We start from the raw sequence: 81,415 nt of genomic DNA on the forward strand, positions 1-81,415 counted from the left end.
GCAATAAATTCCTCCCTTGCCGTGCCCCGACCAATGATTCATATCCATTCCCGATTCGATATCAAAGTAGGGGCACGGCATCAGTCAGGTTGGTTGCCAGCAATAAATTCCTCCCTTGCCGTGCCCCGACCAATTATTTACATGCTCTTCAATTCACCTTAAATTCCTCAAACTCTGGCGTACCAAACAGCTTGTTTTTGTCAATTGCCGACAATACTTTATTATTAGCAGCATCGGCAAACAAACAGCGACACACCAATTGCGCCACATCAGCACGGTGAATGCTACCGCCAACTTTGGGATCTTCGGTTAAAACGCCGTTACCCGTCGCCGGTTCCGACTTTAAACCACCGGGGCGAATAATTGTGTAAGTTAGTCCGCTACCTATTAAATGCTGTTCGGCTTTATCTTTTTCTGCCAAAACTGCCCCCAACGTTGCTAACGCTTGCGGCGATAGCGCCACGACACTATTACCCGTACCAATCGAAGTAACCAGGATGAATTTTTTTACGCCTGCTTTTACCGCCGCATCGATTAAATTTTTGTTCGCCAAATAATCTGGGTTTTGTTCTGCTTGGGGTAACCCGCCGATAGTGGTAATCACTGCATCAATCGGTTCTCCCACCATCGCTTGTTCCACCGCAGCAGCTGCCATTGCATCCCCGATTACAACATTAACGCCTATCGCTGCCAATTCGGGGCGCGATGCGTCTTTCCGTAGCATAGCTTTCACTTTTTGGTTTTGTTCCACAAGGCATTTGGCAATTTCTCGCCCTACGCCTCGACTCGCCCCTGCTAGAAAAATATAGGATGCTTTTGTCATCTTCCGTTTTTTGGTTTTGTATGTCTATTCTTGATCGGGATAGGTAATTTTGGGGCATTTCCGTCTCTCAAGGGAAAGGAAACGAGAACGCGACGCAGAAACCGGGTTTCTTTTCTCGTCGTGGGTAAGTCCTGTTTTTCTAATCCTTGCCAATTGCCGTTTTTCGCCCTACAATTACCAGCCAAGATTGCGCCTCAAACCGCACGCCAGGGGGACGATAATAATGGTTAACAATCTCAAATCCCGCTGCTTCTACGCAAGGGGCTAACGTTTCGTATTCCCATCCACAAACGTAGCGGTATCCCGTCGGACGGGCGCTGTAGCCTTCGCTATCGCCGCGACACATGGACATAACGATCGCACCTTGGGGTACTAGCGAGCGCTGCAAATCCTGCAATACCCGCACCATCTCCCCACGGGGAACGTGAATCAGCGAGGCATTGGCGAAAATACCATCAAACGTTTCCCCTGGCAAGTCTAAACTCAAAAACGACTGCTGCCAAACTTCGCACCCCGATACCTGTTTTGCCATTTCCACAAAAGCAGGCGTTGCATCCAACCCCACGACGGTATGCCCTTGCTGTTTGAATGCTACCAAGTCCCGCCCCGGCCCGCAGCCTATATCCAGGATTTTTCCGGGATTTTTGGGTAAAAAACGCACCAAGCTGTCTCGATTTTGCGATACGTCGTGTTCCCATGTCCCCGCGCGAAATGCTTCCGCCGTTAGTTGGTACTCTGCAATTGTTACTTGCTCGTGTTGTTCCACTATCGATGATCCCTGTGCGGTTTTCTAATTTTCTACGCCGAAATTTCCTGAACGCCACCCCTACCTTGTGTAAGTTGAGTTAGTAACTCAAGTTGCTAGTTATCTCTCTGGGAGCGGCTAATGGCTAATGGCTAATGGCGAGATTGGTAAAAATCCTATATTAGCAATTAGCAAGCTTGCAATTAGCAACGCCAAAGTTTATAACTAGCAACTTGCGTTAGTAGCTCTATTTAAACAATTTTCTCTGTTTACGAAAATTTGTTTAAAACCCATGCTGGTGAGGGAATTACAACGTCTGTGAATTGGCAATTTGACCAATAGGGGATTATACCATAAGTTTGTCAGGCAAAACAAAAAAAAATTAATCGTGTGGACTGTCAATCGAGAGTGAAACAAAACCGATGGGAACGAAAGAAAAATCGCTGATTCAAGCGATTATTGATGATTTAATAACTGCGATCGCGCAATTAGAAACGCAAGATCCGGTGAAGCTTTGGACAACGCGGAGATTGCTGAAGAGGACTCTGTATAAAGCTGAGAAAATACAAAAACAGGCAGAACAGAAGCAACAAGAGCAAGCGATCGCCTATACCGGGTACGATCGAGAATGGCTTTCATACCAGGCAACGCCTGTGAATACTACAGAGATATTTCCCGGAGAAGTGTTTGCAAATACCGCTGATTTTGATAGCGGGATTAGACAATTGTTACCCCGGTATGATGAGATGCTGAATGCGATCGCTCATTGTATCCCGCCAACTGCCCAACGCATCCTAGAACTCGGTTGCGGTACGGGGGAACTCAGCTTAAAAATACTCCATCGCTGTCCATCTGCCCAGATAATAGCCTTAGATTATTCGCCGCGAATGCTTCAGTTTGCCAAAAATAAAATCGAGTCCGCCGGATACTTAAACCGATGGACAGGAATAGAAGCAGACTTTGGAGACTGGACAAACAAACCGGATAAAATCAACATCGGCATTGGATTTGATGCTGGGGTTTCATCTTTAGCAATTCACCATCTCACCAACGAGATGAAATTAAAGCTATTCCAGCGAATTAGAGAAAGCCTCAAACGCAGCGGTGTATTTTGGAATGCAGACCCTATTTTACCCGAATCGCCTGCCCTGGCAGCAGTTTACCAAGCCGTGGGAGAAGAATGGGCAGCTTTTAGTGGAACAACTCTAGCAGAAATTCGCGCCAAAATCGGCAAAAGTGCGCCCCACGGTTACTCGCATCCCGATCAATTAGCAACCCTGGATAACCACCTGCAAATGCTCAAAACCGCTGGATTTGAGACAGTAGCAGCGCCTTGGAAATATTATGGTTTGGCAGTATTTGGGGGCGAGGTAAGTTAGAACTGAAATGGAGATGGGAATAATAAATCGAGTGGGTTGCTAAAATTGCTAATCGCTAATTGCTAATCTAGCGTGGGAATATTTTCCAGCTTTACCATTAGCCATTAGCTATTAGCAGCCATAAAAAGGTAACTAGCAACTTACGTTACTTATTCAGGACTTACCCAAAGAAACCGGGTTTCTCTGAAAAATCGTCGCAAGAGAACTAGAGATATGCCGACCGCACGCACTCGCGTTCGTAGCAAGAAACTTTGGTGATAGGCTAGTCGTGCATCAGTCATGTTAGTTTTACATTAACCCAAGTTGGAAACCAAACGATGAGCTTATTTGACCCGGTTTACGAAAACTTTGCCAAACGCATTGTTTACTTGCCCAACCCAAGCGAAAACCCTATAGTTATCGGCGCATTAACAACCGCAGGTTATCGAATTGATCGAGTATTTAACGATGCGGTTACAGATTTTCAAGCGTTAGCGCTAACTTCCCTTACCCCAGATAAACCACCCGTTTTAATATTTAAAGGAGGAGTCGATCCCGGTGACGATGCGGCATTTACAGACCGGCGGGGCGTGGCATTTAATCAATTTGAAGCCAATAAAACAGCGATTGGCAATTGGTTAACCCAAATTAGTCGAGATCCTGCTAAAAACCCCAGAAGCTTGCTGCCAGATGTAATCGGTCACAGCATGGCGGGTGCTTTAGCCCAGAGGGCGGCGGCGGAATTTACTAACTCGATCGGGGAAACCATCACGTTCAATTCTCCTGGAATAGATCGGGCGACTGCTAATCTTTTTAGGCAAAATGGCGGGGCAAACAAACCAGTTAATCACTACGTTGTCAACGGAGATTTTGTCAGCTTGGGGGGAGAAGAATTTATCCCCGGACGAGTGATTTTACAGTCTTATACCAATCCCCAGATCGACCCCAGATTTTTATCGCGCAAACATGGGGAAATTGCATCCTTGCTTTCGAGTCCGCCACCGGGTTATAGTCAGCGGGAAATTTCAGTTAATGAACTAAATAACCCTAATTTTAATTTCAACAACGACTCAGATTTTGCTGAGTTTATAACGGCTTTGGCGGTGAGAAAACCCCAGATAGCAGCCGCTTTCTCTAGTCGCAGCAGCGCCGAACAATTTAGAACCAGCGGCGCTTCTTTTTTAGGAACGAGAAGTCTGCTCGAACAAGAAGTAGAGGCGCCTAACCCTTTGTTGATGGTTGGCGATAATGCAGATAATTTTGCCTTTGGTTTGGAAGGTAACGATACGATTATCGGCAATGGTGGAAATGACACGCTGTATGGCAATCAACAAAACGATCTGATTTTTGCAGGTGATGGCAACGATAGCTTGTATGGTGGCAAAGATAACGACACGCTTTATGGCAATCAGGGCAATGATGTTATTGTTGGCAACCTCGGTAACGATGTCCTTTATGGAGGCAAAAATAACGACATTCTTTATGGCAACCAGGGAGATGACATCCTCAGCGGCGATACAGGCAATGATACCTTGTACGGCGGTCAAAATAATGACAGCCTTTCGGGAGGGGATGGGGATGACATCCTCAACGGTGACTTTGGCAACGATACCCTCAGCGGTGGCGGTGGACGGGATGTATTTGTTTTAGGCGCGTTGCGCGGGACGGATGTGGTGCTGGAGTTTCAGGATGGTCAAGATTTGCTGGGATTAGCGGGTGGTTTGACCTTCGCGCAATTGTCGATTGCAGCTGGTAACAATGGGACGCAGATTCGGATTGCCAGTACGAACGAACTGCTGGCATCGTTAACTGGCGTGCAAGTTAGCGCGATCGCATCTTCTTCAGTCTTCACCCCGCTCTAGGCAGATTTTCCCGATTGCGGTGTGACGAAATTCACCCGATAGGAGGATATAAAAGGGGGATCTGCATAAGTAATTAGTGCTGGGAAATATGTAGTTATGAAGTAACAAACATTCTTTCACCTCAAGCAGGTACGGAAAGATGAAACGCTCGCTGCTTACAACTACAACCCTACTCCTGATCGCTAGCTTTGCAATACCATTACCCTCACAAACCGCGATCGCACAACCGAGTCAAAAGCAAGTGCAACAGCAAACTGCTTCTAATATCCGATCCGGTGCCGTGGGGGTATTGTACCGCTACTTTAACGCGATCGCGACGGGCAACTATCAGGTCGCTTACGATCTCCTCACCCCGCAGTATCAGGCAGCTGTCCCCTACGAGGAGTTTGTGCGGATGTATCAAGACTACATCGGATCGATTAGTATCAGGTCAGTAGAACCGCTGCCTAATTTTCCTGGCGGCGATCGCAGAGAGTACCGCCTCCAATTCAACGTTTCTTACATTAAACCTTTTCCCGTTGGCAACGGCACAGTTCCCGAACTCTTCGTTTTAACTGCCCCCACCAACAGCGAGGGCGAATGGTTGATTGACGGTATGGCGCCAGGACAATAAACTCTTGCTAATTGCTAATTGCTAATTGCTAATTGCTAATTTAGCAGGACTTACGCAAACACCAAAGTTTCTCCGAAAAATCGTTGGTTTGTCAACTCGAGATCGAGGTCGAAACCGGGTTTCTTTTCTCGTCCTGCTTCAGTCCTGTAATTGTAAAGAGCGTTAACTACTCACTTGAGCGCTGACTTCTCCAATAATATCATGTCCGGTTGATTAGTTATTGTACAATTTGATGGCCGCAGGGGCACGGCATCCACAATATTTTGCTTTTGTAAACAACATTGAAGGTGCCGTGCCCCTACGCCTAATTATAAGCAATTAACCGGACATGATATAACTCAGGGATCTGAGTTTTGCTCTGCGCCTAGTAGCATGATTTTTTAATTGGCTGTCGCCAGTGCGTTTAATGTGCCCAGTAAATCGTCAATTGGAGTCAGGTAGCGATCGTTAAGATCTATTAATACTTCTAGAGCCGGTGTAAGTGCTATAAACCGCCAAACTTGACCATTAGTAACAGTGCCATACACCTTTTTTTCTCCTACATCAGGTAGGCGTCGATTGAGGATAAACGAGGCGAACATTGTAGGAATACATTGAGCTAATCCATCATTGATGTTTTCATTTTTGGCCTCAATAACCGTTACAAGGCTTTAATTGTAAGTTTATCCGGGTTGGCTGTAATCAGAAAATCGACAAAGCCGTTGAGTCCTAAGCTGGGATCTACTGTCAAATTTTTGCCCGAAAATAGACTAATATTAGGATTTAAAGTGACAATTTCGCTCAAAATTGGAGCAATCAAATACTCGGAGCTAGCTTTTTCAGTGTTAATAGCAGTAGCAAGGGGTACAAATCTCTTTAATGCTTCAATTAAAAAAGGACTAGGGGCGAGGGGTTTAAAATCAACAAATTTTTCGACAATCCTGGGGGGGTTCTAATTCCTAAAGGAATTAGTTGGTCAAAAGAAGTGAAATCATTTACGCATTAACTAACTCAAGTTGCTAGTTATGCTAATGGCTAATGGCTGGCTAATGTCAGGATATTATTGTTGTGAGCTTCACATCTGGCAATTAGCAATTAGCTATTAGCAACGCCCAAGTTTATAACTAGCAACTTGCGTTAACTACAGAAGTTTTGGTGCGTTACGCTTGGCTAACTACTGAGTAATGACTACAAAGTTTCCCAAGCGGTGCCTTTATATCCGTATTGGAAGATTTCGGGATGCAATATTTCAGCCAAAATTTCTAGAGAGTCGGCTAACCTTGGCCCCGGACGGTTAAAGTACCAGTTGCCATCGGTGACGTAAACTCTGCCAGTTTGTACGGCGTGCAAAGATTGCCATTCCGGATGCTGGGCTAATGCGTTGGCTTCAGAACGAGTGCGGTTTAAATCAAACCCACAAGGCATGAAAACGATAATATCTGGATTAGCCGAGAGCAAAGACTTCCATTCGAGTTTTGGCGAGGGTTGACCAGGGACGCCAACTAAAGGCTGACCTCCTGCCAATTGGACTAATTCTGGTATCCAATTTCCAGCAACCATTAGGGGGTCAGTCCACTCGATGCAGGCGACTTTGGGACGGTCTAGTTCGGGTAAGGCTTGGGTTTTTTGCTGGCAAATTTTAACGCGAGATTCTAAGTTTAACAGCATCGGTTCCGCGCCCACACCAAAAGCATCGGCAACTCGTTCTATATCTGCCCAAATGTCGGCTAGCAAATTTGGCTGCAAGGAAATAATTTCGGGTTGGCTGTGGGTGAGTTGACCAACGGCGTTTTTGACATCCGCTAAGCTAACGGCACAAACGTCGCACTGGTCTTGGGTGAGAATGTGTGTGGGTTGCAGTTGCTCTAAGACATCAATTTTAATTTGATAAATGCTTAAAGCTTTTTGTAACAACTCATTGACATCAAGATGAATTTGTGCGCTCGGAGTTTCTGAGTTTAACCTTGCCCCGGTGCAAACGGGGCGGTCTTGGATTTCTGGGGGATAGTCGCATTCGTGGGATCGCCCCACCAAGGCATCGGTTAGCCCCAACATGGTTACAATCTCCGTGGCACTGGGAATTAGGGAGACAATCCGCAGATTTTTAGCATCAGTCATCGCTGCCACCTGTTTTTCAGCTATTTTTAAGGTAGCGCTCGATCTATAGAGTTGTTATCCGTCTCTAGAGTTACCACGATCCGGTTGTTGGCTTGCTAATTGCTAATTGCTAATTGCTAATTGCTAATTGCTAATTGCTAATTGCTAATTGGTGATGGGAATATTTTCTGGATCTACCATTAGCCATTAGCTATTAGCCATTAGCTTTTGCTAGCAGTTAATTGCTGGAAATGATGCCATGCTTGCAGGAGATTGCCTTGCATGAGTGCCGCTACGGCGCTGAGTGCGTCGAGTTCGGGGAAATTGGGGTTGAGGGATCGCGCTTGAAAGAGGGCAATTTGGGCGGCACCCGGACGCCAGTCATATAAATTAACAAACGCCAGGTAGGCAAAGGCATAGGGATTTTGGGAATCTAGTTGAGTGACTCGTTGTAAGGCAGCGATCGCATCTGGAACTCGTTGTTGCAATACCCTTGCCAAGGCCACCCCATAAGCCCATTCTAAGTTTTGCGGTTCCCGTTTTAACCGATATTCCAGCGCCTGGGCTGCTTGTTCGAGATAATCTTGAATTGGGTCATATTGATTAATTCGCCCGATTTGATCGAACAAGGATTCTAATGCTTTTGGCCCAGTGGGTAATTGGGCAGATAAAATCCGTAATTGCGTGACTAAATCTAATTCGGGTGCAGGTTTTGGTGCGGCTTTAGGGTCGATATTTAAGGTAACTGGCGGTACTGGGATGGGATAAGTTTCCCCCGTTTGTTGATTGAAGTAAGCTGCCTCCAAGGTATAAGTTCCGGGGGTTATATTCCCTGGAGGCAGCATCGCAGTTTGTTCGATGACTCGCAATTCCTTGGTTGTCGTTTCAAGATCGGGTAACCCCATCTCAAAAGAAGTACCCGGATATAAAGAACCCATTGCGATTGCATGGTCGTGTAACCACCGCTGCGGCTGAGTTCGTTTTTCCGGGGTAACCGTGGATTTGCGCCATGTTAATAGTAATAAACCCGTTCGCAATTGCTCTGAGGGGCTTGACCACTCATAGGTAACGGGAACTGGAATTCCAGGCGGGGCTTTATCTGGTACGATAACTCGATTTAACCGGATTTTTTGACTTCCCTTTTCTTGACTCAAAGGTTTTACCACAACAGAAGGCTGGCGGCGATGGTACAGTTTTAAAGTGCTTTTATCCGGCAATTCCCATGTTTTGTGTAATTCAAAATCCGAGCCTTTTTCAATTAGTTGAACCATAGCAGGTTGCGTCTTGGGAATTGACCCTTGCTCGCCGGTTTTAGTGACGAACCAAGAAAGACTTCGCGCATCTTGTTTTAGATGTTTTTGTCTCGTTCCCACTTGTCGTCCGTAGACTTGGAAGTTTGCCAATGCACCGTAGTAATTAAAATTATGCTGGTTAATTTGCGGGGTTGAAGGTAAAACCCCTAAAGTTGATTGTAAATCAGGTTCGGTTTTGATAATTTCTGCAATTACTTGTTGATGAGGCCACTCAGCACCCAGGTAGGCGTAGTGCTGAACGCGGGGACTAAGAATTTTGGTAATTCCATCACCACCTATAGGCCACAAATTGAGCAACATTAATATCACTGCCAAACTTGCAGTTCCCCAACGGATTTGTTTGGAAAAGCGTCCCGTCCACAGCGTTAAGCCATAAGCCAATAATATTGATACAACTGGTAAAAGTGGCAGAATGTAGCGGGCATCTTTATTGATATTTAACGAACAAAGTAGATAACCTCCTGCTAAAAAGATTGCCAACCATTTGAGCGAAGCAAGTGTGCCGGTGTGCGGGTGTGCGGGTGAGAATTTAAATATAGACTCGGTTTTGCTTATCTGTTTCCAGAAATAAAGGAGAATGCCGACAATGGGGACGAGTAATAAAGGCCAGGAAACTAGATATGGTAAGATTTTCCAGTAGTAAATCCAGGCGTCGATGGTATTGAGGGCAGGATCTCCTTCGGCGATCGCAGAATCTATGGTCGCCCGTTTCCCCGACGTTAAAATCAGCAACCAATTGGTACGATACCATCCACCAGCTAGCAACACCGACACGCAACCAGCACCGATTAATTGCCCTATTTTTCCCCACGCTTTTTGGCGGATTGCACCCGCTTCTACCCAGAGTATTGGTGTTAAAAGAAACAGTAAAGCCGTTTGCTTCACCATTAAAGCTAACCCCAAAGAAAGACCAAATATCCCTGCCAGAAACCACGCGGATGGGCAGGTGAGCAGAGGAGCAGAGGGGCGGAGGGGAGGGGTTGAATCGCTGGTTTCTTTAAGAAAACTGGTTTCTTTTTTAAGATGCCAAAGTGTGAGGCAATAAAAACTCAATGTGACAACTGCCGTCACGGGATAATCTAACAGAAAATCGAGGCGATATCGGTAGAGTGCGGGTAACACTTGACACAGAAAAGCCGCCCATAAACCCACTTGACGATTGAACAGTTTTTCGCCCAAACCATAAACTGAAATCAGTAAAATGGCGCTAAAGAACAAGTTAACTATAGTAGCTTGATCTGGCCCCCTACCAAATAAATTCTGAATAATTGCAGTGGCAATATAAGTGAGGGGAGGAACTTTCGTGGTGATTTGCCAAAAACTCGTCCACCATTGGGGAGAAAACCATTGGGGATTTTGTAACGCTTGCCAATAGTTTAAAGTGCCGGTGAGGTAGTCGGCTTGATCCCAAGCAGGGATATCATGGTCGAAGGCGAACCAGATGCGATCGCACGCCGCCCCCACCAGCCATATTATGCCCAGCAGTAAGATCGGTTTGCTTTTATCGCTTTGAGTCATATCGCCGTATTAAAGACTATACAGAAACCAGGTTTCTTCAATTGAGATCTTGCACTTGTGCTTGTCCCCCGCCGTGGACTTAAGTCCACGGCTAATAGCCTAAGTCCACTCAAGTGGACTGCTTGAAGTTTCAGTCCTCTTTTAGAGGACTTTTGCTATTAGCCAGGGAATTTATTCCCTGGCTTAAGTCCACGGCTAATAGCCTAAGTCCACTCAAGTGGACTGCTTGAAGTTTCAGTCCTCTTTTAGAGGACTTTTGCTATTAGCCAGGGAATTTATTCCCTGGCGGGTGAGGGAGGTGGTGCCAGATTTGAGTTCAAGAAACCCGGTTTCTCAGTTTAATCTGCCCCTTCAATCGGTGCAAAACCTTGACGTTGGATATTTTCAGTAATCACGCGGGGTTCGAGGAATTGTAGCAGGTAATCGGGGCCACCTGCTTTGGAACCAACTCCGGAAAGTTTGAATCCGCCAAAGGGTTGTCGCGATACAATTGCACCCGTAATGCCTCGATTGATGTACAAATTCCCGACTTCAAATTCAGCTTGTGCTTTTTCGATGTGGGAAGGTGTGCGGGAATATAACCCGCCTGTGAGGGCAAAATTAGTGCCGTTGGCGACTGCTAATGCTTCGGCGAAATTCTTCGCCCGAATCACCGCCAAAACTGGGCCAAAAATCTCTTCTTGGGCAATGATTCCATTTGGCGGAACATCGGTAAAGATGGTCGGGCTGATAAAATATCCCGTATCGGAAACTGGCATTTCTAATGCGAGTTGGGATTCTTGTTTTCCCTTTTCTATGTATTCCCGAATCCGGTTAAAGGCATTGGCGTCGATCACCGGACCCACTTGCGTACTCGGAAGTTCTGCCGCACCAACATTTAAACTGCGCGTTGCTTCGACTAACCGATGGACAAATGCTTCGTAAACGGGTTCCAATACGATAGCGCGGGAACAAGCGGAACATTTTTGACCGTTATAGCCAAATGCAGAGTAAACTACCCCTGCAACTGCTTGATCTAAGTCGGCACTTTCATCGACGATGATGGCATTTTTTCCGCCCATTTCGGCGATGACTCGTTTGAGGTGTTTTTGACCTGGTTGTAAGATGGCGGCATCGGCGTAGATGCGACATCCGACTTCTTGGGAACCTGTGAAGGCGATCGCGCTCACGTCTTTATGTTTTACCATGTACGCACCCACGGTGGAACCTTTACAGGGTACGTATTGGAAAACGCCTTTGGGTATTCCCGCTTCGATTAATATTTCGGCTAATTTTGCCGCAATCACTGATGAAACTTCCGCCGGTTTGAGTAAGGTACAGTTCCCGGCGACGAGGGATGCTACTGTCATGCCGCAAGGAATTGCTAGGGGGAAATTCCACGGGGATATGACTAATGTTATGCCGCGCGGTTGATAGTGATAGCGGTTGGTTTCGCCAGCGAGATCGAAGTTATGTCCTTTATCTAACCGTTCCATTTCATCGGCATAATACCGACAAAAATCGATCGCTTCGGATACTTCCCCGTCGCATTCCCTGACAGCTTTCCCAACTTCTAATACCATCCAAGCGCATAATTCGTGTCGCCGTTGTTCCATTAATTCCCCAGCTTTCCGCAAGATATCGGCGCGTTGTTTTGCTGGGGTGCGACTCCAACTGGAAAATGCGGCTTTTGCTGCTTGTAATGCTTGTTCTGCACCTTCGATGGAAAGCAGTCCGACTTTGCCGATAATTTCAGTTGGATTGGAAGGATTGAGGGAATTAAAGGTATCCTGCGTTGGCGCGTATTCGCCATTCACAAAAGGCCAATATGTTTGACCCAATTGCTGACGAATTGTTTGGATTGCTTGTTGCGATCGCTCTCTCTTCTCCTTATCGGCATAATCTGTATCCGGCGCGTTGGGAAATGCCCGTTTTTCCTTCAAATTCGTTTCCGCTTTGGCGTTATTTACCTTGGGCGGTGCTAATAATTCCTCAACGGGACGGTCTTCTAAATTTTGCCGCAAGAACGAACTATTGGCGGTATTTTCTAACAACCGGCGAATCAGATACGCCATCCCCGGCAGCAAATCGCCGTAGGGACAATATACCCGGACGCGATAACCTTTATCCACCAAAGCTTTAGCTAATTTATCTCCCATGCCGTAAAGCACTTGCATTTCAAACCGGCGGCGGGGGATATTTAAACTTTCTAAGATGGCGATGGCGTGGGCTTGCGATCGCACGTTGTGACTGCCAATCGCTGCATATAAATATTCGTGATTTTCTAGCAGCAATCTGGTTAAATTTTCAAAATTAACATCGGTTGCACCTTTGTCATTAAATACAGGTTGAGGCCAATCTTTTTGTACCGACTTAATCGTTTCCTGATCCCAATACGCGCCTTTAACTAACCGAACCGTCACCGGATATCCCCGTTGTTTCGCCCAAGCAATTAACCCTTGCAAGTCTTTTTCCGTATCTCTTAAATAACCTTGCAGCGTTACACCAATATCGGTACGGGAACGAAATTCCTCTTCCATCAATAATTCTTTTAAGATGGCGAGGGTAATATCTTTATAAACATATTGTTCCATGTCAAAGTGTACCGCTGCGCCCAATTCCTTGGCGCGGCGCAACAGCGTGCGGATGCGCGAACTCACTCTTTCCTGACTCCCTTTCGCATCTAGGGGGTCAAATTGGGAATAAAACGCCGTTAACTTGACAGAAACTTGCACTTGTGGTATAGGTTCCCCATCCGCCAAATCGATCGCATCGACTTTAGACCAAGTTTTGGCGACATCGGTTAGTTGCTGCATTAATTCCAGATAGCGGTCGAGGTAAGACTGCGCCTCGGCTTCGGTTATCACCGCCTCGCCTAAAAGGTCGATGGTGAAGGCCATTTTATCCTTTCGCAGGCGTTCGATGGTCTTGATGGCGCGTTCGATGTTCTCCCCGGCGATATATTTGTGGGCGAGGGTTTCCACAGCGGTAGAAATAGTCGTGGCGGCGAGTTGTCCCGGCACCGAGTCGGGATTGGCGAAATTGAGTAACGCTTTGAGTGCTTGGGGTAACTCTACCGACTCGTCGCCTAAGTATTCTTGCAGGTGGCGGGCGATTTCCGGTTTGCTGCGGAGGGCGGGCAAGCAGTCGATAAAGCGAAATAGCTGCAAGCGCAGACCGGGGCTACCCATCGCCCAAGCGAGCAGTTTATCATCCCAGCGCATTTGGTCGCGCATTTGGGCGAAAAACGAGCGATTTTCCTTAGTTGCCGCCAAAAGTTGCTTGGCGATCGCTTGAGTTTTAGTTTCGTAGGTATCTATTTGTACGACCACAGTTGATATACTCCAAAATCTGGGCAAGGCGTTGTTCAAGGACGCACCAGACGCGGGGAAGCACCAGACGCGGGGACAAAGTTCAGACGAGGATAAAAACTCTGCCTGAACGTGCCGCCCTGAATCTTCGATGCAGTCGGGGTCTCAAACCCTTGGAACAGACGTTCCAGACACGGACCTGACGCTGCAAACGCTCCGCGTCTGGTGCGTGTTTGCGTCCCCGTGTCATCTTCGATCAGGCTAGTTTGAGGAGGTTCCCACGCCAAGCCTGTGCCTGTACGCTTGCATTGTATCGTTTTGCGGTGATGTACTTGAATCGTTGCGGGGGTAATGGGGAATTTTTATACAATAATCGGGATCAAAACGAAGCGAAAGGTAGGTAGGCGTAAATAAATCGAACAGCGAGACACCCCGTTGCTTCAGACACACCAAGAAACCGGGTTTCAAGCTGCGATGGGTAGGGGCACGGCGGGCGAAATATTTTGTACAAGCGAACATTTTATGCTTGCCGTGCCCCTTTTTTCAGAGAAACTTTGGTGATGGGCGTAAGTCCTGACACCGATTGTATTTTCCTGAGGCACCTATCACCAAAGTTTCTTGCTGCGATGGGTAGGGGCACGGCGGGCGAAATATTTTGTACAAGCGAACATTTTATGCTTGCCGTGCCCCTTGTTTCAGAGAAACTTTGGTGATGGGGGTAAGTCCTGACACCGATTGTATTTTCCTGAGGCACAAGTGAAACGAAAGTAGCTTTTAATAACCTAATTTATACGATTGATTTTTGCACAGTTAACGATAATATTCATAAGTGGCATTGTGAGCGCAAAGGGGGAGATAATTTTGTACGCTTTCCTTCAGTCCCTTGGCATTGCTAACCCTACAGGCAGCGGCTGGCTGGCGGTGATATTCACCTTTGGGTTGGCTTGGATAGTGACTCGGTATTTAATTCCAAGAGTACGCGCTTTTGCCCTCCAGGTGGGATGGGCAGATCAACCCAACGCCCGTCGGCTGAATAAAGAACCTTTACCCAACGCGGGAGGTTTGGCAATTTACGCGGGGGTGATTGCGGCTTTAATTCTGGCAACTGTCTTAAGACCGATTATCATCGAACCTGTATTAGTGCAGGTACTGAGTATTCTGCTGGGCGGATCGATTTTAGTTTTGGTGGGGTTTATTGACGACCAATATGGTTTGTCGCCTTACCTGCGCTTGTCTACCCAAGTTTTAACCGCATTATTGCTTTATTCCAGCGGTATCCGCATCGAAACTGCTTTTGCAACGCCCCTCGATCCCTTATTCTCTCTCTTGCTGACGGTATTTTGGGTAGTGGGAATTACCAATGCCGTTAATTTAATGGACGGGATGGATGGTTTGGTGGGCGGGATTAGTTTTATTACCGCGATGAGTTTATTGGCTGTTTCGGCACAATTTGAAACCAGGGCGGCGGCGACTTTGCTATTAGCGGCGTTGGGGGGTGCAACCTTGGGCTTTTTGCGCTATAACTTTTACCCGTCGCTAATTATTATGGGGGATGCGGGGGCATATTTTTTTGGTTATGTGTTGGCGGCGACGAGTATTATCGGTAATTTAAAAGTTACGACGGTGTTTGCCTTGGTGCCGACGCTGTTCTTTTTATTATTGCCAGTTATTGATACAACTCAAGTCGTGATTCGGCGACTGATGGCGGGGAAAAACCCCATGAGTACTCCGGGGAAAGACCACCTGCACCACCGCTTGCTGGCGTTGGGGTTGTCTCAGCGCAATGCTGCGATCGCTTTGTGGACGCTGAGTTTAATATCTAATAGTTTGGCGATGAAGTTGCAAGGGATGACGCCTTTGGTGATTTACGTAACGATTGGCGGAATTGTGGCGCTTTTGGGTTTCACAGTTTGGCGGAAAATTAGACGAGATTATCGAGGTTGACGGTTGATTTAATCATCGCACAAGTTGAAAAAGTAACGATTATGTCTAATCAGGAAATTTTCCAGGAAATCGACCTATTTTTTAGGCAGCAAGGTAGAGTTTACCAGACCTTACAAAATATTTCTCAGAGCCTATCTAAAGCTGGGATTGATTATGCCATCATTGGCGGCATGGCTTTGGTGACTTATGGTTATGTTCGGGCAACTCAAGATGTGGATCTACTCCTGAGTAAAGAGGGACTGGAAGCGTTTCGCAAGGCATTAGTCGGACGAGGATTTGTACCTGCGTTTCCAGGCGCTACAAAAATGTTTCGCGATACGCAAACAAATGTCCGAGTGGAGATTATTACCACAGGTGAATTTCCTGGTGATGGCAATTGCTAATTGCTCATTGATAATTGTCAATTGCCAGACAGCCGCCATTAGCGATTAGCTATTAGCAGTTACACAACCGTTGCCTAAGGACATGATATGATTCGAGTCCTAAATCTTCCCGCTGAGTTAGCAGAACAAATTGATGCATCTGTCCGCGATGAGTATAGCCGTTTATGGATTGCTGTTGAGTCGGCACGTCAGCGGGAAAGAGATTTTGATGCTTAATTAAGTTTCAATCCCTAATAGGGATTTTGATAAGTTGCAACCTTTCCCGGCACATGTCGATGAACTTGAGATGGCTTGTTTCAATCCCTAATAGGGATTTTGATAAGTTGCAACAACCCACAAGCATTAATTGTAATGTTTCGGCTTCTCGTTTCAATCCCTAATAGGGATTTTGATAAGTTGCAACGTGTATTTGGCAAAGCCAACAGCACAGATTTAATAGTTTCAATCCCTAATAGGGATTTTGATAAGTTGCAACATAGATTCTTTCCACGCTGAGCCGAATTTACTAATTAAATCGTTTCAATCCCTAATAGGGATTTTGATAAGTTGCAACCCCTCGATAATTTTAATATCATTGTGTGACTGCTTAAAGGTTTCAATCCCTAATAGGGATTTTGATAAGTTGCAACCACGGTCTATTCCCTCCGTGTCTGTCTTATTTATTGTTTCAATCCCTAATAGGGATTTTGATAAGTTGCAACGCAACCTTTGTCGTGGGGTAGCATACGCCAGCTCAGCGCTTGGTTTCAATCCCTAATAGGGATTTTGATAAGTTGCAACAACTTGGTTCACGCACTCGAAGCCGTGGGTATTCGTTTCAATCCCTAATAGGGATTTTGATAAGTTGCAACCAATGAAGTTCAACGCATCGCTCTTTCCATTAAAGTTTCAATCCCTAATAGGGATTTTGATAAGTTGCAACCGAAAGGTATCGCCCATAGATAGAGTAATATCCATCGTTTCAATCCCTAATAGGGATTTTGATAAGTTGCAACCCAAATGTCCGTATAAACAAAGGCGCAGACCATGAGTTTCAATCCCTAATAGGGATTTTGATAAGTTGCAACAGAGAGTGACCCGTAACTAACCGAATATTCCCCTTGGTTTCAATCCCTAATAGGGATTTTGATAAGTTGCAACCGGGTGTATCGCCTGGATGGACAACTAAGTGGAAGTTTCAATCCCTAATAGGGATTTTGATAAGTTGCAACGCAGATTGGCGGCGTGTTTGATGAGTATCTCTATGTTTCAATCCCTAATAGGGATTTTGATAAGTTGCAACACCGTGCCGCGGCTGCTTTTGTGGGCAAGCTATTAGTTTCAATCCCTAATAGGGATTTTGATAAGTTGCAACATGGCGGCGGCTATCTCGTTCTCGGATATAGAGAAGTTTCAATCCCTAATAGGGATTTTGATAAGTTGCAACTTTTGTTTTGTTATCTATTAGAAAGGTGCTGAATGGGTTTCAATCCCTAATAGGGATTTTGATAAGTTGCAACCCTGTTGCGCAAGCGTCGGCCGCAGCTTCGTCGAAGTTTCAATCCCTAATAGGGATTTTGATAAGTTGCAACACTGAAGACCGCCAAAAACGCCATGGGGGTTGCCGAGGTTTCAATCCCTAATAGGGATTTTGATAAGTTGCAACATCATCAACATTCGTGGGGGCTGGAGGCACATCAGTTTCAATCCCTAATAGGGATTTTGATAAGTTGCAACTTTATCAAAAAAAGCAACGGCCTCTCTGGTAATGTTTCAATCCCTAATAGGGATTTTGATAAGTTGCAACGGTGAGGGAGGCTTTTCTGGAATAATTTTATTTTTCCAGTTTCAATCCCTAATAGGGATTTTGATAAGTTGCAACTTTCTAGGTTGGCTTGCTCCGCCTGGAGCTTCGCGTTTCAATCCCTAATAGGGATTTTGATAAGTTGCAACGAATGGCTTGAGACAGACCTGGAGCGAACCTCTAAGTTTCAATCCCTAATAGGGATTTTGATAAGTTGCAACTCGACACTCGCTTTCTTAGCGAGTGTCTAAAGGATTTGTTTCAATCCCTAATAGGGATTTTGATAAGTTGCAACTAGCTATGGAGAGAGGTAGTTTACTTTCTTTGCAAGTTTCAATCCCTAATAGGGATTTTGATAAGTTGCAACCCATTCATTGCGCCGAATGCTACAAGTACGCATCGGTTTCAATCCCTAATAGGGATTTTGATAAGTTGCAACTCTACGTCGGGAGCCGTCCCCGCTTTTTCTGTACTTCGTTTCAATCCCTAATAGGGATTTTGATAAGTTGCAACCGTTATTGCGCCAGTGCCTAAAGGGTTTTGTCAAATGTTTCAATCCCTAATAGGGATTTTGATAAGTTGCAACCTCGTACTCAAGGGCAGCAGCGACGCGCTCTCCTTCGTTTCAATCCCTAATAGGGATTTTGATAAGTTGCAACCGGGTAAAACTAGATGGGGATAGCGGTGGTGACGTGTTTCAATCCCTAATAGGGATTTTGATAAGTTGCAACCATATTGGCAGACTTAAACTTACCAGCAAGTTCATCGTTTCAATCCCTAATAGGGATTTTGATAAGTTGCAACTTTATCAGCCCCTAGCAACGAGTGAATGGCTCACAGTTTCAATCCCTAATAGGGATTTTGATAAGTTGCAACTCGACGAAACAATATCAGGGGGCTGAATCTTCCTGTTTCAATCCCTAATAGGGATTTTGATAAGTTGCAACTCTAGAGATAAACTTTCCACAAGCAAACAAAAAAGGTTTCAATCCCTAATAGGGATTTTGATAAGTTGCAACGCAGAGGAAAAATCCTTGCTTGAGAAAGGTAAATCCGTTTCAATCCCTAATAGGGATTTTGATAAGTTGCAACATCTTTGGCTCCCTCTAGCTGGAGCTGCCTTTCAATGTTTCAATCCCTAATAGGGATTTTGATAAGTTGCAACCCCACATGCTCGTGCCAGTCCCCGTTGGCTCATACGTTTCAATCCCTAATAGGGATTTTGATAAGTTGCAACTTTTTACCCAGATATACAGAGTGGTTCCTGTTTGCGTTTCAATCCCTAATAGGGATTTTGATAAGTTGCAACGCATCTCTTTTTTGTAGGCGTAATAATGGTCAGTTTCAATCCCTAATAGGGATTTTGATAAGTTGCAACCAGGCATTATCCTCTCCTTTCTACTCTCATGGCTCGCGTTTCAATCCCTAATAGGGATTTTGATAAGTTGCAACGCGAAGAATATACTCATAGACAAATAGGAATTCTCGTTTCAATCCCTAATAGGGATTTTGATAAGTTGCAACTCGCGCGATCGCAGGTTGACAGCCGCTAACTCTGTTTCAATCCCTAATAGGGATTTTGATAAGTTGCAACTTTCGATTGAGAACTAAGTAGAAGCTCATTCCTTGTTTCAATCCCTAATAGGGATTTTGATAAGTTGCAACTCGTTACCGTCCATGCCAGCGATCCAAAACTTGCCCGTTTCAATCCCTAATAGGGATTTTGATAAGTTGCAACCCACTTAGTTCGCAGGAGGTCAAGCCAGATAGCTTTGTTTCAATCCCTAATAGGGATTTTGATAAGTTGCAACCCAAAAACCTTTTTCTTCAACTATATCTGTCTTGTAGTTTCAATCCCTAATAGGGATTTTGATAAGTTGCAACTCAACAACACCTTCACCAACTGATAAAACAAATGTCGTTTCAATCCCTAATAGGGATTTTGATAAGTTGCAACTCAGGAAGAAATTCGAGTATTTCAGGAAACCTTTGTTTCAATCCCTAATAGGGATTTTGATAAGTTGCAACGTGACAAATACCAGCGGGTATGCCAGCACAAGAGAGGTTTCAATCCCTAATAGGGATTTTGATAAGTTGCAACACGTGGATATGCCCATTGATTCAATCCGGAAGCAATGTTTCAATCCCTAATAGGGATTTTGATAAGTTGCAACGAACCTGGTTGAAACAGCCTATTTGGATTTACCCAGTTTCAATCCCTAATAGGGATTTTGATAAGTTGCAACAAAGAAGGCTTTTGCTTTTGTCTCAGCGTCATTTTTGTTTCAATCCCTAATAGGGATTTTGATAAGTTGCAACGGTGGCACCTTGGAAGGGGATGGACGTTCAGATTTAGTTTCAATCCCTAATAGGGATTTTGATAAGTTGCAACCAGATGAACTGTTGGTTAATGATGAATTAATTAATGTTTCAATCCCTAATAGGGATTTTGATAAGTTGCAACGAGTCGCGTTTCTTGCCGAATAAGCGAGAGATAAATGTTTCAATCCCTAATAGGGATTTTGATAAGTTGCAACAGAAACATGGGCGCAAACTCAGCGGTCTCGGATGAGTTTCAATCCCTAATAGGGATTTTGATAAGTTGCAACCTGAGTACAAGATAGGATTGACCCGTAACGTCGAGTTTCAATCCCTAATAGGGATTTTGATAAGTTGCAACTGACTTCCGCTTGGAAGTTGAGGAGCAATCGCAGGGGTTTCAATCCCTAATAGGGATTTTGATAAGTTGCAACTAGAGCGGGTATCGAGTACCATCTACTTTGCTTGTGTTTCAATCCCTAATAGGGATTTTGATAAGTTGCAACCCAAGTAGCTGGCGGTAAAGCGAATCTTCATTCCGTTTCAATCCCTAATAGGGATTTTGATAAGTTGCAACCAGAAAAGCCGGTGGAGGCTGCTACTCCAGCGCCCGTTTCAATCCCTAATAGGGATTTTGATAAGTTGCAACAAAGGCACAGGCGACTTTATCCCGTCCGTTGTACATGTTTCAATCCCTAATAGGGATTTTGATAAGTTGCAACGCGTAGAAAGCAGCAAGCAGCGCTTCAGGAGTCTACTGGTTTCAATCCCTAATAGGGATTTTGATAAGTTGCAACTGATATGTATGTTAGTAGTACCACAGAAGTGGATATGTTTCAATCCCTAATAGGGATTTTGATAAGTTGCAACGTTTGTTTTGGGAAGCAGCGAGCGCTGGGTCAATGTTTCAATCCCTAATAGGGATTTTGATAAGTTGCAACGGGCAGCCCGCGCTAGCTAAATCGGCAGCATAAAGTTTCAATCCCTAATAGGGATTTTGATAAGTTGCAACCTTCAGTCTGTGATTACAACCTCTCCTCCATCTGTTTCAATCCCTAATAGGGATTTTGATAAGTTGCAACCTGGGCGGCCTGTTCACGAAGTTGAAATTCGTTATCCGTTTCAATCCCTAATAGGGATTTTGATAAGTTGCAACCAACCTGAAACAGTTAGCAAAAGCCAATTTGCCAGTTTCAATCCCTAATAGGGATTTTGATAAGTTGCAACACGGTACTGCCGGGGTTGTATGTTGGACGATTGGTGTTTCAATCCCTAATAGGGATTTTGATAAGTTGCAACCGTGAAGTGCCTGTTCTGATGCGAGCATGTCTTTGTTTCAATCCCTAATAGGGATTTTGATAAGTTGCAACACAGGTGTCAAGCCAAACGTGGCCTTGGGTAGACAAGGTTTCAATCCCTAATAGGGATTTTGATAAGTTGCAACAAAAGCTTATGGCAGCAGCCATAATTGAGTCATCATGTTTCAATCCCTAATAGGGATTTTGATAAGTTGCAACTTGATTATTTCAAAGACCCAGAAAGACTCTTCTGTTTCAATCCCTAATAGGGATTTTGATAAGTTGCAACAGTATTCAGTGCGCACCACTTGGTACTACGCCTTATGTTTCAATCCCTAATAGGGATTTTGATAAGTTGCAACATGGAAGAACTACCATCTGGGTAATTTACTGAAATGTTTCAATCCCTAATAGGGATTTTGATAAGTTGCAACCGACCGGCTCTAGAATGCTTACTGTATGAGGTTTTCAAGGTTCGTTACCGGGAGACAATATTAAAATTACCATTTCAGGCTTCGACCTGTCAAGCTCTCGCTGAAGCGATCGCGCTTGATCGCAGTCGTAGCAATAGTTTCAGAAGTACCGGGAGAGAATTTTTGGGGAGAGGGGGGTCAAAAGCTTGTGGGGTAAAGGTTTGGGCCGAAAAATTTCATCCTCCATTTTTTACACCTACCCTCTCCCGGAGTTTAGGCAAAAAACACCGTCGTGTCCATTGGCATCTCGCCACCGATGCGTTCGACTTTACCCTGACAGCAGGCGCACAGGAAGTAAAAGCGGATGCTGTCTTCCTTCGGTTTAATTAACTTGGCGAGGCGCGATCTTAACTTAGCATATTGGGTTGGAGTTAGTTCGCACTCAAAGATCGAATATTGCATCCACTGTCCGTAAGACTTTAGCGCTTTATGGATCTTAGTCCGGCGCTTATCTTCTGGAATATCGTAAGAAATCACAACGTACATAATTATTTCATCACTAAAGGTGTATATTTCTCGATTTCGCCCATCAGATATTTCGCCAGCAGACGCGCTTGAAGTTCAAACGCTTCTTGATAGGTGCATTTCCGTCCCAAAACGGGATGCGTAAATTTAGTTTGTTTCTTCTGGGCGTACAGTTTCAAAAATTCCCGACATCCGGTTTCAGTCAGTTTTACTACATTGCTCAGTGGTTCTGTAGTAAAGTCGTCGAGGGTTAGCAGTCGGCGATTGATCGCATTCAATATCATCGTATCCACGACCAAAGGTCGAAACTCTTCCATCAAATCGAAGGCTAAACTAGGACGCCCGTAACGTTGCAGGTGAAGATATCCCAAATAAGGGTCAAATCCCACAATGTTGAGCGCACTTTGCACATCGTGACGCAGCAGCGTATAACCAAAATTGAGCAAAGAATTTACCGGATCGGTAGCGGGGCGATGTCTGGGTTTAAAAGTGAACCCTTCAATGCGAATCAATTGGTTAAAAATGCCAAAATAAGCCGCACTTCCCGCCCCCTCAAAACCTCGCAACGAGTCGATATTATGGGTTTTGTTAACCGATGCGATCGCATCATTTATCCTTTGGATTGCCGAGTCTAAATCCAGTTCTGTCCAATCGCGCTGAATTTGTTGAATATTTCGGCGATAATTCTTCAATTTCCCCCGCACAAATCCTTGCACAACGTGAATCGCTTTTGCCGTTTCTCCTTTAGCTTCCCATTGAGCATTTCTCACAAAAATATTCTTAGTCAACTCCGGTTCCAACTTGCCCAAATATTTCCCCGTCTCCGTCATAAACGTTAAAGGAATTTTCCGTTCCAAAAGTTCCGCAATCAAAGCCGGAGAAATTGTCGCCCGTCCCAAAACCACCACCCCATCGATTTTCAGCAATGGTACATCTAAAACAGTCTTTTTATCGGCTTTAACTTGCAACCGTTCGTCAGTTTTACCGATAAAAGACTCAGCTTGCGTAATGTAAACCGTACCCATATTTTCCCTCCAATTAACTTGCTTCTTGATAGCGTTTAACCTTATCTGCCACTTGGGGCAAACACTGGGAATAAAGACTGCAACCCTGACAACGTTTGGTATAAATTGGCTGGGGAATAGTCCCGGTTTGTAGCAAAGTTTGAACAGCTTGAATGGTAGCGATCGCTTCTTCCCTCAACTCCCGATTAATCTCCACCAATTGCCGCTGATGGGAAGCCGCATAATAAACATAACCCTGAGTAATAGTTCGCCCCGTCATCTCTTCCAAACAAAGCGCTTGCGCCACAACTTGCATTTCATCGTTATCCCATTCCCCCTTACTTCCCCGCTTATATTCCACCGGATAAATCTGCCCCGAATCCGACTCAATTAAATCCGATTTTCCAATTAATTTATACCGTTCAGACTTGAGCCAAATTGCCCGCACCTGGTAGGTATCTTCCCGCATCCCTTCGCTTAAAGTATGGACGCGATCGTGTAAACTTGTCCCCTCAATCGTATACTGATTATCGACAAATTCTCCCGCACAAAACATCCGCCAACAGCGATGGGGACAATAGGAATAATGATTGAGAGAAGCGATGGGAATGTAGTCTTCGTTCATAAATTTGCTAATTGCTAATTGCTAATTGCTAATTGGTTACTGCAATCTGCGTACCATACCCATACCCATTGGGGTTTTCCGTCCGACACCACTATAAAGAGCAAAATCTGCTAAGGCATTGATGTTTTTAATTGCAACTGGGTTTAGATCGCCCATCAAACGATAGCTAACTTCGCCCACACAACCAATAAACTTACTGCGGGAATCGGGAACAATTTCCGTGTTAATATTGAAATAGCTGGGAAAAATCGACTCAATTGCCAGATGAGAAATCTCAATCCCGCTATACTTATTCCACCGATGCAGCAGACTATTAAATACACTATCCCGCGTCGGCAGTGCCGTATCAAATTGTCCCTGTCGAAACGCAGTCGGCGTGGCAAAAGAAAGAGAGATGATGCGATCGCTTTCGGAAGCCTGCTCGTATAATTGAGCATAAGTCATTGCATTAACCCAAGGTTGAGTAGATTGAGGCGTCCCTAGAATACTGGTGATGCGTAAATCCGCAGGTCCCAAATGCCAAGGATGTTCGGGATTAAGATTCAACCAAAGATGGGTTAACTTACCGAACAAAGTATCGTCGAGTAAAGTAATGCGCCACCAACAAGCAGTCCCCGGCGGAATTGCGATTTTATGTTCCCATTGCAGGGGATTTTCTCGCTGTTCCTTGCGTCGTTTGTTCGTTTGCAAAGGACTGAGAGTAAACGCTTTATCAGCTTGGGAGTCGTGGAGATAAGTACCGAGTTCGTAATCAACAGAACTCACCAAACTAAGGAAAAGCGCGTGGAAATGTCTTCCGGTGAGATATTGCGGTGGAATGGGTGATAAAGGTAGGAGATTGAGGACAAGACTGTGAGGCATGTTTTGGTTCCTATCTACTAATAAATTGGCTAAACAATGAAAAGCTCATCATCAGGAAGACGCAGTTGTTTGCCTTTCATCGCCATTGTTAAAATTCCTGCTAATCCAGGTAAAAACCTGTATTCTTTTTTAGCATCATTGCTTTGAATGACAATCGGATAAGATGCAATGCGTTCCCTTTGAAGTTGATATATTGTACTGGCATTTGCTATCGGGCAGATAATCACACCTGGGAGCAAATTTTTTTCAAGTTCTTTGAGTAGGGGAGAGGGTGCGATCGCGCCTCCCAGTCGCCTTTCAATGCGGCAATTTCTGAAAGCTGTCAACTTGTTGATTTCTTTGTTAACAAACTCTTGCCAACTGTCGCAATAACGTAAATGAAAACTTAATTCATAGGGTGTATCGACGCGATTTGTTACTTCAATAAATTCACCCTTTTGAACAAATTCGTAGTATCGCAACAAATGAATCGGGTCTAAAACTGTTTCCTCAGCTTCATCCAGCAACAAACCATGAGGATCGCGAATCGTCAAACTTTCAAACAAACTAGAACGGAATTGAAACAGCGGTGCGTAACTAGCACTCCAAACTGAAGCAAACTCTTTTAAATCGACAGCATTTTCTTCTTGTTGAAAAACTGGTTCGTATGCTTCTAAAGTTGAACGCCCAGCTTTCAAGTCTTCCCAATCTTCCGGAAAATTGGCTTGAAGATATCTTTTAACAAAAGCCTGACCTCCTTTGGTAAACTTCCACTTTTTTTTGATATCTTTTAGAGAAGCCTTGGCAATATTTTCAGCACCTTGTAATGCTTTCATCCTGCCACGGTAGTAATCCCAGTCGCGGTTTCCTCCCAGTGTTTCTCTTAGAGTATCAAAAAGTTGCAGAATGAATTGACTACCAGATAAACCTGTCAATTTATCCTCTAATTCTAAAAGAGGACGGGCAATTTCTAAAAAGGCTTCCGAACTCCAGTAAATTTGTAAAAAAGGTTTATCAAGACAGGAAAGACTATGTAGAGTTTGGCTTAAAGCTTGCCGTCCTCCCGCACAGTCGAGAGAAGATAAACCTTGTTCCCAAGCGAGAGGAGAAAGGTAAGCGATCGCATCCGAATCAATATCCGTTTGCGACTTGCCTAATACCCGCCCAACTCGTCCTAAACGTTGCCAAAAAGAGAAGCGATCGCGTGCAGAAAAAATCAACCAATCTAAATTTTGTCGCGTTGGTGCAGGCGTTTTTTCAAAGTTATATCCCACATCGACTGTACTGGTAGCCAGAATAATCTGTTTTTGTGCTGCTGACTTGCGTTCAGTTTGGGGAGTAGAACCTGTAATGCGTCCAAACTTGCCACCTAAATTTCTAGCATAAAGTAAATCTGCCAAGCGATTGATGTGGTCTTTAGCATCAAGAATAACTGCACCGTTATGGTGAGGTTTTTCGCGAAATCGGTTGGCAATTTCATCGGCTAATTCTGGCAACCATTCATCTTTGTCGGGTTGCGATCGCCACTCCAAATTAACTGCTGTTTGAGAAGGTAAAAGATTAGCTTTGTCATTCTCTCCATCAACTTTTACTATTCTCACACCTTGGCTTTCTAAACTTTTCAAAGCCAGTTCGCAAGCAGGTTCGGGTGTCGCTGTCAGCAACACCACTCGCCGACCATTTTTGAAGAATCCAAAAACGTGGGAATATGCCAGATAAAACAACAAACTAACGAGTTGTTTGGCGTCATAGAGATGGAATTCATCAAACAGAACAGTAGCAAACTTGGTGTAAAAACCGCTGGCGATATTAGTGCGATCTAGCTGGTTATATGCAAAGAAAGTGGCGTAGTAGAAAATATCCGGATTGGTGACTAAAAGAATCGGCTGATTTGCGCCTACATCATCAAAAACCGTAGCTGGATTGCGAATTACATTATACAGCTTTTCACTGGGACGACTACCCACTTTATCGCTAGGCCATGCCCTTACTTCTCTAGCAGAAGCCGCTTTCACAACGTGACGTAAACCAGCTTTTTTGACAAACTTTTCTGCGGCTTCTCGCTGTTGTTCTACTAACGCATTCGTCGGGGCAATGTAAATAGCACTTTGAGTGGGATTGTGCAGAATTACTGTCAATCCCGCTTGAGTTTTTCCCGTTCCAGTTGGCGATAAATCGAGAATAATATCGGCATTGCGAGAGAGGTCAAACACATCAACTTGATGTTTCAGTGCTTTTTCCATAAATGCCAATTCCGATGGCAAAGATACGCAAGCAGCAATACTGCGAGATTCCAATTTGGTCAATAATCTTTCATTGCTCATTCTGTCTACCTCCACCGCAGAAATATAAATTTGCTGGCACAATAGTTTCTCCAATTTGCCAAGCTGCACCTCGAAAGTGTAGGTTTTTTAGCAAAGGTGCAGGTGGCATGGAAATTAGGTCAAACGAGAACATTTCTAAATTGGGTGGTAAGTCAGCAACACTCAAATAAGCTTGACTGCGATATTCACCTTCTGGTAATGCAACGACTTCTAATTCATCCACAACATTGGTTTTAACTTTACTCAGGAATTTACCCAAGCGAATGTAATCCGGAATTTCAAAGTTTCCAAATACCAAAGTGCGAAATTTATTGCCGCGTTCAATCATTCTTAAACGCCCAGTTTGAGGAAAATTACTGGGTCTATACGAACTCGGTTTTTTGCCCTGTCTTTGCAACGGTAAATCTTCACGGGCGGTGGCGACGCGGTTGTTTGTCATGGCGTACCAATAACTATCAGAAAGTGCATTAAACCGTTCAAACCTAAAGGTAACTCTGCCATTTAAAGGTGAAGCGGGTAACACGTAACAATCTTGTGCAATGGGGGCTAAATCTTCTTTGTAAGTTGGTCGTCCAGTTCTATCACCTTGGAGGCGATAAGAGGAATTTACCCAGCCAAAAGCATAGGCAAGTGCATAATTCCCTATCGCCCCTTCAGTGTAATAGGTATCTGACAACTCCCTAGAGGCAAAAAAGACTGGTTCGATGCAAGATAACTCAATCATTCTTGCCTGTTGAAAAGGAAGTGGTGACATAAATTAACTCTCTACTTCAGCGGTGGCTTTTTTTCCCTTTCCTTTGGTCTTTTTAGTTTCTGTAGCAACTTGGCGGAAAGGTTCGTAAGACTGACTCAATCGTTTGAGGAAATTATCGCGTTCTGCTTCTGACCAATGACGATCTACATCGGCAATTAAAGCGGATAGTTCATCTTCAGAAAGTTGCATAGAAACACCGCGTTTGTTTTTCCAAGTGGCAATGACTTGTTGAGTGGCAGCTATGAGGCGATCGCTATGCAAAGGATGTTCTAAATTTTGCCCCAAAGCCTCATAAACAGCTTGTACCAATTCCAGAGAACTAGGCAGTTCTTTGATGCTGCCAAATACACCTAAAATCTGGTTTTCCATCCGTCCCACGCGACTGGAAACAGCCCCGTAGCGAGTTGTCAAAAGAATGTTGCCAATGACATATCGCAATTCATCAGCAGTAATATCTTTCAGCGTGACTACATCTAGGAAATGAACGCCCGGTTTGATGTATTCGCTGGTATTTAATGCCGTCGAAGCGTTGCCTTTTTCATCGCGCATCGTGCCGGTTTCAAAAATAGCGTTAATCGTGCGATCGCCCACCAATTCAGTTGCAGGTAAAATACTAAAAGCATCCTCAGTCCAAATACGACTTTTTTGTGCGCCACCGCCACCTGCTGCAAAACCGTAGAGAAAACAATCTACGCACATTTCGCAAGGTGCATTGGTATTCAAAGCACAAAGAGAACCGTCTTTGGTGTATAAAAGTTCGTGCGCCCGTAAAAATTCCCGTCCGTAACGTCTTTCTGGTGCAACTTGTTTGCGCTTCGTCATCACCAAGCGTTGAATAATAGTTGTATCGGTTACACCCGCTTGAACAAACTCGCTACACATTGGTTCCCCAGAACCTTCTGTCCGCAAGATAGTTTCAGAATGCGTTGTCCTCAAAACAACTAAACTAATAAACCGTCCTTTGGGAAAGTTTTCATAAGTTTGAGCTAGAACGGGAGAAAGTTTTTCCACTGACATAGTAACCTCCTAAATTAAACAGTTGTAGTAGTTTCAGCAGAATTATTTTCAGACTTGCTTTTTAGCTGCTGACGCGCTTCCTCAAGGAAGAACAAATAAGCCGCTTCCAAAGTTTTTTGGTCAGCTAAAAGCTTTTCAGGACGAGCTTGGTAAACTTCTTGATAAAGCTGGCGCAAGACTTGGTAATATTCCTTAATTTGCTCGTATTTAGTTGCACCCACACCATGCTCGCGAATGCGGTCTAGACGAGTATGATATTGCTGCACCAAAGCCGCAAAAATTACATCTAAATCTAAATGAGATTTTTGGGAACGAATAGCAGATGTAAAAGCCGTAAAAGGCTCAGCTTGAGCGGTGCGTTTAAAGGAACTACCCCAAATTTTAGCTTCAGCAGCTATTTGAGCAGCTTGTTTGAGATATTGCGTCAAAGGCGTGTTTTGATTGGGCATAAGGCTCTCCAGTAAAGTATTTAATGGCTCGCGAATGCGGATCCAAATTACACTCAAATTCGGTTCATCTTGTTCTCTCAAAGTCCAACGTAATAGGACATAATAAAGTTCGAGTGGTCTGGCACAAGCGCGGGCTAAGTCGTACAAACAATCATCCGCTTTCTGAATGCTGGCAACATTTATTGCAAGTTGGCTGATGCAGCGCAATCGCATCAAAATCTTCTCAGCATCTTGACGGTTATATTGTCCCGTTTCCAGCAGAGGTTGAAGCGTAGCAGGAATTCCTTCAACTCGTCCGTAAATATCATCTGATAATTCAACTTCCAAGTTTCCCCCAACTGTGAAGGGAAAACCAAACTCTAGAGATAAAGACAGTTCTAAAGCAAGTCGCAGTGATTTGAGCAATGCTAAAGAATTATTAGTATCTCCCCAAAGTAGCGGAACGATAACCGTTGTATGAACAAATTCAGGACGTTTGGGAAAAGCAAAACCCACAACTTTATTGGCTTTAAATTCCAACAAATTATCTTTATATAGCTTAAGTTCATCAATTGTTACCGTACCGCCTTCAGCATTAGTAGCAGCAAGTTGCTCTAGATGTTCTCGCCATATTCTTAGCAGTTCTGGACAAGATCCTTTCGGCAATGCTAAGTGCAAATAGAGCGGGTCTTGTTTTTTAACAGCCGGGAAATTTGCCCCAACTGCCATTAATTGATAAGCTAAAGCTGCGATCGCATCGGCTTGTCTTTTGGGTTCGGCACTAATTCCACCCGGCAAACGATTAGAAAAAGCTTGCACTTTTGTACCAGGAGGCATGTTGGCAGAAATTAGTTCATCTGTTTCGCCTAAAGTAGAACCTAAAGAGCAACGCTTGCGCGGATTTGCTTCGATATACGCATCGAGTTCTTCAAATCCATTCCATCGAGTAGCAATGGGTAAACTTAAACTTCTGGCAACTGCTGCGATCGCTTCATCAGAAACTTCTGAATCCGATGTTTGCGTGCTTTCTTTTCTTAATTGAAAAGATTCGCGCAACGCTGCTTCAATTCCTTCGATTCCTTTTGTAACTGCTTTGGCGGCAAATAAAGGTCGCCCATATTGTCCGTCAAAGGGTTCGAGGGCTGCTCTTTGTCCCTCAGAAATACCGACATGACTAGCAATCTTGTCCCAAACATCTTTGGTGTTGAGTCCGGTTTTTCGGTAGCTGAGATATGCAGCTTTTAATCCTTCTGCGATCGCAAACTCTTCTGCATTCCCAACGGGCAACAAACCAACCGCCGCCGCACTCGCTAAAGCCGTTTCACCAACTGCCTCTGACCATTTAGCGATATCTTTTCCAATTTTGTCGGCTTTATAACCCGCTTTTTTCTTCTCCAAAAGGGCCAGCACGTTCAGCAGCACTTGCTCAATATCTTGCTGCATTGCTTGCTGGGCAATTTTAATGCCGTCTTTCGTCGGTAGTACTAGCTGTTCGATATTATTACCAAAAACTTGGTCAATCTTTCCTTGCCAACAAACCGCTATCTCTGTTGTTAAATCAACAGTTGGTAATGTTTCTCCTTCAAAAAGTTCTCCATCGGGAAAAATTGCCAAAGGATGCAACCCATACCTTTGCAAAACTTCCTCGCAAGCCCCCAGTAACAAAGCTGTGATGTAACCTCTATCTTCAGAAACCCGCACTCGGAAAAGTTTACAAGGACGATTAAAAGCCACAGTCAATTCTGTTTGAAGTTTCCTCACCCGCTGTTGTTCTGGTATTCCTAAATCGAATAAATCCGCCGCCGTTAGCATTGCAGCCCAGCGATCGATCGCCTCATCTTCTGGGAAAAATAATGCTCCATCAGTGCGATTATGACCTGAATGCCGCTCAATTAATCGTCTGGCTAATTCAAAATCATCTTCTGTAACAACGTCGAGTACACAAGCTTGTTCTAATTGTTCTCGCAAAAATTCCCGATTTCTCGCCAAAACTTTGACATTTCGCTCTTGGGAATCCAGCTTATTGAGATCGTGAACCGCCGTTGCTGCCAGCAATACAGGACGTTTATCTTCCGGGACTTTTCCGATTGAACTAACCGTCAACATAAACTGACAGGCAGAGTCGAGATGTTCTGCTAAAGTTGTCCCTTTCCTGACACCGTACTGGTGATGGTGTGCATAACGTTCGTAAAATCGAGGACGAATTTCGCTGAAATATCGCTCGTCCAAGGTTTTGGGAGGACGGTTTAAAAGCCGACGTTGGTTTGACACAATAGATCCCTCCTATGAGACTTTTTTCTCATAAGTAAACTTGCCAAAATTCCGCGCTATATTTTCGAGGATAGTAGGAGTAGTAAACACTATCCCACTACCCTAGAGATGCTTGCAGCCAAGCGATCGCTCTACACTAAATTACCAGTCGCCACTCGCGTCGTTGGCCTTCTACACGGCGATCTTCAAACTTATAACCTCGTTTTCTTAGAACATGGATCGTTGCAGAAAATCGGTGGCTGATTTTCTCTACCAGTTCTTCAGTAGAGTGCCAGCGACCATCGGACATCAGTCGCAGCAAACGATCTGGAAGACTTTCTTTCATGGCATTTGCCTCTATTGGGTGTACAACCAGACAAGCCATGCGCTATAACTCTGGCTTTTTTGATCGGTTTCTATTGTCCATACAGTTTATCGAAACCGGGCTTTATACACTTACAATAAAGAGTATTGCATACCAAAAAGCAAAATGCAAGTACATTTTGGCAATGCCCAGAAAAAAAGACACGATAACACTGTCAATCCCGCCCGGAACTAAGGAGCAACTGGAAGCGATCGCTCGCCGCCTCAACATCTTTTGGGGTCAAGCTCCCAGTATTTCCGGGTTGTTAGTAGCGATCGCGCAAGCAACTGTAGAAGTCGGAAAGCCCTTTACCCTCGACTCCAACCAGGTAAAAGCCTTACAGCAAGCCATCAAAGCCTTAAACGATGCAGGTCAGATTGGGGAAGCCCAAACTGTACTTGCACTTTTAATCGAGCGAGGCAACCTGGAACCACCCCTGCGCCAGTCTCTCGTGAAACAACTCAGCCAACCCGCTAAAGGATGGCGGCCTGAGATTGAGGATCTGATGCAAAGACAACAGCCTTTCTATTTGCTCTACCGCAACTCCCAAAGCAACGAACTCGAATACACCGTGCGCCATGCCGAGGTTCGCTTCTTTGAGAAACGGTTCTACCTGCTGATTTGGTGTGAAGAGACTCAAGACGTAGAAAATGACATCCCCGATTTGCCCGAACTCTGGCACAATCGCTGCTTAAGTTTTGACCGCATCCAGTCGGTTTTGCCGATTAGCGGGGATTGGCGCGGTCAACTTGATGCCATTAAAGTGTACTTACAGTTTCGCGGCTGGATGGTCAAAGCGTATCAACTCAAAGATGACGATCTAGAGGATAAAGTCATTGGAGATGTCCGCCAGGTAGTGCGGCGCGTTGTCAATCCCTTCTGGTTGATTCGAGAAGTCTCGCGGTATTGGGAGGATTGCACCATTTTGGCACCAGAAGCAATGCGCGATCGCATCAAACAAAAACTAATCGACCTCTGCCGTCAATACGACTTAGAAATTAGGGATTAATACTCAACGCAATCTAAAAAGGGGCTTTAAAATATAAAGCCCCGATAACTTTATGAAGGTTTATCATTACACCCTCATAAACTTTAGTTAAGAGAAACAAACCCAAACATATATTTGTTAAACCAATATGTGGAATTACTCCAGCTTATCGAAAGTCGATTAAAACTGGAAATAGTGCGGCGATCGCAGAATTCTTATCGCCCAATTGTTGCTTATGATGACCAAACTAGAGAAATATTATAGAGTTCTTGAGCTTGAACCGGGCGCTTCCATAGAAGAAGTTAACCAAAGCTACAGAGACATGGTTTTTGTATGGCATCCGGATCGGTTTGTCAACCATCCTCGATTGCACCAGAAAGCTCACGCCAAAATACAAGAAATCAACGAAGCGCGCGATCGCTTGCAATTTGCGGTACAGAAAGCCCCAACCATAAAGGCTGCACCGAAATCCTCCTCCAGAGTATCCCCCCCTGCTCGCTCTGGATCGACCGTGCAGCACAGCTATAAACCGAAAGTAAATACAGTTTGGGAAAGCAACTATAAAACAGTAATGGATGAGCGCGTACAGGTTAGCTATCCCAACAAAATTGATGCTTCTGGCTGGTTGGATTAAGGGAAAATCGCGAGGTTTGTTTAGTTTGGGGAATCGAGAGCGATCGCTATTCCTGCGGACGGTTGACGCGAATCAATTTACCCTGCAAACTTTCAACAGCCGCAATAGCTTCATTAATCCGCGTAGCCAATCTTTCTATTTTGCGATCATCCGTGCAAACGATAATCCCAGCATGGTTAGATTCTTGGAAGTGCAGTTTCATAAGATCGCGACGATTTTGCCTCAAAACTGCTGTTTCATTACTAACAGCAAAAGCCAGCACTTCTGGATCGGAATCTCCAGCATTTCCAGCTTGCTGAACAGTCATAACATCATGGCCTAAAGCCCGTAATAATTCCACAACTGGCAATGGAAATTGTTCATCGGCATAAAGCTTAGCCATAGATTATACTTCAGATTCCATTGCTTCATCTTGCTCGCGGATTGCTGTATCAATTTCCTCTGGATGCGCCTCAGCATAAGCCCAGACATTTACCAAATCGGCGGCACTAAGTTGCGGATAGCACTCAAAAAGTTCGGCATCGCTTGCACCTTGACGACGCAAACTGACAAACAGCCAAACAGGAAGGCGAGTACCGGCAATACAAGCATCACCACCCATCACACCAGGAGTTTTTGTAATTCCTGGGGAACCATTGCTTAAAGTTTTGGTCAGGATTTGTATAGCTTGGGCTTTTTCTACCGGACTCAAGGCAAGGAGTTGTTTTTCTAAATCTGTAGTTAGCATATGTGTGCGATACGCCTAACGGCACGCTGCGCGAACGCATTTCAATTCAAATCATCTTATCTTGCTATTTTAGTTTCTTAGCATAGGCAAAGCTTTCTCGTACAGTAGCTTGCCGCAGACATCGCTATTCCTGCGGACCGTTGACGCGAATCAACTTACCCGCTAAAGTTTCTTCACCAGCAATAGCTTCATTAATCCGCGTAGCCAACCTTTCAAAGTCCGGATCTTCCGTGCAGACAATGATGCCAGCATGGTCAGGTTGTAAAATATGCAATCGCATAAAATCACGGCGATTGCGGGTCAAAACGGCTCTTTCATTACTCACCGCAAAAGCTAACACCTCCTCATCGGGAATTCGCAAATTTGCCTTACCTGCTTCTCTAGCTGTTAAAACATCGTGACCAAAACTGCGTATAAATTCTACAACTGGCAGAGGAAAATTTTCATCTGTATAAAGATTTGCCACTTTTCAGACTTCCTCATTTTCTCGAATTGTTTGTTCGATTTCATCTGGATGTGCTGCCGCATAAGCCCAAGCATTCACCAAATCAGCAGCAGTAAGATGGGGGAATGCCTCTAAAATACGAGCATCGCTCATACCCAGACGACGATCGATTACCAGCGACCAAACAGGAATCCGAGTCCCTGCAATACAAGCATCACCACCACATACCCCCGGCGTCTTTTCAATCCCTTGCCAAGTATTGCTTAAACTTTGGACTAATAACTGTATTGCTTGGGCTTTCTCTACCGGACTTAAAGCGAGAAGTTGTTTTTTTAAGTCTGTAGTTAGCATAGGTGGGCTGTTTACGCGCTCGCATATTTTACTTAAAATTTTATCTTGTGTAAGCTTGCCTTGATGCATCAGGCGAGCGTATATGCGATCCCCACCTAAATGCCATAATAAAACAATAGACAAACCAGATGATCGCTAGAGGTGAGATCGTGCGGCAAGTGCTTCTCTACACCGATGAAGATGGCTACTGGATAGCCGAATGCCCCAGCTTACCAGGTTGCAACAGCCAGGGAAAAACCAAACAAGAAGCTATTACCAACATCAAAGAAGCAATCGAACTATACATCGAAGTGCTGCAAGAAAAAGGCCAACCCATACCAGAAGACCGCTTTGACATGATATTGATGGTTGTATGAGTAAATTACCCCGTATTTCTGGGAGGGAATGCCTCAAAGCATTGGCAAAGGTTGGCTTCTACTTCCTGCGTCAAAAAGGAAGCCATATTTCTTTGTGTCGAGATGAACCCTTTGCCCAAGTCGTCGTACCAGATCATCAGGAACTTGCTAAAGGAACACTGGGAGCGATTATTCGAGATGCTGTACTCAGTGTTGACGAGTTTATCGAATTATTGTGAATCAACTAAAACAAAATAGCTTGCCCAGTAAAACAACCAGGCAAGCTATCTCTCTATACCTCTCTTCTCTTCGCGCACTTCGCGTCTTCGCGGTTTATTAAACAGGACTTACGCACGACGAGAAAAGAAACAAAGGTGAAGAGTCGCTCTCGAGTTTCCTCTCCCAACGATTTTTCGTATCACCTTAGTTTCTTTGCGTAAGTCATGTTAAAGCTGCTTCACCTCAGAAACCAACTTCGCCACCACATCCTTCGCACTACCAAACAGCATCATGGTTTTATCTTTGTAGAACAACTCATTATCTACACCAGCAAAACCCGTATTCATGCTGCGCTTAATCACAATCGTATGCTTTGCCCGATCCACATCTAAAATCGGCATCCCATAAATCGGACTACTCGCATCGTGACGCGCCGCCGGATTGACCACATCATTCGCCCCAATCACCAGCGCCACATCCGTCTGTTCAAACAGCGGATTCACATCATCCATATCGTACAGTTGCGGATAAGGCACATTAGCTTCAGCCAGCAATACGTTCATATGTCCCGGCATCCGTCCAGCAACCGGGTGAATCGCATACTTAACTTCAACGCCCAACCGATCTAACTGATCCGCCAATTCTCGCACCGCGTGCTGTGCTTGCGCCACCGCCATCCCGTAACCGGGAACGATCACCACAGAACGCGCATAACCTAACATCATCGCGCTTTCTTCAGCATCGATGCTGCGGACGACTTTTTCAATGTTAGATCCGCTACCAGTACTGGTTCCGCCACCCGTACCGAAGGCCGCAAACAGGACGTTTAAGAGCGAACGGTTCATCGCCTTGCACATAATTTGAGTCAAGATGATACCCGACGCACCGACTAACGCCCCGGCGATGATCAGCATGTTATTCATCACGATAAAACCCGCGACTGCTGCTGCTATTCCCGAATAGGAGTTCAGCAGCGAAATCACCACAGGCATATCGCCCCCACCGATGGGGATAACAAACATTACGCCCAAAATTAAGGAAAGCGCCACGAGGACGAGAAACACTTTTGGCTCTTCTGGATATACCAGCAAATAGCCGCTTCCTGCCAAAAAGCCCAGGAATAAGAAAGCATTCACAGGTTGCTGTAACGGGAAAGTAATCGGCGCACCCGTCATCAATTCTTGCAACTTGGCAAACGCTACCAAACTACCCGTTAAGGTAATGCCGCCGATGAGAACACCCAGCAGCACGACAATATTAGAATCAACCGCCAAGCTTTCCGGGATATAAAGATAGCGCCAGAATTCGCCCATCGCCACCAGCATCGAAGCTGCGCCCCCGAAACCGTTGAGCAAACCAACCATTTGGGGCATGGCGGTCATTTCGACTTTCTGGGCCATCACCGTGCCGATGATAGAACCTAAAATAATTCCGACTGCAATGGTTTCGTAGTTGAGAACTTGTTGGTCGAGGAGAGTGGCAACAATGGCGATTAGCATCCCGATGGCACCTAGCAAATTGCCTCGACGTGCCGTAGCTGGGGAACTCATCTGCTTCAAACCCACGATGAATAGGGATGCAGCCACTAAATAACTGATTTGAATTGTTGACGGCAGAAAGTCGCTCATTACGCCTTAGCCTCCTTTTTCTTAAACATTTGCAGCATCCGATCCGTGACTAAGAAACCACCAACAACGTTAATCATTGCGAAGACAACGGCAATTAAACCGAAGATTTCGGTCAAATTCCATTCTTTGGGGCCAGCGATTAACAAAGCACCCACGATCGCAATCCCAGAAATTGCATTCGATCCAGACATCAAGGGCGTGTGTAGGGTGGGCGGGACTTTATTAATCACCTCAAATCCCACAAAAGACGCCAAAACAAACACAACTATTGCTGCTATTAATCCTTCTGCCATGTTTTTGATTTGGTAATTGCTAATTGCTAATTGCTAATTGCTAATTGCTAATTGTAAGAGGGTTTTTACTATTAGCCATTAGCCATTAGCCAAGGACAAATGAAACTTACCCAGCATTTACTGTTAACTCGGCTAGGGCATCTTTAATCCGTTTGTTGCGAATTTCCCCTGCGTGGGTGATGCAGGTGTCGCCAATGATGTCATCCTCGAAGTTTAGCTGTAACCCACCATCTTTAATTAGGTATTGCAGCAAGGTGAGGATGTTCTTGGCATACAACTGGGAAGCGTGGACGGGTACAGTTGCGGGTAAATTAATTGGACCGAGAATTGTTACCCCGTGGCGGACCACATCTTTACCCGGTTCGGTGCAAGCGCAGTTCCCGCCTTGATCTGCTGCGATATCGACGATTACAGATCCCGGCTTCATTTGGCTGACCATTTCCTCGGTTACCATGACGGGGGCTTTCTTACCGGGAACTTGGGCGGTAGTAATTACTACATCCGATGCCTTGATATGTTCGGCGAGGACTTGTTGGGCTTTTTGTTTGGCGACGTCAGAAATTTCTTTAGCGTACCCGCCTGCTGCTTGCGTTTCTTCGTCTAGTTTGACTTCGATAAATTTAGCGCCCAAGCTTTGTACTTCTTCTTTAGCTACGGGGCGGATATCGTAGGCTTCTACAATAGCGCCCAAACGACGAGCTGTTGCGATCGCTTGCAACCCTGCAACCCCCGCTCCGATAATCAATACCTTCGCCGGGGCGATCGTTCCCGCAGCTGTCGTCAACATCGGGAAATATTTCGGTAACGCCGCCGCTGCCAGCAATACGGCTTTATATCCCGCTACCGACCTTTGGGAGGAAAGCGCATCCATGCTTTGCGCTCGCGTCGTGCGCGGGATCAGTTCCATGGCGAACGCGGTAACGCGACGGTGCGCCAAACGTTCTACTAACGCCGGATCTGCCAGCGGGTTGAGAAAGCTAATTAATGCGCCTTCTTCCCGCAACCAGTGGATTTCATGTTCTTTGGGCGGACTCACCTTTAACACTACATCGGCTCCACTCCACAGCGTAGCCGCATCGGCAATAATTTTAGCTCCAGCACTTTCGTAAGCGGCATCGCTGAAAAATGCCCCTTCGCCTGCACCCGCCTCGACCCACACTTCTAGACCCAGTTTTACCAATTTGGCAACCGTGTCCGGGATCAAGGCGACGCGGCGTTCGCCCATTTCAATTTCTTTAGCAACCGCTAATTTCATCCAATCCTCCTTAAAGCAAGACTCATCCCATACAGGCGGCTAAGCGACTAGCCGCTTTATCTGGGTTGCTTTTTCTTGCGGGCGCTTTTTTCCCCCTACAAGCTTTTAGGCAACCCGGCAATTTACTGCTTAAAAAGCTTTGCCTTTGCAGTTTTTCAGTAGCTAGATGCTACCTCTGGCAAGTCTCTACAACATTGCTGCAGGCAGCCTGGAGCTATTCTCATGATTCGGTTTGTTGATGTCGATGCAATAGTTCAAGGGTTTTCTCAAGTATAGAGTTACTTTTTTGATATCCTATGTCGATCCCCACCTTTGTATCTGTATCTTTAACTTCTCTTATTATTTCAGCGTCTTTCTTTTAACTTAGATGAAAGTACCTATTGACTCTTGTTTTGCCCTTCACTTGTTCAAGTTTTTTTAACCTTTTCTCGATTTTCTATACATTTGTACATATTTTTTTACATACCGGCTAAAATTAGGTAATAACTCACAAAAACTATAAAAACCCGGCTTCTAGCAGAAACCCGGTTTGAACTAATCGCAGCAGTCCCCACCCTCTTATATCATGTCCGCGAGAGATCAGTTGTGTATAGTTGATTGTGCGAAAAAGCGTTTTTTCTCCCCCAGCTCCCCCATCCCCTTTGCTCCCCCAGCTCTCCAAACGCAACCGATGCAACCGGACTTGATATTACAGAGTGGGGAAGGACAGCGGTCAAAAAAGAGGGTACTCGCACGAGTTGGCTTCGCCTACGATGCCCTCTTTTTTGACAAGTTATTATCTTTTTAGTTAAGCGATATCGTTTACCACTTAGATCGCTCGCTCGGACTTAATGCAATTAATTCAATGCCGATTTTTGTGACAGCTATCTACTATCTTCTTTGCTTCAACCACCACAAGAAAGCAGCCAAGAGCGTCGCCGCCATCAGAATCAGAGCAACAAGCCGAAAACTCATCTGCACGCCAAAAACCAACGCTTCAATCGGTACATTGGTGACATTGATGTTAGGTTGAGCTTGTGTGCGAGTCATAATCAGGAGCGAAAACAGAACGCCTGTGAGCGACAAACCCATTGTCTGACCCAAAGTCCGCGACAAAGACAACAACCCCGAAGCGATGCCTAACCGCTCAGACGGCACTAACCCCATCACGGCGCTTTGATTGGGTGATTGGAACATTCCCACTCCCAGCACAAAGGGTGCCATCCGCAGAATATAACCAGGGACGGTCAATTGGGCGTCAAAGGTGCTTAAGCTTAGGCATCCAAATACTGCTAATACCAACCCAATTAAGCTGATGATGCGTTCTCCAAATCGATCAGACAAAGTGCCAGCAACAGGTGCCATCAACCCAGCTAAAATCGGTCCTTCTGCTAGCAACAACCCCGTCTCAAAGGCAGGATACTGTTTAACCAACTCCAGGAAGAACGGTAGGATAAAAACCACACTCGCTGTAACGACATAGGTCATCAAACTCAGCAATAAGCCCAGGCTCAACTCTAGGGAGCGAAAAATTCCCAGGTCGAGCATCGGCTGTGGGTGGCGCGATTCTACTAATAAAAAACACCCTAAGCCGATAGCAGCGATTGCGAAGGCGTAAGGCTCTATCAATGAGCCAAAGCCTTCCCTCTGTACTAAAGTCATTCCCAATGCAAAGCAGGTCAAAGTGACCATCATTATCAGCGCTCCAAGCACATCAAAGTCTTGTTTGACCTGACTGCTCGCACAAGCGGGTACAACCAAGGCAACCATTAAACTGGCAACTAGACCAATCGGCACATTTAAAAAGAAGATTAAACGCCAGCCGATCAGACTGATTAGCAGTCCTCCTACCGTCGGCCCCAGGGCAACTCCCACGAAGAAAATTCCGCTGATAATACCCAGCGCGCGTCCGCGCTCCTGTTCGGGAAACACTTGGGTAATAATCGCAGGTCCTAGCGCCGAAATAAACACAGCACTTAGTCCTTGAAGCGCTCGAAAACCGATCAAAAAACCAACCGTAGGAGCAAGTCCGCATAGCAGCGAGCTGATGGTGAACGCCATCAGTCCACCCAGGTACAACCACTTCTTGCTCCACATATCCCCCAAGCGCGCCGCACCTAGCACAAAAACGGTACTCATCAGCAGATAGCTTAAGGGAACCCATTGAATGGTGGCAAAGCTAGTATGGAACGATTGAACCAATGTGGGAAGGGCAAGGTTGACAATGTGGACATCCAAGGCAAACATGAACACACCCATGCCAATGCCTAACATCGCCCACCATTTTGGGGACTCTGTAAGCTCTTGAGTTAGATTGTTTGATTTCTCTTCTGTGGCGTTCATGGCTTCTTCCTCTCCTCGGTTCTTTTTGTTCCAACGCGATCGATCTCATCCTTCAAGATTCCTTGTTGCAACAACTCGAGTATTTCCTCAGCAGAAAAAGAGCGTTTTTGTTGAATAGAAATAGTTTTGATAATCGAGCGCATCTGCTCATATTGCTCCCGGTTTAGAGGCTTTTGCAGATATTGCTCAAAAAGATACTGAACGTTGCTAGCACCGCTGAATTTACCAAACCAAATCTCTGGCTCCTGGTAAGGAAAGATACAGTAGCTATTGCGATCGCGCAATATAGAGTGGACATGACTGCCTGATTCATGACGTTGAGCCTGCTTAGAGTAGGGAGGATTAGCTCGCACCCCTAACTGCTCCAAATAGTCTGTTACTTTAGCAAGGGCATCATAATCGATTCCCTCTACTTCTATACCGAAACGTACCCTTAAACCATTTAAAACTTGTTCTAAAGCTACATTCCCTGCTCTCTCCCCAATGCCAGCAAAAGTTCCAGAAACTCCGGAGGCGATAAGCTTACACTGCCTGGATGGTATTTTCCAGAGCCATACCTAAGTCATTGTGGAAATGCACAACTAGGGGCGAGTACTCTGTATGCAGCAAGAGTTCTTGTATCCACACAAAGGTTTTTTCTGGAGACAGAACTCCGACTGTATCGCAGAGTAAGAAATGTTCGAGGTAAGGTCTAAAAGTACAAATACACTCGACTAAAAAATCAAAATCAGCCCGACTGGCATCTTCGGCGGCAAAGCATACCTTAAGTCCAATTTCTTTAGCATAGCGCAGATTTTTGAGAACTTTATCTATCATGTTCTGGCGCACCTTGTGGATAACAGCTTTTGGGATATCGTCATCCACAGTTTTCCCCTTAAATGAAGGGTTATGACAAACTTCAGTGTCTCTGAGAAACAGGAGTCGGTCGGAGACTGCATAAAATAAGATGATTTCCTTGACACCGCAGGCTTGAGACTGGTCAATGAATTCCTTATCCATCATGGTGGCGGCAGCAACTTTACTACCCAAACCTTCCGCCACCAATGTCTTAACTAAGCGCTCCTCAGTCTTATGAATCCCAGGCATAATATCAATTTGAGCAACTCCGGTTTGGTTAATGATGTGAGCCAGATGTCGCTTGGTTTCTTCTTGGAAAAACACTCCAACTTGCTGTTCCCCATCTCGAAGAGTTTCATCATAAATTTTCAGTCTTAGATTTTTCATACGAATATTATACAGGTTGTGCAAAACATCTTTCCCACCGGGGATTTTAGTGTGATTATGTAAACGCAAGCGATATAAATGATATCATTTCCGCTGGAATACCCATAGTTAGGACTGACGCTCTGACGCTCTGACACGGGGACGGGGAGATTTTTAATTAAGCGCGATTTGCCTGACATCATATGATTTGCGATCGCCCGCAGAAAAACCCTTGGGCGATCCCAAAGGAATTGACGACACATGCCAGAAAAAGGTGGGACGACCGGATATAGTCTGTCCGTTGTGGTCGTTGGGAACTAACAAAGTCACCGTCACGGGTTCAGATAAAGTACAGCCTCGCGAACCAGTTCCTTGGGTCGTTTTCGGCATTCCCCGGTTGGGCGGTTCGTCATCAAAATCCTCTGTTTGAGCAGTTTCTGCCCTTGCAGGAGATATAAAACCAACCTCGATTAAAGGATGCCTGAAATTTGGACTTAATGGGGTATTGATCGCGCCCATCAATGGCATCAACAGAATCGATATCGCTCCTGCTACCCCCCTAGCTTGGTGAGAAGTAATTCTCATCTCTCACATCTCCTTAAATTGTACAAATCACCTATGTCACAGAAGATGTTGCACCCTTTAAGACCTGGTTCCAGGCTGAATTTTAGCCTGTATTTATTTTTTAATATTTTCCCCTATCTACCACCTAATATATACCTAATTTTTTCGGATTTAAATAATTTTAATATTCTATACATAATTAGAATAACGCCAAAAGAGATAGGGGAGATATAGAATAATTTTTCCCGACCTTTCCGACTTTTCCGACCTTTACTACCGCATTTTATTACGCAAATCACCAAAGTTTCTCTCTAGGTTAATCGTGCGTAAGTCCCGCTGCAACTAAGTTTGTTGTGCGAGTAGAACTTGGTAAATGGTTGTCAGCCGTTGGCGTCCTCTAATCTGGACGCTACCGATTAGATGGGTGGCAAAATGCCCGTCAATATATTTATAAGTTCGTTTATTGATCAATATCCGGCAAATACCGCCATCAATTGATTTGTCAAAACTTTCTAACCGCGCCGCCCGGTTAACGCAATCACCAATTGTGGTGTATTCCAATCTGTGGATGCCGCCGAGACTGCCAGCTACCACCGTGCCGGTGGCGATGCCGACTCGCATGGTAACGGTGGGACGTCCCTGAGAAAGCCATCGTTGATTGAGGGATTCCAAGGCAGATGCCATTTCCAGAGCGCAACGGACGGCGGCTTTGGCATCTTTGGCGATCTGCCCCATCTCGCACGACTAATTCTCCGGTGTTAATTGTTAAGTTGCCCCCATGACCCGTCGCGACAAGTTGCGGAAAATCCGCCCGTCCCGAGGAGGTGAGCAAGAACGACAGCCGTCCGTCGAGCGCCGAAGGACCTCTCAATTCCACTGACTCAGAAGCCTCAATGGTCAGATTGCCGCCATTACCGGAGGAAAGGGTGGCGCTGGAGATGTTCCCACCCTCGGCAATTAGTAACCGGGGCGTGGGAATTTTGATGTTTCCTGCGGGGAAGGACGTAAACGTGGTCGTACCCACCCCGCTGGTTAAAACATTCTGTCCTCCAGTGCGATTGACATTCTCCCACCACCAAGCTGTCGCTATGGTGGGGGATTCTAAACTTCACAGCTTAGACTTTCTCTTTCGTCGAGTCGGCTTACTTAGAGGATTTTCATCACCTAAGCAGAGGTCGATCTCTCCAGAGACGTTTCGGGAATTATCTTCCCAGCTTCCCGTGTGCCCCACGGTAGCTAATCCGCGCTCTAATATGTTGCGTGCGGCGTTTTCATCACGATCTGCGATGTATCCACAGTGGGAACATTTATGAGTTCTAGTGCTTAATGTTTTCTGCACTTTTTGACCACAATTCGAGCAATTTTGACTGGTGTAGTAAGGTGGAACAGCTACCGTGACCACACCAAACACCTTACCAAAATACTCTACCCACTGACGAAATAACGACCAACTAGCATCGCTTATCGATTTGGCTAGGTGATGGTTTTTCACCATATTTCGCACTTTCAGATCCTCATACGCCACAAGATCGCTAGACCTTACCACGCATCTTGCTAACTTCACAGCAAAATCTTTACGCTGGCGACTTACTCTTAAATGCTTTCTACCTAATTTTCCCCTAGCTTTAATTCTATTTTTAGAGCCTTTCTTAGTCCGAGCTAGTCTTCTTTGTGCCCGTTTTAAAGCACGTTCTGACTTTCTCAAAAATCTAGGATTATCAACAGTCTGACCGTTTGAGTCAGTATAAAAATGGTTTAATCCCACATCTAACCCAATCGTTTTACCTGTTGGTTCCCGTTTCTCTAATCGTTCGGTGTCGATACAAAACTGAGCATAATAACCGTCAGCCCGTCTTACTACTCGGATTCGTTTAATCTGTTTGAGTTGGTAGAAGTGCAAATCTCGACTACCCCAGAGTTTGAATGTGCCAGCTTCAAAACCATCGCTGAAGGTTAAATACCTTCTGTCTTCCGACAACTTCCATCCGCTAGTTTTATATTCAACGGAAGCACGAGTTTGGTACTTCTTAAACTTGGGATATCCTTTCTTGCCTGATACTTTTTTCTTACAGTTATCATAGAACCGAGCAATTGACGACCAAGCGCGTTCAGCACTAGCCTGACGTGCCATACTGTTTAACTTCTTAGCCCAAGGGAAATCTGGACAATCAGCTAAAACAGCACAATATCGACTCAGATCGTATCTACCGACACCCTGATTTTCTTGCCAGTATTTAAGACAGCTATTGCGAATGAATCTAGCAGTACGAATCGCCTCATCGAGAGCGTCATACTGCTGCTGCATTCCTTCTAGTTTTGACTCAAATACTAACATTTTTACGTCGGTGTATCTGGTATAAGTATAGCAGGGAAACTGGGAATAAGCATCGATTTTGCTCATCTCGTCGCCCACCCCTTCCGTCCGAGATCTTCGATTTGTCGGTTTTGGTCGGGGTGGGACTCCTCATCTCGCGAGGCGCCCGTCCCACCGCCAAGCGAGTACGCTATGGCGGGGGCTTTCCCGCCTGTCTAGGTAAAGTTGACCGTCCCGCTAATTTCTACTGACTCTCGCGCCTCGATCTCAACGTTGCCGCCGCGACCGCCAAACGGGATAACTCCTGTGCGGATCGCAGCGCCGCCGCTATTGGAACTGATAATCGCCCCCCCTCGGTTAAACAGCCGTCCCGTCGCAATCCGAACATTTCCTCCTACCCCCGTCCCAAAAGAATTATTAGTAATGCCTGTGGGAAAGAAGGCAGAAGGTCGGGTGTCGCTGATATCTGCAAAGTCGGAGGCTGCGATCGCAATGTCTCCTGCGTGTCCCCTGCTAAAGGTAAAGCTGGAGACGACGCTGCTATCTTTGACAGTTAACTGGTTGGTGGTAAGGGTGATGTTGCCTGCTGACCCTTGACTGTTGGCGGCGGTAGCGATCGCACAACCGAAGGACTCGATGGAATGGGTGACGCGAAGGTTGATATTGCTGCCAGACGCTGAACCGAAGGTGGGGGCACTGACAATTGCGCCATTGAGGAGGTTTAAAGAACCCGTTTCAATTGCGATATCGCCGCCGCGTCCACCTGCTGCGGTTGAAGCAAACAATCCCCCGATGCGGGTGGTAGGAAGTAATTGTCCCAGGAAAGCGCTGGCGACGTACTGTTCCAAGGCATTAAACCCAGTCCCGACCAAAACAGCTCGATCAAAGGCGTGCAGGGTCAAGTTTCCTCCTGACCCTTCTCCCAAAGTGCTGCTGGACAAAAAAGCCGTCCCCTGTAGCAGAAATTGCCCTGCTTCCACGGTTAAATTGCCACCCGCCCCGCCACCAATCGTATCGCTGGATAAACGGGTAAAATTGGCAGGATTATTACCGCTAACTTCTACCAATTCGGCACCGCGAACCGTTAAATTTCCTCCGGGTTGCGACCCTTGAGTAATAGTTAATACTTGAGAACCATCGCGTACAGAAACGCGCCGTCCCTGGATTTGGATATCCCCGCCGCCAACGCCACTGGCATCTACAACTGTCTGTTGGGAAAGTTGGATATCTTGAAAACCATCAACGCCTTCATATCCCAAACTGAAATTATTGCTATTAGGAATCAGGCGAACCAAGCTATTAGAACCCACACCGCCTAGCTCAATTCTGCCTTGAGGCGCAGTTAAGTTACCCCCTTCCAGCAGAACATTACCGCCAATTAACCCCAAAGTTTGACCTTCCCGAACTTGAAGGCCAACAATTTGACCGTTCCCATCGGTGGCTGTGGATCTATTAATAATATTTCCCGGTGTTTCTCCCTATTGCAAGCCAACGGGAACATTAACCGTCAAAAGCGGGGGAGTATTGGGATTAGTAGCGCTCCAATAACTGCCATCGGCAAATCGAATGCTACTAGCAGTACTGCCGATAAACGAACCGCCGATATTGAGTTGAGCATTCGGGCAAAAAATAATCCCATTGGGATTGATTAGAAATAAATTCGCCGCGCCCTTCGCTTTGATAGTGCCATCAATATTAGAAATAGAACTGCCAGTAACGCGAGTAAAAATCTTTTGAATATCCAGCCCATTATTAAACAAAGCCGTCCCGCCAGTTGGAACGGAAAATTCTCGAAAGCTGTGAAATAAATTCCTGCCAACCCCAGTACCGCCGTTGATAATACTGGTATTACCATCAGGCGTAACAATTGAATTAACGGGTAAAGTCGCATCTGGAATAATTTGCGCTTGGACTCTAATTGCGCTCAAACCAAGCCAAGCAAAACTGCCTGCAATCCAGACTAGGTAGCCTACTTGTTTAATCCAGAATTCGGTGCGATTACCCCCTTTATTTTTATAGACCGCGCAGGCGGTCTTTGTTTGTGTAGCCCCACCCTTCAGGGTGAGGGATGGAGGTGATGCAAGCGGATTTGGTATCATAAATAAATCCAGCCGAATTAAACGTTATCCCGGTAGATATTTTGTTGCCACCCTAATCAGAATCCCGGTTTCTTAGAGAAACCGGGATTCTGATTATAACCAATTGCCGAGCCAGATAAAAGGCGACCAAACAGCCGGGTGATTATAGTCCTCCGACGCGATTAACTTCTGTTGTGCCTTCTGAAGCACTGCGGCTTTTGTCATATTAGGTTGCCGCAGTTGAGTATAAAATTCTTCAATGAATTTCACGGTCGCTTCATCATTAATAAACCACAGACTAGCCAGGGCACTTTTAACCCCCGCCTGCACAGCGACCCCAGCAATTCCCAACGCGGATCGATTATCTCCCGCCGCCGTTTGACAAGCACTTAAAGTCAGCAATTCTACAGATTTATTTTCGCGTCGCGCATAATTCTGCGAAACGCTTCGCAATAAATTATCGAGTTGTTCCAGACTGATTTTAGTATCATAAGCTAACAAGAAAGTACTCGCAGCATCCACACCAAACTTGCCGTGGGTAGCCTGGTGAATAATCGGAAAATTATTAGCTCCTAGTTCCTTTTCCAAGCGAGTTATAGTAAAATCTCTATCCAAAAGTTTCATGCCTCCCAGAAGGCTGTTTACTTCGGCAACTTCCGCAGCTACATTTGTCAGCGGTGGAAACGGCGGACGTTCAACTGTTAAACCAACAGCAAGGGCTTTTAAGTTGCGGATATCTGCCGATTTGCTAGCGGTTAAACTCAAACTGGGTGTGGTAGCGATCGCATACTTCTTCACCAAAAATTCCTGACCATCGTGCAATGCAGACATCGGCACTTTTCGCAATACCCCATCCTGGATAAATACAAGGGTTTTTATCCCCAATTTAGCCAAGTCTGTTTCCATCGGGCGCATCAACAAATTGTAGATTTTTTGTGCTTGTGGCAGATATTCTTCCGTAGCCCGATTCTCTAGCAATAACCGCAATTCGTCGATTTCCTGTTGCAGCTTATCTTGCCCTATTGCTAGTGGGTAACCCTTCAAATTACCATCGGGAGATTGGAGAATCATTTCGGTGCGATCGCTCAAAATTGCCGAATAAATCACCCCCGTCCCAGTCCAGGCTAAATTGCCATGATTTTTAGCATCTTCTTTCGCAATTTCCCCGCAATCATCCCCAAAAAAGTTTGGCAATTCAGCTAACTTAAGCAATTCTAGTAACTCAAGTTGCTAGTTATAACTATCGTGGGTTGGTAAATGGCTAATCGCTAATTGCTAATTGCTGATGGGAATATTTTTCGGTTCAACCAGCCATTAGCTATTAGCCATTAACCTGTCTTCAGCCCTAAAAAGATAACTAGCAACTTGCGTTATTATCTTGATAGTTTGACTCAGATTTGTTTGGTAATTGGCAGTTTCTTTCTCATTACCAGTTTCCAGTAACAATCCCATCAATTCCCGATACACTGGTTCTACTGAGTCGCGGAAGTTAAATTGCAAATCTTTATTGGCAACTAAGATATCTCCGCGAATACTTTGGAGAGTTGCGATCGCACTCTCATAAGACGCGATCGCGCGCGTGCGATTCCGCGAAGCGGATCGCCCTTTGGGCGAATCGCCTGTAACCTTAAATATACGCCCCGCCTGCCACTGCCAGCGATATAAACTATCCGCAGCAAGAGTTTTCTGTGCTGCAAACTGTGCTTGTTGCGTCAATTCCATCGCCTCGACATATTGTCTGGACTCCTCATACAAGTGTCCTAAACTACCAAGCGCAAACGATTCAGCACGGGCATCATTAATATTTCTGGCAGATGCGATCTCACCCCCCAATAACCTCGCCGCCTCCTGTTCCCTCTGCCTCGCCGAGGCTAAATTAATCAATGCATAAACTTTATCCCGCGAATCCGGCAATTGTGCTAAAATAGATAGAATGCGTCCGCGATTATTAGCGATTAAATCCCAATTTGGCGCCGCCATTCCACCAAGCAAACGATTAAGATTCAACAAAGCTTTGACTTGGGCGATGCGAATATTGTTAGTTTTGCCAGCTAGTGTTGCCACCTGCACGCTTTGCTCAAAGGAAGCGATCGCTGTTGCTATATCCTTTTGAGCTAAATCGTTTAACCTAGACGCTTCTTTTTCGTCCCCTTCAATAGTTGCTACATTCGCCTGATAGCGATATCGATCTGCCCTACTTCCATAAACATTTCCCAAATTATTCAAAGCCGTTACAATCAAAGCCTCACCACCACTCAATTCACGAGCAATCTTCAAGCTAGCTGCCACAGAAGCGAGTGCCTGTTCGTAATTTCCTGTAGCCCAATAAGCATTACCCAATCCACCTAAAGCCACCACCTCGGTCATCTTTAAATTAGTTTTACGAGCAATTTATAAAGCAGATTGCAACAATTGAATCCCCCGTTGTTGCTGTCCCAAATCGCTATAAGTTTGCCCTTCACCAGCAATTGAGCCAAAGTTTGCTGCGTTGCCTCATTCCTTTGCCCCCGATAAATTTGAATCGCTTGCTCCCACTGCTGCACAGCTTCATTCAAATTGCCAATTTGCCGATAAGCTAAAGCCAAATTAGTCTGAACAATAGCCCTATCCAAAGTATTTGAAATTTGACCAAGCGCTTGTGACCACACATTAATTGCTGCGGTAATCTTCCCCGCCTCATAAAGCCGTAACCCCTGCTGCACCCTCATAGATGCCTCAGTCTCGTTCCCCTCGTTCCCCTCGTTCCCAGGTTCAACCTGGGAACGTATTTCCCAAGGCTCTGCCTTAGTTTTAATATTAGTTAAAGACTTAGCAATAACTACATTAGTACCTGGTGTTACAACCAGAACTAAGAAAGCCAACACCCTTGTCTCTAACAACAACCAAAAAGTTAAACCCAGCAAAAATAAAAGACTAAAGCGGCGCCAACCCCTAGACAATCGAAACATCATCCTTCCCCCTCGCCCGCCCACGACTCTTTGACCCCTTTCAAGTTGGTTTTCATAGTTCCATCTAGGATAGTCAAACATAGACAAAGCGTTTAACTGCCTTGCTTTTCAACTCGTTTCATCATCACCTTCGGAAAGTTCTTTGATGATTTTTGCAGTTTTTCGTTTGGCTTGACCTTGTCCGTAAAGCCGTGCAGCAAACGAGGTGATTATGGCAATTAAGTCTTGCATCAACTCATCTCTGACCTTGTCAGCTAGATTAACAACCTCTAGCTTGACTCCACACCGAGACAACAAAACATCTAAATAATGAGTTCCAAAGGTTGCTAATCGGTCTTTGTGTTCAACGATTAAGATGTCGTAATCTTTTGACATCAGAAGGCTTTCTAGTTTCTTTCGATTGTCATTAAGTCCGCTTCCCACCTCCTTGACAACTTTGGTGATTTGATAACCTTTGGCTATGGCATATTGACTTAATAGCTCTGCCTGCTGCTCTAAATTATCTTTGTTTTCAGAGGACGAAACTCTGGCGTAAATTGCAGCGCGATTAGTGCCTGCTGGGGTTGTTTCAGTAGATGGATTGTAATCAACAATCACCATTCCTGTTTCTGACTGGTAAGCGCGATGCGGCAGCTTTCCTGCCTTCCACCACCGCCACGCCGTCTGGTAGCTAATGCCTAAGTGCTTTGCATAATCAGCTAGTTTCATAAAAACTATATACTATCCCTGACTATCTATGACTATAAAATTATCGACTTTTTATCAGACTAAAATATGCTGATAAACTCTGTATAGTTAATTTCTGTAACAACAGTTTCTCTAAAAAACTATTTCAGTAGCTAACCTATGTCTTCTCTACGACGCCTGTTTTCTGCCCTGGCAATTAGTGCTTGTGTACTAAGCGGGGTGCCTTCTATCAGCTTAGGCAATGGCTTGCCTGGATTTACCCTCTGGGGTCCAGTTAGCCGCGAAAACCAGTTACCCTTTCGGCTAGACTTTGGCGGCAGAACGAATGGATGGGATCGTTACCGACTGCAAATTCCCTCCAAACAAATGAAATTGGCAGTTGCCCAGTTCTCAATTTCTTATCCAAACTACTTCGAGGGCGTGTTTGATCCGAAAGAAATAGAGGTGCGAGTCCGAGGTAAGTCGGTACCCTTAGAGGAAGTCAACTGGGACAGAGAAAATCGGGTGATTCAAATTTTCCCGCGAGAACCCGTACCGGCAGGAAACACAGTCGAGTTGGTGCTATCCAACGTCAAAAACCCAACATTTGGCGGAATGTTTCTCTTCAACTGCCAAATTCAAACCCCTGGGGATGTACCGCTGCTGCGTTACATCGGTACTTGGATCCTCAGCATTGATTAGCTGCGGTTGGGGAGTGGTAACATAAAAGATTGTGACTTTTTGTGCAGACGGTACTATGGAGCAGGTGAGCAGGACGGCGGGAGAGCAGAGGAGGACGACGGCGGGAGAGCAGAGGAGCAGGTGAGATTGCAGTTCCACCTGCCCACCTGCCTAAGAAGTCCACCTGCCCACCTGCCTAAGAAGCCCACCTGCCTAAGAAGCCCCATATCCAAGTAAAATAGACAATTTGGAGAACAGAAAATGACCCAGCGCACCTTGGGCGGAACAAACCGCAAGAGAAAAAGAACATCTGGTTTTCGCGCCCGGATGAGAACCAAAAACGGACAGAAAGTGCTTTCAGCACGCCGTCGCAAAGGCCGTTATCGTCTGGCGGTTTAGAATTGCTGACAACGATGAGTCAAGGGCAGGGAGGGTTGCGATTGCCTGTGGCTTTGCCAAAAGTAAATCGACTTAAACATCGGCTAGATTTTAGTGCCGTATTTCGTCAGGGCATTCGTCGCCAGTCTCCGCACTTGACTTTAAGAGCATGGCAGCAAAAGCCAAAAACTGCCGAATCAGCCAAAATTCCCCCTAGAATTGGCATTTCGGTGAGCCAAAAAGTCAGCAAAATCGCCACCCAAAGGAATCGAATCAAGCGACAGCTGCGGGCGGCTTTTCGCCAGCTACTGCCCAGGCTGAAGTCGGATTGGTTGTTAGTGGTGGTGGTAAAACCAAAAGCCACAGAGTGCGATTATCAGCAATTTCTGCAAGAATTAGAGCAGTTGTTGGCTGACGCCGAGGTACTAAATGGGCATTAAAGAGGAAGTTTTTTATGAAGGTGGCCCCCATATCGGGGATCTAATTCTTAATATCCTGATCGGGTTGACGGTGGTAGGGTTGCCGTTAACGGTGGGGGCAATTACCAGAGCGTTGTGGCTGCGCTACCGGATTACCAATCGCCGCATCACGGTGATTGGCGGATGGATGGGACGCGATCGTACTGATATTATCCACTCAGAAATCGTCGATATCAAGAAAGTAGCTCGCGGTATCGGCTTATGGGGAGATATGGTAGTCACCCTCAGAGGCGGCAGTCGCTTGGAACTAAGAGCCATTCCCAAGTACCGCGAAATATGCGACTACGTTTCCCAAAAAGCAGGTCTCAATATTCCCAAAGCCGGTAGCTTGACAGGTAACTAAAATCGCCAACCTAACAATTCCTCAAGCTACTTGCTTTGAGGTTCACAGCAAGCCTAGTACCTCCGTTAGAGCTTAACCCAAATCAGAAAAACAGAGCATATTTTTCCATGTTTTTTGAGATGGGGCGGCAATCCACACCGGGCGCTTACCAGAACAACCCACCGTTTGGGTGCAGCATAGTATAGATATTAAACAGAGTACGTCAGCACCCCGCTCTAAAGAGACGGTGCTTCATGCCCAGAAACTTTAGGTAGCTGACGGGCCCAGTGTCCCATTAACGGGGAAACGAAGTTATCGGCAAGCGTTCAAGTTCCTACCAGGGAATGCTTTGCTAGTTCCTTGCTCATAGAACTCAAAGGTTAAACAGTTTTACTCGGGGTAAGACAGTGCTTTCGAGATAGTACCGACCGATAACAATGGCCTTGCTAACTTTCGCCCCAAATGGGTGAAAGGGGACAACCATATCCCCTCTGAGGGTCAACCATACCCCTCCACTCCAAAAGGGGACGGCAATTAAAATTGCTCGCTTTTGTATTTCATCCCCCACTTAAAAGATGGGTGGCTCTCCATACTCCCGGAGGTTTAAGGTGAGGCAAGCAGGGAATTTACGCCTGTGGACAAGTCGGAGGCGACTCCCTTGGTCGAAACAGGAAGCTTTCCGTCAATTAAGAGTCAGGCTAGTTAATGCCTGGTCGATTTGAGTAAGTTTTGTGTTGCATAATACAGCGCTTGACAGGTAGAGTTCATAAGCATGGATTTTGGTGTCAGTTTTCTCTCCAACAACGTAATGCTGCCGATCCTGGATTTTTTCTACAGGATCGTACCCAGCTATGGGCTAGCAATCGTGGCGCTGACCCTGGTGGTTCGCTTTGCGGTTTATCCTCTAAGCGCGAACTCAATTCGCAGTATGCGCCGCACGCGAATCACCCAACCCATCATGCAAAAGCGGGTGAAAGAAATTCAAGAGCGCTACAAAGAAGACCCTGCTAAACAGCAGGAGGAAATGAGCAAGCTCTATAAAGAATTTGGTAACCCCCTCGCCGGATGTTTGCCCGTATTGCTGCAAATGCCGGTGCTATTTGCATTATTTGCCACCTTGCGCGGCTCGCCCTTTTCAGATGTAAATTACACCGTCAATCTGCAAATTTTTCCCAAGGAACAAATTGAGCAGATTCAACCCCAACCTTTTGCCACTTCTCCCCAAAATATTTATGTCGCCGATGGGGTACACGCTCCCATTATGGGGCTGGTGCCAAGTGGCAACGGCTTAACCGTGGGCGAGAAAACCAAGTTTGAATTTCAAACCCCCGAAGGCAAACCGCTGAACGCCCTTGTAACCGAACACCCCGACACCCAACTCGTTCCCCGCTGGCAGGTAACCAAAGGGCAAGAACGGGTGCGAATCGATGAAAATGGCAACATCGAAGCCCTAGAACCGGGAGATGCTACCATCCAAGCCACAATTCCCGGACTAGCAGCTGAGAAAGGCTTTCTGTTCATCGAAGCCCTGGGTCGCGTCGGTGCGGTTGACAAAGACGGAACCATCCACTGGGATACCGTGGTCATGGTACTGTTGTTTGGCGTTAGTTTGTACGTTAACCAACTGCTTTCCGGTCAAGGAAGTACCAGTAATAACCCACAGCAGGATACGGTAAACAAAATTACTCCGATTATCTTTTCCGGGATGTTTTTGTTCTTCCCGCTTCCCGCTGGGGTGTTGATGTACATGTTAATCGCCAACATCTTCCAGACGGTTCAGACATTTGTTTTGTCGCGGGAACCCCTGCCCGAAAACTTACAAAAACTGGTAGAGGTGCAGGAAAAAGAAACAAAGGGAAGGGAATCGCTTCCCTTTGAACCCGGTCGTTCTAAGAAAAAAGCCTCAGGGTAGGGTTTCATGACCGATAGTCGAATGCAGCGCGGTCAGAAGTGGCTAGAAGAACTGCTGCGTCTGACCAAAACCCCCGCACAGGTGCAAGTCGAAAAGCACGCCACTCTATCTCTAGCCGAACAAGAGGATGAATCAGAACCTGATAGCTACTGGTTGACCATTGATGAAACCAATCTAACGCCCGCACAAATTCAGGCGTTAATTGGGGTTGACGGCTCGGCTTTAGATGCGATTCAGTATTTAGCCAATACCACCGTCAACTTGGGTCAAACCCCAGAGGAGCAAGCGGCATATACGGTCGAGCTAGCTGGCTACCGCGTCCGGCGGCAAGCCGAACTTCTAGAAATGGCGCAATATGCCGCCGAACAGGTGCGCTTGACGGGTAGAGAGTTTGAACTAAAATCGCTTTCGGCAGCAGAACGGCGTCAAGTTCACACCTTTTTAAAGGACTTCACCGACCTGGAAACCTACAGTCGGGGCAAAGAACCAGACCGCCGTTTAGTCGTGCGACTCATCTGATTCAACCCAAGAATTTTAGATTTTGGATTTTAGATCAATCCAAAATCTAAAATCAAAGAAGGATGGCTCGCAATTACTTATGGAAGCAATTTATATTCCGCATCTGCTTAAAGCACCCAAGCAGACCCAGGTGGTTCAAGTTGAAGAGTTTCTGCCAAATTTAGAAACCTTGACGCCCGTTCGAGGGCAGGTGCGAGTTACCCATCAAGGGACTTATCTGGAAGTTTCTGCCAAAGCGGAAGCGATCGCTACCTTAACGTGCCACCGATGTTTGCAACAATACAATCACCGCCTGGTAGCTAATACCTCCGAACTGATCTGGCTAGACGCAGCCGCTAACCAACCCTATACTGGGCCGATAGAGCAAGAAATTGACGTGGATGACCTAGTAGAAACCCTAGCGCCAGACGGTGTTTTCAACCCAGGAGAGTGGCTGTACGAGCAGATGTGTCTGGCATTACCACCCAGGCAGCTATGCGACCCCAAGTGTAAAGGTATACAACTGGAACGCCCAAGCAAATCGGAACCAACCGCAGACCAACGCTGGGCAGCGCTGGAAGTTCTCAAGGGAAAATTCCCAAAAGAATTTTAGATTGGAGATTTTAGATTTGAGATTGGAGATAATTAGTTAGCCTTTTTAGTGTTAGCTGTTAATCTAAAAATCCTCGCATCCGAAATCCTCCCATCCAAAATCGCTATGAGTTTCAGTGACGAGTTTCAACTGCTGCTGCGGGCGCGCTACGCTTTAATCTACATTCCCACCTACGAAGAAGAGCGAGTAGAAGCAGCGATCGCCGCCTGCGCTAAACAGCAGGGCAACCGTGGGGTTTATACTTGGGATTTTGTCGATGGCTACCAAGGCAACCCCACCGATGCCGGGTTTGGACGTCGAAATCCCCTGCAAGCTTTAGAATTACTGGAAAAACTGCCGGCAACTGCGCCAGGGATTTTTATTTTGCGCGACTACCACCGCTTCCTAGAAGATGTCTCGGTGGCGCGCAAACTCCGAAATCTGGCTCGCTTGCTCAAATCCCAGCCGAAAAATATCGTCATATTGTCCCCCAGAATCGCGATTCCAGAAGATCTGGGTGAAGTTCTCACCGTACTGGAATTCGCCCTCCCCTCGGCGTCGGAGATTAAAAGCGAAGTAGAACGCTTGTCAGCGGCGACGGGAAAATCTCTGGAAACGCGGGTTTTAGACGAACTGGTTCGTTCCTGTCAGGGACTGTCGATGGAACGGATACGGCGCGTTTTGGCAAGAGCGATCGCCACAAGAGGCGAATTGCGTCCGGAAGATGTCGAACTCGTTTTAGAAGAAAAACGCCAGACAATCCGCCAAACCCAAATATTAGATTTTTACCCGGCAAGGGAAAAAATTTCCGATATTGGCGGGTTGGATAATTTAAAAGAATGGTTGTTGCGGCGAGGCGGTGCTTTTTCCGAACGGGCGAGGCAATACGGGTTGCCCCATCCGCGCGGGTTATTGTTAGTGGGGATTCAGGGAACCGGGAAATCTCTGACGGCGAAAGCGATCGCCCACCACTGGCATCTACCCCTGCTGCGATTGGACGTTGGACGCCTGTTTGGCGGCTTGGTAGGCGAATCTGAATCCCGCACCCGTCAAATGTTCCAACTGGCGGAAGCATTGGCTCCCTGCGTCCTCTGGATCGATGAAATTGATAAAGGGTTTTCTGGGTTTGATGGCAAAGGCGATGCCGGTACCACCAGCCGCGTCTTTGGCACTTTTATTACCTGGTTAGCCGAAAAAACTTCACCCGTGTTTGTCGTCGCGACTGCGAATAATATCCAGGCATTACCCCCGGAAATGCTCCGCAAAGGTCGGTTTGATGAAATCTTCTTTGTCGGTTTGCCCACTCAGGAAGAGCGACAAGAGATTTTTAGCGTGCATTTATCGCGGTTGCGCGCCCACAATCTCAAAAGTTACGACATCGAAAGACTTGCTTACGAAACCCCCGATTTTTCTGGGGCAGAAATAGAGCAAAGTTTAATTGAAGCAATGCATATTGGCTTTAGTCAAAATCGAGACTTTGCTACGGATGATATTTTAGAAGCCGCCAGCCAGATTATCCCCTTGGCGCGAACCGCGCAAGAACAAATTCAGTTTCTGCAAAACTGGGCGGCTGCTGGTAAAGCTCGCTTAGCCTCTAAGCACAGCATTCTGGGCAGTCGCATTCCAGGCCAATTTCGCTAGCTGGCGCCATAAATTGAGCCAGCAGTCCGCTAAATCTTAAATCTTTCCCCTTGTCCTCCTTCCCCCTCTCTTAGAAAATAAGGGGGTTAGAAGCGGAGCATGGGGTAAAAAGCTTGTCTGACACAGGAGTAGGTATGAGTTGGTCTGGGATTTTTAAGTTTTTACTTGGTTTCTTTATTGCGATCGCGCTGTTAGTTGGCAGCGGCGTGGGAGTCGCCTTTTACTTCGTCACCAAGCTCACCGCACCCCCTCCCAAACCTATCTTTGCCAATGATAAGCCCATTGCCAAACCCAAGCCTTCCCCACCAGCCAGCAAGCCCGTCGCGGGGGCAACTCCAGCCACCAACGCGGCTGAAACCGTCTCGGCGGCACAGCCAGACGCCTCCTCCACCCCAACGGAAACAGCCTCCCCAAAACCCCTCGAACCTGGAGCCTACAGAGCCAAAGTTACCTGGCGTAACGGTTTGATTCTCCGAGATAGTCCCGGCACCGAGTCTCGCCGCATCGGCGGTATAGGCTATAACCAACAGATTGTTGTCGTGACAGAAAGCGAGGACAAACGATGGATTAAGATTCGCGTTGAGGAAAATAACGAAGAAGGTTGGGTCAAAGCCGGGAATGTGGAACGAGTTGAGTCAGAACCAACTCAGCCTGCTACTGATTGATTTGTTAAGAAAATTAGCTTTGTTTAAAGCTTGATTGCAAAATCCGGACTCAAGTGTAAGGCAGCCCGATCCGAGTGGTAGGTTGGAAAACTAATATTTATGACCCGCATAACCTAACCACGAGTTGACAAACCATGTACGACAAAAACTCTAATCAAGACCTTTTGGGTGGTGTCGTTGCTGCTGCCTTGGGCGCAGGCGTTGTGTGTGCATTTGCCGTCGCGCAGGGTCAGAATCCCTTGATGGCGCTGGAAATTACCGGATTGGCGGTGATAGTGGCGTTGGTATGCCATCGCTTGGGTCTAGTCTAACGGCCTCCATAGCTTCCGGATCGAATCTGGGAACTAACGCTGTAATAACTTGTCCATCACAACTAGCCAACCTGGAATAATCCCCAAATAGTGACAAAAACTGCTAAAAGCAGTATAATAACTATTCCGGACTGGCTAGTTAATTTTAGTAACGCAAATATGGAAACTCTAGCCTATATATATCTTGCTTGTGCTTGCGAATCATCTGAGACCATAGATCCTGCCGATGATTTCAGTGAGATAAAAGTTGTCCGGGGGCTGAAGGGGAAAAAGCCTAAAAGCCGGACTTGGATTCGTTTGGTATCGTTGCTAGCCGCCTCAACCGTCATAGGAATGGCAGCGCCAGCAACAGCGCAGATCGAAGCAGGCAGCAGAGGTCAGGAGGTAGCAGAACTTCAGCAGCAATTGCGAGAACTCGGATACTTTGATCGTCCTTCTACGGGTAATTTTGGCCCTTTAACCAAGCAAGCCGTGATCCGGTTTCAGCAAGATGAAGGACTGACACCAGATGGGGTTGTAGAAACAAAAACCAAAGCAGCTTTGCTGCGTCGGCTGGGTCGAAGCGACGCTGAAACTCCACCTGCCGACACACAGGCCGCCACAGCCACTCCCGAAACCGTTCGCCGCATCACTCTCAGACGCGGCGCTAGGGGCAACGAAGTCGTTGCTCTCCAGAAACTTTTGGCAGCAGCTGGTGTATACGAAGGCAGCCCCAATGGGCAATTTGACGGAAAAACCTTCACCGCTGTCAGGCAGTTTCAGCGCAAAAATCGCCTGGGGGCTGATGGCATCGTGGGGGGGCGAACCTGGTCTGCTTTGCTCGACAGCAACGGGAACGCTACGGCTGCGACGCCGTTTAACAGAGATCCTTTTCTGGGTGAAAATGGTACAACTGTCCAAACACCGCCAAGCGAGGGCGAGCAGGTAGGCGGGAAGGTAGGCGAGCAGGTAGGCGAGCAGGTAACCGCCGCCATGATCGAGCAAGGTAGCAGAGGCGAGCAAGTGCGAGAACTTCAGCAGCGTCTGCAAGAGCTGGGCTACTTCAACGGGCGTACCACGGGTAACTTTGGCCCCTTAACCAAGGCTGCTGTGATTAAATTCCAGCAGGATTCTGGACTGACTCCTAGTGGCGTTGTAGACGAAGCAACCAAGGCGGCGTTGCAGACGAAAGCTGGTTCGGCTAGCAACTTGAGTGTGAGAGACTTACAACAGCGCCTAAAAGAAAGAGGCTTCTATAGCGGCCCGCTCGATGGTAACTTGAACGAGCAGACCAAGGCAGCGATTAAAGCAGCTCAGCGAGCCTACGGTGTCAGCGAGGCTGACATTCTCCAAGCACGCTTTTAGGTACCCTATAACCGGCTTAAGCTCAGAAGGCTCTCGGATATTTCATCTGAGAGCTATTTTCTTGAGCTTCACAGAGGTAATAAAGCCCGCTGGCAAGCCGGACAAATGGCATGGATGACCAGCTGGCAGTCGAGCAGGTGATATCCCTCTTTTTCGGCAATTTTAGCCCCGATTTTGAGAATCGAGTCGTTGTTAAATTCGATCGTCTTGTTGCACCGAACGCAAATTAGATGGTCGTGGTGATCTGGATAGGGGTGATTGAGTTCGTAATGTTTGTGTCCTTCTCCCAGTTCCAGTTCCCGCAAAATGCCCATGCGAGCCATTAATTTCAGGCTCCGGTAAATCGTGGACAGGCTGATTGCTTCCCCTTGACTTTGCAACAGGTGATGAAGCTCTTCGGCACTGAGATGCTGGCCTTTAGGAAGCTGTTGAAAAACCTGTAATATCGTTTCTCGTTGGGGAGTTAAACGCCAGCCCCTCTCATTTAGTTCGGCTTTGAGTGAGGATGCTGAATAGACAGCCATATTAACCTTCTCAACAAAGGTGGTCTATTGACAATAATAGCTAACTAGCAATGTATTTTCAACAAACTCGGCTTAGTGAAAATATTCTGGCTCGCATCACCAGCCCTGGTCGGTAACTGCTGTCAGTCCCGTTCCAGGGCTGGAGGATAATCAGCCCTCAATTGCTATCCCGGAAGTGTTACAACTTGTGTAGTCTTTCACAATTCGGGTAGGGAAGCCGAGCGAATGCACGACCAGTTACTGGGAAGTAAGGAAGGCCATCCCTGACGCAACGCTTCCGGACAGACTGTATGAATGGTCAGCTGACAGTCAAGCAAGTGCAATCCTGCTTTTTCAGCTTGCTTTAAGCCCAATTTTAAAATCGAGTCGTTGGTAAATTCAATCGTCTTGTTGCACTGAATGCACACCAAATGATGATGGTGATGGGGATAGGGCTGATTAATTTCGTAATGTTTATGTCCTTCTGCCAGTTCCAGTTCTCGCAGAATGCCCATCCGCGCCATTAACTTGAGGCTGCGGTAAATGGTAGATAAGCTGATTTGTTCTCCTCGGCTCTGCAATAAGGCGTGCAAGTCTTCGGCACTGAGATGGTTGCCTTTGGGAAGATTTTGAAAGACCTGTAAAATTGTCTCTCGCTGGGGGGTCAAACGCCAACCTTTCTCGTTCAGTTCAGCTTTAAACGAGGCTGCTGTATAGTTAGCCATATAAACATTCTCAAGAAAGCCCTCTATATGACGAAGGATACACAATATATTGACTCATTTTCAAGAAACTTGCTTATTGAGAATAAATAGCTAAAAGCATTTTAAAGATAGAGAGCTTGTTGATAATAATTCCGAGTGAATCAATATAAAAAACTTAACTAAAGAACCAGCAAAAGCAATGCTTTTGCTGGCATAGGTGGTTGACGATCTCACCCGTTCCCAGTCAGGAGGAAGCTTAACTGAAGGCTTCTAAATAGTCGCGCACGCGGTTGCGACGCTTGGGTTGGCGCAATTTTTGCAGTGCTTTGGCTTCAATTTGTCGCACTCTTTCGCGAGATAGATCCAAAGCACGTCCAATTTCTGCTAAGGAGTAGGGGTGACCATCTCCCAAACCGAACCGCATTAAGATCACATCGCGCTCGCGGCTGGTTAAATCTGCCAACAGATGCTGTAAGTCTCTGTAAAGAGCTTCTTGCATCAGGACATCTTCGGGAGACTCGTCTTCAGTTGGCAGCAAATCGCCCAATTCTGTGTCTTTTTCTTTACCCACTTTGGTTTCAAAAGAAACCGATCGAGGAACGCGGAATAAAACTTCCCGCACTTGCAGCGGAGTCATGTCTAATTCCTTGGCTAGGTCTTCCAGGGTGGGCGTGCGACCTTTTTCTTGGGCAATTTTACGCTGAGCTTTTTTAATTTTGTTGAGCTTTTCAGTGATATGAACGGGTAGGCGAATCGTGCGGCTTTGAGTTGCGATCGCTCGCGTAATACCCTGACGAATCCACCAGTAAGCGTAGGTGCTAAAGCGATAGCCTTTAGTCGGGTCAAACTTCTCAACCGCGCGCTCTAAGCCCAAGGTTCCTTCTTGAATTAAATCCAACAGTTCTAAACCGCGATTTTGATACTTTTTGGCAACGGACACGACCAAGCGCAGGTTGGCCTTAATCATGTGTTCCTTCGCCCGAATCCCTTCGGTTTGGATCTGTTCTAGTTCCTCAATCTTTAATCCGGCGAGTTCTGCCCAGCGCCGTTTCCCCGCTGCCAGTGTTGATTTGAGCTCGGACACGGTTAGGTTAGCGGTAGTCGCCCACCGTTCCCAAGAAGGACGGTGACCTAAGTTAGAAGCTAAGCGATCGTGGATCTCGATCAACTCCACGTACTGTGCGATCGTTCCCATATCCTGCTTAGCGGCTTGATCGCGCAGTTCCAGCAGCCGCATATAGCGCTGGACTTGTTGTGCTTCTGAAACTTCTTCATCGCGTCCCAGCAAGCGCACCCGGCCTATGTCTTGGAGGTATAAACGAACCAGATCGGTAGTACGACGATTGGTAGATTGCCCGACGCTGGCAACATCTGCCTCTTCTACATCCAATTCGACCAAGTCGCTGCCTGTTAGTTCAGCATCGTTGTCTAGTTGAAAGCTCAAAGCATCTAATTGACTGTCGTCGGTGGCATCGGTAGAAAAAAAGGTGGCTGGCATAGTTATTGCCTCAACTGCTCCATGTGACAAAGGGCTGGTGAAAGCGGCTGCTTGTTACGGTTGTTGGCGTCCTCTATAACGCGCGAAGCGCCCAAACGAGTTCCGGCGATTCGGGACGCCGCCAGTGATGCACTTCCCTGTTTAACCCTGCGATCGCTGACTTTTGCACGGGTCTTAAACTCGGTATCGAGAGTTACTCCCATTCATAGAATTGCTGAATCGAGCAGCTAAATCGATTACAACGGGTTTCTAGATTCTCAACCTGTCAGCTAGTATAGGGAAAATCCCTCATACTCAAGGGTGACTTCTGTCAGTGGGTAAGTTAATCTACATCACTAGATAGAATATTTCCCGATCACTTGCCAAAAAACCGCAAAGCCCTCTGTTAAGTTTTGTTACTTAGCCTTGCGCCAAATCGATCGTCAGTCATAGGAGGGAAAAAATTCTTCGCCTATGACCCATTACCCTTCCACGGCAGAGCCTAGTAACGCCATGACCCAATCTCCGGCTTAACATCGCGCAGCATCAGCGCGTCTACAGCCGCTTGCGGCGTTACTTCTCCCTGGAGCAATCGATAAACTTGATAAGATATGGGTACGGAAATTCCCTGCTGATTGGCTAGTTGAATTAGCACCTGGGTGGTGTTTACCCCTTCGGCAGTCCCCTGTAGCGCCGCTAAAACTTCCGGAAGCTGCTTGCCTTGGGCGAGTTGATAACCGACTTGGTAATTGCGGCTGAGGGGACTGTTACAAGTGGCTAACAAGTCTCCCAGTCCCGACAAACCATAAAAGGTGTCGGTTTTGGCTCCCCAATGAGTACCGATGCGAATAATTTCAGCTAGACCACGGGTTACTAGCGCCGCTTTGGCATTGGTTCCCAGTTGCAAACCATCGCACGTACCCGCGGAGATCGCTATCACATTCTTCAGCGTCCCCCCCAACTCTACACCCAAAGGATCCGAATTGGTGTAAACCCGAAACCGCGTCGAGTTCAATCTTGCTTGCACGACTTTAGCTGCTTCTGCATCGGTACTCGCAACTACCGTCGCCGCTGGTAGTCCCTGTTCAATTTCTTTAGATAAGTTTGGTCCCGCCAAAACTACCACCGGATGGGAGGGAAACGCCGCTTGCCAAATTTGTGCAGGCGTGCAAGTCGTCGAGGGGTCTAATCCTTTAGTCGCCGTGACGATAATTGTGTCGGAAGATAACGCTAACGGCTTTATCAGTTCTACAACGGGTCTGACGCCTTTCATCGAAACCGCTGACAGGATAATATCTGCACCCGCTATAACATCTGCCAGACTTTCAGAAGATTCACGCGACCACAAGCCTACTTGGTGACCGTTTGCTGCCGCCAAGTTTGCCAAGGCTGTCCCCCAAGCACCTGCACCCAGGATGGCAATCGTTGCTTCTATTTTAGGTTTTGGGTTTTGGATTGTCATTAGTCCTTAGTCTTTAGTCCTTAGTTATTTTTGACCAAGTGGTGACCGATGACTGGGGTGGAGGGATGAGTCTGGGAAATTTGGCACCAATTGGTTCCAAATTGCGGACAGAGAAAAAATTTGTGCGCAATTGCGCACAAATTGTGGCAATTTCTAATTAATCTGGCTCACCCCTCGTGAGCGGGGATATCGTTCCATTAACGCTCTCACTTGCTCAGCATGATATGAGCTTCTTGTCAAGGGTGAAGCAACAACTTGTAAAAATCCCAAAGATTCGCCGTATTGCCTCCAGGCGTCGAATTGTTCTGGGGGGATAAAGTTTTGCACTTGCAGGTGCTTTTGACTGGGTTGGAGGTATTGCCCAATCGTCAGGATATCGCAATCGACCGCTCGCAGATCTTGCATCGCTGCGCGAACTTCGGCGTCGGTTTCGCCCAGTCCTACCATGATGCCAGATTTGGTGTAGAGCCAGGGGGCGATTGTGCGCGATCGCTGCAATAATTCCATTGTCCTGTCATACTCACCTTGGGGACGCACCCGCCGATATAGACGCCGAATTGTTTCCGTATTATGGTTTAGTACCTCTGGCGCTGCGGCAATAATGGTTTCTAGAGCTTCCCAATTACCGCACAAATCCGGAATCAGCACTTCAATTGTCGTACCGGGGGAAGCAGCGCGGACTGCTTCAATGCATCGGACGAACTGGGAAGCGCCCCCATCTGGCAAATCATCCCGATTTACCGAGGTAATTACTACATGATTGAGCTTTAGCCGCCGGACAGCCTCGGCTAAGCGTTGTGGTTCTGTCGAATCGAGGGGTTTCGGCTTTTTCTCAAAATCAATATCGCAGTAGGGACAAGCGCGCGTGCAGGCTGGTCCCATAATCAAAAAAGTTGCCGTACCGTTATTAAAGCACTCGCCGATGTTGGGACAAGATGCCTCTTCGCAAACGGTATTGAGGGCTAAATCCCGCAAAATTTCTTTAACGTTCCCGACGCGCTCCCACTGAGGCGCTTTCACCCGCAACCATTCTGGCTTAACTACCACGCCTGCCCTCTATCTGCTGAAGTTTTACCGATTCACCATCAAGGCTTCTATCATAGCAAGCGCGATGATATTTATGAATTTTTGGTTTAACGTCGTGATATGATAATAAGGCTGTCGGTTAAATCCGGGATGTAGCGCAGCTTGGTAGCGCACCTCGTTCGGGACGAGGGGGTCGCAGGTTCAAATCCTGTCATCCCGATTTTTTCTTGTCGTTTGCCAAATTATATCGGCTGCCTTTTCCCCAATCATAATTGTGGGTGCATTCGTGTTTCCCGAAGTCAGGGTTGGCATAATTGATGCATCGACAACGCGCAACCCCTCAACACCATGTACTCGCAATTCGGGGTCTACAACCGCCATTGAATCAGTTCCCATTTTGCAAGTGCCGACAGGATGGTAAAGACTATCACTATTTTGTCTAATGTAAGCTTTAATGTCTTCATCGCTTGTCACGTTGACACCAGGAGCAACTTCTTCGCCCAAGTACTCATCAAATGCTCCTGAATTAGCAAGATTTCGCGCAATTTTAATCGCTTCTACTAGCACTTGCAGGTCTTCCTCACTTTGAAGATAGTTCATCCGAATTATTGGTGAGTCGTTAGGGGAAGAAGAACGCAAACTCACACTACCGCGACTCTGGGGATGCAGCAGACATGGCACAATAGAAAATCCCGAACCAGGGCGGGCAAGCTCAGGTTGCACCCACAAGAGTACACCAAAATGAAACTGTAAATTTGGCGCAGCGTCTGGTTTATTTTCAGTATGAAGGAACAACCCAGCTTCCCCGAGGTTGCTGGTTGGCGCAGGTATCACATCAACAGTCGCAAGGTAGGCGGCACTAACAGCTAGGTGGTCTTGGAGATTTTGACCCACACCGGGCAAATCAACGATGGGGGAAATTCCTAATGCACGCAAATCTTGGGCATTGCCAATTCCCGAAAGCATTAATAGTTTCGGTGAATCAAATGCCCCAGCAGAAAGAATTACTTCCTGGTTTACAAAAGCTTGGTGCAGCGTCCCATTGTGCAGATATTCCACCCCAATTGTGCGTGTCCCATCAAACAATAAACGAGTCACTAATGCGCTGGTAGTAGTCGTTAAATTGGGACCTTCTAAAATGGGATGCAGGAATGCAACCGCCGTACTTTGCCGCTTTCCATCTTTGATGGTTAGCTGAAACATTCCCGCACCTTCCTGAATCGCGCCATTAAAATCAGGATTGCGCCCATATCCCAGTGCGTCAGCTGCGTCAATAAAGCGTTGTGATACCGCGTTAGGTTCAAGTGCATCAGTGACGTTAAGCAGTCCATCAACACCATGAAATTCGGATGCGCCTCGCTGCTGGTTTTCAGATTTCTTGAAGTAGGGCAACACATCTTGGTAACTCCAACCCGGATTGCCTAATGCTTGCCAATGGTCGAAATCGTGGCGGTTACCTCTGATATAAATCATGGCATTAATTGAACTGCTGCCACCTAAAACTTTACCGCGCGGACAATAGATTTTGCGATTATTCAGGTGGGGTTCTGCTTCGGTAAAATATGCCCAGTCCACTTCCGTACCCCGTAGTTTGGGCCTGGTTATAGGCAGGTGGATTTCTGGTTTCGTATCCGGACTACCAGCTTCGAGTAACAACACGGTCGTTTCACCATCTTCGGTTAAACGATTGGCTACTACACACCCTGCCGAACCTGCACCAATCACAACATAATCGTATTCAGCTATCATCGCTTTTTTTACTTGAAATATTTATTTTTATTATAATATAAAATCGAACAAATGATGAGACATTTCTAATTTAGAACAAGGTTGAATTTCTAACTGGCGTCCTTGTGTGTCTAAAAAGATAGCTTGGTTATTGTCGCTACCAAAACCACTATCGGATTTATCAATCGGATTGGCAACTATTGCATCTACTTTTTTTCGCCGCATTTTTTCCCTGGCTGGCGTGACAATATCTCCCGTTTGGGCGGCAAATCCAATTAAGCGTTGATGGGGTTGTTTTAAATGTCCTAATTCTGCTAAAATATCCGTTACTGGTTCTAAAGGTAAGGCAGTCGGAAGGGATTTTTTTGGTAATTTTTCATGACTATAATTGGCTGGTTTAACATCAGCTACCGCCGCCGACATGATAGTTAAATCGGCTTGGGAAAAATGTTCTAGCATTGCTTGATGCATTTCGGCGGCACTGGTGATAGCGATCGTTCTAATATCCCCCACCGATTCCACCAATTTCGCGTCCATCGCGCCGTGTACCAAGGTTACATGCGCTCCTCGGTGAACGGCTGCCTGTGCTAGAGCAATTCCCATTTTACCCGTGGAGGGGTTGCCAATAAAGCGCACCGGGTCTAGATGTTCCCGCGTTCCTCCCCCACTGATTAATACCCGTTTTCCAGATAAGTCTCGCTGGCCTTTTGTGTGCAATAAAGATTGAATGTGGGTTAATATTTCTGGGGGTTCTGCCATGCGTCCTTTCCCGATGCGATCGCAAGCCAATATCCCCGCTCCTGGCCCTACACTATGATACCGGGTATCCTGTTGAATTTGCTGCCAATTCCGCTGCACCGCCGCCTGTTCCCACATATCAGTATTCATTGCCGGTGCTAGTAAAATTGGACAGGTAGAAGCGAGTACTGTATTAGTTAGTAAATTATCAGCAAAACCGTGGGCGAGTTTTGCTAAAGTATTCGCTGTTAAGGGAGCGATCGCCAAAACTTCTGCCCATTCTCCTAATTCAATATGCAGCGGACGTTTGTGGGTAGGTTGCCAAAAATCTTTATCGGTATAGGCGGGATGGCGGCAAAGCGTTGTTACCGTTAAGGGCGTGATAAATTCACAAGCAGCATCAGTTAAAATGGCTCGCACTTCGATGCCAGATTTTGCCAGTGCTGAAACCACTTCACAGACTTTATAGGCGGCAATACCACCGCCTATACCAATTAAAACCCTGTTCGATGTCATCGGTAATTGCTAATTGCTAATTGCTAATTGCTAATTGCTAATTGCTTTTTTTACCATTAGCCATTAGCCAATCTAAAATCGGTTACGCTTCGTCGTAGGGTTCGAGATCGAGTAGGTGGATATATGGCTCGACTAACTCTGGACGCTGAAAAGCGATCGCTCGCAGCAAATGCCAATCTTCCAACCCTTCAAACGCACTCTTATATTCATCTCGCTCTAGCCTTGCAGCCAACTCGGCTACATCTGCTACGCTCATCGCCGCAATATCGCGGTTAGAAATGCTTGCTTTTTTCATCCCCGGCACCTCTTGCAAGCGGGATTTGTCTCCCGCATTCATTCTTACTATACTACCCACTTCATCCCGTGAATTAAAAAATACCTTCGTTCCATCATCCCCGTGGCTTTAAGCTGGCGATTCTCAAGACATCACTTGCAATACAAAACTTCGCATTAAATTTAAAACCTCTAAGGTAACTTCATGCCCCATGTTAAATTCTTGATATTCTACAGCTACCCCCAAATTGGTTAAAGTCGTTCTTGCGTTTTGAGCCGCATTCACCGGGACTACCATATCTTGTTCGCCATGCACGATTAATACAGGAGGAAACGAATCCGTCTTTGTTTCACCAGCACCACTATGCAAATAACCGCTCAGACTCACCAAACCTGCTAAAGGAAATTTCAACCCCACATCAAGAGTCATTGCACCCCCCTGGGAAAATCCACTTAGAATTGTGCGCGACAAAGGCACTCCAGTATTATTCTCTAAAGAAGAAATCCAGTCAGTCAGAATTTGCTGACTTTCGGTTAAACCATCATTATTCTCAAAGCTGTACCATGCCTTTCCCCCTGGCACTTGCGGGTGAGGAAAGGGGGCATCGGGAAAAATGAACTGGTAATCGTATAACTTTAAATAGGGTGCTAAGGAGGCCAAATCTTGGGCGTTGGCTCCATAGCCGTGCAAACAGACAATGGTTCCCGTTGGTGGTTGTCCGGTTGTGGGGGGAATGGTAATTGTGCTGAGAGACTCCAAAGTTGCTCCTTAATCAGATAAATGCATACCCATTCGATTTTAAACTTGTATGAGCGATATGCCTGCGGCTGGCATAGCGCATCCGCGCCAGCGTTGCTGCCGCGATATGCCAAGGGCTAGCTGCGCCAACGCACACCGACGTTAAACTGGTTCAACCCCTATCTTCGGCTGATCTAGTGCTACTGAATGCTATACATCAGTCAAAAGCTCACCCTCAGTCATTCAGATCGGTTCATATTCTTTCCCTAATAGTTATTGTCACCGAACAGGAATTACAAACAGCGGTGTCAGGGGGTGAGGGGGAAGACACCCATGTCCGGTTGGCGTTTTGATGATGATTATCTCAACTGAAGCGATATCCCGTGGCGTTGGAGACACTGGGACGACTCAAATCGTCTCTATTCTACAACTGATGGGTAAGACGATGTTAGTCAAATCAATGTTTTGGGTCAAATTGGAGACAAAAGTAATACCAGTTTCCCTTAGCGCTCCTATATATCCTGGGGGAGAGGAAAACAAAAAAAGCAAAAAGAGAAATTTAGAGGTAGCGTCAACAAAGGAAAATGGTATAAGTTTCTATGGCAACAGAAACCCGGTTTCGCTTGACTTAACCTGTTCTTGACAAACCAGATATAAGCTTAAATTCTGTATTATAAGGTTCTGTTAAGAACAGCGATAGAGTTATGAAGAATCCGTGAAAACTGGCATTTCAATATATCATTTCGAGATAAATTACCCTAGTATGTAGGGAAAAAATGTAGTTCACAGCGCTGCCATGAAAGCAACAATCGCTCCTCTCAAGCGCCACCCCAAGGAGATCGTCGGGATGGAAGAGCCTAAACCCCAAATCGAATTACTACCCTTACGTGCTGCAGTCAGTTCAGACCGACCCTCCACCCTGGACGTTCTGGTGAGAATCATCCCGCCAGCAATAGAATTGAAGCTCAAAAGACCAGCGCTCAATTTAAGTTTGGTGATTGACCGCTCCGGTTCGATGAAAGGGCAGAAAATCGATTTGGTTCGCCAAGCAGCTTGCTATGCCGTGCAGCAACTTCGACCCAACGACCGGATCAGTGTAATCACGTTTGATCGCGCGATCCACACTTTGGTAAATAGTACGCAAGCAGAGGATAAAGCCAATATTATCTATCAAATCCAGCAAATTGAGCCTGGATGCGGCAGCGCTCTCCATGCAGGTTGGTTGGCAGGTGCGATGCAAGTGGTGAAGCATCTCAATCCGGAACAATTAAATCGGGTGATTCTGCTTTCGGACGGACTAGCAGGGGTGGGGGAGCGGAATAATCAAGTGATCGGCACCGATGTATACGATCTGGCACAACGAGGCGTTAGCACCACGACGATGGGCGTCGGTAACGCTTATTACGAAAATCTGCTGATGGTGATGGCTCGCCAGGGAGGCGGGCAATATTACTACATTGCATCGTCGCAAAAATTACCAACGATCTTCCGGACAGAACTGCAAGATTTGATCGCAACGATTGGACATACAGTGACGCTTGCGGTTAATCCTCAAGGGTCAGTAGAACTGGAAGACGTGCTAAGCGATTTGACTTGCGATAGTCGGGGGCAGTTCCAATTGCCGAATTTAGTCATGGGCAACGCGCTGGAAGTCGTGGTGCGACTCCACGTTCCACCGATCGAACAGGCGGCAGATCTGTGCTACTTCCGTTTGGGTTGGATCGACCCGCAACAGGATATGCAGCAAAAAATCTTCAAAGCACTGCATTTACCCGTGATGTCCTCAAATCAGCTAGAGGAATTTCTGCCTCATCCACAAGTTCAGCAACGGGTGACGCTGATGATGGCAGCAAGGGCTAAAAAAGAAGCGATGCAACAAATCGCCCACGGCAATTATGAAGCTGCCAGTCAATTGTTAAAAGATGCGCGCAGACGAGTTTTGTGCGCTCCCAACTCCCCTATGATGGAAAAGGAAGCTCAAACGCTGGCTAATCTAAATTTTGACCTGCAATCGCGCCAATTGAGGAAAATATCTAAAAAGGGTAGCGATGAGCCTTTCGATCCTACCCTCATTGGTGTTTCTCAACCCGATTCTAACGATAAAGGTTGACTCCCCGTCCCGGAGGGCGGGGTTTTAATTGAGAACATTATCCGCACTACAGATTGAGAATTGAACAATGGTACGTCTGGCACTGCTGAGTACATCTGACAAAACAGGATTAATCGATTTCGCCCGCAGTTTGGTGGAAGAATTTAAGTTCGATCTGATCAGTAGTGGTGGAACTGCTTCGGCGCTGAAAGCAGCTGGGTTACCAGTGACTAAGGTATCAGATTACACGGGTTTTCCAGAGATTTTGGGAGGTCGAGTCAAAACGCTGCATCCCCGCATACACGGCGGCATTTTGGCAAGGCGAGATTTACCCCAGGATGTGGTAGATTTGGAAACTCATCAAATTCGCCCGCTCGATTTAGTGGTGGTGAATTTGTATCCGTTTGAGCAAACGATCGCTCAAGAAAACGTTACCCTACCAGAGGCAATCGAGCAAATTGATATCGGCGGCCCTGCTATGATTCGGGCATCGGCTAAGAATTTCGCCCATCTGACGGTTTTGTGCAATCCGGCGCAGTATGACGCCTATTTGCAACAGTTGCGATCTTCACAGGGAGAAGTATCTTTAGAGTTTCGCCAAGCTTGCGCCTATGAAGCATTTTGTCATACGGCAGCTTATGATTCGGCGATCGCATCCTACCTGGGCAACCAATCCGGGCAACCAACTCAATTTACCCTTTCAGGCTTTCCCTTACAAGCACTCCGCTACGGCGAAAATCCCCATCAAAACGCCGCTTGGTATCAAACTGGAACTACTCCAAGCGGTTGGAGTGCAGCGACTAAACTCCAAGGGAAAGAACTAAGTTACAACAACTTAGTCGATTTAGAAGCAGCGCGCCGCATTATTGCCGAATTTACCGATACACCCGCCGCTACGATTATTAAACATACCAATCCCTGCGGCACGGCGGAAGGAAATAGTTTATTGGAAGCTTACCAAAAAGCTTTTAATGCTGATTCGGTTTCCGCGTTTGGCGGCATTGTGGCGTTAAATAAACCCATCGATGCACCCACAGCAAAGGAATTAAGCAAAACATTTTTAGAGTGCATCGTCGCACCGGGATGCGAAACCCAAGCGCAAGAAATTCTGGCGAAAAAATCTAACTTGCGCGTCTTAATATTGCCAGATTTGAGCGGCGGACCAAAAGAAACGGTGAAACCAATCGCAGGCGGTTTCCTAGTACAAGCATCCGATGATGTGGTAGAAGATACCAGCAAGTGGCAAGTGGTGACGGAAAAACAACCGACGCCAGAACAATTAGCAGAATTGCTATTTGCTTGGAAAGTCTGCAAGCATGTAAAATCGAATGCAATTGTAGTAACGCGCGATCGCACTACCCTGGGTGTGGGTGCCGGTCAAATGAATCGCGTCGGATCGACAAAAATTGCCCTAGAACAAGCTGGGGAAAAAGCTCAAGGTGCTTTCCTCGCCAGTGATGGTTTCTTCCCCTTCGACGACTCGGTAAGAACCGCCGCCGCCGCCGGCATTATTGCGATCGTCCAACCCGGTGGCAGTATGCGCGATCAAGATTCCATTAAAGCTGCGAATCAGCTAGGATTGGTGATGATTTTTACAGAAATTCGTCACTTTTTGCATTAGCAAAATATCCCCCAACCCCCTTGAGCGGGGAGTTGCGGGGATATATGTGAAGAAATTTCAAGTCTCCTTTACGAAATATGTCGCAAGCAAGATGTTACAGTTGGGAAAGTGTCACTCACCCCATATCTACTTGAATTGAACAACTGATATTGTTTTAGGAGTGTGAGGAGCAAGTTTTGTTGAAAAAGCGCTTGGGGTCGAAACACGGCAAGACTCCCAGGCGCTTTTTCGTATGCAAGTAAAACTGTCAGTTATATCGTTTCCGGTTTTGTCTGAATTAATAAACCGCAAAAGGCGCGACATTCCGCAGAGAAAGAGAAGAGAGATTACTAATTCCGATCTCAATGGATTTGATATTACTCTTTTCCCCCCCGAAGAATTAAACCGCGTTAGCGTTCGCTAACGCTTGCGGATCAACTCCTGGAACGACGCCAGCGTTCAAAGATAATAATTCCAATTTCAGCCCCTGAAATAGAACCGATTAACATCCCGATATTCAAGTAAAATATAATCAAACCCAGTCCCTCGATAAAGTCTGGATTGGGATGCACGATATTGAATAAAATATATCCAATTCCCGAGCCAATATAGACCCCGATTATTGACCCAACAATTGTCCAAATTATTACTAAAATCTTCCGCATCCTCAACGCAGTGAATCCTCCGATTGTTATTCCGGCAATCAATCCGTATAAAATAGGGACTAACACCAAAGAGACTGTGCTTGGTAGTAAATCTAGTAAATTCATTGACTGCTAACTGTTGCGAAAATCAATCATTGCTTGCCGATAAACATCCGGCATTCCCGTATCAAAACACTTTCCTTTAACAACATAGCCTGTCATTCCCTCCTTTTGTCGCAATTTTTCCAAACATGTTGTTAGCTGAAATTCACCTTTGAAGCGGATATTATTTTTGATATCTTCTGACAAACAATCAAAAATTGTTGGCGTCAGGACATATAAACCAAAAATGCATAAAAATTCATCCTCTGCCATTCCTTCTACCCGCAAATGCTGGCGGGCATATTCAACGGTTGGTTTTTCAGCAACTTGAGTCAAGGAAATAATCGAGTTTAATTCTTGCCAAACTCCGGTAACGCAACCAGCTTTTTGAATAATCTCTGCTGGCATTGTTGTTAATCCTACAACATTTTGATTTACTTTTTCGTAAATATTTATAACTTGTCCGGCACAAGAAATATCCGTATCCGATGAGTAAACGTGGTCACCTAACGATAGCAAAAATGGCTCATTGTTGACCCAGTCTTTGGCACAAAATACAGCATGACCGTAACCTGACTGAACTTCTTGAGTGAGAATTGTGACTCTGTTGCCTAAGTCTTGGAGATATTGGCTGTATTCTTGATTTTGGGGCGATAATTTGTTGAAGAATTCGGGGGAAGGTGGAGATTTAAAGAATTCCTCAAAAAGTGCGCGATCGCATGTTTGTACCACTATCCCAATTTCTTCTATTCCCCCACTGATTAATTCTTCCACAATTGACAGAATTACCGGTTTGGCGCGCCCCTCCCGATCGATAATTGGAAACAGTTCTTTTTTGACAGCTTTTGTAGCTGGAAATAAGCGAGTTCCAAAACCAGCCGCCGGAATTACACCTTTGCGAACCTTTCTTTTTAAAGGATACTTTTCTGCTTCTCTTGTGGGGTGGGCATCTTGCCCGCCAAGATTGATAGTTAAAGGATACTTTTCTATTTCTCTTGTGGGGTGTTCTCTTGTGGGGTGGGCATCTTGCCCGCCCGCCACAACAGGTAAATTCTCAGAATTGAGACTACTTTTGATTGCCAGCTTCAAACATTGCATCTGAGGAAAATCGCGCTCAATTATTTCTATAACTTTTTGCTGACTAGACTCATCTTTTACAATAAATTGCGCCGTGCCATCCCCTTGGGAACCGACGCCTTTCCCGCCTAAAATATCAGGTTGAATTGGTTGATAATTCAGGAGTTTATGCAAAACGGGAGAAGTTAATTGGGAGGGAGAAGCCGGGATTAAATATTGGTCGAATTCAGCTTGAGCTTTTTTCATCAGTGCGCCAATTTGTTGCCCATCGCCTTTTTGCAGGGCGTTAACTGCTGCTTGGGTAATTTGAGCGCTGATAGAACCTAAATATTTTTGGACATTCTGTTGCAATTTGTTAGTGGGAAAGGGATAGCATTGATTCAAATTGCTTAGGATTTCTTGGGTGTTTTTGCCCGCGCCGAGATCGACGATAACAAAGAATAAATCTTTGGGTACATTTAGTTCGATGACATCGATGCGATCGCCATCAAAAATCATCAAAATTGGGCGACTGCCATAAGCACAAGCTTGATCCATTCTGCCGCAGCGGGAAAAAGTGGTAATTTCGCCTAAATAGGCAAACTCCATTTCGCCGCGAACGGTCATTTTTAAGTCATAAACGCGATTAAAAGCGCGAGCAATTAAAACGCAAATAGCAGCACTCGAAGATAAACCTTTCTGAATTGGTAAATCGGTTAAGTAATTATCAATTTCAATTCCGCCAACGCGATAGTGGGTGAGAAACTGATAAGCAACGCCAGCAGCATAACTGAAGAAACCACCTTTTTCGGCTTCGGCAAGCAAAACCTGCCTTGACATCGGTAAGGATATGGTTTGATGAGTTCCATCACTTAAGGAAGCGCGAAGAATTAGATGGGTTGGATGGGGTTGTACCTCGGCATAAAGTCCCTGATTCGTGCCAACTAACAGCGCGTAGCCTTTTTCTAAATTGGGATTAATGCGGCGATAACCACCCGCCCAATCGCTATGTTCTCCAAATAAACAAAGGCGTCCCGGAACAAAAATTTTCATGATATTCATTAGTTAGTTTTTGGTTGAGCTTGGGTGTAGGAAGTAGGCTATTTTTCCCCACCCCCCACATTTTGGCATTAAGTACCAGCAGCCAAAAGTAATTGCACCACATCCGGATAACCGTTTAATTGGGCAATTGTCAAAGCCGTATCGCCGTTCAAGTTGGCGAGGTTGACATCTGCACCAGCGTCGAGCAATATTTTTACAGCTGGGGCATTACCGCGAGTAGCTGCACAGATTAAAGCAGTTGAACCAGATAAGTCTGGAAAATTCACATTAGCACCGTTCGCTAATAATGTCTGCATGATATTTGTGTAGCCACGTTCGCTGGCTTTAATTAAAGCAGTTTGCCCATCATCCGCCGTCACATTGGGATCGCACCCCGCATTCAACAGCGCCATAACAGTATCCACAAATCCCTCAGATGCTGCCACAGTTAAAGCCGTTTCACCCATGTTTTTAGCATTGCAGTCAGCTCCTTTTTGTCGCAACGCTGCCACAATGGTACTGCGGTCTTGCAAAGCTGCGAGTAGCAAAGGCGTATCGCCCAGATTATTCCTGGCTGCGATATCAGCTTCCCGGTTGAGCAAGAGATTTACCACGCGATCGTGACCTTCGGCAATAGCAAGGTGTAAAGCTGTTTCCCCATCGTTATCTTTGGCGTTAATATCGGCATTTTTGTCCAGTAAAGCCGTCACAATCGGCACGTAACCTTCTGCCGCCCCTGCCATTAAAGCTGTCCACCCATCTTGGTTTTTAATATTGACATCAGCAGCTGCTTCTAGAAGACTTCGCACTAAATCTACATGACCTTGGTCCGATGCTAGGGTTAAAGCAGTTTCGCCTTCCCCATCTTGGGTATTGACATCTGCGCCCCAAGCGAGCAACATTTGAGCGATCGCTAAATCTCCAGACTCTGCTGCTTGCATCAAAGCAGTTCTGCCATCACCCGTTCTAGTATCTACATTTGCCCCATGCTCTAACAACAGCCGCACCGCAACGACGTTACCAACTGCCACAGAGAGGGTGAGTGCCGTTTCGCCGCCGCTGAGTTTGTTCGCGTCTGCATCGGCAGAGAGTAACGCTGCCAAAACGTCGATATGACCCTGTTCTGCTGCCAAGTGCAAGGCTGTATTATCGTCCTTATTCCTGCTATTCACCTCTGCACCGGCGGAAAGCAAAATTTGCACCACATCGGCATAACCCCGCAGCGATGCTGCCATCAGCGCCGTGCTGCCATCCTCGTTTGTAGCATTGATATCCGCACCCCAATTCAGCAGCATTTGCACGATTTCAACGTTATTTGCCGCTGCCGCTATCATCAAAGCCGTCGTGCCAAACCGTTTTTTGGGCTGATTAACATTTGCCCCAGCATCTAGTAACAAGCGCGCGATCGCGGTATACCCATTTTGGGCAGCAAACATCAAAGCCGTCGTGCCATCTCGCCCCGTTGCATTGACATCAGCACCCTGGGCAAGTAGGACTTGTACCTGATGCATGTCATCACTTTGAGCCGCCCTTCTCAATAAGACATCCTTATCTTTTGTGGAGGTCATGCCTGCTCCTCGTTCCATCCTCAGCATTGACAACTTAGCGCCAAATCAGCAGTTTGAGAAGTTCACTGAGATGCTTTGTGATGGTTTTGTCCTCATAGGATAGGTGTAGAAAAGTGTTTTTATGCTAACTTTTATTAAAGTTCCTCACCTGACGACCCCAGTCCTATGAACTTGGAAATCCCCGCCTCGATTAAAACTTGGAGCCAATTCGGTCACCCGCTGTTGATGTGGGTGCTGCTAGGCTTATCGATTTATGCCCTATACTTAGGCATTCAAGTCCGACGCACCAGAAGTGCCGAAGGGGACGCCCGCAAAGAGCTGATCAAAGGCAAGTTTAACCTCAAGCACCACCAGGTAGGATCGATCCTGTTTGCTTTAATGGTTCTCGGCACCATAGGCGCTATGGCGGTTACCTACATCAACAACGGTAAGCTGTTTGTTGGACCTCACCTGCTGGTTGGATTAAGCATGACCGGACTGATTTCGATTTCTGCCGCGCTTTCTCCCTACATGCAAAAAGGACAAGATTGGGCGCGTTACACCCACATTGTCCTGAATATCAGCCTGTTGGGATTGTTTGGTTGGCAGGCCGTCTCCGGATTGGAAATCCTGCAAAACATTATTAGCAAAATGTAATGGGTAATGGCTAATGGCTAATTGCTAATTGCTAGTAGATATACTTAACACGGACACTTTCCTAACAGTTCGGTGGCGCGTGAGAACACTGGCAGAGCTATTAAGTTAGCCATTAGCAATTAGCCATTAGCAATTACCCATTACCTATTACCCTTTTTGCGCGGCATTGGTAAACCCAAGCTGGAATGAAAGTCTTGCTGTACCTTGTGAGTCAAGCGGTGAGAGACTTGTCTGACGATTTGGCGGAGTAAGCTAGTGCCGGTACTTTGAATCAAAGACATCGGCAAGCGATAAATAAACCGGGGAAACTGAATAGCCACCACCAGATCCAACTGCCACTCTACCCGCGTCACATCCCCCGGACAACCTACCGATGCATCAATCGTCGCTTCTGTCAACTGCATCGCGGCATTAAAATCAACATCATACCCCGGAGCGACGTAATCCGGTACTGGTATAGTTTGGATGCGATAAACGCCTTGATCGGGGGGCAGCAACTCCAAGCCAATTTTCGGTTCTACCTCATATCCGAAAGAACCGAAGCTCCCGATCGTTAAAGCGTAGCCATTGTTACCAAGGGGTTGCGCCGTCATTGGGTGGGCGCAGCGTCTAAACCATTCCGGGTGAGCGTTGAGATATTCGGCAACCGTCCCAACATCAGCATACATTTCCATGCAATCTTCAAACTGCCCGTGAAAGCGTACCGGCTGCATCGCATCTGTTTCTGCTATTACATTATCAGGATTGGCAAAAGGCGGCATCGCATCCACAAGCCTGTTAGTAACTTCAATAGCTGGATAATCGCTGTAATTTGATTGCATAGACGCATACCTGCGCGAGTTGTCCTAATGTTATGTTAAATATTCCCTTCCAGGTTTCAATTGTTACAAGCTGACTGCAAATCTTAACCGTAACAACAAAACTTCCTCCTTTTAGTTCATGAAATATTTAAACTAAATTAAAGAAAACGTTAAAATTGCTAGTTTAACCAGGGTAACCGATCCCATGAAAGCATTTGTAGCAGGGGCAACAGGCGAGACGGGTCGCCGCATCGTACAAGAGTTAGTCAAGCGTCAGATTCCCGTGCGTGCTTTAGTGCGGGATGCGGATAAAGCTAGAGAAATTCTACCTGCGGAGGCCGAGTTAGTGATAGGCGATGTCCTCAAACCAGATACCCTGAGTATTGCCATAGGCGATAGCACCGTACTGCTGTGCGCCACGGGTGCGAAACCGAGTTTTGACCCAACCGGGCCGTACCAAGTAGACTACGAAGGGACTAAAAATCTGGTAAATGCAGCCAAAGCTAAGGGAATTGAGCATTTTGTCTTGGTTACCTCCTTGTGTACGTCCCTGCTATTTCACCCGCTGAATTTGTTCTGGCTAATTTTGGTGTGGAAGAAACAAGCTGAGGAGTATCTCAAGAAAAGTGGTTTGACTTACACGATAGTGCGACCGGGCGGGCTGAAAAATGAGGATAATACCAACCCAGTTGTGATGTCCGCCGCTGACACCCTGTTTGACGGCAGTATACCCCGCACCAAAGTCGCGCAAGTCTGCGTCGAAGCATTGTTTCAGGCGGAGGCTAAAAATAAAATAGTAGAAATTGTCGCCAAGCCAGAAGCTGCGGAAAAAAGCTGGCAGGACTTGTTTGCTAATGTAGCTTGATTGCTTGTAGGCAAGTGTTTTTCCTTAAGTCGATGCAGGAGTTCTCAATTTGGTAGATACATCGCCGCCTTCTCAGGTATCAGGGGAAGAGAAATCCCCCGATTCAAGTCGTCGAAAAAAGCTCCTAGTCGCTACTATCGCCGCGTTGGGACTCACCGTTGCCATCCAGAATTGGCAAGATGTGGAAGGATTGATAATGCGCTATATGCCAGATTGGCTCGCTCCTCCTACCCACATTACTGGCTTGCGCGGTACAATGCCCTTGGCGATGCGGGGCGGCGATCCTTACATTCGCGCCTTGATGCGGACGATTTCGGCAAGCGAGTCCAACTATGCGCGTCCTTACCACGTGCTTTACGGGGGTAGGTATGTCCGCAACCTGAATCGCCATCCAAATCGATGCATTACCATACCCGTTGGACCTAATAAAGGTAATTGTTCCACAGCGGCGGGGCGGTATCAGTTTTTGAATAAAACCTGGAGTAAAATGTCGCGCCGGTATCATCCTAGACCGGGGGGGATATTGTTGTGGAGATCTTATAGCTTTGAGCCAGAATATCAGGATCGGGTGGTTCATGATTGGTTAAGCGATCGCAACTACTGGAATGCCGATATTCCCCAAATGTTGCGCCAGGGGAAAGTACGTCCAGTATTGCGAATGCTTTCCGGCACTTGGACAAGTCTAGGATACGGCATCGAAACCAATTCCATGAGCAAACACTTGCCAGAAATATACGAACGAATGCTCAAAGAAGAACTGGGTAAATCTCCATCTGGACTTATCCAGAAACCAGCTATCTCCAACGAAAATAGGACCAGAAGGAAATAGTAGCCGCGTCACAAACCCAGTTTCTTTGTTTTTTGCCTAAATGCCAGATAAAAAAAACCCCAGCTATGTCTAGCCGGGGTTAATAATTGTCAGGGTGCATCTACTAAATACTTCTTCCACTGGCTGCTATAACCATCCGGATACTTTTGCCAAATTTCCCTACCGAGTTTTTTGGTGATTTGGGTAAATCCGGGAAATAAAAAACCCCAGCTATCTCTAGCCGGGGTAATTATCAGGGTGCATCTACCAAATCCTTCTTCCCCAGAGTGCTATAACCATCCGGATACTTTTGCCAAATTTCCCTACCGAGTTTTTTGGCGATTTGGGTAAATCCGGGAAATAAAAAACCCCAGCTATCTCTAGCCGGGGTAATTATCAGGTTGCATCTACCAAATCCTTCTTCCCCAGAGTGCTATAACCATCCGGATACTTTGGCTAAATTTCCCTACCGAGTTTTTTGGTGATTTGGGTAAATCCGGGAAGTCGTAGGGAACATCAGAAAAACTTTGAGGAAGCGGCAAAACTTACTGATGTTCCCTACCACAGGGATTTTCCATTGGCTGCGACGCCATATTGTCGTCGGGGCAGGGCAGGAGAAAAACTTTGAGGAAGCGGCAAAACTGACTGATGCCCTGCCCCTACCACCCGTTGATTCGACTGAAAATGGCTATAAGTTCTTCTTGCAGTGGGTACTATCAGCATCTGGATATTTTGGCAAAAATTCCTTTCCTAGAAAGTTGGCGATGTGGGTCAATCTTGGAAACAAAAACCCCCAACTATCTCTAGCCGGGGGTTAAAAAATCAGGGTGCATCTACTGAATACTTCTTTCTCTGGGATGCGTACGCTTTCCGGATGTTTTTCGCCAAATTTCTGGGTGGGAAACAAAAAACCCCAACTATCTCTAGCCGGGGTGATGAATATCAGGGTGCATCTACCAAATCCTTCTTCCCCAGAGTGCTATAACCATCCGGATACTTTTGCCAAATTTCCCTACCGAGTTTTTTGGTGATTTGGGTAAATCCGGGAAGTCGTAGGGAACATCAGAAAAACTTTGAGGAAGCGGCAAAATTTACTGACGTTCCCTACCCTCCGTTGATGCGATTGAAAAGAGATTTATTCGGTACAACACAACATTGTCGTAGGGAACAGGAGAAAATCTTTGAGTTGGTGGCAAAACTTACTGATGTTCCCTACCATAGGGATTTTCCATTGGGTGCGACGCCATATTATCGTCGGGGCAGGGCAGGAGAAAAACTTTGAGGAAGCGGCAAAACTGACTGATGCCCTGCCCCTACCACCCGTTGATTCGACTGAAAATGGCTATAAGTTCTTCTTGCAGTGGGTACTATCAGCATC

General features: G+C 46.2%; 78 protein-coding genes, 1 tRNA gene, 2 pseudogenes and 1 CRISPR repeat array. Of the genes and pseudogenes, 30 read left to right on the plus strand and 51 right to left on the minus strand.

Annotated elements, in window-relative coordinates:
- Nucleotides 1–148 precede the first annotated feature (148 nt).
- On the minus strand, nucleotides 149–823 hold the full coding sequence (locus MiSe_RS06805; RefSeq protein ID WP_226576433.1) for an SDR family oxidoreductase: 675 nt from the start codon (nucleotides 821–823) through the stop codon (nucleotides 149–151).
- A gap of 139 nt (nucleotides 824–962) precedes the next feature.
- Nucleotides 963–1,589, minus strand: coding sequence for a class I SAM-dependent methyltransferase (locus MiSe_RS06810; RefSeq protein ID WP_226576435.1), 627 nt, complete (start codon nucleotides 1,587–1,589; stop codon nucleotides 963–965).
- Between the two features lie 632 nt (nucleotides 1,590–2,221).
- On the opposite strand from MiSe_RS06810, the gene MiSe_RS06815 reads away from it, so the two are divergent.
- The 3 genes from MiSe_RS06815 to MiSe_RS06825 all read left to right on the plus strand — a co-directional run bounded on the left by MiSe_RS06815 (nucleotide 2,222) and on the right by MiSe_RS06825 (nucleotide 5,401).
- Nucleotides 2,222–2,947, plus strand: coding sequence for a class I SAM-dependent methyltransferase (locus tag MiSe_RS06815; RefSeq protein ID WP_226576696.1), 726 nt, complete (start codon nucleotides 2,222–2,224; stop codon nucleotides 2,945–2,947).
- A gap of 317 nt (nucleotides 2,948–3,264) precedes the next feature.
- Nucleotides 3,265–4,788 carry a calcium-binding protein gene (locus MiSe_RS06820; protein ID WP_226576437.1) on the plus strand — a complete coding sequence of 508 codons (1,524 nt, stop codon included), beginning with the start codon at nucleotides 3,265–3,267 and terminating at the stop codon, nucleotides 4,786–4,788.
- 139 nt (nucleotides 4,789–4,927) lie between these two features.
- Entirely contained in the window at nucleotides 4,928–5,401 is a 474-nt protein-coding gene (locus MiSe_RS06825; RefSeq protein WP_226576439.1) for a hypothetical protein, read from the plus strand.
- Between the two features lie 380 nt (nucleotides 5,402–5,781).
- Here the strand turns inward: MiSe_RS06825 and MiSe_RS06830 are convergent, their stop codons facing one another.
- The 7 genes from MiSe_RS06830 to MiSe_RS06860 form a co-directional block, all read right to left on the minus strand.
- Complete coding sequence (locus tag MiSe_RS06830) at nucleotides 5,782–5,982, minus strand: hypothetical protein (protein ID WP_226576441.1); 201 nt, start codon at nucleotides 5,980–5,982, stop codon at nucleotides 5,782–5,784.
- Nucleotides 5,983–6,041: 59 nt separating this feature from the next.
- Nucleotides 6,042–6,200 carry a hypothetical protein gene (locus MiSe_RS06835; protein WP_226576443.1) on the minus strand — a complete coding sequence of 53 codons (159 nt, stop codon included), beginning with the start codon at nucleotides 6,198–6,200 and terminating at the stop codon, nucleotides 6,042–6,044.
- Nucleotides 6,201–6,568: 368 nt separating this feature from the next.
- Nucleotides 6,569–7,498 (minus strand): cobalamin-binding protein, encoded by a 930-nt coding sequence (locus tag MiSe_RS06840; protein ID WP_226576445.1) that lies wholly within the window; start codon nucleotides 7,496–7,498, stop codon nucleotides 6,569–6,571.
- Nucleotides 7,499–7,698: 200 nt separating this feature from the next.
- Complete coding sequence (locus tag MiSe_RS06845) at nucleotides 7,699–10,308, minus strand: glycosyltransferase family 39 protein (protein ID WP_226576447.1); 2,610 nt, start codon at nucleotides 10,306–10,308, stop codon at nucleotides 7,699–7,701.
- A gap of 338 nt (nucleotides 10,309–10,646) precedes the next feature.
- A complete protein-coding gene (gene pruA / locus MiSe_RS06850; RefSeq protein ID WP_226576455.1) occupies nucleotides 10,647–13,619 on the minus strand; it encodes an L-glutamate gamma-semialdehyde dehydrogenase in 2,973 nt (990 codons plus the stop codon).
- 35 nt (nucleotides 13,620–13,654) lie between these two features.
- Nucleotides 13,655–13,885 carry a hypothetical protein gene (locus MiSe_RS06855; protein WP_226576457.1) on the minus strand — a complete coding sequence of 77 codons (231 nt, stop codon included), beginning with the start codon at nucleotides 13,883–13,885 and terminating at the stop codon, nucleotides 13,655–13,657.
- A gap of 233 nt (nucleotides 13,886–14,118) precedes the next feature.
- Nucleotides 14,119–14,352 carry a hypothetical protein gene (locus tag MiSe_RS06860; RefSeq protein WP_226576458.1) on the minus strand — a complete coding sequence of 78 codons (234 nt, stop codon included), beginning with the start codon at nucleotides 14,350–14,352 and terminating at the stop codon, nucleotides 14,119–14,121.
- A 101-nt stretch (nucleotides 14,353–14,453) separates the two neighbouring features.
- Between MiSe_RS06860 and MiSe_RS06865 the strand changes: the two genes are divergently transcribed.
- From MiSe_RS06865 to MiSe_RS50805, 3 genes are all read left to right on the plus strand, one after another.
- Nucleotides 14,454–15,542: an MraY family glycosyltransferase gene (locus tag MiSe_RS06865; RefSeq protein WP_444980468.1), complete on the plus strand. Its 1,089-nt coding sequence runs from the start codon at nucleotides 14,454–14,456 to the stop codon at nucleotides 15,540–15,542.
- Nucleotides 15,539–15,925, plus strand: a complete 387-nt coding sequence (locus MiSe_RS06870; RefSeq protein WP_226576462.1) for a nucleotidyltransferase family protein — start codon at nucleotides 15,539–15,541, stop codon at nucleotides 15,923–15,925. Before MiSe_RS06865 ends, MiSe_RS06870 begins: the two co-directional genes overlap by 4 nt.
- A gap of 87 nt (nucleotides 15,926–16,012) precedes the next feature.
- Nucleotides 16,013–16,141, plus strand: a complete 129-nt coding sequence (locus tag MiSe_RS50805; RefSeq protein ID WP_264196376.1) for a hypothetical protein — start codon at nucleotides 16,013–16,015, stop codon at nucleotides 16,139–16,141.
- A 4-nt stretch (nucleotides 16,142–16,145) separates the two neighbouring features.
- A CRISPR array of direct repeats spans nucleotides 16,146–21,759; the repeat unit is 37 nt; unit sequence GTTTCAATCCCTAATAGGGATTTTGATAAGTTGCAAC.
- A 252-nt stretch (nucleotides 21,760–22,011) separates the two neighbouring features.
- On the opposite strand, the gene cas2 is transcribed toward MiSe_RS50805, so the two are convergent.
- From cas2 to MiSe_RS06915, 9 genes are all read right to left on the minus strand, one after another.
- Complete coding sequence (gene cas2, locus MiSe_RS06875; protein WP_226576464.1) at nucleotides 22,012–22,284, minus strand: CRISPR-associated endonuclease Cas2; 273 nt, start codon at nucleotides 22,282–22,284, stop codon at nucleotides 22,012–22,014.
- Nucleotides 22,285–22,286: 2 nt separating this feature from the next.
- Nucleotides 22,287–23,288 (minus strand): type I-D CRISPR-associated endonuclease Cas1d, encoded by a 1,002-nt coding sequence (gene cas1d, locus MiSe_RS06880; protein WP_226576467.1) that lies wholly within the window; start codon nucleotides 23,286–23,288, stop codon nucleotides 22,287–22,289.
- A 13-nt stretch (nucleotides 23,289–23,301) separates the two neighbouring features.
- Complete coding sequence (gene cas4, locus MiSe_RS06885; RefSeq protein WP_226576469.1) at nucleotides 23,302–23,892, minus strand: CRISPR-associated protein Cas4; 591 nt, start codon at nucleotides 23,890–23,892, stop codon at nucleotides 23,302–23,304.
- A 36-nt stretch (nucleotides 23,893–23,928) separates the two neighbouring features.
- Nucleotides 23,929–24,753 (minus strand): CRISPR-associated endoribonuclease Cas6, encoded by an 825-nt coding sequence (gene cas6 / locus MiSe_RS06890; RefSeq protein ID WP_226576471.1) that lies wholly within the window; start codon nucleotides 24,751–24,753, stop codon nucleotides 23,929–23,931.
- Between the two features lie 29 nt (nucleotides 24,754–24,782).
- Nucleotides 24,783–27,056: a type I-D CRISPR-associated helicase Cas3' gene (gene cas3, locus MiSe_RS06895; protein ID WP_226576478.1), complete on the minus strand. Its 2,274-nt coding sequence runs from the start codon at nucleotides 27,054–27,056 to the stop codon at nucleotides 24,783–24,785.
- Nucleotides 27,046–27,810 carry a type I-D CRISPR-associated protein Cas5/Csc1 gene (gene cas5d / locus MiSe_RS06900; RefSeq protein WP_226576481.1) on the minus strand — a complete coding sequence of 255 codons (765 nt, stop codon included), beginning with the start codon at nucleotides 27,808–27,810 and terminating at the stop codon, nucleotides 27,046–27,048. Before cas5d ends, cas3 begins: the two co-directional genes overlap by 11 nt.
- Before the next feature lie 3 nt (nucleotides 27,811–27,813).
- Nucleotides 27,814–28,827 carry a type I-D CRISPR-associated protein Cas7/Csc2 gene (gene cas7d / locus MiSe_RS06905; RefSeq protein WP_226576483.1) on the minus strand — a complete coding sequence of 338 codons (1,014 nt, stop codon included), beginning with the start codon at nucleotides 28,825–28,827 and terminating at the stop codon, nucleotides 27,814–27,816.
- 14 nt (nucleotides 28,828–28,841) lie between these two features.
- Nucleotides 28,842–31,526 (minus strand): CRISPR-associated protein Csc3, encoded by a 2,685-nt coding sequence (locus tag MiSe_RS06910; RefSeq protein WP_226576485.1) that lies wholly within the window; start codon nucleotides 31,524–31,526, stop codon nucleotides 28,842–28,844.
- A gap of 136 nt (nucleotides 31,527–31,662) precedes the next feature.
- A complete protein-coding gene (locus MiSe_RS06915) occupies nucleotides 31,663–31,851 on the minus strand; it encodes a hypothetical protein (RefSeq protein ID WP_226576488.1) in 189 nt (62 codons plus the stop codon).
- A gap of 163 nt (nucleotides 31,852–32,014) precedes the next feature.
- Here MiSe_RS06915 and MiSe_RS06920 point away from each other — a divergent pair, with 163 nt between their 5' ends.
- Both MiSe_RS06920 and MiSe_RS06925 read left to right on the plus strand, forming a co-directional pair.
- Entirely contained in the window at nucleotides 32,015–32,878 is an 864-nt protein-coding gene (locus tag MiSe_RS06920; RefSeq protein ID WP_226576497.1) for a WYL domain-containing protein, read from the plus strand.
- A gap of 214 nt (nucleotides 32,879–33,092) precedes the next feature.
- Nucleotides 33,093–33,491 (plus strand): J domain-containing protein, encoded by a 399-nt coding sequence (locus tag MiSe_RS06925; RefSeq protein WP_226576500.1) that lies wholly within the window; start codon nucleotides 33,093–33,095, stop codon nucleotides 33,489–33,491.
- A 46-nt stretch (nucleotides 33,492–33,537) separates the two neighbouring features.
- On the opposite strand, the gene MiSe_RS06930 is transcribed toward MiSe_RS06925, so the two are convergent.
- From MiSe_RS06930 to MiSe_RS06945, 4 genes are all read right to left on the minus strand, one after another.
- Nucleotides 33,538–33,873: a DUF5615 family PIN-like protein gene (locus MiSe_RS06930; RefSeq protein WP_226576503.1), complete on the minus strand. Its 336-nt coding sequence runs from the start codon at nucleotides 33,871–33,873 to the stop codon at nucleotides 33,538–33,540.
- 3 nt (nucleotides 33,874–33,876) lie between these two features.
- Entirely contained in the window at nucleotides 33,877–34,218 is a 342-nt protein-coding gene (locus tag MiSe_RS06935; protein ID WP_226576507.1) for a DUF433 domain-containing protein, read from the minus strand.
- Nucleotides 34,219–34,342: 124 nt separating this feature from the next.
- Nucleotides 34,343–34,684 carry a DUF5615 family PIN-like protein gene (locus MiSe_RS06940; protein ID WP_226576510.1) on the minus strand — a complete coding sequence of 114 codons (342 nt, stop codon included), beginning with the start codon at nucleotides 34,682–34,684 and terminating at the stop codon, nucleotides 34,343–34,345.
- 3 nt (nucleotides 34,685–34,687) lie between these two features.
- On the minus strand, nucleotides 34,688–35,014 hold the full coding sequence (locus tag MiSe_RS06945; protein ID WP_226576514.1) for a DUF433 domain-containing protein: 327 nt from the start codon (nucleotides 35,012–35,014) through the stop codon (nucleotides 34,688–34,690).
- Nucleotides 35,015–35,163: 149 nt separating this feature from the next.
- On the opposite strand from MiSe_RS06945, the gene MiSe_RS06950 reads away from it, so the two are divergent.
- Together MiSe_RS06950 and MiSe_RS06955 are read left to right on the plus strand one after the other, a co-directional pair.
- Nucleotides 35,164–35,370 carry a type II toxin-antitoxin system HicB family antitoxin gene (locus tag MiSe_RS06950; RefSeq protein WP_373872764.1) on the plus strand — a complete coding sequence of 69 codons (207 nt, stop codon included), beginning with the start codon at nucleotides 35,164–35,166 and terminating at the stop codon, nucleotides 35,368–35,370.
- Nucleotides 35,367–35,588: a type II toxin-antitoxin system HicA family toxin gene (locus tag MiSe_RS06955; protein ID WP_226576521.1), complete on the plus strand. Its 222-nt coding sequence runs from the start codon at nucleotides 35,367–35,369 to the stop codon at nucleotides 35,586–35,588. Before MiSe_RS06950 ends, MiSe_RS06955 begins: the two co-directional genes overlap by 4 nt.
- A gap of 207 nt (nucleotides 35,589–35,795) precedes the next feature.
- Here MiSe_RS06955 and MiSe_RS06960 read toward each other — a convergent pair whose 3' ends face one another.
- The 14 genes and pseudogenes from MiSe_RS06960 to MiSe_RS07025 form a co-directional block, all read right to left on the minus strand.
- Complete coding sequence (locus MiSe_RS06960; RefSeq protein ID WP_226576526.1) at nucleotides 35,796–37,196, minus strand: NAD(P)(+) transhydrogenase (Re/Si-specific) subunit beta; 1,401 nt, start codon at nucleotides 37,194–37,196, stop codon at nucleotides 35,796–35,798.
- Nucleotides 37,196–37,489: an NAD(P) transhydrogenase subunit alpha part 2 gene (locus MiSe_RS06965; protein WP_226576531.1), complete on the minus strand. Its 294-nt coding sequence runs from the start codon at nucleotides 37,487–37,489 to the stop codon at nucleotides 37,196–37,198. The genes MiSe_RS06960 and MiSe_RS06965 overlap by 1 nt, the downstream gene beginning before the upstream one ends.
- Before the next feature lie 106 nt (nucleotides 37,490–37,595).
- Nucleotides 37,596–38,744 carry a Re/Si-specific NAD(P)(+) transhydrogenase subunit alpha gene (locus MiSe_RS06970; protein ID WP_226576552.1) on the minus strand — a complete coding sequence of 383 codons (1,149 nt, stop codon included), beginning with the start codon at nucleotides 38,742–38,744 and terminating at the stop codon, nucleotides 37,596–37,598.
- 870 nt (nucleotides 38,745–39,614) lie between these two features.
- Nucleotides 39,615–41,066, minus strand: coding sequence for an MFS transporter (locus MiSe_RS06975; protein ID WP_226576556.1), 1,452 nt, complete (start codon nucleotides 41,064–41,066; stop codon nucleotides 39,615–39,617).
- Nucleotides 41,063–41,419, minus strand: coding sequence for a hypothetical protein (locus tag MiSe_RS51960; RefSeq protein ID WP_307731210.1), 357 nt, complete (start codon nucleotides 41,417–41,419; stop codon nucleotides 41,063–41,065). Before MiSe_RS51960 ends, MiSe_RS06975 begins: the two co-directional genes overlap by 4 nt.
- A gap of 169 nt (nucleotides 41,420–41,588) precedes the next feature.
- Nucleotides 41,589–42,290, minus strand: a complete 702-nt coding sequence (locus MiSe_RS51965; RefSeq protein ID WP_307731211.1) for a hydroxymethylglutaryl-CoA lyase-like TIM-barrel protein — start codon at nucleotides 42,288–42,290, stop codon at nucleotides 41,589–41,591.
- A 153-nt stretch (nucleotides 42,291–42,443) separates the two neighbouring features.
- A complete protein-coding gene (locus tag MiSe_RS06985; protein ID WP_226576561.1) occupies nucleotides 42,444–42,854 on the minus strand; it encodes a DUF928 domain-containing protein in 411 nt (136 codons plus the stop codon).
- 321 nt (nucleotides 42,855–43,175) lie between these two features.
- Complete coding sequence (locus MiSe_RS06990; RefSeq protein WP_226576566.1) at nucleotides 43,176–43,568, minus strand: adenylate/guanylate cyclase domain-containing protein; 393 nt, start codon at nucleotides 43,566–43,568, stop codon at nucleotides 43,176–43,178.
- 373 nt (nucleotides 43,569–43,941) lie between these two features.
- A complete protein-coding gene (locus MiSe_RS06995) occupies nucleotides 43,942–45,168 on the minus strand; it encodes an RNA-guided endonuclease InsQ/TnpB family protein (protein ID WP_226576699.1) in 1,227 nt (408 codons plus the stop codon).
- A gap of 194 nt (nucleotides 45,169–45,362) precedes the next feature.
- Nucleotides 45,363–47,246, minus strand: a pseudogene (locus tag MiSe_RS51970) (filamentous hemagglutinin N-terminal domain-containing protein).
- Between the two features lie 93 nt (nucleotides 47,247–47,339).
- Nucleotides 47,340–48,437, minus strand: coding sequence for a CHAT domain-containing protein (locus MiSe_RS07010; protein ID WP_226576579.1), 1,098 nt, complete (start codon nucleotides 48,435–48,437; stop codon nucleotides 47,340–47,342).
- 102 nt (nucleotides 48,438–48,539) lie between these two features.
- A complete protein-coding gene (locus tag MiSe_RS07015; RefSeq protein ID WP_226576582.1) occupies nucleotides 48,540–49,592 on the minus strand; it encodes a tetratricopeptide repeat protein in 1,053 nt (350 codons plus the stop codon).
- A gap of 2 nt (nucleotides 49,593–49,594) precedes the next feature.
- On the minus strand, nucleotides 49,595–50,254 hold the full coding sequence (locus MiSe_RS07020; RefSeq protein ID WP_226576701.1) for a tetratricopeptide repeat protein: 660 nt from the start codon (nucleotides 50,252–50,254) through the stop codon (nucleotides 49,595–49,597).
- Nucleotides 50,255–50,281: 27 nt separating this feature from the next.
- Nucleotides 50,282–50,881, minus strand: coding sequence for an IS607 family transposase (locus tag MiSe_RS07025; protein WP_226576585.1), 600 nt, complete (start codon nucleotides 50,879–50,881; stop codon nucleotides 50,282–50,284).
- A 138-nt stretch (nucleotides 50,882–51,019) separates the two neighbouring features.
- Between MiSe_RS07025 and MiSe_RS07030 the strand changes: the two genes are divergently transcribed.
- From MiSe_RS07030 to MiSe_RS07080, 11 genes are all read left to right on the plus strand, one after another.
- The gene (locus MiSe_RS07030; RefSeq protein WP_226576588.1) at nucleotides 51,020–51,541 is read left to right on the plus strand and encodes a DUF2808 domain-containing protein; all 522 of its coding nucleotides are present in this window, start codon (nucleotides 51,020–51,022) and stop codon (nucleotides 51,539–51,541) included.
- Between the two features lie 240 nt (nucleotides 51,542–51,781).
- Complete coding sequence (gene rpmH, locus MiSe_RS07035) at nucleotides 51,782–51,919, plus strand: 50S ribosomal protein L34 (protein WP_226576590.1); 138 nt, start codon at nucleotides 51,782–51,784, stop codon at nucleotides 51,917–51,919.
- Between the two features lie 14 nt (nucleotides 51,920–51,933).
- Nucleotides 51,934–52,338 (plus strand): ribonuclease P protein component, encoded by a 405-nt coding sequence (gene rnpA / locus MiSe_RS07040; RefSeq protein WP_226576593.1) that lies wholly within the window; start codon nucleotides 51,934–51,936, stop codon nucleotides 52,336–52,338.
- Nucleotides 52,328–52,720, plus strand: coding sequence for a PH domain-containing protein (locus tag MiSe_RS07045; RefSeq protein WP_226576596.1), 393 nt, complete (start codon nucleotides 52,328–52,330; stop codon nucleotides 52,718–52,720). Before rnpA ends, MiSe_RS07045 begins: the two co-directional genes overlap by 11 nt.
- Nucleotides 52,721–53,471: 751 nt before the next feature.
- On the plus strand, nucleotides 53,472–54,611 hold the full coding sequence (gene yidC / locus MiSe_RS07050) for a membrane protein insertase YidC (RefSeq protein WP_226576598.1): 1,140 nt from the start codon (nucleotides 53,472–53,474) through the stop codon (nucleotides 54,609–54,611).
- A gap of 6 nt (nucleotides 54,612–54,617) precedes the next feature.
- Nucleotides 54,618–55,130: a Jag family protein gene (locus MiSe_RS07055; RefSeq protein ID WP_226576601.1), complete on the plus strand. Its 513-nt coding sequence runs from the start codon at nucleotides 54,618–54,620 to the stop codon at nucleotides 55,128–55,130.
- 79 nt (nucleotides 55,131–55,209) lie between these two features.
- Entirely contained in the window at nucleotides 55,210–55,722 is a 513-nt protein-coding gene (locus MiSe_RS07060; RefSeq protein ID WP_226576616.1) for a YceD family protein, read from the plus strand.
- Nucleotides 55,723–55,827: 105 nt separating this feature from the next.
- Entirely contained in the window at nucleotides 55,828–57,342 is a 1,515-nt protein-coding gene (locus tag MiSe_RS07065) for a Ycf46 family AAA ATPase (protein ID WP_226576619.1), read from the plus strand.
- 113 nt (nucleotides 57,343–57,455) lie between these two features.
- Nucleotides 57,456–58,007, plus strand: coding sequence for an SH3 domain-containing protein (locus tag MiSe_RS07070; RefSeq protein ID WP_307731212.1), 552 nt, complete (start codon nucleotides 57,456–57,458; stop codon nucleotides 58,005–58,007).
- 134 nt (nucleotides 58,008–58,141) lie between these two features.
- Nucleotides 58,142–58,318, plus strand: coding sequence for a hypothetical protein (locus tag MiSe_RS07075; protein WP_226576621.1), 177 nt, complete (start codon nucleotides 58,142–58,144; stop codon nucleotides 58,316–58,318).
- Nucleotides 58,319–58,477: 159 nt separating this feature from the next.
- The gene (locus MiSe_RS07080) at nucleotides 58,478–59,662 is read left to right on the plus strand and encodes a peptidoglycan-binding domain-containing protein (RefSeq protein ID WP_226576624.1); all 1,185 of its coding nucleotides are present in this window, start codon (nucleotides 58,478–58,480) and stop codon (nucleotides 59,660–59,662) included.
- Between the two features lie 68 nt (nucleotides 59,663–59,730).
- Here MiSe_RS07080 and MiSe_RS07085 read toward each other — a convergent pair whose 3' ends face one another.
- From MiSe_RS07085 to lipA, 6 genes are all read right to left on the minus strand, one after another.
- Entirely contained in the window at nucleotides 59,731–60,186 is a 456-nt protein-coding gene (locus tag MiSe_RS07085) for a Fur family transcriptional regulator (protein WP_226576626.1), read from the minus strand.
- A 197-nt stretch (nucleotides 60,187–60,383) separates the two neighbouring features.
- Entirely contained in the window at nucleotides 60,384–60,890 is a 507-nt protein-coding gene (locus tag MiSe_RS07090) for a ferric uptake regulation protein (protein ID WP_226576631.1), read from the minus strand.
- A gap of 235 nt (nucleotides 60,891–61,125) precedes the next feature.
- Nucleotides 61,126–62,367: an RNA polymerase sigma factor SigC gene (gene sigC / locus MiSe_RS07095; protein ID WP_226576633.1), complete on the minus strand. Its 1,242-nt coding sequence runs from the start codon at nucleotides 62,365–62,367 to the stop codon at nucleotides 61,126–61,128.
- A gap of 2 nt (nucleotides 62,368–62,369) precedes the next feature.
- Nucleotides 62,370–62,570: a hypothetical protein gene (locus MiSe_RS07100; RefSeq protein WP_226576636.1), complete on the minus strand. Its 201-nt coding sequence runs from the start codon at nucleotides 62,568–62,570 to the stop codon at nucleotides 62,370–62,372.
- A gap of 278 nt (nucleotides 62,571–62,848) precedes the next feature.
- A complete protein-coding gene (locus MiSe_RS07105) occupies nucleotides 62,849–63,808 on the minus strand; it encodes an NAD(P)H-dependent glycerol-3-phosphate dehydrogenase (protein WP_226576638.1) in 960 nt (319 codons plus the stop codon).
- Between the two features lie 153 nt (nucleotides 63,809–63,961).
- A complete protein-coding gene (gene lipA / locus MiSe_RS07110) occupies nucleotides 63,962–64,855 on the minus strand; it encodes a lipoyl synthase (protein WP_226576640.1) in 894 nt (297 codons plus the stop codon).
- A 125-nt stretch (nucleotides 64,856–64,980) separates the two neighbouring features.
- Between lipA and MiSe_RS07115 the strand changes: the two genes are divergently transcribed.
- A tRNA-Pro gene (locus MiSe_RS07115) sits at nucleotides 64,981–65,054 on the plus strand.
- Here MiSe_RS07115 and MiSe_RS07120 read toward each other — a convergent pair.
- The 4 genes from MiSe_RS07120 to MiSe_RS07135 form a co-directional block, all read right to left on the minus strand.
- On the minus strand, nucleotides 65,036–66,583 hold the full coding sequence (locus tag MiSe_RS07120) for a GMC family oxidoreductase (RefSeq protein WP_226576642.1): 1,548 nt from the start codon (nucleotides 66,581–66,583) through the stop codon (nucleotides 65,036–65,038). The genes MiSe_RS07115 and MiSe_RS07120 overlap by 19 nt on opposite strands.
- A 30-nt stretch (nucleotides 66,584–66,613) precedes the next feature.
- Nucleotides 66,614–67,816 (minus strand): bifunctional phosphopantothenoylcysteine decarboxylase/phosphopantothenate--cysteine ligase CoaBC, encoded by a 1,203-nt coding sequence (gene coaBC, locus MiSe_RS07125; RefSeq protein WP_226576653.1) that lies wholly within the window; start codon nucleotides 67,814–67,816, stop codon nucleotides 66,614–66,616.
- An 82-nt stretch (nucleotides 67,817–67,898) separates the two neighbouring features.
- Nucleotides 67,899–68,111 carry a protein IsiD gene (gene isiD, locus MiSe_RS07130; protein ID WP_226576707.1) on the minus strand — a complete coding sequence of 71 codons (213 nt, stop codon included), beginning with the start codon at nucleotides 68,109–68,111 and terminating at the stop codon, nucleotides 67,899–67,901.
- 123 nt (nucleotides 68,112–68,234) lie between these two features.
- The gene (locus tag MiSe_RS07135) at nucleotides 68,235–68,849 is read right to left on the minus strand and encodes an alpha/beta hydrolase (RefSeq protein ID WP_226576654.1); all 615 of its coding nucleotides are present in this window, start codon (nucleotides 68,847–68,849) and stop codon (nucleotides 68,235–68,237) included.
- A 775-nt stretch (nucleotides 68,850–69,624) separates the two neighbouring features.
- Here MiSe_RS07135 and MiSe_RS07140 point away from each other — a divergent pair.
- Both MiSe_RS07140 and purH read left to right on the plus strand, forming a co-directional pair.
- Nucleotides 69,625–70,938 (plus strand): vWA domain-containing protein, encoded by a 1,314-nt coding sequence (locus MiSe_RS07140; protein WP_226576658.1) that lies wholly within the window; start codon nucleotides 69,625–69,627, stop codon nucleotides 70,936–70,938.
- Nucleotides 70,939–71,005: 67 nt separating this feature from the next.
- On the plus strand, nucleotides 71,006–72,538 hold the full coding sequence (gene purH / locus MiSe_RS07145; RefSeq protein ID WP_226576661.1) for a bifunctional phosphoribosylaminoimidazolecarboxamide formyltransferase/IMP cyclohydrolase: 1,533 nt from the start codon (nucleotides 71,006–71,008) through the stop codon (nucleotides 72,536–72,538).
- Nucleotides 72,539–72,951: 413 nt separating this feature from the next.
- Here the strand turns inward: purH and MiSe_RS07150 are convergent, their stop codons facing one another.
- The 4 genes and pseudogenes from MiSe_RS07150 to MiSe_RS07165 all read right to left on the minus strand — a co-directional run bounded on the left by MiSe_RS07150 (nucleotide 72,952) and on the right by MiSe_RS07165 (nucleotide 76,928).
- Nucleotides 72,952–73,287, minus strand: coding sequence for a hypothetical protein (locus MiSe_RS07150; protein ID WP_226576664.1), 336 nt, complete (start codon nucleotides 73,285–73,287; stop codon nucleotides 72,952–72,954).
- A gap of 6 nt (nucleotides 73,288–73,293) precedes the next feature.
- Nucleotides 73,294–74,151 carry a sugar phosphate nucleotidyltransferase gene (locus tag MiSe_RS53690; RefSeq protein ID WP_226576710.1) on the minus strand — a complete coding sequence of 286 codons (858 nt, stop codon included), beginning with the start codon at nucleotides 74,149–74,151 and terminating at the stop codon, nucleotides 73,294–73,296.
- Between the two features lie 714 nt (nucleotides 74,152–74,865).
- A pseudogene (locus MiSe_RS53695) lies at nucleotides 74,866–75,381 on the minus strand (GHMP family kinase ATP-binding protein); the annotation flags it as partial.
- 68 nt (nucleotides 75,382–75,449) lie between these two features.
- Nucleotides 75,450–76,928 (minus strand): ankyrin repeat domain-containing protein, encoded by a 1,479-nt coding sequence (locus MiSe_RS07165; protein WP_226576667.1) that lies wholly within the window; start codon nucleotides 76,926–76,928, stop codon nucleotides 75,450–75,452.
- Nucleotides 76,929–77,093: 165 nt separating this feature from the next.
- On the opposite strand from MiSe_RS07165, the gene MiSe_RS07170 reads away from it, so the two are divergent.
- A complete protein-coding gene (locus MiSe_RS07170) occupies nucleotides 77,094–77,564 on the plus strand; it encodes a DUF4079 domain-containing protein (RefSeq protein WP_226576669.1) in 471 nt (156 codons plus the stop codon).
- A gap of 140 nt (nucleotides 77,565–77,704) precedes the next feature.
- On the opposite strand, the gene MiSe_RS07175 is transcribed toward MiSe_RS07170, so the two are convergent.
- The gene (locus tag MiSe_RS07175) at nucleotides 77,705–78,385 is read right to left on the minus strand and encodes a DUF1997 domain-containing protein (protein ID WP_226576683.1); all 681 of its coding nucleotides are present in this window, start codon (nucleotides 78,383–78,385) and stop codon (nucleotides 77,705–77,707) included.
- Nucleotides 78,386–78,569: 184 nt separating this feature from the next.
- Here MiSe_RS07175 and MiSe_RS07180 point away from each other — a divergent pair, with 184 nt between their 5' ends.
- The 5 genes from MiSe_RS07180 to MiSe_RS07200 all read left to right on the plus strand — a co-directional run.
- Nucleotides 78,570–79,229, plus strand: a complete 660-nt coding sequence (locus MiSe_RS07180; RefSeq protein WP_226576686.1) for an NAD(P)H-binding protein — start codon at nucleotides 78,570–78,572, stop codon at nucleotides 79,227–79,229.
- A 205-nt stretch (nucleotides 79,230–79,434) separates the two neighbouring features.
- A complete protein-coding gene (locus tag MiSe_RS07185) occupies nucleotides 79,435–80,058 on the plus strand; it encodes a glycoside hydrolase family 24 protein (RefSeq protein WP_226576712.1) in 624 nt (207 codons plus the stop codon).
- A gap of 506 nt (nucleotides 80,059–80,564) precedes the next feature.
- Nucleotides 80,565–80,855, plus strand: a complete 291-nt coding sequence (locus tag MiSe_RS07190; RefSeq protein ID WP_226576687.1) for a hypothetical protein — start codon at nucleotides 80,565–80,567, stop codon at nucleotides 80,853–80,855.
- Between the two features lie 39 nt (nucleotides 80,856–80,894).
- The gene (locus tag MiSe_RS07195) at nucleotides 80,895–81,068 is read left to right on the plus strand and encodes a hypothetical protein (RefSeq protein ID WP_226576690.1); all 174 of its coding nucleotides are present in this window, start codon (nucleotides 80,895–80,897) and stop codon (nucleotides 81,066–81,068) included.
- Nucleotides 81,069–81,218: 150 nt separating this feature from the next.
- Nucleotides 81,219–81,415 (plus strand): hypothetical protein (locus tag MiSe_RS07200; protein WP_226576693.1); only part of this gene is annotated, 197 nt, incomplete at its 3' end.

Origin of the sequence: Microseira wollei NIES-4236 (genome assembly GCF_020521235.1) — a bacterium.
In the GTDB taxonomy this organism is placed as follows: domain Bacteria; phylum Cyanobacteriota; class Cyanobacteriia; order Cyanobacteriales; family Aerosakkonemataceae; genus Microseira; species Microseira wollei.

Coding starts and splice junctions, on each gene's coding strand:
- MiSe_RS07180 (WP_226576686.1), top strand. CDS start 78,570: ATGAAAGCATTTGTAGCAGGGGCAACAGGCGAGACGGGTCGCCGCATC.
- yidC (WP_226576598.1), top strand. CDS start 53,472: ATGGATTTTGGTGTCAGTTTTCTCTCCAACAACGTAATGCTGCCGATC.
- cas2 (WP_226576464.1), bottom strand. CDS start 22,284: ATGTACGTTGTGATTTCTTACGATATTCCAGAAGATAAGCGCCGGACT.
- MiSe_RS51965 (WP_307731211.1), bottom strand. CDS start 42,290: ATGAAAAATCTAAGACTGAAAATTTATGATGAAACTCTTCGAGATGGG.
- cas1d (WP_226576467.1), bottom strand. CDS start 23,288: ATGGGTACGGTTTACATTACGCAAGCTGAGTCTTTTATCGGTAAAACT.
- MiSe_RS07060 (WP_226576616.1), top strand. CDS start 55,210: ATGGAAGCAATTTATATTCCGCATCTGCTTAAAGCACCCAAGCAGACC.
- MiSe_RS06925 (WP_226576500.1), top strand. CDS start 33,093: ATGATGACCAAACTAGAGAAATATTATAGAGTTCTTGAGCTTGAACCG.
- MiSe_RS07075 (WP_226576621.1), top strand. CDS start 58,142: ATGTACGACAAAAACTCTAATCAAGACCTTTTGGGTGGTGTCGTTGCT.
- isiD (WP_226576707.1), bottom strand. CDS start 68,111: ATGAAAAAAGCAAGCATTTCTAACCGCGATATTGCGGCGATGAGCGTA.
- MiSe_RS07025 (WP_226576585.1), bottom strand. CDS start 50,881: ATGAAACTAGCTGATTATGCAAAGCACTTAGGCATTAGCTACCAGACG.
- cas5d (WP_226576481.1), bottom strand. CDS start 27,810: ATGTCACCACTTCCTTTTCAACAGGCAAGAATGATTGAGTTATCTTGC.
- MiSe_RS06805 (WP_226576433.1), bottom strand. CDS start 823: ATGACAAAAGCATCCTATATTTTTCTAGCAGGGGCGAGTCGAGGCGTA.
- MiSe_RS07150 (WP_226576664.1), bottom strand. CDS start 73,287: ATGAATTTACTAGATTTACTACCAAGCACAGTCTCTTTGGTGTTAGTC.
- MiSe_RS06960 (WP_226576526.1), bottom strand. CDS start 37,196: ATGAGCGACTTTCTGCCGTCAACAATTCAAATCAGTTATTTAGTGGCT.
- rnpA (WP_226576593.1), top strand. CDS start 51,934: ATGAGTCAAGGGCAGGGAGGGTTGCGATTGCCTGTGGCTTTGCCAAAA.
- MiSe_RS07055 (WP_226576601.1), top strand. CDS start 54,618: ATGACCGATAGTCGAATGCAGCGCGGTCAGAAGTGGCTAGAAGAACTG.
- MiSe_RS06820 (WP_226576437.1), top strand. CDS start 3,265: ATGAGCTTATTTGACCCGGTTTACGAAAACTTTGCCAAACGCATTGTT.
- MiSe_RS07165 (WP_226576667.1), bottom strand. CDS start 76,928: ATGACCTCCACAAAAGATAAGGATGTCTTATTGAGAAGGGCGGCTCAA.
- MiSe_RS06975 (WP_226576556.1), bottom strand. CDS start 41,066: ATGAACGCCACAGAAGAGAAATCAAACAATCTAACTCAAGAGCTTACA.
- cas6 (WP_226576471.1), bottom strand. CDS start 24,753: ATGCCTCACAGTCTTGTCCTCAATCTCCTACCTTTATCACCCATTCCA.
- MiSe_RS06840 (WP_226576445.1), bottom strand. CDS start 7,498: ATGACTGATGCTAAAAATCTGCGGATTGTCTCCCTAATTCCCAGTGCC.
- sigC (WP_226576633.1), bottom strand. CDS start 62,367: ATGCCAGCCACCTTTTTTTCTACCGATGCCACCGACGACAGTCAATTA.
- MiSe_RS07085 (WP_226576626.1), bottom strand. CDS start 60,186: ATGGCTGTCTATTCAGCATCCTCACTCAAAGCCGAACTAAATGAGAGG.
- purH (WP_226576661.1), top strand. CDS start 71,006: ATGGTACGTCTGGCACTGCTGAGTACATCTGACAAAACAGGATTAATC.
- MiSe_RS06825 (WP_226576439.1), top strand. CDS start 4,928: ATGAAACGCTCGCTGCTTACAACTACAACCCTACTCCTGATCGCTAGC.
- MiSe_RS06830 (WP_226576441.1), bottom strand. CDS start 5,982: ATGTTCGCCTCGTTTATCCTCAATCGACGCCTACCTGATGTAGGAGAA.
- MiSe_RS07090 (WP_226576631.1), bottom strand. CDS start 60,890: ATGGCTAACTATACAGCAGCCTCGTTTAAAGCTGAACTGAACGAGAAA.
- MiSe_RS06930 (WP_226576503.1), bottom strand. CDS start 33,873: ATGGCTAAGCTTTATGCCGATGAACAATTTCCATTGCCAGTTGTGGAA.
- MiSe_RS07170 (WP_226576669.1), top strand. CDS start 77,094: ATGAACTTGGAAATCCCCGCCTCGATTAAAACTTGGAGCCAATTCGGT.
- MiSe_RS07065 (WP_226576619.1), top strand. CDS start 55,828: ATGAGTTTCAGTGACGAGTTTCAACTGCTGCTGCGGGCGCGCTACGCT.
- MiSe_RS06985 (WP_226576561.1), bottom strand. CDS start 42,854: ATGAGAATTACTTCTCACCAAGCTAGGGGGGTAGCAGGAGCGATATCG.
- MiSe_RS07175 (WP_226576683.1), bottom strand. CDS start 78,385: ATGCAATCAAATTACAGCGATTATCCAGCTATTGAAGTTACTAACAGG.
- cas3 (WP_226576478.1), bottom strand. CDS start 27,056: ATGAGCAATGAAAGATTATTGACCAAATTGGAATCTCGCAGTATTGCT.
- MiSe_RS06920 (WP_226576497.1), top strand. CDS start 32,015: ATGCCCAGAAAAAAAGACACGATAACACTGTCAATCCCGCCCGGAACT.
- MiSe_RS07195 (WP_226576690.1), top strand. CDS start 80,895: ATGCGTACGCTTTCCGGATGTTTTTCGCCAAATTTCTGGGTGGGAAAC.
- MiSe_RS07080 (WP_226576624.1), top strand. CDS start 58,478: ATGGAAACTCTAGCCTATATATATCTTGCTTGTGCTTGCGAATCATCT.
- MiSe_RS06965 (WP_226576531.1), bottom strand. CDS start 37,489: ATGGCAGAAGGATTAATAGCAGCAATAGTTGTGTTTGTTTTGGCGTCT.
- MiSe_RS07120 (WP_226576642.1), bottom strand. CDS start 66,583: ATGATAGCTGAATACGATTATGTTGTGATTGGTGCAGGTTCGGCAGGG.
- MiSe_RS06945 (WP_226576514.1), bottom strand. CDS start 35,014: ATGCTAACTACAGACTTAAAAAAACAACTTCTCGCTTTAAGTCCGGTA.
- MiSe_RS07020 (WP_226576701.1), bottom strand. CDS start 50,254: ATGTTTGACTATCCTAGATGGAACTATGAAAACCAACTTGAAAGGGGT.
- MiSe_RS06970 (WP_226576552.1), bottom strand. CDS start 38,744: ATGAAATTAGCGGTTGCTAAAGAAATTGAAATGGGCGAACGCCGCGTC.
- MiSe_RS07030 (WP_226576588.1), top strand. CDS start 51,020: ATGTCTTCTCTACGACGCCTGTTTTCTGCCCTGGCAATTAGTGCTTGT.
- MiSe_RS06845 (WP_226576447.1), bottom strand. CDS start 10,308: ATGACTCAAAGCGATAAAAGCAAACCGATCTTACTGCTGGGCATAATA.
- MiSe_RS07045 (WP_226576596.1), top strand. CDS start 52,328: ATGGGCATTAAAGAGGAAGTTTTTTATGAAGGTGGCCCCCATATCGGG.
- MiSe_RS50805 (WP_264196376.1), top strand. CDS start 16,013: ATGATTCGAGTCCTAAATCTTCCCGCTGAGTTAGCAGAACAAATTGAT.
- cas4 (WP_226576469.1), bottom strand. CDS start 23,892: ATGAACGAAGACTACATTCCCATCGCTTCTCTCAATCATTATTCCTAT.
- MiSe_RS07105 (WP_226576638.1), bottom strand. CDS start 63,808: ATGACAATCCAAAACCCAAAACCTAAAATAGAAGCAACGATTGCCATC.
- MiSe_RS07185 (WP_226576712.1), top strand. CDS start 79,435: ATGCCAGATTGGCTCGCTCCTCCTACCCACATTACTGGCTTGCGCGGT.
- MiSe_RS06935 (WP_226576507.1), bottom strand. CDS start 34,218: ATGCTAACTACAGATTTAGAAAAACAACTCCTTGCCTTGAGTCCGGTA.
- coaBC (WP_226576653.1), bottom strand. CDS start 67,816: ATGACATCGAACAGGGTTTTAATTGGTATAGGCGGTGGTATTGCCGCC.
- MiSe_RS06915 (WP_226576488.1), bottom strand. CDS start 31,851: ATGAAAGAAAGTCTTCCAGATCGTTTGCTGCGACTGATGTCCGATGGT.
- MiSe_RS07100 (WP_226576636.1), bottom strand. CDS start 62,570: ATGGGAGTAACTCTCGATACCGAGTTTAAGACCCGTGCAAAAGTCAGC.
- rpmH (WP_226576590.1), top strand. CDS start 51,782: ATGACCCAGCGCACCTTGGGCGGAACAAACCGCAAGAGAAAAAGAACA.
- MiSe_RS06990 (WP_226576566.1), bottom strand. CDS start 43,568: ATGGGGCAGATCGCCAAAGATGCCAAAGCCGCCGTCCGTTGCGCTCTG.
- MiSe_RS07015 (WP_226576582.1), bottom strand. CDS start 49,592: ATGACCGAGGTGGTGGCTTTAGGTGGATTGGGTAATGCTTATTGGGCT.
- MiSe_RS07140 (WP_226576658.1), top strand. CDS start 69,625: ATGAAAGCAACAATCGCTCCTCTCAAGCGCCACCCCAAGGAGATCGTC.
- MiSe_RS06995 (WP_226576699.1), bottom strand. CDS start 45,168: ATGTTAGTATTTGAGTCAAAACTAGAAGGAATGCAGCAGCAGTATGAC.
- MiSe_RS06955 (WP_226576521.1), top strand. CDS start 35,367: ATGAGTAAATTACCCCGTATTTCTGGGAGGGAATGCCTCAAAGCATTG.
- cas7d (WP_226576483.1), bottom strand. CDS start 28,827: ATGTCAGTGGAAAAACTTTCTCCCGTTCTAGCTCAAACTTATGAAAAC.